Source organism: Streptomyces sp. NPDC006923 (assembly GCF_040635655.1).
GTDB lineage: Bacteria > Actinomycetota > Actinomycetes > Streptomycetales > Streptomycetaceae > Streptomyces.
Window position 1 is genome coordinate 1 of the sequence record NZ_JBEYIF010000018.1, and the last position, 113,958, is coordinate 113,958.

100 protein-coding genes, 5 tRNA genes, 2 pseudogenes and 1 riboswitch (1 of these 108 only partly in view) are annotated in these 113,958 nt (G+C 71.0%); of the genes and pseudogenes, 30 read left to right on the forward strand and 77 right to left on the reverse strand.

The window, feature by feature from the left end:
* Nucleotides 1–205 precede the first annotated feature (205 nt).
* From ABZ707_RS27855 to ABZ707_RS27865, 3 genes are all read left to right on the forward strand, one after another.
* Nucleotides 206–1,753 (forward strand): trypsin-like serine protease, encoded by a 1,548-nt coding sequence (locus tag ABZ707_RS27855; protein ID WP_360180119.1) that lies wholly within the window; start codon nucleotides 206–208, stop codon nucleotides 1,751–1,753.
* Between the two features lie 245 nt (nucleotides 1,754–1,998).
* The gene (locus ABZ707_RS27860) at nucleotides 1,999–2,256 is read left to right on the forward strand and encodes a hypothetical protein (protein ID WP_360180308.1); all 258 of its coding nucleotides are present in this window, start codon (nucleotides 1,999–2,001) and stop codon (nucleotides 2,254–2,256) included.
* A gap of 8 nt (nucleotides 2,257–2,264) precedes the next feature.
* Nucleotides 2,265–2,633 (forward strand): hypothetical protein, encoded by a 369-nt coding sequence (locus ABZ707_RS27865; RefSeq protein WP_360180310.1) that lies wholly within the window; start codon nucleotides 2,265–2,267, stop codon nucleotides 2,631–2,633.
* Between the two features lie 712 nt (nucleotides 2,634–3,345).
* On the opposite strand, the gene ABZ707_RS27870 is transcribed toward ABZ707_RS27865, so the two are convergent.
* From ABZ707_RS27870 to ABZ707_RS27885, 4 genes are all read right to left on the reverse strand, one after another.
* Nucleotides 3,346–5,328, reverse strand: coding sequence for an acyl-CoA dehydrogenase family protein (locus tag ABZ707_RS27870; RefSeq protein ID WP_360180121.1), 1,983 nt, complete (start codon nucleotides 5,326–5,328; stop codon nucleotides 3,346–3,348).
* A 199-nt stretch (nucleotides 5,329–5,527) separates the two neighbouring features.
* On the reverse strand, nucleotides 5,528–6,973 hold the full coding sequence (locus ABZ707_RS27875; protein WP_360180123.1) for an aldehyde dehydrogenase family protein: 1,446 nt from the start codon (nucleotides 6,971–6,973) through the stop codon (nucleotides 5,528–5,530).
* 160 nt (nucleotides 6,974–7,133) lie between these two features.
* Complete coding sequence (locus ABZ707_RS27880; protein ID WP_360180125.1) at nucleotides 7,134–8,798, reverse strand: PucR family transcriptional regulator; 1,665 nt, start codon at nucleotides 8,796–8,798, stop codon at nucleotides 7,134–7,136.
* A gap of 200 nt (nucleotides 8,799–8,998) precedes the next feature.
* Complete coding sequence (locus ABZ707_RS27885) at nucleotides 8,999–11,158, reverse strand: ATP-binding protein (RefSeq protein ID WP_360180126.1); 2,160 nt, start codon at nucleotides 11,156–11,158, stop codon at nucleotides 8,999–9,001.
* Between the two features lie 288 nt (nucleotides 11,159–11,446).
* Between ABZ707_RS27885 and gabT the strand changes: the two genes are divergently transcribed.
* Nucleotides 11,447–12,781, forward strand: a complete 1,335-nt coding sequence (gene gabT, locus ABZ707_RS27890; RefSeq protein WP_360180128.1) for a 4-aminobutyrate--2-oxoglutarate transaminase — start codon at nucleotides 11,447–11,449, stop codon at nucleotides 12,779–12,781.
* Between the two features lie 156 nt (nucleotides 12,782–12,937).
* Entirely contained in the window at nucleotides 12,938–13,786 is an 849-nt protein-coding gene (locus tag ABZ707_RS27895) for a phosphatase PAP2 family protein (protein WP_360180130.1), read from the forward strand.
* Here ABZ707_RS27895 and ABZ707_RS27900 read toward each other — a convergent pair.
* From ABZ707_RS27900 to ABZ707_RS27930, 7 genes are all read right to left on the reverse strand, one after another.
* The gene (locus ABZ707_RS27900; protein WP_360180132.1) at nucleotides 13,774–15,600 is read right to left on the reverse strand and encodes a glycoside hydrolase family 18 protein; all 1,827 of its coding nucleotides are present in this window, start codon (nucleotides 15,598–15,600) and stop codon (nucleotides 13,774–13,776) included. The two genes, ABZ707_RS27895 and ABZ707_RS27900, sit on opposite strands and share 13 nt — an antisense overlap.
* Before the next feature lie 138 nt (nucleotides 15,601–15,738).
* Complete coding sequence (locus ABZ707_RS27905; protein WP_360180134.1) at nucleotides 15,739–17,154, reverse strand: FAD-dependent oxidoreductase; 1,416 nt, start codon at nucleotides 17,152–17,154, stop codon at nucleotides 15,739–15,741.
* A 79-nt stretch (nucleotides 17,155–17,233) separates the two neighbouring features.
* On the reverse strand, nucleotides 17,234–18,037 hold the full coding sequence (locus tag ABZ707_RS27910) for an ABC transporter permease (RefSeq protein WP_360180136.1): 804 nt from the start codon (nucleotides 18,035–18,037) through the stop codon (nucleotides 17,234–17,236).
* Nucleotides 18,037–18,981 carry an ABC transporter permease gene (locus ABZ707_RS27915; RefSeq protein WP_360180138.1) on the reverse strand — a complete coding sequence of 315 codons (945 nt, stop codon included), beginning with the start codon at nucleotides 18,979–18,981 and terminating at the stop codon, nucleotides 18,037–18,039. Before ABZ707_RS27915 ends, ABZ707_RS27910 begins: the two co-directional genes overlap by 1 nt.
* On the reverse strand, nucleotides 18,978–20,162 hold the full coding sequence (locus tag ABZ707_RS27920; protein WP_360180140.1) for an ABC transporter ATP-binding protein: 1,185 nt from the start codon (nucleotides 20,160–20,162) through the stop codon (nucleotides 18,978–18,980). Before ABZ707_RS27920 ends, ABZ707_RS27915 begins: the two co-directional genes overlap by 4 nt.
* 45 nt (nucleotides 20,163–20,207) lie before the next feature.
* Nucleotides 20,208–21,455: a spermidine/putrescine ABC transporter substrate-binding protein gene (locus tag ABZ707_RS27925; protein WP_360180142.1), complete on the reverse strand. Its 1,248-nt coding sequence runs from the start codon at nucleotides 21,453–21,455 to the stop codon at nucleotides 20,208–20,210.
* Between the two features lie 52 nt (nucleotides 21,456–21,507).
* Nucleotides 21,508–23,040, reverse strand: a complete 1,533-nt coding sequence (locus ABZ707_RS27930; protein ID WP_360180144.1) for a gamma-aminobutyraldehyde dehydrogenase — start codon at nucleotides 23,038–23,040, stop codon at nucleotides 21,508–21,510.
* 229 nt (nucleotides 23,041–23,269) lie between these two features.
* Between ABZ707_RS27930 and ABZ707_RS27935 the strand changes: the two genes are divergently transcribed.
* Entirely contained in the window at nucleotides 23,270–23,875 is a 606-nt protein-coding gene (locus ABZ707_RS27935) for an NADAR family protein (protein WP_360180312.1), read from the forward strand.
* Nucleotides 23,876–23,882: 7 nt separating this feature from the next.
* Here the strand turns inward: ABZ707_RS27935 and ABZ707_RS27940 are convergent, their stop codons facing one another.
* Nucleotides 23,883–24,689 (reverse strand): DUF4190 domain-containing protein, encoded by an 807-nt coding sequence (locus ABZ707_RS27940; protein WP_360180146.1) that lies wholly within the window; start codon nucleotides 24,687–24,689, stop codon nucleotides 23,883–23,885.
* 169 nt (nucleotides 24,690–24,858) lie between these two features.
* Here ABZ707_RS27940 and ABZ707_RS27945 point away from each other — a divergent pair, with 169 nt between their 5' ends.
* Both ABZ707_RS27945 and ABZ707_RS27950 read left to right on the forward strand, forming a co-directional pair.
* The gene (locus ABZ707_RS27945; RefSeq protein WP_360180148.1) at nucleotides 24,859–25,884 is read left to right on the forward strand and encodes an adenosine deaminase; all 1,026 of its coding nucleotides are present in this window, start codon (nucleotides 24,859–24,861) and stop codon (nucleotides 25,882–25,884) included.
* 23 nt (nucleotides 25,885–25,907) lie between these two features.
* Nucleotides 25,908–26,609, forward strand: a complete 702-nt coding sequence (locus tag ABZ707_RS27950) for a glycerophosphodiester phosphodiesterase (RefSeq protein ID WP_360180150.1) — start codon at nucleotides 25,908–25,910, stop codon at nucleotides 26,607–26,609.
* Nucleotides 26,610–26,720: 111 nt separating this feature from the next.
* On the opposite strand, the gene ABZ707_RS27955 is transcribed toward ABZ707_RS27950, so the two are convergent.
* Nucleotides 26,721–28,160 carry a gamma-aminobutyraldehyde dehydrogenase gene (locus tag ABZ707_RS27955; protein ID WP_360180314.1) on the reverse strand — a complete coding sequence of 480 codons (1,440 nt, stop codon included), beginning with the start codon at nucleotides 28,158–28,160 and terminating at the stop codon, nucleotides 26,721–26,723.
* Between the two features lie 179 nt (nucleotides 28,161–28,339).
* Here ABZ707_RS27955 and ABZ707_RS27960 point away from each other — a divergent pair, with 179 nt between their 5' ends.
* The 5 genes from ABZ707_RS27960 to ABZ707_RS27980 all read left to right on the forward strand — a co-directional run bounded on the left by ABZ707_RS27960 (nucleotide 28,340) and on the right by ABZ707_RS27980 (nucleotide 33,494).
* Nucleotides 28,340–28,831, forward strand: coding sequence for an Lrp/AsnC family transcriptional regulator (locus ABZ707_RS27960; protein ID WP_319683174.1), 492 nt, complete (start codon nucleotides 28,340–28,342; stop codon nucleotides 28,829–28,831).
* Nucleotides 28,816–30,195 carry an aspartate aminotransferase family protein gene (locus ABZ707_RS27965; protein ID WP_360180152.1) on the forward strand — a complete coding sequence of 460 codons (1,380 nt, stop codon included), beginning with the start codon at nucleotides 28,816–28,818 and terminating at the stop codon, nucleotides 30,193–30,195. Before ABZ707_RS27960 ends, ABZ707_RS27965 begins: the two co-directional genes overlap by 16 nt.
* Nucleotides 30,196–30,413: 218 nt before the next feature.
* Nucleotides 30,414–31,142, forward strand: coding sequence for an ATP-binding cassette domain-containing protein (locus ABZ707_RS27970; protein ID WP_360180154.1), 729 nt, complete (start codon nucleotides 30,414–30,416; stop codon nucleotides 31,140–31,142).
* Nucleotides 31,124–32,269: a hypothetical protein gene (locus ABZ707_RS27975; RefSeq protein ID WP_360180156.1), complete on the forward strand. Its 1,146-nt coding sequence runs from the start codon at nucleotides 31,124–31,126 to the stop codon at nucleotides 32,267–32,269. Before ABZ707_RS27970 ends, ABZ707_RS27975 begins: the two co-directional genes overlap by 19 nt.
* Nucleotides 32,270–32,369: 100 nt before the next feature.
* Nucleotides 32,370–33,494, forward strand: a complete 1,125-nt coding sequence (locus ABZ707_RS27980) for a Rossmann fold nucleotide-binding protein (RefSeq protein WP_360180158.1) — start codon at nucleotides 32,370–32,372, stop codon at nucleotides 33,492–33,494.
* Nucleotides 33,495–33,520: 26 nt separating this feature from the next.
* On the opposite strand, the gene ABZ707_RS27985 is transcribed toward ABZ707_RS27980, so the two are convergent.
* From ABZ707_RS27985 to rpsB, 9 genes are all read right to left on the reverse strand, one after another.
* Complete coding sequence (locus ABZ707_RS27985; protein WP_360180160.1) at nucleotides 33,521–34,555, reverse strand: ABC transporter ATP-binding protein; 1,035 nt, start codon at nucleotides 34,553–34,555, stop codon at nucleotides 33,521–33,523.
* A complete protein-coding gene (locus ABZ707_RS27990) occupies nucleotides 34,555–36,168 on the reverse strand; it encodes an iron ABC transporter permease (protein WP_360180316.1) in 1,614 nt (537 codons plus the stop codon). The genes ABZ707_RS27985 and ABZ707_RS27990 overlap by 1 nt, the downstream gene beginning before the upstream one ends.
* A 50-nt stretch (nucleotides 36,169–36,218) precedes the next feature.
* The gene (locus tag ABZ707_RS27995) at nucleotides 36,219–37,313 is read right to left on the reverse strand and encodes a thiamine ABC transporter substrate-binding protein (RefSeq protein ID WP_360180162.1); all 1,095 of its coding nucleotides are present in this window, start codon (nucleotides 37,311–37,313) and stop codon (nucleotides 36,219–36,221) included.
* An 83-nt stretch (nucleotides 37,314–37,396) separates the two neighbouring features.
* Nucleotides 37,397–37,523, reverse strand: a riboswitch (TPP riboswitch).
* Nucleotides 37,524–37,607: 84 nt separating this feature from the next.
* Nucleotides 37,608–38,720, reverse strand: a complete 1,113-nt coding sequence (rlmN, locus tag ABZ707_RS28000) for a 23S rRNA (adenine(2503)-C(2))-methyltransferase RlmN (protein WP_360180164.1) — start codon at nucleotides 38,718–38,720, stop codon at nucleotides 37,608–37,610.
* A gap of 168 nt (nucleotides 38,721–38,888) precedes the next feature.
* The gene (locus tag ABZ707_RS28005; RefSeq protein ID WP_360180166.1) at nucleotides 38,889–39,956 is read right to left on the reverse strand and encodes a phosphatidate cytidylyltransferase; all 1,068 of its coding nucleotides are present in this window, start codon (nucleotides 39,954–39,956) and stop codon (nucleotides 38,889–38,891) included.
* Nucleotides 39,956–40,513 carry a ribosome recycling factor gene (frr, locus tag ABZ707_RS28010; RefSeq protein ID WP_360180168.1) on the reverse strand — a complete coding sequence of 186 codons (558 nt, stop codon included), beginning with the start codon at nucleotides 40,511–40,513 and terminating at the stop codon, nucleotides 39,956–39,958. Before frr ends, ABZ707_RS28005 begins: the two co-directional genes overlap by 1 nt.
* Before the next feature lie 127 nt (nucleotides 40,514–40,640).
* Complete coding sequence (gene pyrH / locus ABZ707_RS28015) at nucleotides 40,641–41,429, reverse strand: UMP kinase (protein ID WP_360180170.1); 789 nt, start codon at nucleotides 41,427–41,429, stop codon at nucleotides 40,641–40,643.
* 168 nt (nucleotides 41,430–41,597) lie between these two features.
* Entirely contained in the window at nucleotides 41,598–42,440 is an 843-nt protein-coding gene (gene tsf / locus ABZ707_RS28020) for a translation elongation factor Ts (RefSeq protein ID WP_360180172.1), read from the reverse strand.
* An 86-nt stretch (nucleotides 42,441–42,526) separates the two neighbouring features.
* Entirely contained in the window at nucleotides 42,527–43,447 is a 921-nt protein-coding gene (gene rpsB, locus ABZ707_RS28025; protein ID WP_360180174.1) for a 30S ribosomal protein S2, read from the reverse strand.
* Between the two features lie 407 nt (nucleotides 43,448–43,854).
* On the opposite strand from rpsB, the pseudogene ABZ707_RS28030 reads away from it, so the two are divergent.
* Nucleotides 43,855–44,307, forward strand: a pseudogene (locus ABZ707_RS28030) (M23 family metallopeptidase); the annotation flags it as partial.
* 238 nt (nucleotides 44,308–44,545) lie between these two features.
* On the opposite strand, the gene ABZ707_RS28035 reads toward ABZ707_RS28030, so the two are convergent.
* From ABZ707_RS28035 to proS, 18 genes and pseudogenes are all read right to left on the reverse strand, one after another.
* Nucleotides 44,546–45,103 carry a TetR/AcrR family transcriptional regulator gene (locus ABZ707_RS28035; protein WP_360180318.1) on the reverse strand — a complete coding sequence of 186 codons (558 nt, stop codon included), beginning with the start codon at nucleotides 45,101–45,103 and terminating at the stop codon, nucleotides 44,546–44,548.
* Nucleotides 45,104–45,164: 61 nt separating this feature from the next.
* On the reverse strand, nucleotides 45,165–46,001 hold the full coding sequence (whiG, locus tag ABZ707_RS28040) for an RNA polymerase sigma factor WhiG (protein WP_319683192.1): 837 nt from the start codon (nucleotides 45,999–46,001) through the stop codon (nucleotides 45,165–45,167).
* 268 nt (nucleotides 46,002–46,269) lie between these two features.
* Entirely contained in the window at nucleotides 46,270–47,409 is a 1,140-nt protein-coding gene (gene dprA, locus ABZ707_RS28045; protein WP_360180176.1) for a DNA-processing protein DprA, read from the reverse strand.
* Nucleotides 47,406–49,034: a YifB family Mg chelatase-like AAA ATPase gene (locus ABZ707_RS28050; RefSeq protein WP_360180178.1), complete on the reverse strand. Its 1,629-nt coding sequence runs from the start codon at nucleotides 49,032–49,034 to the stop codon at nucleotides 47,406–47,408. Before ABZ707_RS28050 ends, dprA begins: the two co-directional genes overlap by 4 nt.
* On the reverse strand, nucleotides 49,034–49,411 hold the full coding sequence (locus tag ABZ707_RS28055; RefSeq protein ID WP_360180180.1) for a YraN family protein: 378 nt from the start codon (nucleotides 49,409–49,411) through the stop codon (nucleotides 49,034–49,036). Before ABZ707_RS28055 ends, ABZ707_RS28050 begins: the two co-directional genes overlap by 1 nt.
* A 165-nt stretch (nucleotides 49,412–49,576) precedes the next feature.
* Nucleotides 49,577–49,885 carry a DUF2469 domain-containing protein gene (locus ABZ707_RS28060; protein WP_014675276.1) on the reverse strand — a complete coding sequence of 103 codons (309 nt, stop codon included), beginning with the start codon at nucleotides 49,883–49,885 and terminating at the stop codon, nucleotides 49,577–49,579.
* Between the two features lie 55 nt (nucleotides 49,886–49,940).
* Nucleotides 49,941–50,435 (reverse strand): NUDIX hydrolase, encoded by a 495-nt coding sequence (locus ABZ707_RS28065; protein WP_360180320.1) that lies wholly within the window; start codon nucleotides 50,433–50,435, stop codon nucleotides 49,941–49,943.
* A gap of 46 nt (nucleotides 50,436–50,481) precedes the next feature.
* Nucleotides 50,482–51,243 carry a signal peptidase I gene (gene lepB, locus ABZ707_RS28070; RefSeq protein ID WP_360180183.1) on the reverse strand — a complete coding sequence of 254 codons (762 nt, stop codon included), beginning with the start codon at nucleotides 51,241–51,243 and terminating at the stop codon, nucleotides 50,482–50,484.
* A 58-nt stretch (nucleotides 51,244–51,301) separates the two neighbouring features.
* Nucleotides 51,302–52,048, reverse strand: coding sequence for a signal peptidase I (gene lepB, locus ABZ707_RS28075; RefSeq protein ID WP_360180322.1), 747 nt, complete (start codon nucleotides 52,046–52,048; stop codon nucleotides 51,302–51,304).
* Between the two features lie 661 nt (nucleotides 52,049–52,709).
* Nucleotides 52,710–53,805, reverse strand: a pseudogene (gene lepB / locus ABZ707_RS28080) (signal peptidase I).
* Complete coding sequence (gene lepB / locus ABZ707_RS28085; protein WP_360180185.1) at nucleotides 53,798–54,577, reverse strand: signal peptidase I; 780 nt, start codon at nucleotides 54,575–54,577, stop codon at nucleotides 53,798–53,800. Before lepB (ABZ707_RS28085) ends, lepB (ABZ707_RS28080) begins: the two are co-directional and overlap by 8 nt.
* A 72-nt stretch (nucleotides 54,578–54,649) precedes the next feature.
* Nucleotides 54,650–55,000: a 50S ribosomal protein L19 gene (rplS, locus tag ABZ707_RS28090; protein ID WP_360180187.1), complete on the reverse strand. Its 351-nt coding sequence runs from the start codon at nucleotides 54,998–55,000 to the stop codon at nucleotides 54,650–54,652.
* A 131-nt stretch (nucleotides 55,001–55,131) separates the two neighbouring features.
* Nucleotides 55,132–55,953, reverse strand: coding sequence for a tRNA (guanosine(37)-N1)-methyltransferase TrmD (gene trmD, locus ABZ707_RS28095; protein WP_360180189.1), 822 nt, complete (start codon nucleotides 55,951–55,953; stop codon nucleotides 55,132–55,134).
* Complete coding sequence (gene rimM / locus ABZ707_RS28100; RefSeq protein WP_360180191.1) at nucleotides 55,953–56,555, reverse strand: ribosome maturation factor RimM; 603 nt, start codon at nucleotides 56,553–56,555, stop codon at nucleotides 55,953–55,955. Before rimM ends, trmD begins: the two co-directional genes overlap by 1 nt.
* Nucleotides 56,556–56,759: 204 nt before the next feature.
* Complete coding sequence (locus ABZ707_RS28105) at nucleotides 56,760–56,999, reverse strand: RNA-binding protein (protein WP_020868149.1); 240 nt, start codon at nucleotides 56,997–56,999, stop codon at nucleotides 56,760–56,762.
* A 2-nt stretch (nucleotides 57,000–57,001) separates the two neighbouring features.
* On the reverse strand, nucleotides 57,002–57,448 hold the full coding sequence (gene rpsP, locus ABZ707_RS28110) for a 30S ribosomal protein S16 (RefSeq protein WP_360180193.1): 447 nt from the start codon (nucleotides 57,446–57,448) through the stop codon (nucleotides 57,002–57,004).
* Nucleotides 57,449–57,645: 197 nt separating this feature from the next.
* Entirely contained in the window at nucleotides 57,646–58,239 is a 594-nt protein-coding gene (locus ABZ707_RS28115; protein WP_066950741.1) for a hypothetical protein, read from the reverse strand.
* Between the two features lie 219 nt (nucleotides 58,240–58,458).
* The gene (gene proS, locus ABZ707_RS28120) at nucleotides 58,459–59,871 is read right to left on the reverse strand and encodes a proline--tRNA ligase (RefSeq protein ID WP_360180195.1); all 1,413 of its coding nucleotides are present in this window, start codon (nucleotides 59,869–59,871) and stop codon (nucleotides 58,459–58,461) included.
* 210 nt (nucleotides 59,872–60,081) lie between these two features.
* Between proS and ABZ707_RS28125 the strand changes: the two genes are divergently transcribed.
* Nucleotides 60,082–60,948, forward strand: a complete 867-nt coding sequence (locus ABZ707_RS28125) for a methyltransferase domain-containing protein (protein WP_360180197.1) — start codon at nucleotides 60,082–60,084, stop codon at nucleotides 60,946–60,948.
* 59 nt (nucleotides 60,949–61,007) lie between these two features.
* Here the strand turns inward: ABZ707_RS28125 and ffh are convergent, their stop codons facing one another.
* From ffh to ABZ707_RS28150, 5 genes are all read right to left on the reverse strand, one after another.
* The gene (gene ffh, locus ABZ707_RS28130) at nucleotides 61,008–62,561 is read right to left on the reverse strand and encodes a signal recognition particle protein (protein ID WP_360180199.1); all 1,554 of its coding nucleotides are present in this window, start codon (nucleotides 62,559–62,561) and stop codon (nucleotides 61,008–61,010) included.
* Between the two features lie 132 nt (nucleotides 62,562–62,693).
* Entirely contained in the window at nucleotides 62,694–65,141 is a 2,448-nt protein-coding gene (locus ABZ707_RS28135; RefSeq protein WP_360180201.1) for a [protein-PII] uridylyltransferase, read from the reverse strand.
* A gap of 17 nt (nucleotides 65,142–65,158) precedes the next feature.
* Nucleotides 65,159–65,497, reverse strand: a complete 339-nt coding sequence (locus ABZ707_RS28140; RefSeq protein ID WP_360180203.1) for a P-II family nitrogen regulator — start codon at nucleotides 65,495–65,497, stop codon at nucleotides 65,159–65,161.
* Complete coding sequence (locus tag ABZ707_RS28145) at nucleotides 65,494–66,786, reverse strand: ammonium transporter (RefSeq protein WP_360180205.1); 1,293 nt, start codon at nucleotides 66,784–66,786, stop codon at nucleotides 65,494–65,496. Before ABZ707_RS28145 ends, ABZ707_RS28140 begins: the two co-directional genes overlap by 4 nt.
* 335 nt (nucleotides 66,787–67,121) lie before the next feature.
* Nucleotides 67,122–68,597, reverse strand: coding sequence for a hypothetical protein (locus ABZ707_RS28150; protein WP_360180324.1), 1,476 nt, complete (start codon nucleotides 68,595–68,597; stop codon nucleotides 67,122–67,124).
* Nucleotides 68,598–69,025: 428 nt separating this feature from the next.
* On the opposite strand from ABZ707_RS28150, the gene ABZ707_RS28155 reads away from it, so the two are divergent.
* Complete coding sequence (locus ABZ707_RS28155; protein WP_360180207.1) at nucleotides 69,026–69,682, forward strand: bifunctional DNA primase/polymerase; 657 nt, start codon at nucleotides 69,026–69,028, stop codon at nucleotides 69,680–69,682.
* 129 nt (nucleotides 69,683–69,811) lie between these two features.
* Here the strand turns inward: ABZ707_RS28155 and ftsY are convergent, their stop codons facing one another.
* The 5 genes from ftsY to ABZ707_RS28180 all read right to left on the reverse strand — a co-directional run bounded on the left by ftsY (nucleotide 69,812) and on the right by ABZ707_RS28180 (nucleotide 77,550).
* Nucleotides 69,812–71,026, reverse strand: coding sequence for a signal recognition particle-docking protein FtsY (gene ftsY / locus ABZ707_RS28160; RefSeq protein ID WP_360180209.1), 1,215 nt, complete (start codon nucleotides 71,024–71,026; stop codon nucleotides 69,812–69,814).
* 186 nt (nucleotides 71,027–71,212) lie between these two features.
* Nucleotides 71,213–72,631 (reverse strand): sugar porter family MFS transporter, encoded by a 1,419-nt coding sequence (locus tag ABZ707_RS28165; protein WP_360180211.1) that lies wholly within the window; start codon nucleotides 72,629–72,631, stop codon nucleotides 71,213–71,215.
* Between the two features lie 130 nt (nucleotides 72,632–72,761).
* The gene (locus ABZ707_RS28170; RefSeq protein ID WP_360180213.1) at nucleotides 72,762–76,469 is read right to left on the reverse strand and encodes an AAA family ATPase; all 3,708 of its coding nucleotides are present in this window, start codon (nucleotides 76,467–76,469) and stop codon (nucleotides 72,762–72,764) included.
* A 199-nt stretch (nucleotides 76,470–76,668) separates the two neighbouring features.
* Nucleotides 76,669–76,887: a hypothetical protein gene (locus ABZ707_RS28175; RefSeq protein ID WP_360180215.1), complete on the reverse strand. Its 219-nt coding sequence runs from the start codon at nucleotides 76,885–76,887 to the stop codon at nucleotides 76,669–76,671.
* 381 nt (nucleotides 76,888–77,268) lie between these two features.
* The gene (locus tag ABZ707_RS28180; protein WP_360180217.1) at nucleotides 77,269–77,550 is read right to left on the reverse strand and encodes an acylphosphatase; all 282 of its coding nucleotides are present in this window, start codon (nucleotides 77,548–77,550) and stop codon (nucleotides 77,269–77,271) included.
* A gap of 134 nt (nucleotides 77,551–77,684) precedes the next feature.
* Between ABZ707_RS28180 and ABZ707_RS28185 the strand changes: the two genes are divergently transcribed.
* Nucleotides 77,685–78,566, forward strand: a complete 882-nt coding sequence (locus tag ABZ707_RS28185; protein WP_360180219.1) for a CAP domain-containing protein — start codon at nucleotides 77,685–77,687, stop codon at nucleotides 78,564–78,566.
* Between the two features lie 43 nt (nucleotides 78,567–78,609).
* Here the strand turns inward: ABZ707_RS28185 and mutM are convergent, their stop codons facing one another.
* From mutM to ABZ707_RS28230, 9 genes are all read right to left on the reverse strand, one after another.
* A complete protein-coding gene (gene mutM, locus ABZ707_RS28190; RefSeq protein ID WP_360180221.1) occupies nucleotides 78,610–79,494 on the reverse strand; it encodes a bifunctional DNA-formamidopyrimidine glycosylase/DNA-(apurinic or apyrimidinic site) lyase in 885 nt (294 codons plus the stop codon).
* A 90-nt stretch (nucleotides 79,495–79,584) separates the two neighbouring features.
* The gene (gene rnc / locus ABZ707_RS28195) at nucleotides 79,585–80,418 is read right to left on the reverse strand and encodes a ribonuclease III (RefSeq protein ID WP_360180223.1); all 834 of its coding nucleotides are present in this window, start codon (nucleotides 80,416–80,418) and stop codon (nucleotides 79,585–79,587) included.
* 19 nt (nucleotides 80,419–80,437) lie between these two features.
* Nucleotides 80,438–80,611: a 50S ribosomal protein L32 gene (gene rpmF, locus ABZ707_RS28200; RefSeq protein ID WP_030753522.1), complete on the reverse strand. Its 174-nt coding sequence runs from the start codon at nucleotides 80,609–80,611 to the stop codon at nucleotides 80,438–80,440.
* A 2-nt stretch (nucleotides 80,612–80,613) separates the two neighbouring features.
* Nucleotides 80,614–81,249 (reverse strand): DUF177 domain-containing protein, encoded by a 636-nt coding sequence (locus ABZ707_RS28205; protein ID WP_360180326.1) that lies wholly within the window; start codon nucleotides 81,247–81,249, stop codon nucleotides 80,614–80,616.
* Nucleotides 81,250–81,384: 135 nt separating this feature from the next.
* Complete coding sequence (locus ABZ707_RS28210) at nucleotides 81,385–82,569, reverse strand: ATP synthase F0 subunit B (RefSeq protein WP_360180225.1); 1,185 nt, start codon at nucleotides 82,567–82,569, stop codon at nucleotides 81,385–81,387.
* A gap of 98 nt (nucleotides 82,570–82,667) precedes the next feature.
* Complete coding sequence (gene coaD, locus ABZ707_RS28215) at nucleotides 82,668–83,147, reverse strand: pantetheine-phosphate adenylyltransferase (RefSeq protein WP_360180328.1); 480 nt, start codon at nucleotides 83,145–83,147, stop codon at nucleotides 82,668–82,670.
* Nucleotides 83,148–83,173: 26 nt separating this feature from the next.
* Nucleotides 83,174–83,758: a 16S rRNA (guanine(966)-N(2))-methyltransferase RsmD gene (rsmD, locus tag ABZ707_RS28220; protein WP_360180227.1), complete on the reverse strand. Its 585-nt coding sequence runs from the start codon at nucleotides 83,756–83,758 to the stop codon at nucleotides 83,174–83,176.
* 155 nt (nucleotides 83,759–83,913) lie between these two features.
* Nucleotides 83,914–86,115, reverse strand: a complete 2,202-nt coding sequence (recG, locus tag ABZ707_RS28225; RefSeq protein ID WP_360180229.1) for an ATP-dependent DNA helicase RecG — start codon at nucleotides 86,113–86,115, stop codon at nucleotides 83,914–83,916.
* A gap of 82 nt (nucleotides 86,116–86,197) precedes the next feature.
* Nucleotides 86,198–87,880 (reverse strand): DAK2 domain-containing protein, encoded by a 1,683-nt coding sequence (locus ABZ707_RS28230; RefSeq protein WP_360180231.1) that lies wholly within the window; start codon nucleotides 87,878–87,880, stop codon nucleotides 86,198–86,200.
* Nucleotides 87,881–88,328: 448 nt separating this feature from the next.
* Between ABZ707_RS28230 and rpmB the strand changes: the two genes are divergently transcribed.
* Nucleotides 88,329–88,514 (forward strand): 50S ribosomal protein L28, encoded by a 186-nt coding sequence (gene rpmB / locus ABZ707_RS28235; protein ID WP_003957616.1) that lies wholly within the window; start codon nucleotides 88,329–88,331, stop codon nucleotides 88,512–88,514.
* Between the two features lie 117 nt (nucleotides 88,515–88,631).
* On the opposite strand, the gene thiD is transcribed toward rpmB, so the two are convergent.
* Nucleotides 88,632–89,432, reverse strand: coding sequence for a bifunctional hydroxymethylpyrimidine kinase/phosphomethylpyrimidine kinase (thiD, locus tag ABZ707_RS28240; protein ID WP_360180234.1), 801 nt, complete (start codon nucleotides 89,430–89,432; stop codon nucleotides 88,632–88,634).
* A 10-nt stretch (nucleotides 89,433–89,442) separates the two neighbouring features.
* Entirely contained in the window at nucleotides 89,443–90,414 is a 972-nt protein-coding gene (locus ABZ707_RS28245) for a thiamine-phosphate kinase (protein ID WP_360180236.1), read from the reverse strand.
* Between the two features lie 204 nt (nucleotides 90,415–90,618).
* On the opposite strand from ABZ707_RS28245, the gene ABZ707_RS28250 reads away from it, so the two are divergent.
* Both ABZ707_RS28250 and ABZ707_RS28255 read left to right on the forward strand, forming a co-directional pair.
* On the forward strand, nucleotides 90,619–90,852 hold the full coding sequence (locus ABZ707_RS28250) for an Lrp/AsnC ligand binding domain-containing protein (RefSeq protein WP_319683951.1): 234 nt from the start codon (nucleotides 90,619–90,621) through the stop codon (nucleotides 90,850–90,852).
* A 23-nt stretch (nucleotides 90,853–90,875) separates the two neighbouring features.
* The gene (locus ABZ707_RS28255; protein ID WP_360180330.1) at nucleotides 90,876–91,370 is read left to right on the forward strand and encodes a DUF3515 domain-containing protein; all 495 of its coding nucleotides are present in this window, start codon (nucleotides 90,876–90,878) and stop codon (nucleotides 91,368–91,370) included.
* 96 nt (nucleotides 91,371–91,466) lie between these two features.
* Here the strand turns inward: ABZ707_RS28255 and ABZ707_RS28260 are convergent, their stop codons facing one another.
* From ABZ707_RS28260 to ABZ707_RS28270, 3 genes are read right to left on the reverse strand one after another with little or no spacing between them, the layout of a single operon-like run.
* The gene (locus tag ABZ707_RS28260) at nucleotides 91,467–92,639 is read right to left on the reverse strand and encodes a D-alanine--D-alanine ligase family protein (RefSeq protein WP_360180238.1); all 1,173 of its coding nucleotides are present in this window, start codon (nucleotides 92,637–92,639) and stop codon (nucleotides 91,467–91,469) included.
* Nucleotides 92,640–92,673: 34 nt separating this feature from the next.
* Nucleotides 92,674–93,675 carry an NAD(P)H-dependent glycerol-3-phosphate dehydrogenase gene (locus ABZ707_RS28265; RefSeq protein WP_360180240.1) on the reverse strand — a complete coding sequence of 334 codons (1,002 nt, stop codon included), beginning with the start codon at nucleotides 93,673–93,675 and terminating at the stop codon, nucleotides 92,674–92,676.
* On the reverse strand, nucleotides 93,672–94,424 hold the full coding sequence (locus ABZ707_RS28270; protein WP_360180242.1) for a lysophospholipid acyltransferase family protein: 753 nt from the start codon (nucleotides 94,422–94,424) through the stop codon (nucleotides 93,672–93,674). The genes ABZ707_RS28265 and ABZ707_RS28270 overlap by 4 nt, the downstream gene beginning before the upstream one ends.
* A gap of 157 nt (nucleotides 94,425–94,581) precedes the next feature.
* On the opposite strand from ABZ707_RS28270, the gene cofC reads away from it, so the two are divergent.
* Nucleotides 94,582–95,271, forward strand: coding sequence for a 2-phospho-L-lactate guanylyltransferase (gene cofC / locus ABZ707_RS28275; protein ID WP_360180244.1), 690 nt, complete (start codon nucleotides 94,582–94,584; stop codon nucleotides 95,269–95,271).
* A 35-nt stretch (nucleotides 95,272–95,306) separates the two neighbouring features.
* The gene (locus ABZ707_RS28280) at nucleotides 95,307–95,510 is read left to right on the forward strand and encodes a hypothetical protein (RefSeq protein ID WP_360180246.1); all 204 of its coding nucleotides are present in this window, start codon (nucleotides 95,307–95,309) and stop codon (nucleotides 95,508–95,510) included.
* A gap of 99 nt (nucleotides 95,511–95,609) precedes the next feature.
* Here the strand turns inward: ABZ707_RS28280 and ABZ707_RS28285 are convergent, their stop codons facing one another.
* The 4 genes from ABZ707_RS28285 to leuC all read right to left on the reverse strand — a co-directional run bounded on the left by ABZ707_RS28285 (nucleotide 95,610) and on the right by leuC (nucleotide 98,759).
* A complete protein-coding gene (locus ABZ707_RS28285; RefSeq protein WP_319683959.1) occupies nucleotides 95,610–96,233 on the reverse strand; it encodes an HU family DNA-binding protein in 624 nt (207 codons plus the stop codon).
* Nucleotides 96,234–96,376: 143 nt separating this feature from the next.
* Nucleotides 96,377–96,604 carry a hypothetical protein gene (locus ABZ707_RS28290; protein WP_360180249.1) on the reverse strand — a complete coding sequence of 76 codons (228 nt, stop codon included), beginning with the start codon at nucleotides 96,602–96,604 and terminating at the stop codon, nucleotides 96,377–96,379.
* A 104-nt stretch (nucleotides 96,605–96,708) separates the two neighbouring features.
* Nucleotides 96,709–97,317, reverse strand: coding sequence for a 3-isopropylmalate dehydratase small subunit (leuD, locus tag ABZ707_RS28295; protein ID WP_360180251.1), 609 nt, complete (start codon nucleotides 97,315–97,317; stop codon nucleotides 96,709–96,711).
* A gap of 2 nt (nucleotides 97,318–97,319) precedes the next feature.
* A complete protein-coding gene (gene leuC / locus ABZ707_RS28300; protein WP_360180253.1) occupies nucleotides 97,320–98,759 on the reverse strand; it encodes a 3-isopropylmalate dehydratase large subunit in 1,440 nt (479 codons plus the stop codon).
* A gap of 184 nt (nucleotides 98,760–98,943) precedes the next feature.
* Between leuC and ndgR the strand changes: the two genes are divergently transcribed.
* Nucleotides 98,944–99,660 (forward strand): IclR family transcriptional regulator NdgR, encoded by a 717-nt coding sequence (gene ndgR / locus ABZ707_RS28305; RefSeq protein WP_010984119.1) that lies wholly within the window; start codon nucleotides 98,944–98,946, stop codon nucleotides 99,658–99,660.
* A 51-nt stretch (nucleotides 99,661–99,711) separates the two neighbouring features.
* On the opposite strand, the gene ABZ707_RS28310 is transcribed toward ndgR, so the two are convergent.
* Nucleotides 99,712–100,218 (reverse strand): DUF4188 domain-containing protein, encoded by a 507-nt coding sequence (locus tag ABZ707_RS28310; protein WP_360180255.1) that lies wholly within the window; start codon nucleotides 100,216–100,218, stop codon nucleotides 99,712–99,714.
* Nucleotides 100,219–100,311: 93 nt separating this feature from the next.
* On the opposite strand from ABZ707_RS28310, the gene ABZ707_RS28315 reads away from it, so the two are divergent.
* The gene (locus tag ABZ707_RS28315) at nucleotides 100,312–100,971 is read left to right on the forward strand and encodes a MerR family transcriptional regulator (RefSeq protein WP_360180257.1); all 660 of its coding nucleotides are present in this window, start codon (nucleotides 100,312–100,314) and stop codon (nucleotides 100,969–100,971) included.
* Nucleotides 100,972–101,027: 56 nt separating this feature from the next.
* Here ABZ707_RS28315 and ABZ707_RS28320 read toward each other — a convergent pair.
* The 8 genes from ABZ707_RS28320 to ABZ707_RS28355 all read right to left on the reverse strand — a co-directional run bounded on the left by ABZ707_RS28320 (nucleotide 101,028) and on the right by ABZ707_RS28355 (nucleotide 104,471).
* Nucleotides 101,028–101,100 (reverse strand) — tRNA-Glu (locus ABZ707_RS28320).
* A gap of 18 nt (nucleotides 101,101–101,118) precedes the next feature.
* A tRNA-Gln gene (locus tag ABZ707_RS28325) sits at nucleotides 101,119–101,190 on the reverse strand.
* Between the two features lie 17 nt (nucleotides 101,191–101,207).
* Nucleotides 101,208–101,280 (reverse strand) — tRNA-Glu (locus ABZ707_RS28330).
* A 61-nt stretch (nucleotides 101,281–101,341) separates the two neighbouring features.
* A tRNA-Glu gene (locus tag ABZ707_RS28335) sits at nucleotides 101,342–101,414 on the reverse strand.
* Between the two features lie 18 nt (nucleotides 101,415–101,432).
* A tRNA-Gln gene (locus ABZ707_RS28340) sits at nucleotides 101,433–101,504 on the reverse strand.
* A gap of 244 nt (nucleotides 101,505–101,748) precedes the next feature.
* Complete coding sequence (gene gltX / locus ABZ707_RS28345; RefSeq protein ID WP_360180259.1) at nucleotides 101,749–103,245, reverse strand: glutamate--tRNA ligase; 1,497 nt, start codon at nucleotides 103,243–103,245, stop codon at nucleotides 101,749–101,751.
* Nucleotides 103,238–104,023 carry a fumarylacetoacetate hydrolase family protein gene (locus ABZ707_RS28350; protein WP_360180261.1) on the reverse strand — a complete coding sequence of 262 codons (786 nt, stop codon included), beginning with the start codon at nucleotides 104,021–104,023 and terminating at the stop codon, nucleotides 103,238–103,240. The genes gltX and ABZ707_RS28350 overlap by 8 nt, the downstream gene beginning before the upstream one ends.
* 244 nt (nucleotides 104,024–104,267) lie before the next feature.
* Nucleotides 104,268–104,471, reverse strand: coding sequence for a hypothetical protein (locus ABZ707_RS28355; RefSeq protein WP_360180263.1), 204 nt, complete (start codon nucleotides 104,469–104,471; stop codon nucleotides 104,268–104,270).
* Nucleotides 104,472–105,044: 573 nt separating this feature from the next.
* On the opposite strand from ABZ707_RS28355, the gene ABZ707_RS28360 reads away from it, so the two are divergent.
* The 6 genes from ABZ707_RS28360 to ABZ707_RS28385 form a co-directional block, all read left to right on the forward strand.
* The gene (locus ABZ707_RS28360; RefSeq protein WP_360180265.1) at nucleotides 105,045–108,785 is read left to right on the forward strand and encodes a nitrate- and nitrite sensing domain-containing protein; all 3,741 of its coding nucleotides are present in this window, start codon (nucleotides 105,045–105,047) and stop codon (nucleotides 108,783–108,785) included.
* Between the two features lie 9 nt (nucleotides 108,786–108,794).
* A complete protein-coding gene (locus tag ABZ707_RS28365) occupies nucleotides 108,795–109,208 on the forward strand; it encodes a roadblock/LC7 domain-containing protein (RefSeq protein ID WP_030351794.1) in 414 nt (137 codons plus the stop codon).
* Between the two features lie 109 nt (nucleotides 109,209–109,317).
* Complete coding sequence (locus tag ABZ707_RS28370; RefSeq protein ID WP_319683976.1) at nucleotides 109,318–109,725, forward strand: DUF742 domain-containing protein; 408 nt, start codon at nucleotides 109,318–109,320, stop codon at nucleotides 109,723–109,725.
* Nucleotides 109,706–110,287, forward strand: coding sequence for an ATP/GTP-binding protein (locus ABZ707_RS28375; protein WP_189282429.1), 582 nt, complete (start codon nucleotides 109,706–109,708; stop codon nucleotides 110,285–110,287). Before ABZ707_RS28370 ends, ABZ707_RS28375 begins: the two co-directional genes overlap by 20 nt.
* Nucleotides 110,288–110,624: 337 nt before the next feature.
* A complete protein-coding gene (locus ABZ707_RS28380) occupies nucleotides 110,625–113,825 on the forward strand; it encodes a nitrate- and nitrite sensing domain-containing protein (protein WP_360180268.1) in 3,201 nt (1,066 codons plus the stop codon).
* 10 nt (nucleotides 113,826–113,835) lie between these two features.
* Nucleotides 113,836–113,958, forward strand: partial view of a roadblock/LC7 domain-containing protein gene (locus ABZ707_RS28385; RefSeq protein ID WP_026057603.1) — the beginning only. Its footprint extends 291 nt past the window's final position; only the first 123 of its 414 coding nucleotides appear in the window; the start codon lies at nucleotides 113,836–113,838; its stop codon lies off the right edge, out of view.

A 113,958-nucleotide genomic window follows, 5' to 3' on the forward strand; every position in this document is an offset into this window, starting at 1 on the left:
AAAGGGCAGCCACTTCCTTGCCTTCCTCGGCCTCGCCGCAGCCCTCACCTGCTACAAAAGACTCGCGAAGCTCGCCACGTGAGACATCCTCTAAGGAAAACATATGTCCATTTTTCGTTCACGCACTGCTTGGGTCGTTGCCATGCTCACAGCTGCGGTCTCCGCTGGCACCCTTACTGGAATCCCCGCGCAGGCTTTGGACGGTGTGGCCGCAGCAAGCGGTGCAAGCACCTTCACCGCGAAGATCGACGTCGGCGGGGTACGCGCCTGTTCGGGAACGCTCATCAATAATCAGTGGATGATCACCGCGTCGAGCTGCTTCGTCGACGACCCGGCCCAGGCCACTGCTCTTGTCGCGGGCACGCCGAAGCTCAAGTCCACCGCCACTATCGGCCGTACGAACCTGACCGGCACTGCAGGACAGGTGCGAGAGATCACCCAGTTGATTCCCCGCACCGACCGTGATCTCGTGCTGGCCAAGCTCGCCAGCCCTGTATCCGGTCCGACATTCCTCCACCCCGCAACCACTGCACCAGTGGCTGGTGAAAGTCTCAAGACTGCGGGTTATGGACGTACAAAGGACACATGGGTCCCTGACGCCCTTCACACCGGCTCCCTGGCCGCAGGTGTCGTCGAGGCCACCGCCATGGGGGTCGACGGCACCCCCATCTGCCAGGGTGACACTGGCGCACCCGTGTTCCGCGAGAAGAACGGCCGCCCGGAACTCGCCGCGATCGCGACGAACTCGTGGCAAGGTGGCTGCCTCGGGTCCACTGAGACCCGCACCGGGGCGTCTGCCAGCCGGGTGGATGACATCCGGGCCTGGATCACGGAGAACACCGCGTCCACCCTGAACGTCTGGAACCTCCAGATGCTCGCCAAGACGACCTCCGGTCTCTACCACTCCATGCGTAACAGCAATGGCGACTGGACGTCGTTCGGGAACGTGCTGAACGCCGCCGGCACCATCAAGGACCTCGAGTTCGCCGCGGATGCCGCCATCAAGGGCAAGAACTACGTCTTCGCCGTCGGCGGCGACGGCCACCTCTACGAGGCCAACCGGCGGGCAACTGGCGGTTGGGAAGACTTCCGCGACATCACGGCAGAGGTCGGCGACAAGCCCGGGCTCACCCGCGTCGCCGTCACTTCCACCGGCACCGGCCTGGCCCTCATCGGCCTGGCCAACGGCCGCGTCTACCACGCCACCCAGGACGCCAACGAGGTCTGGACGAAGTGGGGCGACGTCAGCGGCAAGCTCGGCGTGCTGGGCAACGCCACCCAGGTCACCGTCGCCCACACCTCCGGTGGGGAAACCCAGGTCGGCGTCACCGCCGACGGCAAGGCCTACCACGGCATCCGCAAGTCCGACGGCTCGTGGAGCGCGGACTGGGGCTCCGTCAGCGGTCTGGCCACCGGTCTCACCGCCAAGGTCAACGGCATGTCCTTCGCGAGCGTCGCCGGCGACCTCCAGATCGTGCTCACCGCCGCCGACGGCAACAAGAAGCACGCCACCCGCAAGGCGGCCGGTACCTGGAGCACGTTCGGCGACCTCGGCGACGAGCTCGGCCGCGATACCACGATCGGCGTCGACGCTACCGCGGTCAACGGCGAGTTCCAGGCCGCCGTCGTCACCACCGACGGAAAGATCAAGCACACCCTGCGCCACGCGGATGGCAAGTGGGACGCAACCGACCAGGTCGTCGGATACCCGGGCACCGTGGAGTCGATCGCAATGACCGGTAGCACCGACTGATCACAACCACACCGGCTCCTCCCGGAAGCCGGCAGACTCGGCTGCTTTTCCGAGCAGTCGTTTCATGAAGCGGGCCCCGTGCCGTTCCAACCGGAGCGGCACAGGGCCCGCATTCTCTGTGCCCCTACCAGCAGACGGCCACGCCCCTGCCCGGGCGCCGTGACGAAGCCACCGGAGCGCCGCGCTCAACTGTTCCAGGGTACGGGTACGTACCCGTACCCTGGGGGATGGGAAGGAGCACGATGATGTCTGATGCCAATGTCCGTATCCCCGAAGAGGCCAAGGACCGGCTCGCCGCGATCGCGGCCGCGGAGGGCCTGTCACTGCGCGCTTTTCTGGCCCGTTTGGCGGAGACTCTGCTGACGCCGGCGGAGCGCGCCGAACGCGCCGAACGGGCGCTGGCGGCGTTGAAGGACTGGAACGGTTATGCCCCGACGCCCTCGGAGCAGAACGACCTGGACGTTGAGCTGGACCGGCGTCTTGCGCAGGTGACCGGTCGGTGAGCGACTCCATGCACATCGTTCTGGACGACACGGCGATGGCCGCGGCGGGGCAGGGCAACGTCCTCGCGTCCCGGCTGATCCACCGGGCGCACGCCGAGCCGGGCTGGTTCCTCTACGTTCCGGCGTGCGCGCTCGTCGAAGCGGACCGGGCCCGTGCCGGCACGGCCGAGCACCTGGCTTCCCTGCCCGGCATCACGGTCCTGGAGCTGGACCTCGCCGCGGCGTTGGCCGTCGCCCGGCAGGAGACGTGGGCGGCCGCCCACAGCTGGTACGCGGCGCAGCCGACGCCGGACCGGCCGGACGGGGCGATCATCGCGACGACGGCACCGGACCGGTGGGTTGGTGAGCCGGTCCGGGTCCTGGACCTCACGTCCTGACCCTGCTGTACGACGAGTGCGATGGCCCCGCCGGAAAAGCGGTACGCCGCGGCCTCGTCCCCCAGGTCCGGCGCCTCGGCGGGCTCCACCCTGAGATATTTGGCCCGCGCCAGCGCGCGGTTCTCGATGAATCCGCCCCTGCATTCGCGGCCCGCCTTGTCGAGGGCCGCCATGACACCGGTCGCGTCCCGGGCCCGGTACGAACGGAGCTGTACGGCGACGGTCACGCCGAGCGTCTCGCCGGGGACATCGGCCTTGCGGTGGACCTCCGCGACGGGGTCGTACGCGGTGGCGCCGCGGGCGAGGCTGACCAGCGGCTGGCAGACGGCCGGCTCGGCGGCGTAGTCCTCCCCCAGCGGCGCGCCGAGGGTGTAGCCGGACGCGGTGTACTTCCCGAGCCTCTCGCCGTCGGTGAAGGCGGCGGCGGTGAGCCGGCTCTCGGTCAGCGGTGCGGGCCCGGACGGTGTGGCGGCGTTCTTTCCGTCCCGGCCGTCCTTTCCGTTCCCGTCGGTGTCCTCCGCGCCACCGCCGCACGCGGTGGCGAGCAGGACGACTCCGACCGCGACACCCGCCGGCCCGCGCCGTGCCCGCTTGCTTCCGGCCCCGAACATCGCAGCCCCCCAAGTGAGTTGACTTCTCCAGAGGCTCGATTGTGCGGCACGGGGAAGGCCGGCGGTGCCGTTACGCACACCGCCGGCCCTCTTCGGGACGGTCAGCGGACCGGGCGGTGGACGTTGTCCCGTTCGGAGGGCCCCGGCGTCGCGTCCGCGATCCAGGGGCCTTCGCCGCTCGGATCCACGATGCCCTCCTCCAGCCAGGTGTAGGTGCCGGACATGACGCCGTGCACGACCTTGCGGTCCAGGTCGTCCGTGTTGGACCACAGCCGGGTGAAGAGCTCCTCGACCCGGATACGGGCCTGCCGGCAGAAGGTGTCGGCGAGTTGGTACGCCTCGCGTCCGTGGTCCCCGTTCGTCCGCAGCAGTTCGGCCCGTACGCAGGCCGCGCTCATCGCGAACAGCTCGGCGCCGATGTCGACGATCCGGCCGAGGAAGCCCTGCTTGGTCTCCATCCGGCCCTGCCAGCGCGACATGGCGTAGAAGGTGGAGCGGGCCAGCTTGCGGGCGCTGCGTTCGACGTAGCGCAGATGCGACGACAGGTCCAGATGGCCCGCCGGGTGGAACTCCGCGTACGAACGGGGCAGTTGGCCCGGTCCCGCGACGAGCTGCGGCAGCCAGCGCGCGTAGAACCTGCCCGCCTGCGCACCGGCTTTCGCCTTGTCGGACAGCGACTTGTCCGGATCGATGATGTCGCCGGCCACCGCGAGATGGGCGTCGACGGCCTCACGGGCGATCAGCAGGTGCATGATCTCCGTCGAGCCCTCGAAGATCCGGTTGATCCGCATGTCGCGGAGCATCTGCTCGGCGGGTACGGCCCGTTCACCGCGGGCGGCCAGGGAATCCGCGGTCTCGAAGCCGCGGCCGCCACGGATCTGGACCAGTTCGTCGGCCATCCGCCAGCCCATCTCGGAGCCGTACAGCTTGGCCAGGGCCGCCTCGATACGGATGTCGTTGCGGTCCTCGTCGGCCATCTGGGAGGACAGGTCCACGACCGCCTCCAGCGCGAAGGTGGTCGCGGCGATGAAGGAGATCTTCTCGCCGACGGCTTCGTGCAGGGCGACGGGCTTGCCCCACTGCTCGCGCGCGGCCGACCACTCGCGGGCGGTCTTCAGACACCACTTCCCCGCCCCCACGCACATCGCGGGCAGCGAGAGCCGGCCGGTGTTGAGCGTGGTGAGGGCGATCTTGAGGCCGGCGCCCTCCGGGCCGATACGGTTCGCGGCGGGGACCCGGACCTGGTGGAAGCGGGTCACGCCGTTCTCCAGGCCGCGCAGGCCCATGAAGGCGTTGCGGTTCTCGACCGTGATGCCCGGCGAGGCCGCCTCGACGACAAACGCCGTGATCCCGCCCTTGTGCCCCTCGGACACGGGCACCCGGGCCATCACCACGAGCAGATCGGCGACCACACCGTTGGTCGTCCACAGCTTCACGCCGTCGAGGAGGTACGAGTCGCCGTCGGGGACGGCCGTCGTCGCCAGCCGGGCGGGGTCGGAGCCCACGTCCGGCTCGGTGAGCAGGAAGGCCGAGATGTCGGTACGGGCCAGGCGCGGCAGGAAGGTGTCCTTCTGCTCCTGGGTGCCGAAGATCTTGAGCGGCTGGGGTACGCCGATGGACTGATGGGCGGAGAGCAGCGCGCCGACGGCGGGATTGGCGGTGCCGACCAGCGCCAGGGCCTTGTTGTAGTACACCTGGGTGAGGCCGAGGCCGCCGTACTTGGTGTCGATCTTCATACCGAGCGCGCCCAGCTCCCTGAGGCCGTTGATCACCTCGTCGGGGATCCGGGCCTCGCGGTCGATCAGCGCGCCGTCGATCGTCGTCTCGCAGAAGGCGCGGAGCTTCGCCAGGAACGCCTCGCCGCGCTTGACGTCGTCGGGGGCGGGCTGCGGGTGCGGATGGATGAGGTCGAGGCGGAATCGGCCGAGGAACATCTCCTTGGCAAAGCTCGGCTTGCGCCAGCCCTGCTCACGGGCGGCCTCGGCGACCTGCCGGGCTTCCCGCTCGGAGACCTTGGGCTCTGCTGGCTTGCCCTGCGGTTCCTTCGGTGCGGATGCTTCGGACGGAGCGGATGGGGCGGACATGAGGAACTCACCTCGCCGCTGGAGTCGGATCGGATGACGGTTTTACCGGCCGGTTCTACTCGTCCGTATTTACCCGATTCCCGGCACTCGCACCAGTGGTGGGCCGACCAATCAAATCCTCCCGCCGAATGCCCCGCGCGCACGGCGGTACGGCCGGGGCCCGCACCGCGGACTCCGGCCGTACCCGGTGGGGCCGGGCCTACAGGGCGAGGCCGGTCAGCACCATGACGCGTTCGTAGGTGTAGTCGTCCATGGCGAAGCGCACGCCCTCGCGGCCGACGCCGGACTGCTTGACGCCGCCGTACGGCATCTGGTCTGCGCGGTACGACGGGACATCGCCGATGATCACGCCGCCGACCTCCAGGGCCCGGTGGGCGCGGAAGGCTGCCTGCAGATCATGGGTGAACACACCGGCCTGGAGGCCGTACTTGGAGTCGTTGACCGCGGCGAACGCCTCGGCCTCGCTCTCCGTCCGGCGGAGCGTCAGGACGGGGCCGAAGACCTCCTCGCAGGAGATCGTGGCGTCCGGGGGGACGTCGGCGAGCACCGTGGGCGCGTAGGTCGCGCCGTCCCGCCTGCCGCCGGTCAGGAGCCGCGCGCCGGACCGTACGGCCTCGTCCACCCAGGACTCCACCCGCTTGGCCGCGTCCTCGCTGACCAGTGGACCCACATCGGTCTTGTCGTCGCCGGGGTCGCCGGTGACCTGCGCCTCGACGGCGGCGACGATCTTGGGCACCAGGCGTTCGTACACCGAGGCGTCCGCGATCACCCGCTGGACGGAGATGCAGGACTGGCCGCCCTGGTAGTTCGAGAACGTGGCGATCCGCGCCGCCGCCCAGTCCAGGTCCTGCTCGCTCGCGTAGTCGGACAGGACGACGGCCGCGCCGTTGCCGCCGAGTTCGAGCGTGCAGCGCTTGCGCGGGACGGAGTCCATGATCGCGAAGCCGACCTTGTCCGAACCGGTGAAGGAGATCACCGGCAGCCGCTCGTCCTGGACGAGGGCGGGCATCCGGTCGTTCGGCACGGGCAGTACGGACCAGGCACCGGCCGGCAGCTCGGTCTCGGCGAGCAGCTCACCGAGGAGCAGGCCGGAGAGCGGGGTCGCGGGGGCGGGCTTCAGGATGATCGGGGCGCCGGCCGCGATGGCCGGAGCGATCTTGTGGGCGCACAGATTGAGCGGGAAGTTGAAGGGCGCGATCCCAAGGACGACGCCACGGGGGAAGCGGCGGGTCAGCGCGAGGCGGCCGGCGCCGCCCGCGTCGGTGTCGAGGCGCTGCGCCTCGCCGGCGTTGAAGGCGCGCGCCTCCTCCGCGGCGAAGCGGAAGACGGAGACGGCGCGGCCGACTTCGCCGCGGGCCCACTTGAGGGGCTTGCCGTTCTCGGCGGAGATCAGCCGGGCGATCTCCTCGGTGCGCTCCACCAGCCTGCGCGACACATGGTCGAGAGCGGCGGCGCGCACATGCGCGGGCGTCGCCGCGAACTCGTCCAGCACGGCGTGCGCCGCCGCGACGGCCTCCTCGACCTGTGCCCCGGTCGGGACGGCGACGGTGCCGACGAGCCGGCCGTCCCAGGGGGAGGTGACGTCGAGGGTCTCCTCGCCGGTGGCCCGGCGGCCGGCGAGCCAGAAGGCGTGGGTGGAAGTCATAGCGAGTCCCGGCCCTTCCGAGTAGTCGTGGTGTCTGCGTCCACGGTAGGGGTGCGCGGGCGGCCGGTCGTTTGTCCGGGATGGAGTGATGGGACGGGAAGGACGCGACGCTTTGTAGGAGGCGCGCCACCGGCCGCCGCGCCGTCCGGACCCGGGCGGGTTATCGCGAAGCCGTCGGTCCCGGCGGCGTCGGCGGCGTGGCGGTCTTCAGCGCCAGCCACAGCTCCATCCGGACATCGGGATCGTCCAGCGAGCGGCCCAGGATCTCCTCCACCCGCCGCATGCGGTAGCGCAGGGTGTGGCGGTGGACGCCGAGGTCCGCCGCCGCCGCGTCCCACTGGCCGTGCCGGGAGAGCCAGGCGCGCAGCGAGGCCACCAGATCTCCCCGGCCCTTCGCGTCGTGTTCGTAGAGCGCCCGCAGCATGCCGTCCGCGAACGCCCGTACCGCGTCGTCCGCGAGCAGCGGGAGGATCGAGCCCGCCGCCAGCTCCTCGTGCTCGACCAGCGCCCGGCCCCGCCGCCGCGCCACCGACAGCGCCTGTTCGGCCTGTTTGTACGCGCCGGCCGTGGCGATCGGGCCGCTCGGCGCGGAGAGGCCGATGATCACGCCCGCCTCCTCCGCCTCCCGCGCCGCGTAGCCCTCGGCTGCCCTGACGACCGCTCCGCCGTCCGCGGCCAGGACGGCGAGCCGCTCCTCGCCGTCCGGGACCACCAGCACCGCCTCGCCCGCCCGCGCCGCCGCCGACTCCACCGCTTCGGCCAGGGTCCCCAGCGGATGGCCCGCCGCGCCGTCCGTCCCGCCCTGGACGGCGGCGGCAGCCGCCCCGGACGCCCCTGGCGACGTTCCGGACCCGGATGTCCCGGCCGTGGACGACCCGGACGCCGACTCCGCCGACTCGGCGATCAGCAGCCGGAACGGAGCGTCCAGCAGGCTCCCGTACAGCTCACCGGCGACCGACCGCGCGTGGTCCGGCTGTCCGGACAGCAGCATCCGCAGCACCGCCGCGCCCAGCCGCTGCTCCGCCGTCTGCAGGGCCCGTGAGCGCTCTGTCGTCAGCGTCAGCAGCGCGATCGCCGAGTGGACCGCGTAGCGCTCCGCCGTACCGAGCGCGGCTTCCGTGCCCACCGCCAGCGCGCCGCGCACCCGTCTGCCGGTGCCGAGGGACTGGAGCTCCACCCGGTCGTCCGCGTCGCCGACCACCGCGCTCGCGGGCGCGGGCCGCTCGCGCAGCCGCTCCACATCGGCGGTGAGCCGGGCGGCCCGGCGCGCGGCCCACTCGGGCGCGGCGGCGACCACGGCGCCGGTGGCGTCGTACAGCGCGGCCCAGCCGTCGACATATCCGGCGAGCCGGGCCAGCAGCGCCGTGGGGCCCTCGGTGAGCGCGGCCCTGGTCAGCTCCCGCTGGGCCTCGAACCCGGCGGTCACCGCCCGGTACTGGTCGGCCGCGATCGCCGCTGAGACGGCCTTGCTGATGGCGAGGAACGGCGTGCGCCGAGGCACTTCCAGCAGCGGCAGCCCCGCTGCCCGCGCCGCCTCGACCAGTGCCTCGGGGATGTCCTCGTAGTGCACCCCGACGGCGAAGCCGAGCCCGGCGACCCCGGCGTTCACCAGCCGCCGTACGTAGCGCCGCATCGCCTCCGGGCTCTCGGCGTCCAGGGTCGTGGCGGTGACCAGGAGCAGCTCGCCGCCTTCCATGTACGGCACGGGGTCGGCCAGCTCGCTGGCGTGTGCCCAGCGCACCGGCGTCCTGAGCCGGTCCTCGCCCGCCCGGACGGTGAGGTTCAGTGCCGAGTGCTGGATGAGCGAGGCGAGAGTGGGCGGCATGGTGGACCGTAGGTCCTTCGGCAGAGGGCGGACAGGGCGGCGGAGGTGCGGCGGAGCGGCACGGCGCCGCACACACCACCGGCACCACGAGCGCCACCGCGGACGACTACGCCGTCCCGTATGAACGGCTACCCCGATTCTGCCAGCTTGTACGACCGGCCGAACAGGTGAGCCCGGCCGCCCGCCGCCGCCCGCCGCCGTCAGGTGCGCAGATCCACCAGCAGCGGTGGCGCGTACTCGCCACGCACCGTCCGCAGGGACAGCACGGCGTGCCCCGCCGGTACCGAGTGCGCCAGTTCCGAGGCCGACCAGCGTTCCCGCTCGACCTTGCGCACAGTGACCGCGTCCGTGGTCACGGCCTTGCCCGTGACCAGCTTCCGGAAGGCGTGGATGGCCCGGGTCAGCGGCTGGTCGGCGAAGACGGTGCGCTGGGTGACGTCCCGGGTCTCGACCCACTCGGTGCCCCACGCCTCCGCGAAGCGCTTGCCGTCCCAGGTGGTGATGCCGGAGAAGGCCATCCGGCAGCCGACGGCGCCCAGCAGCGCGGTGTGCAGCGCCTCCGGCACATCGTCGAGCGTACGGAGGGTGAGCACGGCGCCCGCGTTCGCCGACCGCAGCCGCTGCACGCCGCGCAGGGTCTCGGCGGTCAGCGTGCGGGTCGCGTCGTCCAGGACGAGACAGGCGAAGAGCGAACGGTCGGAGCGCGCCGAGGCGTTCGCCGTGAACTGGGCGAGGATGAGCCGTGCCAGCATCCGCGAGGCCTCGCCGTGGCCCCGTTCCGGCAGGTCGATACGGACCCGCAGCGGGTGTTCCAGGGTGCGCAGCGAGAACGGCCTGGTCCTGCCGCTGGTGTCGAAGAAGCTCGCGAAGGCCGGCCGGTCCAGCAGTGCGACCCGGTCGGCGAGCGCGCGGCCCGGATCGCCGGGAGCGCCGGACTGCCGCTCCCTGGCGTCGAGTTCACGCCGCATGGTGGAGTGCCCCGCGGAGTCGAGCGTCTCCCTCAGCGCGGCCAGCGCGGCGGGCTCGCCGTCCAGCAGCTCGCGCAGCTCCGGCACGCCGGGCAGCCGTCCATGCGCGGCGCGGAACGGCCCGAGGAGCTGGGCCAGCGCCGTGGTGGCCCGCCTGCTGTCCGTGTCGGTGAGATCGCCGACGAGGCCCTCGGCGAGTACGGCGGCGGCCTCGTCGGGGTCGTTCGTGCCTCCGTACAGATCGAGGTCGTACACGGACCCCGGATCACCGATCCTGATCACGACGTCATAGGCGTCGTCGGGGCCGAGCTGGGTGCCGCCGGCGCAGACGGCGATCACCGCTGCCTGTCCCGCGAGGGCCTGGAGCGAGAGCGACTCGACGACCGGCCGTACGAGGGCGTGGGTCTTGCCGGCCCCCGGCGGCCCCACGGCCAGCAGCGAGGTCCCCAGCAGCACCGGGTCGAGCGCCAGACCGGTCCCCCGCCTGGGATACGGATTGCGCTCGCCGTCCTGCACCGTGCCGAGCCGGACCTGGCGTGCGAGCAGATCGTGCCGGGCCGCGCGGACCGGCAGGTCGCGCTTGCCCGAGGGATGGACACAGGCCGCCGCGCCGTCCGCGCGCACCGCCGCGGTGAACGCCGTCAGCCGGGAGGGGTCGGCCCGCACGGACTGCCAGGCGCGACGGATCCTGGCGTAGTCGACGTCGTTCATCCGCTCGGCCCGTACCTCGGAGGCGAGCCGCGCCGCGGTCTCGCCGTGCCCGGCCGCTCTGAGCTCGGGCCACTCGGCGAGATCGTCCTCGGGGCCGGGAGGCGGCGGGGCGGCCTCCTTCGCCGCGCCGGACGCGCGGCCCAGCGCGCGCCGGGCCAGCTCGGCCCAGCGGCCCAGCCGGCCGAAGACGACCAGGAATCCGGCGACGACCAGCGCGTAGTACACATACGCGGCGACGACGGAGGCCATCGTCCCGCGCCAGGAGTCGGGCGTGAACACGAAGAGCGGCCAGAGCCAGAAGCCGCCGAGGTAGCCGTTCCACACCAGTGACCAGAGGAGCAGGCCCGCGAGGAGCGAGATCAGCGCTCCGCTGACAAGCTGGCGCGTCGGCGTGCGCTCCGGCTCTTCCGGCGGCCTCGGCCGGTGCCCGTACGCCCAGACCCCGGGCGCGTCCGCGATCCGGGGCACCCGCAGCCAGTCGCGCAGGGTCGGGCCGGTGGACGGCGCGTGCTCGGGAGCGGGCGGCAGTCCTCCCCCTCCGGCCGACCACTCCCGGGACGCCGGAACGGCGTGGGACGGGGCCTCGAACGGCGCGGCGGACGGCATGGGCGGCGGCCCTGCCGGACGCGGTACGGGATTCGCGCGGATGCCCCGTGAGTCGTGCGTGCCGTCGGTGTCCATGAACCCCTGCCCCCTGACCATCCGGGTCCGCCCTGTGCAGCCGCTCTGTGCTCACGTCAATGTAGTGCCAGGGCCCCGGCTTTGACGGCCAGGACGTGTCGGCAGAGCCGGGCCGGACGGGCGGAACAGCGCGACACGCCGCGTTCCGGCGCCGCAGGGCCCGAACGGCCCCCTATGTCCGTCGCGGACAACGACACGCCCCCATCACTACCGAACGGCGCATGCCTGCCGCCCGTCACCACCCCTAGCCTGCGGAGAAAGACCCGGAAACACCCCCAGGAGCCCCTCATGACCGCCATCCCGCAGGAGCGCCGCATCGTCACCGCCGTCCCCGGCCCCAAGTCACAGGAGTTGCAGGCCCGCCGCAGCGCCGCGGTCGCCGGGGGTGTGGGGTCCGTGATGCCCGTCTTCGCCGCCCGCGCGGGCGGCGGTGTCGTCGAGGACGTGGACGGCAACAGGCTGATCGACTTCGGTTCCGGGATCGCCGTGACCTCGGTCGGTTCCAGCGCCGAGGCCGTCGTACGCCGTGCCTCCGCCCAGCTCGCGGACTTCACCCACACCTGTTTCATGGTCACGCCGTACGAGGGGTACGTCGAGGTCTGTGAGCGGCTCGCCGAGCTGACCCCCGGCGACCACGCCAAGAAGTCGGCGCTGTTCAACTCGGGCGCCGAGGCCGTCGAGAACGCCGTGAAGATCGCGCGTTCGTACACCGGCCGCCAGGCGATTGTCGTGTTCGACCACGGCTATCACGGCCGTACGAATCTCACCATGGCCCTGACCTCGAAGAACATGCCGTACAAGAACGGCTTCGGACCGTTCGCCCCGGAGATCTACCGGGTGCCGGTCGCCTACGGCTACCGCTGGCCGACCGGCCCCGAGAACTGCGGCCCCGAGGCGTCCGCCCAGGTCATCGATCAGATCAGCAAGCAGATCGGGGCCGAGAACGTCGCCGCGATCATCATCGAGCCGGTCCTCGGCGAGGGCGGCTTCATCGAGCCGGCCAAGGGCTTCCTGCCGGCGCTCGCGAGGTTCGCCAAGGATCACGGGATCGTGTTCGTCGCCGACGAGATCCAGTCCGGCTTCTGCCGCACCGGCCAGTGGTTCGCCTGCGAGGACGAGGGTGTGGTCCCGGACCTGATCACCACGGCGAAGGGCATCGCGGGCGGGCTGCCGCTGGCCGCCGTCACCGGCCGCGCCGAGATCATGGACGCCGCGCACGCGGGCGGACTCGGCGGTACGTACGGCGGCAACCCGGTGGCCTGCGCCGCCGCGCTCGGCGCCATCGAGACGATGAAGGAGCTGGACCTCGTCTCGAAGGCCAGGCGTATCGAGGAGATCATGAAGTCCCGGCTCGCCGGGATGCGGGAGAAGTACGACATCGTCGGCGACGTCCGGGGCCGTGGCGCGATGCTCGCGATCGAGCTGGTGAAGGACCGGGACACCAAGGAGCCGGCCCCGGAGGCCACCGCCGCGCTCGCCAGGGCCTGCCACGCGGAGGGGCTGCTCGTCCTGACCTGTGGCACCTACGGCAATGTGCTGCGGTTCCTGCCGCCGCTGGTGATCGGCGAAGACCTGCTGAACGAGGGCCTGGACATCCTGGAGCAGGCGTTCGCCGCCCTCTGACGGACCGGCCCGGCCGCCCCGGCTCCCTCCGCCGGCCTCCGCGCCGACGCCGGGAACGGGCCTTCGGTCAGGGCCTGTGAAGAAGGTGTGCGAGGGCGATGGCGGGATCGGATTCCGGCTGTCGGTCCGCGCCGCCCTGACGTACGGTTTCCGCAGATGAGAGAAACACCCCGCTCGCAGGAGACTGCGGGCGACGCCGAAGCGGGGCATCCCCAGCATCGCCTCGGCCGTGCCTTCGCGCACACCACTGGGGCTTCAGGCTCCAGAACTCCTCACCGATCGGACGGCCGCCCGCCCCAAACCCCCCGGGGCGTGCGGCACACCGGTCCGGCTGGCCGTCCCGGAACTCCCCCCCCTGTTCTCGGACGGCCGGCCCTCCTCTCCTTCCCGCGCTTCGCACTGCTCTTCGGAGCGTGCGCGGTCCTCTTCGCGCTCATCACCTGGCAGGCCACCGCCGGCGGGCCCCTGCGGGTGGCGGACGAACGCGCCGGTCTCGCTCTCGCCGGGCACGGTCCCCGAGGGCTGACGCAGTTCCTCGCCGACCTCGGCGGCCTGCCGGTGGCACTGCCCGTGCTGGCGGTGGCCCTCGCCTGGACACTCCGGCACGGGCAGCGCGCCCGGGCCCTGGCGGCCGCGGTCGCGATGGCCGCCGTGCCCGCCCTGGTCGTACCTCTGAAGATCTGGACCGACCGGCCCGGCCCGCTCACCGAGGCCACCGGCTACTACCCGTCCGGTCATACGGCGACGGCGATGGTCGCGTACGGCGGAGCGGCCCTGCTGCTCGCCCCGTACGCGGGCCGGAGGCGGACGGTGCCCGTCGCCGTCCTGCTCACCCTGGCGACGGGCACCGGTCTGCTGCTGCGCGGCTACCACTGGCCGCTGGACGTCCTCGGCAGCCTGGCCCTGTGCGGGATGCTGCTCCTGGTCCTGGCGCGGATCCTGGCGCGGCTCGGCCCGCCCGGATCCGGCTTGTCCGGCGTCCCCGGGCGGGCTCAGCCGAAGTAGGCGTCGAAGTTCCGGCTGAACTCCCCCTGGTTGAAGCGGTCCCAGTTGATCGACCAGGTCATCAGTCCGCGCAGCGCGGGCCAGGTGCCATGGGTCTGGTACGAACCGCAGTCGGTCTTCTTCGTCAGGCAGTTCAGCGCCTTGTTGACCTCGGCGGGCGTGGTGTAGCCGTTGCCGGCCTGGGTCGAGGCGGGCAGGCCGATCGCCACCTGGTCCGCGCGGAGCGCCGGGAAGACCCTCGTGGCGTCCCCGGCGACCGGGAAGCCGGTGAGCAGCATGTCGGTCATGGCGATGTGGAAGTCGGCGCCGCCCATCGAGTGGTACTGGTTGTCCAGCCCCATGATCGAGCCGGAGTTGTAGTCCTGGACATGCAGCAGCGTGAGGTCGTCGCGCAGCGCGTGGATGACCGGGAGGTACGCACCGGCGCGCGGGTCCTGGCCGCCCCAGGGGCCGGAGCCGTAGTACTGGTAACCGAGCTGTACGAAGAAGGTCTCGGGGGCCATGGTGAGGACGAAGTCCGGGCCGTACCTGGCCTTGAGGGTCTTGATCGCGGAGATCAGATTGACGATGACCGGGGTGGTGGGGCTGCGGAAGTCGGTGTCGCCGGTGTTGAGCGAGAGCGAGTGGCCCTCGAAGTCGATGTCCAGGCCGTCCAGACCGTACTCGTCGATGATCCTGGAGACCGAGGAGACAAAGGTGTCGCGGGCGGCGGTGGTGGAGAGCTGGACCTGGCCGTTGGCGCCGCCGATGGAGATGAGGACCTTCTTGCCCGCGGCCTGCTTCGCCTTGATGGCCGCCTTGAACTCGGCGGCGGATTCGACATTCGGGCATTCGGCGGCCGGGCAGAGGCTGAAGCGGATGTCTCCGGAGGTCACCGAGGTGGGCTCGCCGAAGGCCAGGTTGATGACGTCCCAGGAGGCGGGCACGTCGGACATCCGGGTGTAGCCCGAGCCGTTGGCGAAGCTGGAGTGCAGATAGCCGACAAGGGCGTGCGCGGGGAGGTCCGCGCCGCTGCCGCCGTCGCCGCCCGCGGCTGAGGTGGTGGCGCTGACGGCGGGCGAGAGCGCGGACGCTCCCGCGGCGTTGGTCGCGGCGACCTGGAAGCTGTACGCGGTGGCCGGGCTGAGGCCGGAGACGGTGGCCGAGGTGCCGCTGACGTCGAGGGCCTTGGTGCCGCCCCGGTAGACGGTGTAGCCGGTGGCGCCCGTGACGGGTGACCAGGACAGGGCGACGGAGGAGGACGTGGACTGTCCGGCGCGCAGGCCGGTGGGCACGGCCGGAGGCTGTACGGGGGCGCCGCCGGGGCCGACCAGGGTCAGATCGTCGGCGTAGTAGGCGGGGGTGCCGTACCAGCCGTGGGTGTAGATGGTCACCGTGGTGGTGTTCGGGCCGGTGCGGAAGCCGGTGGTCAGCTTCTGCCAGTCCGGCGCGGACTGCGTCCACGTCGAGACATCGGTGGTGCCCGTCCCGGAGGCGCCGAGATAGACGTAGCTGCCCCGGACCCAGGCGCTCAGCGTGTACGCGGAGTCCGGCTTGACCGTGACGGTCTGGGAGCACTTGGCGTTGTCGCTGCCCGCCGGGGTGCCCTTGAGCGCGCCGCTGCCGCCGTGCACCGGCGTACTGACGACGGCGCCGCTGCCGGCCGTACAGCTCCAGCCGCTCAGCCCGGACTCGAAGGTGCCGTTGCGGGCGATGTCCGTGTCGGCGGCCCGCGCCGTCTGCGCGGAGGCGAGAAGACCGCCGGCGGTGAGTACGGCGGCCGCGAGGACGGCCACCAGTCTTGGGTACAGAGCAGGACGTCTGGTGCGTTCCACAACTGCCTCCGGGCATGGGGGAATGGGCGGGGCGGGGCGCGCACAGCATGGTCCAGACCAATTGGTGTGGTCAAGACCTGTGATGACCCATGGCGCCGGACCCCGCCCCCCGCCGCAGCCAGATGCAGACGAAAGACCCTAGCTGTCGAAGCCGAGCCCCAGCCGGTCCATGGTGCGCAGCCACAGGTTCCGCCGGCCGGCCCTGGCGTCGGCGCGGGCGAGCGACCACTTGGTGAGACCGATCCCGGCCCACGCCGCCGGTTCGGGCGGGAACGGCAGCGGCTTGCGGCGGACCATCTCCAGCTCCGTCCGCTCGGTGCGCTCACCCGCCAGCAGGTCGAGCATCACCTCCCCGCCGAAGCGGGTCGCCCCGACACCGAGGCCGGTGTATCCGGCGGCGTACGCCACCCGGCCGCCGTGGGCCGTGCCGAAGAAGGCCGAGAACCGCGAACAGGTGTCGATCGCGCCGCCCCAGGCATGGCTGAAGCGCACCCCCTCCAACTGCGGGAAGCAGCGGAAGAAATGGGTCGCGAGTCTGAGATAGGTCTCCGGCCGGTGTTCCAGGCCGGCGCTGAGCCGGCCGCCGTACGGATAGATCGCGTCGTAGCCGCCCCACAGGACGCGGTGGTCGGAGGTGATCCGGAAGTAGTGGAACTGGTTGGCGCTGTCGCCGAGGCCCTGCCGGTTCTTCCAGCCGATCGCGCCGAGCTGGTCCGCCGTCAGCGGCTCGGTCATCAGCGCGTAGTCATAGACCGGGACGGTGTACGGACGCACCCGCCTGACCAGCGAGGGGAACACATTGGTGCCGAGGGCCACCCGCCGGGCGAAGACCCTGCCGTGCGGGGTGCGGACCGCCATCCCCGCCCCGGACCCGGCGAGTGCCAGGCCGGGGGTGTTCTCGTAGACGCGTACGCCGAGGTCGAGGCAGGCCCTTGTGAGACCCCAGACCAGCTTCGCCGGATGGAGCATGGCGACCCCGCGCCGGTCCCACAGCCCGCCCAGGAATGTCGGCGAGTCGACCTCGGCGCGCACCGCGTCCCGGTCCAGCAGCTCCAGCCCGGTGAAGCCGAGCGCGGTCGCCTCCTCGTAGATCTCGCGCAGACCGTCGAGCTGGTAGGGCTCGGTGGCGACATCGATCTCGCCGGTGCGCTCGAAGGCGCAGTCGATGGAGTAGCGGGCGACGGCCGCCTCGATGGCGTCGAGATTGCGCGCACCGAGCCGCTCCAGTGCCCGCAGTTCACCAGGGAAGCGGGCGAGGCCGTTGCTGAAGCCGTGGGTGAGGGAGGCGGAGCAGAAGCCGCCGTTGCGGCCCGACGCGGCCCAGCCCACCTCACGGCCCTCGATCAGGACGACGTCCCGCAGTGGATCACGCTCCTTGGCGAGCAGCGCGGTCCACAGACCGCTGTAGCCGCCGCCGACGACCAGCAGGTCGGCGTGTTCGTCGCCGGTGAGCGCGGGGAGCGCGCCGGGCCTGCCGGGGTCGTCCAGCCAGTACGGGACGGGCTGGGCGTCCGCGAGCGACGCGGTGGCGGTACGCATGGCACCTGGGGCCATGTCTTCCAACTCCTTCAGGACCTGCTGGGGCCGGGGCGGTCGGGATGCTGCGGTGAGGACGCGCGCTCAGGAGGCGGGGTCAGGAGGCGGCGGTCCTCCGCCGCCGGTCGCCGGCCAACTGGCCGACGATCACGATCAGTACGGCGATGACGAACATGGCCGTCCCGATGACATTGATCTGCACCGGCGTGCCGCGCTGCGCGGAGCCCCAGACGAACATGGGGAAGGTCACGGTCGAGCCGGCGTTGAAGTTGGTGATGATGAAGTCGTCGAAGGAGAGCGCGAAAGCGAGGAGCGCGCCCGCCGCGATGCCGGGCGCCGCGATCGGCAGGGTGACCCGTACGAAGGTCTGCACGGGCCCGGCGTAGAGATCGCGCGCGGCCTCCTCCAGCCTCGGGTCCATGGACATGACCCGTGCCTTGACGGCCGTCACCACAAAGCTCAGACAGAACATGATGTGGGCGATGAGGATCGTCCAGAAGCCCAGCCGCGCGCCCAGGTTGAGGAAGAGCGTGAGCAGCGAGGCGGCCATCACGACCTCGGGCATCGCCATCGGCAGGAAGATCAGCGAGTTGATGGAACCGCGCGCCCGGAAGCGGTAGCGGACCAGCGCGAAGGCGATCATCGTGCCCAGGACGGTGGCGCCGAGCGTGGCCCAGGCGGCGATCTGGAGCGAGAGGCTCAGCGAGCCGCACAGGTCGGCGACTCCGCAGGGGTCCTTCCACGCGTCCAGGGAGAAGCGCTGCCAGGAGTAGTTGAAGCGGCCCTGCGGCTTGTTGAAGGAGAAGACCATCACGACGAGGTTGGGCACGATCATGTATCCGAGCGTCAGAACGCCCGCGACGACCACCAGATTGCGCCGGATCCAACGCGTCACACCCATCAGACCAGGTCCTCCGTCCCTGCTCGGCGGATATAGACGGTGACCATCAGCAGGACGACCGCCATGAGGATGAAGGAGAGCGCCGCGGCCGTCGGATAGTCGAGGACCCGCAGGAACTGTGTCTGGATGACGCTGCCGACCATCTTGGTGTCGGTGGAGCCCAGCAGTTCGGCGTTGACGTAGTCGCCGCTCGCCGGGATGAAGGTGAGCAAAGTGCCGGAGACGACGCCCGGCATGGAGAGCGGGAAGGTCACCTTGCGGAAGGTGGTCAGGGGCCTGGCGTAGAGATCACCCGCGGCCTCGTGGAGCCGGCCGTCGATGCGTTCCAGCGAGGTGTAGAGCGGCAGGATCATAAAGGGCAGGAAGTTGTAGGTCAGGCCGCAGACCACGGCCATGGGAGTGGCCAGCACGCGGCTGCCCTCGGTCCAGCCGAGCCAGCTCGTCACATCGAGGACATGGAGGGTGTTCAGCACGCCGACGACCGGACCGCCGTCCGCGAGGATCGTCTTCCAGGCCAGTGTGCGGATCAGGAAGCTGGTGAAGAACGGCGCGATGACGAGGACCAGGAGCAGATTGCGCCATCGGCCCGCCTTGAAGGCGATCAGATAGGCGAGCGGATAACCCAGCAGCAGACACAGGACGGTGGCGGTGCCCGCGTACAGCAGGGAGCGCAGAAACTGCGGGTAGTACTCCCGGAGCGCGTCCCAGTAGGTCGCGAAGTGCCAGGTGACCTGGAAGCCCTCCTCCAGCGACCCGGTCTGCACGGAGGTCGACGCCTGGTAGATCATCGGCAGCGCGAAGAAGATCAGCAGCCAGAGGATGCCGGGCAGCAGCAGCCAGTAGGGGACGAGCCGCCTGCGGGCGGACGTCTTGCGCACCGCTGGGCCGGGCTGTTCCGCGGCGGACGGTGTGGGAGCGGCGGGCGGCGCCTGCGTGGCGGTCACGCGGCCTCCTCGCCGGCCGTCTCGACACCGGCGGAGCCCACGGTCCCGGCGCGCGGGGACTGCGCGGCGTCGAGGCCGAAGGTGTGCGCCGGATTCCAGTGCAGGACGACCTCGGCGCCGGGCACGAGGCGGCTGTCGCGTTCGATGTTCTGCGCGTACACCTCAAGGCCGGGGCAGACCGGGCTGTCGATCACGTACTGCGTCGAGACGCCGATGAAGCTGGAGTCGGCTATCCGGCCGGTTATCCGGTTGCGTCCTTCGGGGATCGGGCCCGCGTCGTCCGCGTGAGCCAGGGAGATCTTCTCGGGCCGCACGCCGACCAGCAGTCGGCCGCCGTTCGTGGCCGGCGCGGAACACCGGCCCGAGGGCAGCAGCAGCTTGGCGCCGCGGGCCGTGACCACCAGGTCGTCGCCGTCGGTCCCGGCGACCTCGGCCTCGATGAGGTTGGAGGTGCCGAGGAAGTTGGCGACAAAGGTGGTCTTCGGGTTCTCGTAGAGATCGGCGGGGCTGCCGAGCTGTTCGACCCGGCCCCCGTTCATCACCGCGACGGTGTCGGCCATCGTCATGGCCTCCTCCTGGTCGTGGGTGACATGGATGAAGGTGATGCCGACCTCGGTCTGGATGCGCTTGAGTTCGAGCTGCATCTGACGGCGCAGCTTGAGGTCCAGGGCGCCGAGCGGCTCGTCGAGCAGCAGCACCTTGGGGTGGTTGATCAGCGCCCGGGCCACGGCGACCCGCTGCTGCTGCCCGCCGGAGAGCTGGTGCGGCTTGCGCTTGGCGAAGTCGCCGAGCTGGACGAGGTCGAGCATGCCGGCGACCTGCTCGCGTACGGAGGTGACGCCGCGGCGGCGCAGTCCGAAGGCGACGTTCTCGTAGATGTCGAGATGCGGAAAGAGCGCGTAGCTCTGGAAGACCGTGTTGACCGGGCGCTTGTACGGGGGCAGATCGGTGACGTCCCTGTCGCCGAGGAAGACCGTCCCGGTGGTCGGGTCCTCCAGGCCGGCGATCATCCGCAGCGTGGTGGTCTTGCCGCAGCCCGAGGCACCCAGGAGGGCGAAGAAGGAGCCCTGCGGCACGGTGAGATCGAGCGGCTGGACCGCCTGGAAGGAGCCATAGGTCTTGCTGATCCCGGTGAGGCGGACGTCGTCGCCGCCCCGGCCGGTGAATGCGGTCTCTGTCATGGGTAACGGTCCCGGGGGCTGGAGGGAGTGGGGCGGGCGGCGTGCTCAGGCGCCGATGAGCTTGGCGAACTTCTCCTCGTACGCCGTCTCTTCCTTGCTGCTGAGGGAGCGGAAGGCGTGTGAGGAGGCGGCCATCGCCGCGTCCGGGAGGATCAGCGTGTTGTCGGCCATCGATTTGTCGATCTTTGTGAGCTCTTCGCGCACGCCGTCGACCGGGCAGACGTAGTTGATGTACGCGGCGAGCTGGGCGGCGACCGGCGGCCGGTAGTAGTGGTCGATGAGCTTCTCGGCGTTGGTCTTGTGCCGCGCCCTGGCCGGGACCAGCAGGTTGTCGCTGGAGATGATGTAGCCGGTTTCCGGGATGGCGTACTGGATGTCCGGGTTGTCGGCCTGCAACTGGACGATGTCACCGGCCCAGGCGACACAGGCCGCGATATCGCCCTTGTCGAGGTCCGCGGTGTAGTCGTTGCCGGTGAAGCGCCGGATCTGCTGTGTGTCGACGCCCTTCTGGAGCCGGGCGACCGCCGCGTCGAAGTCGTCGTCGGTGAACGTCCCGGGGTCCTTGCCGAGATCGAGCAGTGTCATCCCGATGGAGTCGCGCATCTCGGAGAGGAAGGCGACCCGGCCCTTGAGCGCCGGGTCGTCCAGGAGCTGGCTGACGGACTCGACCTTGCGTCCCCCGGTCGCCCTGGTGTTGTAGGCGATGACGGTCGGGATGCCCGTCCAGGGATAGGAGTAGGCGCGGCCCGGGTCCCAGTCGGGAGAGCGGAACTGCCGGGAGAGGTTCGCGAACGCGTGCGGGAGGTTGGCGGGGTCGAGCTTCTGCGCGTAACCGAGCCTGATCATGCGGGCGGCGAGCCAGTCGGTGACGCATATCAGGTCGCGGCCGGTGTCCTGGCCGGCCGCGAGCTGCGGTTGGATCTTCCCGAAGAACTCGACGTTGTCGTTGATGTCCGCCGTGTACTTGACGGTGATCCCGGTGCGCGCGGTGAACGCCTCCAGGGTCGGATAGTGCTTCTCGTCCTCGCTGGTGTCCATGTATTCGGTCCAGTTGGAGAAGACGATCCGCTTCTCCCGGGCCGAGTGGTCGGTGGACGCCGGGCCGGTGTCGTCGCGCTTCGCGGGCGGGATCCCGCAACCGCTCAGACCCGCGAGTCCGCCGATCGCGAGCGCGCCCACGCCGGTGGCGCGCAGCATCGAGCGGCGGGTGAGGGCGCCCCGGCCGCTGGTGGTGCTGCGCCGCATCGCGGCCCGCTGGGCCCCGGACAGACGGCCGGGCTCGTACTGCTCCATGCGCTGTGCCCCTTCGGATGGGTGGTGAGGGCGGCCGGCGGAGGGGGGCGGTCTACGGACGGTCCCCGAAGACGGTGCGGTGCCAGTCCTTCCTGGCGACCGCCGTGTTGTCGTACATCACATGCTTGACCTGCGTGTACTCCTCGAAGGAGTACGCCGACATGTCCTTGCCGAATCCGCTGGCCTTGTAGCCGCCGTGCGGCATCTCGCTGATGATCGGGATGTGGTCGTTGACCCAGACACAGCCGGCCTTGATCTCCCGGGTCGCGCGGCCGGCGCGGTAGACGTCCCGGCTCCAGGCGGAGGCGGCGAGTCCGTACGGGGTGTCGTTGGCGAGGCGGATGCCTTCGTCGTCGGAGTCGAAGGGCAGCACGGCCAGCACCGGGCCGAAGATCTCGGACTGGACGATCTCGCTGTGCTGGGCGGCGTCCGCGACCAGGGTGGGCCGGTAGTAAGCGCCGTTCCGCAGACCGCGTTCACCGTCCGCGGCGCCCGGTGCGACGCCGCCGGTGACGACGCGGGCGCCGGCGCGGGCCCGGTCGACGAAGCCGGCCACCCGGTCGCGGTGGGCGTGTGAGATCAGCGGTCCGAGATCGGTGTCCGGGTCGAAGGGATCACCGAGACGCACGGTCTCCATCAGATCCGCGACCCCGCTCACAAAGGCGTCGTAGAGCGGCCGTTGGACATAGGCGCGGGTGGCGGCCGTACAGTCCTGGCCGCTATTGATGAGGGACGCCGCGACGGCGCCCTGGACGGCGGCCTCCGGATCGGCGTCGTCGAAGACCAGGAATGGGGCCTTGCCGCCGAGTTCGAGATGGACGCGCTTCACCGTGGCGGTGGCGATCTCGGCGGCACGTTTGCCGACGGCGGTGGAGCCGGTGAAGGAGGTCATCACCACATCGGGATGGCCGACGAGGTGTTCACCCGCGTCGGGGCCCGCGCCGCTGACGATATTGATCACCCCGTCGGGCAGTCCGGCCCGCTGGGCGGCGCGGGCGAACATCAGCGAGGTGAACGGCGTGATCTCGGCGGGCTTCAGCACGATGGTGTTGCCCGCGGCGACGGCCGGAAGAATCTTCCAGGCGGCCATCTGGAGCGGGTAGTTCCAGGGGGCGACCGAGCCGACGACTCCGATCGGCTCCCGGCGCGTGTACGACGTGTGGTCACCGCTGTACTCGCCCGCCGAGACCCCTTCCAGCCGGCGGGCGGCACCCGCGAAGAAGGCGGTGTTGTCGATGGTGCCCGGCACATCGAACTCGGTGGACAGCTTGAGCGGTTTGCCGCACTGGAGCGATTCGGCGTACGCGAAGTCGTCGGCCTCCTCGGCGAGGACGGCCGCGAGCCGGTGCAGGGCGTCGGAACGCTCGCCGGGAGTGGCACCCGCCCAGCCGGGGAACGCCGCGCGGGCCGCGGCGACGGCCGCGTCGACATCGGCCCGGCCGGCCAGTTCATAGGTGTAGATCTCCTCGCCGGTGGCGGGATTCACCACGGCGTGTGTCCGTCCGGACGTTCCGGACTGTGCCCGGCCGCCGATGAACTGCGCACCGTCCGCGAAGCGGTCGCGTACCTGGAAGCCGTTGTCCATGACGCTCTCCGTAGTTCCGGCTGAGGTCCCGGCCACCGCGCCGGCTGGAGTTCCGGCCGTGGCTCCGGTTTCAATTGAGTGCCGATCCTGACAGAGCACATCCTCCTCAACAAGGGATTCCGTTGTTGCCTTTTGGTTACGCGACGGATTCGGTCGACCATGTGTCGTGTGAACGACCTGATCCGCGTACGGAGTGTCAGTGGTGGCTGCCAGACTCGCGTGCATGGGAATGGACACGGGGAACACGGTCCGCAGCGTGGCCGAACTGGCCGGACGGGCCGAGCGGGGCGCGCGGATCCGGTATCTGCACTTCTGGGGGCACGCGCCGCGGCGGGACGGCGCGCTCGGGCCGTCCTGTCTGAGCCAGTGGTGGCCGGCGCCGTTCACGGTCGAGGGCGTGGAGTACGCGACGGCCGAGCACTGGATGATGGCGGCCAAGGCGCGGCTCTTCGGCGACGAGGAGGCCGAGCGTCTCGCGATCGGGGCGGCGAATCCGGCGCTCGCGAAGAAGGCGGGGCGGCTGGTGAGAGATTTCGACGAGGCCGTGTGGCAGCGCGAGCGGTACGCCATCGTGCTGGAGGGCAGTGTCCACAAGTTCGGGCAGGACGCCGGGCTGCGTGGATTTCTGCTGGCCACGGGCGAGCGGATACTCGTCGAGGCCAGCCCGATGGACCGGATCTGGGGCATCGGACTGGCCGCGGCCGACGAGCGCGCCCAGGATCCCGCGCGCTGGCGCGGGCTGAATCTGCTGGGCTTCGCACTGATGGAGGCGCGTGAGCGGCTCCGGGCGACGCACCCGGCCTCCGGAGCCGGGACGGCCCCGGAGCGGGGTTAGGTCGTCATCACAGCGCGTAGGGCATGTGCGCCGGGCGGTCGGCGCCGACCACCAGCGAGGTGGCGAAGGGGTCGCTGTCCGTCGTGTCCAGCTCTTCGCCGTTGGCGATCACCCAGATCAGGAACGCGACGAACGCGCCGCTGATCACGGCCCCGATCGCGCCCAGGATGATGCCGGCCAGCGCCATCCCGCCGTTTGTCGCCTGCCCCCGCCGGGCGCGACGGCGGCCGATGATGCCGAAGATCAGCGCGAGCACCCCGAGGATGACACCGAGCCCCCAGAGGCAGAAGACCGCCACCGCGATGATGCCGAGCACCATGGCCGCGATGCCCATGCCGTTCGACGGGGTCTCCTGCCAGCCGGGCTGGCCGTATCCCGGATAGCCGGCGGCGGGATAACCGGTGCTCTGGAGGTCCGGGGCCGGGTAGCCGGGGCCCTGGTAGCCGGCGGTCGGATAGCCGTACCCGGTGCCGGTGCTGTACGGAGAAGCCGACTGCTGGTCACCGGGTGCGGGCTGGGCTGCCGGATAGCCGTACGGGCCCGGCGCGGGCTGGGCGGGGCCGCCGGGAGCGATCGGCGGCGGCGGCAGCGCACCGGACTCGGACCGCGCTCCCGGCACCCCGCCGACGGTCAGCTGGTCGTGGACGGACCCGGCCCCGGGCCGCGGCGGTGACCCCGGGGGCTGGTCGTGGACGGACCCGGCCCCGGGCCGCGGCGGTGACCCCGGCTTGTCCAGTGGCACCTTCCGCTCGGGCGGAGCCCACGGATCACTGGGCTCGTAGCCGCCCGACGGCTGCTCGCTCTGGTCTGACATGGGCCTCCCCCATCGTGATGCCGTCATGCTACGGCCTCCGCCGCGCCCGGAAAGGGCCCGGCCTACGATGATCCGTGACCTGAGCGCGCCGGGGCAGGGGCGGACGTCCTGCCCTGCCGACGCCACACCTCTGGCACCCGCATCCGCACCCGCATCCCGGAGAATCCCGATGACCGACCCGCACCCCTTCATCTCGGGGCTTCCCAAGGCCGAGCTGCATGTCCACCATGTCGGCTCCGCCTCCCCCCGCATCGTCTCCGAGCTGGCGGCCCGGCACCCGGACTCCAAGGTGCCCACCGACCCCGAGGCGCTCGTCGACTACTTCAGCTTCACCGACTTCGCGCACTTCATCGAGGTCTATCTCTCCGTCGTCGATCTGATCCGCACCCCCGAGGACGTCCGGCTGCTGACCTTCGAGGTCGCGCGCGACATGGCCCGGCAGAACATCCGCTACGCCGAGCTGACATGCACACCGTTCAGCTCGACCAGGCGCGGCATCCCCGAGCAGGGCTTCATGGAGGCGATCGAGGACGCCAGGAAGTCCGCGGAGGCCGAGCTGGGTGTCGTGCTGCGGTGGTGCTTCGACATCCCGGGCGAGGCCGGTCTGGAGGCGGCCGAGGAGACCACGCGGCTCGCGGTCGATCTGCGCCCCGAGGGCCTGGTCTCCTTCGGTCTCGGCGGTCCCGAGATCGGCGTGCCCCGGCCCCAGTTCAAGCCGTACTTCGACCGGGCGATCGCCGCGGGCCTGCGCTCCGTGCCGCACGCCGGTGAGACGACCGGGCCGGGGACCGTCTGGGACGCGCTGAACGAACTGGGCGCGGAGCGCATCGGCCACGGCACCAGTTCGGTCCAGGATCCGGAGCTGCTGGCGCATCTCGCCCGGCACCGCATTCCGCTGGAGGTGTGCCCGACCTCCAACATCGCCACCCGCGCGGTCGCCGATCTCGACGAGCACCCCATCAAGGCGATGGTCGACGCCGGTGTGCTGGTGACGGTGAACAGCGACGATCCGCCGATGTTCGGCACCGACCTCAACCAGGAGTACGCGGTGGCCGGCCGGCTGCTCGGCCTGGACGAGCGGGGCCTCGCCGATCTCGCGAAGAACGCGGTGGAGGCGTCCTTCCTCGACCCGGCCGGCAAGAAGCGGCTCACCGAGGAGATCGACACGTACACCGCCCAGTGGCTGGCGTCGTAACGGACGCCACCGGCACTGGCCCCATGCGTACCACGGTTGCCGTGGGCCACCGCGGCGATCCCTACCGGGTCCGGGAGAACACCCTCGCGTCGGTCCGCTCGGCCCTGGCGCGCGGAGCGGACGCCGTCGAGGTCGATGTCCGGCTGACCCGGGACGGTGTGCCCGTCCTGCTGCACGACGCGTCGCTGGAGCGGCTCTGGGGGCATGAACGCCGCCTCGCGGAGCTGACCCACGAGGAGCTGCGCGGCCTGACCGGCGACGGCGTCCCGACGCTGCGCGAGGCGCTCCGCACGGCCGGTCAGAACCGGCTCATGATCGATCTCCCGGGCGCCTCGGCGGAGTCGGTGCGAACGGTCCTCGGGACGGTGCGCGACTGCGGGGCCGGCGAGCGGGCGTACTACTGCGGGGCTCCGAGCACGATGCTCGCGGTACGCGCCGCCGACGCGTCCGCCGAGATCGCGATGACCTGGAGCACGGTCGCGGCGCCCCGGCCGGCCCTGCTCGCGGCGGTACGGCCGCGCTGGCTCAACTACCGCTTCGGGCTGGTCACCGGGGAACTGACAGAACGGGACCACCGGGACGGACTGCTGGTCTCCGCCTGGACCGCCGACACCGGCCTCGCCATGCGCCGCCTGATCGCACGGGGTGTCGACTCGATCACCACCAACCGGATCGGCGTGCTGGCGGCTCTGACCAAGAAGTCCGCTGTCACCGGACGTACGTGAACCGTCGGGCGGGCGGCGTGCCGTATGTCCTCCCCCGCCCGGGACCGCACCCCGACGGCGGGCGCCGACACGTGGTCCGGCGCCCGCCCCGGTGCGTGCCAGAGGTGTGCCTCAGCCGTCGAGCGAGGTCATCACGTGCTTGATGCGCGTGTAGTCGTCGAAACCGTACGCCGAGAGGTCCTTGCCGTAGCCCGACTTCTTGAAGCCGCCGTGCGGCATCTCCGCGACCAGCGGGATGTGCGTGTTGATCCACACACAGCCGAAGTCCAGCGACTTCGACATCCGCATCGCGCGTGCGTGGTCCTTGGTCCATACCGAGGAGGCGAGGGCGAACTCGACGCCGTTCGCGTACTGGACGGCCTGGGCCTCGTCCGTGAAGGACTGGACGGTGATGACGGGGCCGAAGACCTCCTTCTGGATGATCTCGTCGTCCTGCTTGAGGCCGGAGACGACGGTCGGGGCGTAGAAGTACCCCTTGTCACCGACCTGGTGGCCGCCCGCCTCGACCTTGGCGTGCGCCGGCAGCCGCTCGATGAAGCCGGCGACCTGCTTGAGCTGGTTGGCGTTGTTGAGCGGGCCGTACAGCACGTCCTCGTCGTCCGGGGCGCCGGTCCTGGTCTCCGCGGCGGCCTTGGCGAGCGCCGTCACGAACTCGTCGTGGATCGATTCGTGGACGAGGACGCGGGCGGCGGCCGTACAGTCCTGGCCCGCGTTGAAGTAGCCCGCCACCGCGATGTCCTCGACGGCCTTGGGGATGTCGACATCCTCGAAGACGACGACGGGCGCCTTGCCGCCCAGTTCGAGGTGGACCCGCTTGACGTCCTTGGCCGCGGACTCGGCGACCTGGATGCCGGCCCGTACGGAACCGGTGATGGAGGCCATGGCGGGCGTCGGGTGTTCCACCATCGCGCGGCCGCTGTCGCGGTCGCCGCAGATGACGTTGAAGACGCCCTTGGGGACGATCGCGCCGATGATCTCGGCCAGCAGCACCGTCGAGGCCGGGGTGGTGTCGGACGGCTTCAGCACCACGGTGTTGCCCGCGGCGAGAGCCGGCGCGAACTTCCACACGGCCATCATCATGGGGTAGTTCCACGGCGCGACCTGCGCGCAGACACCGACCGGCTCGCGCCGCACGATGGACGTGAAGCCGTCCATGTACTCCCCGGCCGCCCGCCCTTCGAGCATCCGGGCGGCGCCCGCGAAGAAGCGGATCTGGTCCACCATCGGCGGGATCTCTTCGGTGCGGGTCAGCTCCAGCGGCTTGCCGGTGTTCTCCGACTCGGCGGCGATCAGGTCCTCCGCGCGCGCCTCGACAGCGTCCGCGATCTTGAGCAGGACCCGCTGGCGCTCGGCCGGGGTGGCGTCGCGCCAGGCGGGGAAGGCGGCCGCGGCTGCCTCCATGGCGGCGTCGACGTCCGCCGGTCCGGAGAGCGGGGATGTCGCGTAGACCTCGCCGGTGGCCGGGTTGACCACCTCGATGGTCCGTCCGTCGACGGCGTCCCGGAACTCCCCGTTGATGTAGTTACGCAGCCGGCGCAGCTCGGTGGTCACAGCCACCCCTCCTGTCACATGTCCGATGGGTGAGACGTCCCAGCCTAATCGTTCGGTCGACGCTTTCGACAGGCCCGACGCTCCCGATCTTCGGATTCGGTTAAATATGGTCTCTCCAACAACGAATTTCATCGCGATAGGGTTGCGGGACGGAAGAGTCGCAGTGCACAGTGAACCGCGTGGCAAGTCGTAGCGCAGACTCCAGGACCGGGAACGGATCGTCATCGGCGATCGACGCCGTATCCCTCGCCATCATCGAGCAGCTCCAGGAGGACGGGCGGCGCCCGTACGCCGCGATCGGCAAGGCCGTCGGCCTCTCCGAGGCGGCCGTGCGCCAGCGCGTGCAGAAACTGCTCGATCAGGGCGTCATGCAGATCGTCGCCGTGACCGATCCGCTCACCGTCGGCTTCCGGCGGCAGGCGATGGTCGGCATCAAGGTCGAGGGCGACATGGACACGGTCGCGGAGGCGCTGTCCGCCATGGACGAGTGCGAGTACGTGGTGATCACCGCGGGCTCGTTCGACCTGATGGTGGAGATCGTCTGCGAGGACGACGACCACCTGCTGGAAGTGATCAACAAACGGATCCGCGCGCTCCCCGGCGTGCGGTCCACCGAGAGCTTCGTCTATCTGAAGCTGAAGAAGCAGACCTATATGTGGGGAACCCGATAGCCGTGAGCAAGGACCTCTCCAAGACCGCGTACGACCATCTGTGGATGCACTTCACGCGCATGTCGTCGTACGAGAACGCACCCGTGCCCACCATCGTGCGTGGCGAGGGCACCTACATCTACGACGACCGGGGCAAGCGCTACCTGGACGGCCTCTCCGGTCTGTTTGTGGTCAACGCCGGCCACGGCCGCCACGAGCTGGCCGAGACCGCCTACAAGCAGGGCCAGGAGCTCGCCTTCTTCCCGGTGTGGTCGTACGCCCACCCGAAGGCGGTCGAACTGGCGGAGCGGCTGGCCCACTACGCGCCCGGCGACCTCAACAAGGTCTTCTTCACCACCGGCGGCGGCGAGGCGGTCGAGACCGCCTGGAAGCTCGCCAAGCAGTACTTCAAGCTCACCGGCAAGCCCACCAAGTACAAGGTCATCTCACGCGCCGTCGCCTACCACGGCACGCCGCAGGGGGCCCTTTCCATCACCGGCCTGCCGGCGCTGAAGGCGCCGTTCGAGCCGCTGGTCCCGGGCGCGCACAAGGTCCCGAACACCAACATCTACCGCGCGCCCATATTCGGGGACGACCCCGAGGCGTTCGGCCGCTGGGCCGCCGACCAGATCGAGCAGCAGATCCTCTTCGAGGGCCCCGAGACGGTCGCGGCGGTCTTCCTGGAGCCGGTGCAGAACGCCGGCGGCTGCTTCCCGCCGCCGCCCGGCTACTTCCAGCGGGTCCGGGAGATCTGCGACCAGTACGACGTGCTGCTCGTCTCCGACGAGGTGATCTGCGCCTTCGGCAGGCTCGGCACGATGTTCGCGTGCGACAAGTTCGGCTACGTACCGGACATGATCACCTGCGCCAAGGGCATGACGTCGGGCTACTCCCCGATCGGCGCCTGCATCGTCTCCGACCGGCTCGCGCAGCCGTTCTACGAGGGCGACAACACCTTCCTGCACGGCTACACCTTCGGCGGCCACCCCGTCTCCGCGGCGGTCGGGCTCGCCAACCTCGACATCTTCGAGCGCGAGGGCCTCAACCAGCACGTCCTGGACAATGAGAGCGCCTTCTTCGACACGCTGAAGAAGCTGCACGACCTGCCGATCGTCGGCGACGTCCGCGGCAACGGCTTCTTCTACGGCATCGAGCTGGTGAAGGACAAGGCCACCAAGGAGACGTTCACGGACGAGGAGACCGAGCGCGTCCTGTACGGATTCCTCTCCAAGGCGCTGTACGACAGCGGGCTGTACTGCCGCGCCGACGACCGGGGCGATCCCGTGGTGCAGCTCGCGCCGCCGCTGATCTCCGACCAGTCGACGTTCGACGAGATCGAGGGAATCCTGCGGACGGTGCTGACGGAGGCCTGGACGAAGCTCTGATCCGCCGGGCGGTTCCCGTACGGGACCGCGGTCCCATAGGCGGACCACCCGCATGACGGCCCGGGTGCACCCCATTCGAGTGAGAAGGGGCGCGCCCGGGCCGTGTGCTGTCCGCACACCCGGTCCCGAATACCTACGGTGCCCAGTGACCCATCGTCGCCGCCTTCGTTCCCCCGGACGGGGGACGGTAAGTCTGATCCAGAACCGAGGTGTACGCCATGGTGGCCCCGCCGGACAACGACGTGCTCTGGGCGCGTTCCCTGAACTACTCACACAACGGCTCGCCCGCTCTCGACGGCGTCTCGCTCGGCGTGCGCGAGGGCGAGATCCTCGCCGTGAACGGACCGCGCGGCAGCGGCAAGACGACTCTGCTGCGGTGCCTGTCGGGGCAGTTGGTACCGCAGGAGGGCGAGGTGTGGTTCAACGGCTCGCCGGTCCACACCATGAACGCGCTCCAGCGCGAACGGCTGCGCCGGGGCCGTTTCAGCTGGATCTCTCCCGAGCCGTCGCTCGTGCCCGAACTCAGCGCCTGGGAGAACGCGGCGCTGCCGCTGCTGATGCGCGGCGCGTCCCACCGCGCCGCCAAGACCGTGGCGATGGAGTGGCTGGAGCGGCTCGACATCGGCGTCTGCGCCCGTAAGCGGCCCCACGCCCTGCTCCAGGCCCAGCGGCAGCGGGTCGCCGTCGCGCGGGCCCTGGTCACCGTCCCGTCCGTGATCTTCGCCGACGAGCCGACCGCTCCGCTGCACCAGACGGACGGCGCGCAGGTGCTGCGTACGCTGACCACCGCGGCCCGGTCGCACAGCATCACCGTCGTCCTGGCCACCCTGGAGGCGGAGATCGCGACGGTCGCCGACCGCGTGGTCTCGCTCGTGGACGGCCGGCGCGTCGACTCGCCGGGGCCGACCGAGGCGGAAGGCCGGGCGGCGTGCTCGCTCTCCGTCTAGGCCGCGGCGCCCATCCCCTGGTCCTGCTGCGCCGGCTGCTGGTCGCCGCCGCCTCCGCCGGGGTCGGTTTTCTGCTGCTGTGCACACTGGGCTGGGCGATGGGCCACCCGGCGGGGTCCTGGCCGCGGCTGCTCTGGTGTCTGATCCCGCTGGCCGCCACGGTGCAGTTCGCGGTCGCGGTGGCGCGTACGGACGGCAGCACCCGGCCGCGCACCGGACTGTCGGCGATCGGTCTCGGCCCGGCCCGGATGACGGTGCTGGCCGCCGTCTCCACCGCGATGACCTGCGCGCTGGGGAGCGCGCTGGCGCTGCTGCTCTTCCTGCATCTCCGGGGCGACCTGAACGGGAAGCCGTTCACGGGCGAGGCGGCGGCGCTGCTCGCGGCGGGCCGTCCGCTGCCGCTGGGCGCGACGCTGACGCTGCTGGCGCTGGCGCCGTTCCTGGCCGGGCTGGCGACCGCGATCACGCTGCGCCCGCGGGCCGGCAAGAGCCCGGCCGAGGCCGACTCCTCGTCCACTCCCGTCCCCGCGCCCGCGCCGTCCGGACTGCCGTGGGGCGTCGCCCTCACCGCCGCCGGACTGGCGATCGAGACATACGCGACAAGCCGCCGCGGCGACAAGGCGGGCCTGCTCGACGGGAGCCTGGCCGGTGTCCTGGCCGGCTGGTCGCTGACCGCGGTCGGCCTGGCGCTGGCAGGACCCGGCATCACCCATCTCTGCGGCCGGCTCCTGCAGATGATGCGTCCCGGCGCGATCCGCCTGCTGGCGGGCCGGGCCCTGATGGACGAGGCCCGCCGTATCGGCCGGCCGCTGGGCGTGCTCTGCGCGGTGGTCTCCGGCGCCTTCGCCGCGGCGTCCATCTACGGCCCCGGTGACGAACGCCCCTTCGGCCCGCTCACCGGTCTCGGCGCGGGTCTGATCGTCGGCTGCGCCGCCGCCACGCTCCTGAACGCGGCCCTGGAAGCGAAGCAGGTCCGCGCGCTCACCACGGTGTCCCTCCAGGACTCCGGCGCCGCGCCGGGCCTGCTGCGCACGGCGGCTGCGGTGCGTGCGGCGGCGCTGCTGGCCGCCTTCGTCCCGCTGACCTGGGCGGTGTCGGCCCTGGCGGCGATTCCCCTGGCCACCTGACCGGCCGGCCCGGAGCCGGCGCCCGCCGTCCGCCGGCCTCCCGGGCCGGCGGACGGGGCCGGGCGGCAACACCCGGCGGAGCAGGGCCTATCGTGACCGCATGGTGAATGGCGAGCGGCCCGGCGCGCACGGTCAGGACCGGGAGATAGAGTCCCTCGACGAGTTCGACCGCACCGCCCGGGGCGGCACGCTCGGCGGCTACCGGTTGCAGTCCGTCGACCTGACGGCCCGTACGTCCGTCCTCCTGCGCGTCGACACCGGCGGCGCGGTGTTCCTCGGCTGCCCGATGGAGCCCGCCGCCACGGCCAAGGTGCGTGCCGACGGCGCCCTGGTGTTCCCGCCCGTGCCCGGCCTTCCCTTCAACCCGTACCGGGGGCTCCTCTACACGCCCGGCCAGCTCTTCGAGGGGCTCGCGGACGGCGGTTACGAGGCCACTCCCGACGCCCGCGCGTACGCGTGGTTCCAGCGGACCAAGGCCGACGGCGACATCTTCGCGTCCATGCTGCGCTCGATCCACGACGACGCGATCTCCGACGCGCTGGACGAACTCCTCACCGGCACACGGGTCGTGGGCGTCATGGGCGGACACGCGATGGCGCGCGGTACGGACGCGTACGCGGGCGCCGCGCGGCTCGGCCGCTCCCTCACCCGCACCGGACTGACCGTGGCCACCGGCGGCGGGCCCGGCGCCATGGAGGCCGCGAACCTGGGCGCGTACTCCGCGGCCCATCCCGACGCGATGCTGGACGAGGCGCTGGAACTCCTCGCCAAGGCGCCGTCGTTCGTCCCCTCCGTCTCCGACTGGGCGCGGGCCGCCTTCGAGATCCGGTCCCGCTGGCCGGAGGGCGACGACTCCATCGGCATCCCGACCTGGTTCTACGGCCATGAGCCGCCCAACGCGTTCGCGGCCCACATCGCCAAGTACTTCGCCAACGCCACCCGCGAGGACGGTCTGCTGGCGCGCTGCGACGCGGGCGTGATCTTCCTGCCGGGCGCCGCGGGCACGGTGCAGGAGGTCTTCGACAACGCGACGCCGAACTACTACGAGTCACGCGGCGAGCCGACCCCGATGGTCCTGGTCGACCGCGCCCACTGGACGGAGACTCTGCCCACCTGGCCGCTGCTCAGGTCACTGGCGCGGGGCCGCTCGATGGAGAACAGGATCGCGCTGGTGGACACCGTGGACGAGGCGCCGGCGGCGCTCGCCCGGCTCACGGGGGCCTGAGCCGCGCACCGTGGCCGGGGCGGACGTCAGACGTCCCGGCCGGTCAGCACCACCACGTCCTCCGCGGCGAACACGGCTCCGACCGTCGCGCCGACCTCCGGCGCGTCCCGGAGACCGCACTCCGCCTCCAGCCCGGGGCCGCCGTCGGGCCTGAGCAGCACGGCGACCCGGCTGCCCCGGAAGGTCCGGGCCTCGACGGTGCAGCGCAGCCCTTCCGCCGGGTCGGCGAGGCGCACCCCGTCCGGCCGCACCAGCACGGTGCGCCCGCCCTGCGCGGAGCCCCGGGGCACGGGGATCCTGCCCCACGCCGTGTCGGCGCTCTCGCCGCTCACCGTGGCCTCCAGCACATTGTCGAAGCCGAGGAACCTCGCCACGAACGCGGAGGCCGGCCGCTGCCACACCTCCAGCGGCGTGCCGGTCTGCTCGATCCGCCCGTCGCGCATCACCACGACCCGGTCGGCGAGCGCGAAAGCCTCGCCCTGGTCGTGGGTGACGGCGAGCACGGTCGTACCGAGCCGTCCGAAGAGCGCCCGCAGCTCGACGACGAGCCGCTCGCGCAGACTCCGGTCGAGCTGGCCGAGCGGCTCGTCCAGCATCAGCAGCCGGGGCCTGGGCGCGAGCGCCCGTGCCAGGGCGACCCGCTGCTGCTCGCCCCCGGACAGCGCGGCCACGGCCCGCCGCCCGGCGCCGGGCAGTCCGACGAGGTCGAGCAGCTCCTCGGTACGGCCGCGCAGTTCGTCACGTGACACGCCACGCATCCGCAGTCCGAACGCGACGTTGCCCGCCACGTCGCGCTGCGGGAAGAGCTGATGGTCCTGGAACATCAGCCCGACGCCGCGCCGGTGCGCCGGCACACCCGCCTGGTCGGCGCCGTCGAGCAGTACGCGTCCGCCGTCCGGCGACCGGAGCCCGGCGACCACCCGCAGCAGCGTCGACTTGCCGCTGCCGCTGGGCCCCAGCACACAGACGACCTCGTGTTCGGCGATCGTGAGGTCCACCGCGTCGAGGGCCCTCCGGTCGCCGAACCGTACGGTCACGTCCGCCAAGGTCAGCAAGGCCATCAGAACTCCCCGGAACGGTCGGTGCGGATACGTTCGAGCGCCAGCAGCGACACCGCGCACACCACCATCAGGACGGTGCTCAGTGCCATCGCCTGGCCGTAGTTGAGCTCCCCGGGCCGCCCCAGCAGCCGTGCCACGGCGACCGGGAGGGTCGGCCGGTCCGGTCGCGCGATGAAGACCGTCGCGCCGAACTCACCCAGCGACACGGCGAAGGCGAAACCCGCGGCCACCAGCGACGCCCGCCGCACCAGCGGCAGATCGACCTCCCGCCAGGCACGCAGCGGTGACGCGCCGAGGACCGCGGCCGCCTCACGCAGCCGCCCGTCCACCGCCCGCAGCACCGGCAGCATGGTCCGTACGACAAAGGGGACCCCGACCAGCGCCTGCGCGAGCGGCACCAGGATCCAGGACGCCCGCAGATCCAGCGGGGGCCTGTCGAGTGTGATCAGGAAGCCGAAGCCGACGGTCACGGCGGACACCCCGAGCGGAAGCATCAGCAGCGCGTCGAAGCCGCGCACCAGCCGCCCGGCCCTCCGGGTCAGCGCGGCGGCGGCGAGTCCGCCGACCAGCAGCGCGACAGCCGTCGCGACCAGCGCGTACCGCAGGGAGTTCCACACCGCCTCCAGCGGAGGCACCAGGAAGGTGCCGCCGCTCGCCTCCACCGACCCGAGCGCCCGGTAGAAGGCGAAGCCGTACCCGCCAGGGCCGTCGAGGGACCGCTCCACCAGTACCGCGAGGGGCAGCAGGATCAGCACGAGCACGCTCGCGAGGACGCCGCCGAGCAGCGCCCACTGCCCGGCGCCGCGCGGCCGGCTCGCGGTCCCCGCGGGATCGACCAGCCTCAGCGCGGTCTCCCGTCTGCGCACGGTCCACGCGTGCACCGCCAGGATCGCGCCGACCGCGGCGAACTGCACCAGCGTCAGCACCGCCGCCGTCGGCAGGTCGAGCAACTGCGCCGTCTGCCGGTAGATCTCCACCTCCAGGGTGGAGTACGCGGGGCCGCCGAGGATCTGTACGACGCCGAAGGAGGTGAAGGTGAAGAGGAAGACCATCAGGGCGGCTGCCGCGACGGCGGGAGCGAGCGCGGGCAGCGTCACCCGCCGCCACGCCGCGAACCGTCCCGCGCCCAGTACCCGCGCGGCCTCCTCCTGGCGCGGATCGAGCTGTGCCCAGAGACCGCCCACCGTCCGCACGACCACGGCGTAGTTGAAGAAGACATGCGCGAGGAGGATCGCCCAGACCGTGGTGTCGAGCCGCACGCTCCACAGCCGGTCGAGCAGCCCGCCGCGGCCGAGGAGCGCCAGGAAGGCCGTGCCCGCGACCACGGTCGGCAGGACGAACGGCACGGTGACCACCGCGCGCAGCACCTGCTTGCCGGGGAAGTCGAAACGCGCGAAGACAAAGGCGCCGGGCAGCGCGATCAGCAGGGTGAGCGCGGTGGAGGCGAACGCCTGCCAGGTGGTGAACCACAGGACGTCCAGGATGTCCGGCCGGCTCAGGACCTCACCGATCCGGCCGAGCCGCCAGGCCCCGTCCGCCTTCAGGCCGCGGCCGACGATCGCGGCCACCGGCCAGGCGAAGAAGACGGCGAAGAACGCGACGGGCACGGCCATCAGGCCGAGCCGCACCGCGTTCCCGCGCCCGGCGCGCCGGTGTCCCGCCGCTACTTCACTACGAGTGAGGACCACGACTGGATCCACTGCTCCCGGTTGGCGGCGATCCGGTCGGGAGCCACGTTCTCCGGCCTGGCGACGGTCGCGCCGAACTCGGTGAACAGCTTCGGCAGTTCGACGCTCTTCACCACCGGGTTCACAAACATGTTCAGCGGCATGTCCGCCTGGAACCGGTCACTGATCAGGAAGTCCAGCAGAGCCTTGCCGCCGGCCTCGTTCTTCGCGCCGTCGAGCAGTCCCGCGAACTCGGTCTGCCGGAAGCAGGTCCCGGTGGAGACCCCGGTCGGTGCCTCCTTGGGCTGCGGCTCGGCGTACAGCACCTCGGCCGGCGGGCTGGAGGCGTACGAAACGACGAGCGGCCGGTCCGCCTTGGCCTTCTTGCCGCCCGCGGAACCGGAGAACTCCTCGTTGTACGCCTGTTCCCAACTGTCGACGACGCGGACGCCGTTGGCCTTGAGCTTCTTCCAGTAGTCCTGCCAGCCGTCCTCGCCGTACCGCCCGACGGAGCCGAGGAGGAAGCCCAGGCCGGGCGAGGACGTCGCGGCGTTCTCGGTGACGAGCAGGTTCTTGTACGCGGGCTCGACCAGGTCGTCGAAGGACGTCGGCGGCGCGAGCTTCCTGTCGGCGAAGTACTTCTTGTCGTAGTTGACGCAGAGGTCGCCGGTGTCGATCGGGGTGACGCGGTTCTTTCCCCGGTCGAGCCGGGTGGCCGCGTCGACCCGGTCCAGGCCCTTCGCCTCGTACGGCGTGAACAGGCCGTTGTCGAGGGCGCGTGAGAGCAGCGTGTTGTCCACGCCGAAGAAGACGTCGCCCTGCGGCGAACCCTTCGTCAGGATCTCCTTGTTGAGGGCCTCGCCGGCGTCTCCGCTCTTCAGCACCTTGACCGTGTAACCGGTCTCCTGGGTGAACGCCTTCAGCACGTCGGGCGAGGCGGCGAACGAGTCATGGCTGACGAGTGTGACGGTCTTGGACGCGGAACCGCCGCTGCCGCCGTCGGACGGCGTGGAGCCGCCGCAGGCCCCGAGCGCCGAGGCGCCGAGTGCGGCGGCGAGCGCCGCGACCGCGGTCTTCCTGATGGTGGTCACTGGTTTTCCTCCTGGGGTGTCCAGGAGAAGACGCGGCCCTGCCCCGTGTCCGGAAGGGCCGGACGCGGGGCAGGGCGCAACAGCTTGAGTGATGTCCGAACTTCCTACCCAGAATGACCTGGGCAAGGTTCAGAGGGTCTGCGGCCGCTGCCCGTTGTCACCGGACATGTGCCGCACTCTCAGCGCTGTGGCGCTCCCCTGTCGGAATATGTGATGTTTCGAGCCAGCGTACAGGGCGCCTTTTGGGACGCCCGGTCCACCTCCCGGGCGCCCATCACCGCGCTGCTCGCGCCGCTACCGCTCCGCCGCCGCGAGCTGCCCGCACGCTCCGTCGATCTCCTGGCCGCGGGTGTCCCGTACCGTCACGGGCACTCCATGGGCCGCGATCGCCTCCACGAACGCCTTCTCGTCCTCGGGGCGCGACGCCGTCCACTTCGATCCCGGAGTCGGGTTGAGCGGGATCAGATTGACGTGCACCCGCTTGCCCTTGAGGAGCCTGCCGAGCCGGTCGCCGCGCCAGGCCTGGTCGTTGATGTCCCGGATCAGCGCGTACTCGATGGAGACCCGGCGGCCGGACTTCTCCGCGTACTCCCAGGCGGCGTCCAGCACCTCCCGGACCTTCCAGCGGGTGTTGACGGGGACGAGGGTGTCGCGCAGATCGTCGTCCGGGGCGTGCAGGGACACGGCGAGCCGGCACTTGAAGCCCTCGTCGGCGAAGCGCAGCATCGCCGGCACCAGGCCGACCGTCGACACGGTGATGCCGCGCTGCGAGAGGCCGAGGCCGTCCGGCTCGGGGTCGGTCAGCCGGCGGATCGCCCCGACCACCCGGTTGTAGTTGGCGAGCGGCTCGCCCATGCCCATGAAGACGATGTTGGAGAGCCGGGAAGGCCCGCCGGGGACCTCACCGTCGCGCAGCGCGCGCATGCCGTCGACGATCTGGTGCACGATCTCGGCGGTCGACAGATTGCGGTCCAGACCGGCCTGTCCGGTCGCGCAGAACGGGCAGTTCATCCCGCAGCCCGCCTGTGACGAGATGCACATGGTGACGCGGTCCGGATAGCGCATCAGCACCGACTCGACCAGGGTCCCGTCGTGCAGCCGCCAGAGCGTCTTACGGGTGGTGTCGTCGTCGCAGGAGATGTGCCGGACCACCGACATCAGATCCGGCAGCAGCTCCGTCGCGAGCTTCTGGCGCGAGGCGGCCGGGATGTCGGTCCACTGCTCCGGGTCGTGGACGTAGCGCGCGAAGTAGTGCTGCGACAACTGCTTGGCGCGGAACGCCTTCTCGCCGATCGCGGTGACGGCCTCCCGGCGTTCGGCCGGGGTCAGGTCGGCGAGGTGCCGCGGCGGCTTCTTGGCTCCACGCGGCGCGGCAAAGGTGAGTTCTCCCGGTGTCGGCGGGGCCATGTCTGACATCTCCTCGGTACGGCGAGGCCGGGCCATCCCCGCTGGCGCGGAGAGAACGACACGACAATGCCGGTGCCGGGAGACCTCACGGGATCAGCCCCGCAGTCGCGGGAGTGAAGGGGCTCGCCACCGGTGGGCGGCGAGCCCCTACCAGAGTACCCGTGCCGTTCAGCCCGTACCGACGAAGATCACCAGCAGCAGCCAGACCACCGGTGCGGTGGGCAGCAGGGAGTCGAGCCGGTCCATGATGCCGCCGTGGCCCGGCAGCAGCGTGCCCATGTCCTTGATGCCGAGATCCCGCTTGATCATGGACTCGCCGAGATCACCGAGGGTGGCGCTGGCCGCGACGGCCAGGCCGAGCACCAGGCCCTGCCACCAGATCCCGTCGTCGATGATGTACTGCATGCAGAGCGCGCCGGCCGCCATGGCGAAGACCACGGCGCCGAGCAGGCCCTCCCGGGTCTTACCGGGGCTGATGCGCGGCGCGAGCTTGTGGGTGCCGAAGCGCCAGCCCACCGCGTACGCGCCCGTGTCGCTGACGACGGTCAGCACCAGGAACATCAGCACCCGTCGCGGGCCGTCGTCCGCGGTGAGCATCATCGCGACAAAGGTGGCCAGGAACGGAACGTAGAACGCGGCGAAGATCCCCGCCGTGACATCCCTGAGGTAGCCCTCGGGAGGCTCGGTCATCCGCCAGACCAGCACCGCGAGCGCCGTCAGGGCCATCGCGACCCAGGCGCCCTCGGCGCCGCGCACATAGCCGGCGACGACCATCGCGGCACCGCCGACGGCCAGCGGGATCAGTGGGGCCTTGATGCCCTTCTTCTCGTCGAGCCTGGACGTCAGCTCCCACAGCCCGACGACCACGGCCACCGCTATGACGCCGATGAACACGGCCTTGACGACGAAGAGCGAGACCACGACGACGGCGCCGAGCCCGAGGCCCACACCTATGGCCGCACGCAGATCACGGCCGGCCCGCTTCTTCTGCGGCGGCGGTGGAGGTGCGGCCATGGGCTCCTGCGGAATCTTGTCGCGGAACTGGGGGCCCCCCGGCCCAGCAGCCCCCCGTTCGTCATCCTGGTCCCCGCCGTTCGCGGGTCCGTCGGGCACGATGGGCATGGGCCGAGTCTGCTGTGCGGGGTGCTCATCGTATGCGGGACCCGCCGGGGCAGCCCCCTGCTCGGGCGGCCAGTAACCGGCTGTCGCCGGGGCCCGCCAGGAAGAGTCGTTCATCAGACTTCGAGCAGCTCGGCTTCCTTGTGCTTCAGCAGCTCGTCGACCTGCGCGACATACTTCGCGGTGGTGTCGTCGAGCTCCTTCTCGGCGCGGCGTCCCTCGTCCTCGCCCACCTCGCCGTCCTTGACCAGCTTGTCGATGGTCTCCTTGGCCTTGCGGCGGACGGCGCGGATCGAGATCTTGGAGTCCTCGGCCTTGGTCTTGGCGACCTTGATGAACTCCTTGCGGCGGTCCTGCGTCAGCTCGGGGAACACCACCCGGATGATGTTGCCGTCGTTGCTCGGATTGACACCGAGGTCGGAGTCGCGGATCGCCTGCTCGATATTGCGCAGCGCGCTCTTGTCGAACGGGGTCACCACCGCCATCCGCGCCTCGGGCACGGCGAACGACGCGAGCTGATTGATCGGGGTCATCGCGCCGTAGTAGTCCGCCACGATCTTGTTGAACATCGCCGGGTGGGCCCGGCCGGTGCGGATCGCGGCGAAGTCGTCTTTGGCGACCAGGACGGCCTTCTCCATCTTCTCCTCGGCCTCGAGGAGGGTCTCTTCGATCACCACTTGCTCCTGCGTGTCTTGAGTGGGCCCGGCCTGCTGCCGGTCCGGCGGAACCTGCGTCGCGTCTTGTCCTGCACGGTGTCCGACCGGCAGGGCTTTGTCCATCCCCGTGCGGGGCAGTCCCGGATCAGGCCCGGGTGCCCTGGTCGCTCACGAGTGTGCCGATCTTCTCACCCTTGACCGCGCGCGCGATATTGCCCTCGGTGAGCAATTCGAAGACCAGGATCGGCAGCTTGTTGTCCTGGCAGAGCGTGATGGCGGTCATGTCGGCGACGCGCAGATCGCCGGCGATGACCTCGCTGTACTCCAGGGCGTCGAACTTGACCGCGGCCGGGTTGGTCTTGGGATCGGAGTCGTACACCCCGTCCACACCGTTCTTCCCCATCAGCAGGGCCTCGGCGTCGATCTCCAGGGCGCGCTGGGCGGCGGTGGTGTCCGTGGAGAAGTAGGGCATGCCCATGCCGGCGCCGAAGATGACGACGCGGCCCTTCTCCAGGTGACGCACGGCGCGCAGCGGGATGTACGGCTCCGCGACCTGCCCCATGGTGATGGCGGTCTGGACGCGGGAGTCGATCCCCTCCTTCTCCAGGAAGTCCTGGAGCGCCAGACAGTTCATGACCGTACCGAGCATGCCCATGTAGTCGGAGCGGGCCCGGTCCATGCCGCGCTGCTGAAGTTCGGCGCCGCGGAAGAAGTTGCCACCGCCGATGACGACCGCGATCTGGGCACCGTCCCTGACGACGGCGGCGATCTCGCGGGCGACCGCGTGTACGACGTCGGGATCGACGCCGAGCGCTCCCCGGCCGGCGAACGCCTCACCGGACAGTTTCAGCATGAAGCGGCCGGCCTTTTTGCCGGGGTCGCTCTTGTCGTCCTTGTCATCGGGGGACTGGATGGCGTCCGCGCCCTTGTTCATGGGGATCTCCTCGTGCACATACGAAGAAGGCCATTGCCGGTGGGTGTGTGTGTCCCTAGCGGCAATGGCCTCCTCGTCAGATCAGCGGTCGTCCGGCGCGTACACGTCCGGCGACTGTCCCCGACCCTAGCGGGGTCCGCCGACGTTCGTGTACGACTGCGCTGACGGTCAGGCGCCGACGCGGATGCGCGCGAAGCGCTTCAGCGTGACACCGGCCTCGTCCAGAATCTTCTTGACGGTCTTCTTGTTGTCCTTGGCGAACGGCTGGTCGAGGAGGGTGACCTCCTTGAAGAAGCCGTTGACGCGACCCTCGACGATCTTCGGCAGGGCGGCCTCGGGCTTGCCCTCCTCGCGCGAGGTGGCCTCGGCGACACGGCGCTCGTTCTCGACGATGTCGGCCGGGACGTCCTCACGGCTGAGGTACGCGGGCGCGAAGGCGGCGATGTGCTGCGCGATGTCCTTGGCGACCTCGGCGTTCTCCTTGTCCAGCTCGACCAGCACGCCGACCTGCGGCGGAAGGTCGGGCATGGTGCGGTGCATATAGGCGGCCACAAAGCCGCCGTCCGCGGGGAACTGCGCGAAGCGGTCCAGGACGATCTTCTCGCCGAGGTTGGCGTTGGCCTCGTCGACGTACGCCTGGACGGTCTTGCCGGCCTCGATCTCGGACGCGAGCAGGGTGTCCAGGTCGGCCGGGGTGGTCGCGGCGACATGGCCGGCCAGCGCGTTGGCGACGGCCTGGAACTTGTCACCCTTGGCGACGAAGTCCGTCTCGCACTTCAGCTCCAGCAGCACACCGGAGGTGTTGTCGTCGGCGATGAGGGAGACCACGGCGCCGTTCTCGGCGTTGCGGCCCTCACGCTTGGCGACACCCTTCTGGCCCTTGACGCGGAGCAGCTCGACGGCCTTGTCGACATTGCCGTCGGCCTCGTCCAGGGCCTTCTTGCAGTCCATCATGCCGGCGCCGGTGAGCTCGCGGAGCTTCTTGACGTCAGCGGCGGTGTAGTTCGCCATGTCTGTGAGTCTCTCTCGGAAGTCGAAGATCTACGGGTGGACGGCGGGGACCGGAGCCCCCGCCGTCATCATCCGAACCTGTGAGGTCAGGCCTGCTCGGCGTCCGCGGCCGGGGCAGCGGTCTCGGCCGGCGCCGCGGCCTCGTCGACCTGCTCCGCGTCGGCGACCTTCTCCGTCTCGGCGGAGGTCTGCACGTCGGCCTCGGCGGGCTTCTCGGCGTCGTCCTTCTTCTCGCCCTCGAGCAGGTCGCGCTCCCACTCGGCGAGCGGCTCGCCGGCGGCCTTCTCGCCCGGCTTCGAGTCACCGGTGGCGACACCGGAACGGGCGATGAGGCCCTCGGCGACGGCGTCGGCGATCACCCGGGTGAGCAGGGTGACGGAGCGGATCGCGTCGTCGTTGCCCGGAATCTTGTAGTCGACCTCGTCGGGGTCGCAGTTGGTGTCGAGGATCGCGACGACCGGGATGTGGAGCTTGCGCGCCTCACCGACGGCGATGTGCTCCTTCTTGGTGTCGACGATCCAGACGGCGCTGGGCACCTTCTGCATCTCGCGGATACCACCGAGGGTCTTCTCCAGCTTGGCCTTCTCGCGGGAGAGGACCAGGAGCTCCTTCTTGGTGAGGCCGGAGGCGGCCACGTCCTCGAAGTCGATCTGCTCAAGCTCCTTCAGACGCTGGAGGCGCTTGTAGACGGTGGAGAAGTTGGTCAGCATGCCGCCCAGCCAGCGCTGGTTGACGTAGGGCATGCCCACGCGCGTCGCCTGCTCGGCGATGGCCTCCTGGGCCTGCTTCTTCGTACCGACGAACATGATGGAGCCGCCGTGGGCGACGGTCTCCTTGACGAACTCGTAGGCGCGGTCGATGTACGACAGCGACTGGAGCAGGTCGATGATGTAGATGCCGTTGCGCTCCGTGAAGATGAAGCGCTTCATCTTCGGGTTCCAACGACGGGTCTGGTGACCGAAGTGGACGCCGCTCTCCAGCAGCTCCCGCATCGTGACGACGGCCATGGCCGTGCTCCTTGGTTTACTCGGTTGTCGCGTCCGCCGGACGGCGGTCGCGCCTGACGCCCCGATCGCGCTCTGCCACGGAGGACCGAGGAGCGCTGACACCGGCACGAAGAGGCCGACGGCGGGGCGTGCGAAGTCGACCCGGTGACCCGGATCGCCACAAGAAGTGTACGGGACCTTCGCACCCCCGGGTGACGGCGCTGTCCACAACCGGTCAGTACTCCACAGGACCGGAGCATGATCAGCGCGGATTGGTCCCGTTGGGAGACGGTGGCGTCATGATCACTGTCCGTACGCTGTTCCGGCGCACCGGAACGCATGTCCTCGCGCCCGCCGTGGTCACGACCGTGGCCGTCGCCGTGCTGTGTGTCCTCGTGTCCGCGTCCCGGGCCGCCGGAGCACCGGCCGACGAGGGGGCCCGGGCCTGGCCGGTCGGCTCGCGCCCGCCGGTGGTGCGGGGCTGGGATCCACCGGCCTCGCCGTACGGCCCGGGCCACCGCGGTGTGGACCTCGCCGCTCCGCCGGGCGCGCCGGTCCGGGCGGCCGCCGCGGGCCGGGTGTCCTTCGCGGGCCGGGTGGGCGGCAAAGGGGTGCTCTCGATCACGCTGCCGGGTACGGACACGCCGCCGCTGCGAACGACATACGAACCGGTGGAACCGCTGATCGGCGCGGGCACAGAGGTGGCCGCCGGCCAGGTGGTGGCGACGCTGGCCGCCGGCCCGCCGCACTGCCCGGTGAGCTGTCTGCACTGGGGGCTGCTGCGCGGCGACGTCTATCTGGACCCGCTGTCCCTGCTGCCCGCGGAGCTGCTCCGGCGGGGGCCGTCCCGGCTGCTGCCGGTCTTCGGCGTACCGGAACCGGGCCCGGCCGCCCCGGCGCCGGCGGCCCGGCCGGGGCCCCCGGGCCGGGCGTCGGCGGCTCCGGCGGTGGTCGCCGCCCTGCACACGGCGGCCCTGCTGGCGGTGGCCGTCCGGGCCCGCCGCACGGGGCGCCGACGGGCCTACGACGGTCCTCGGTGGCCGGAGCGCCCGCGCGGACGGGCAGCCGCGGAGCCGGAGTCCGGGCGTCCCGGCGGGCTCCGGGGCAGGCTCCGGGGGTTCAGCCCCGTACGCCGCGCAGCGCCATGGACACGGCGGCCTCGGCGATCTCCGCCGGATCCTCGGCCGCGCCCAGTTCGATACGGCGGACCGCCGCGTCGACTACGCCCTGAAGCAGCATCGCGGCCAGCCTCGGCCGCTCATGGCCCAGTTCGGCGAGGGCGTCCACGATCATGGCGATCAGCCCGCCGTGCGCGGCGCGGATCTTCTCGCGGGCGCCGCCGTCCAGCTCACTGGCGGAGATGGCGACGACCGCGCGGTGCCGCCGGTCTCCGACCAGCGCGAGCTGCTGTCGTACATACGCCTCGATCCGGGCCTCCGGCGTACCGGCCCCGGCCATGGCGGCCTCCACCTCCGCCGCCCAGACCGGGAAGTCGACGGCGCACAGTTCCTCGACGACGGCGGCACGCGAGCGGAAGTACTCATAGACCGAGGATCTGGCGAGGCCCGTCCGCTCGGCCAGGGCGGGGAAGGTCAGCGCTTCCGTACCGCCTTCGGACAGGAGGGAGCGTGCGGCGTCCAGCAGGGCGCCGCGCTGCATGGTCCGGTGCTCGGCCACGGAGGCCGCTCGAATCCTAGGCACGGCTCCACTCTACGGATGAGCTGGAGACGGCACGGCGTCAGCGTCCGACGTCGGCCAGCTTGGCCCGCAGTTGCAGCACGGACTTCGTATGGATCTGGCTGACCCGGCTCTCGGTCACCCCGAGCACGTGGCCGATCTCCGCCAGGGTGAGGCCCTCGTAGTAGTACAGCGTGACCACGGTCTTCTCGCGGTCGGGAAGCGTGTTGATCGCGCGCGCCAGCAGCCGCCGCAGCTCCCGGTCCTCGGCCACCTCCACCGGATCGTCGGCGGCGGTGTCCTCCAGCGTGTCCATCAGGCTGAGCCGGTCGCCGCCCTCGCCGCCGACATGCAGCAACTCCTCCAGCGCCACGACGTTCGCCAGGGACAACTGACTGAAAACCGCATGCAGTTCCTCCAGCGCGATCCCCATCTCGGCGGCGACCTCCGTCTCGGAGGGCGTACGCCTGAGCTGCGCCTCCAGCGTGGCGTAGGCACGCTCCACGGCCCGCGCCTTCTGCCGTACGGAGCGCGGGATCCAGTCCAGGGCCCTGAGTTCGTCGATCATCGCGCCCCGGATACGGGTGATCGCGTACGTCTCGAACTTGATCGACCGCTCGATGTCGAACTTCTCGATCGCGTCGATCAGACCGAAAACCCCGGAGGAGACGAAGTCCGCCTGCTCGACATTGGAGGGCAGCCCCACACTCACCCGGCCTGCGACGTACTTCACCAGCGGCGAGTAGTGCAGGATCAACTGCTCTCGCAGCCGCTCGTCGCCCGTGGTCTTGTACGACCGCCACAACTCGTCGAGCGTCGAGGGCGCGGGGGGCCGCATGGCGCCCCGGGCAGCGGGGGGCGCAGCCGCGCGGTCAGACCCGGAGGTGTGCTGGGGCATGCGTTGCCTTGAGCCGTTCTGCCGTGAAGTGCGGGGGATGTCTGTGTAGGCCGGAATCCACGTGAGCGTAGCGTGACTGCGGAGGAGCGGTACCCGCAGAACAGGCGCCCGTGCCTGCCGGAGGGGGCGCCGCCGGGCGCACCTTCGGTCCGGGGCCGACGCCAAGGGCGTCCGCCCCCCGGGTGTCGCCGGTAGGAATGCGTGGACCATCGCCCACACCTTTTCACCCGAATGCTCCAGGTCAAGTACCGCCTCGCCGCGCCGCGGCCTACGGTGTGGCCCGGGCGGCCGGCCGCCAGACGTCGCCGTGCCGTTCGACAAACCCCAGCGAGTGAAGTTCGTACAGCCGGCCAAGCACCTCGTCGGCGGTGAGGCCGGCCTGCAGCGCGATCGCCCTCCCGTCGGCCGCGCCCCGGGCAGGCAGCGCGTCCAGCACCCGCGCGCTGACGGGGTCGAGCAGATCCCTGGGCAGTACGGGCCCCCGGCGGAGAGGAGCGAGGTCACCGATGTCGCCGACCAGTTCGACCACTTCGTCGGCGTCCGTGACCAGCACGCCCTCGCCACGCAGGAGTTCATGCACGCCCGCCGAGAGCCCGCTGGTGGCCGGCCCAGGCACGCCCATGGTGAAGCGGCCGAGCCGCTGGGCGCCGCGCGCCGTGGCCAGTGATCCGCTGCGGTACTGCGCCTCCACGACGACGGTGCCCCGGGTGAGTGCGGCGATCACCCGGTTGCGCAGGACGAACCTGCTGCGGGTGGGGTGGTCGCCCGGCGGCAGTTCACCGATGACCAGTCCCTGTTCGGCGATGCGTCCGATCAACTCCGCGTGACCGGGCGGATAGGCGACATCGACTCCGCACGCGAGCACCGCGACGGTGGCGCCGCCCGCCGCCAGCGCGCCCCGGTGCGCCGACCCGTCGACCCCGAACGCGGCGCCGGACGTCACCACCCAGCCACGTTCGGCGAGGCCCGCGCCGAGACTCGCCGCCATATGTGCCCCGTACGGGGTACACGCCCGGGCGCCGACGACGGCGACGGAGCGCAGCGACCAGATCCGCAGGTCCGGCCGCCCCCGCACCCAGAGCCCGATGGGCCCCGCCGCCCCCAGGTCGTCGAGCTGGCTGGGCCACTCCCGGTCGCCGGGGCAGACGAACCGGCCGCCGAGCGCGGTCACCACCGAGAGATCACGCTCGGGGGCGACTGCCGCGGCGCGGCGCCGGTAACCGCCGAGCCGCTGCTCTCCGGCCCCGGTGAGCTGGTCCCGCTCGTCGTCCCGCGAAGTGAGCCGGGCCAGCAGGCCGACCGCGCCGAACTCCCGCAGCCAGCGCCCGCCGCGCTCGTCGCCCGGCTCGAACACCCGGGTGAGCGCGGCACGCGCGAGTCGCTCCTCCTGGCCGGTGCCGGTCGTCATGACACACCCCCGGCGGCGGCCGTCGCGCCCCGGGAGATGCCGGTGCGCAGCTCCAGCGCCAGATCGACATCGCGGGCCTCGGGCCGCTCTCGCCCGGCGAGATCCGCGGCCGTCCAGGCCACCCGCAGCACCCGGTCCAGGCCGCGGGCGGTGAGCAGGCCGCGCTCCAGATCGCGTTCCGCGGCGGCGAGCGCACCGGGGGCGACACGCCAGCGCGTGCGCAGCTCATGGCCGGGCACCTCGCTGTTCACCGACCACGGTGTCCCCTCCAGCCGGGCCGCCGAGCGCGCTCTGGCCTCCCGTACCCGCGCGGCGACGGTCGCCGTGGACTCGCTCGCGCCGCCCTGTCCCATCAGATCGGCACGGTGGACGGGCTGCACCTCGACCCGCAGATCGACCCGGTCGAGCAGCGGCCCGGACAGCCGTGACTGATAGCGGCGGATCACCGACGGCGGACAGTCACACCCCGCGCCCTCCAGCGTGTGCCGTCCGCACGGGCAGGGGTTGGCCGCCAGGATCATCAGGAAGCGGGCCGGCAGCCGCACCACCCCCGCGCTGCGCGCCACCACCACATGGCCCGACTCCAGCGGCTGCCGCAGCGCGTCCAGCGCCCGCCCGGAGAACTCCGGTGCCTCATCCAGAAAGAGCACGCCGTGGTGGGCCAGCGAGACCGCGCCCGGTCTCGGCAGGCCGTTCCCACCGCCGACCAGTGACTGCATGGTCGCCGAGTGGTGCGGTGCGCAGTAGGGCGCGGCGCGGACGAGCGGCTCACCGGGCGGCAGGGTGCCCGCCACCGAGTGCACCGCGGTGACCTCCAGGGATTCCCGGCCGGTCAGGGGCGGCAGCACCGCCGGCAGCCGTTCCGCCAGCATGGTCTTGCCCGCCCCGGGCGGTCCCTTCAGCAGTAGATGATGTCCGCCGGCGGCGGCCACCTCCAGGGCCGTGCGCGCCGCCGTCTGGCCCGCCACGTCGGCCAGGTCGGGCCGGTGCCCGCCGCCTTCCCGGCCGCCGCCTGACAGACCCGTGCTCACCCCCGCACCCGGCACCACCAGTCCCGCCGACGCCGGGTCGGGACGCCCCTGCCCCAGCTCCTGGGGCTCCTCGGGCACCGGCTCGCCGGCCAGCACCGCGATGAGCTGCCGCAGGCTCCGCACCCCGAGCACCGACACCCCTGGCACCAGGGACGCCTCGCCCGCGGTCTGCTCCGGGACGACCACCTGCCGGTAGCCGGCCTCGGCCGCCGCGAGCACCGCCGGCAGCACCCCGCGCACCGGCCGGACCCGCCCGTCCAGACCCAGCTCACCGATCAGCACCAGATCGGCGATCGCCGAGGGGTCGATGCGCTCCGCCGCTCCGAGCACGGCGCTGGCCACGGCGAGATCGAATCCGCTGCCGCTCTTCGGCACGGAGGCGGGGCTCAGCCCCACCGTGAGCTTCTTCTGCGGCCACTCCGCGCCGGAATTGACCACTGCCGCCCTGACCCGGTCCCGGCTCTCAATCAGGCTCTTGTCCGGCAGCCCCACCAGGGTGAACGCGGCGACGCCCGGCTCCAGGTCCGCCTGGACCTCGACCACCACACCCTCGACACCGACCAGCGCCACCGAACACGCCCGCGCGAACCCCATCAGGCCACCCCTCGCGCGTGCTCGACCACGGGTCGCCCACGGGCCGGCAGCACCACCCCGATCAGGTCGATGCGCACCCCTCCGGGAGGCGGCCCGCCGTGCCGCTCCAGCCAGCAGGCGGCGAGCCGTCTCAGCCGGTCCGCCTTCGCCGGTGTGACCGCCGCCATCGGATGCTCGAACACCCCGGTCCTGCGGGTCTTCACCTCGCAGACCACCAGCAGGTCCGCGCCCCTGGCGTCACTGTCCCGGGCCACGATGTCGATCTCACCGGTCCTGCCGCACCGCCAGTTCCGGGCCAGCACCGTCAGCCCCGCCGCGGTCAGCTCCCGCGCCGCCAGCTCCTCGCCGTACCGTCCCAGCGCACCTGTCGCGTTCATCTCGGCACCACCTCCGGCACCGACTCTGACGCGACCGCCCGCAGCTAGTGGATCTTGGTGGACAACTCGGCGGTTGTGGACAACTCGGTCACCCTCCCGGGTGAGGCCGGAGACAGCGGCGCGGCGCGGCCGGGACCGGCCGCGCCGCGCCTCCTGTCATGCTCTTCAGCCCCCCGGGAGTTCGAGATCGCTCTTGTTCAGCTCCTCGATATTCACGTCCTTGAACGTGAGCACCCGCACCTGCTTGACGAACCTGGCCGGCCTGTACATGTCCCAGACCCACGCGTCCGCCATCGTGACCTCGAAAAAGACCTCGCCCTGTACCGAATGCACCTGCATCTCGTAATCGTTGGTGAGATAGAAGCGACGCTCGGTCTCGATCACGTATTTGAACAAACCGACGACATCGCGGTACTCCCGGTAGAGCTTCAGCTCCATCTCGGTCTCGTACTTCTCGAGGTCCTCGGCACTCATGGCATGTTCCCCTTCAGCCGTACGTCCCCCCATTGTGCTCCGGCCCCTCGCACCCCTAGACGATTTCGGGGGCGAGGACCACCGGCGTATCCGGAGGACCCTCGTCGAGCAGCGTCCGCAGCAGCTCGGCGAGCCTGGTCGGATACACCGTCTCACGCGCCGCCGACAGTTCGGCGGAGGTCCACCACCTCAGCCCCGCGACACTGCGCATCTCCAGCTCGGTCAGCCCACCGGTGGATGTTTCGGTCTGTGTCGTACGTGCCAGGAAGTACCACTCGTCCTGGTGCCAGCGCCGTCCGTCGAACGGAAAGGAGCAGATCCGGCGCCACAGCACGGGGCCCAGCTCCACCCGTGTGATCCCGGTCTCCTCCGCCAGTTCGCGCAGCGCGGCGTCTTCCCTGGTCTCGTCGCCCTCCAGGCCGCCGCCCGGAGTGAACCACCAGTCGTCCTCCGGGGCGCCGGGCTCGTGTCCGTGCAGCAGCAGGATGCGGTCGTCGGGGTCGAGCAGCACCACGCGCGCCACCTTTCGCGGCGCGCCCGCGGCGGACACGGCACCGGCCCCCGGAACGCCCCCGCCGGACGCGGACGGCACGCTCTCAGCGGACACCTGAGGACACCCGCTCACCGGCTCGCGGCGCCGTACGCCGCTTCGACACCAGACCCGCGACCGGCCCGTAGGCCGCACCGCCCAGAATCAGCAGCGCCCCGGCCACCACGGCCCCGGCGAGCAGTTTCAGCGGCCCCGGTCCCGACACTCCGCCCGGCAGCGCCGCGAAGCCCTTCGGCCGGTCGACCAGGCCGCCCGACGGCCAGACGACGGCGTCGACACGAGCGTCCACCGCCGAGCGCGGCACCGAGCCCTGACCGGGGTCCTGGAGATGCAGGCGGGAGTCGAGCGAGACGCCGCGCTCGTCACCGAGCAGGAAGAGCTGGTCCTCGGGCACCGTCGCGGAGAAGTCGTTCGCGGAGGCGCGCCCCCCGACGGCCCCGCGCGCGTACGGCTCCTCGACCGCCGCACCGTTGACGGTGAGCCGGCCGTCCGGGTCACAGCAGGCGATCCTGTCGCCGCCGACCCCGACCACCCGCTTCACCATCGGCATGTTGCCCCAGTCCGAGTCGGTGAAGACCACCACGTCCCCGCGCCGTGCCTCGGCGCCGGATATCCGTTGCGCCAGAATCCGGTCCCCGGCCTTCACGGTGGGATCCATGGAGTTGGTCGGCACGGTGTACGGCCGGTACTCGACGGCCCCCCGGACGAACCCTCCGAGGAAGAGCACACAGCCGACGGCCACGGCCAGCCCCGACAGCACACTGCCGAGACGGCCGGGGCCGCCGTTCGTACGTCCGGTTCCGCTCATCCCAGCACTCCCCGATCCGGAGAATGACCGCCGGAGGTCGGCGGTCCGGGACGGCACCCTACCCGGCGGTAGAGCCGCCGGTCAGCCTCCTCCGGCGCCACAGGACGAGCGGCACCGCGCCGGCGAGGCCCATCGCCCCGGGGGCCGCGGCGGAGGCCACCGAAGCCGCGGTGCTCAGCCCGGGCTGGTCGAAGGTGTCGGGCACCGGAAGCAGGGACCAGCGGTTGAGCGGCCAGGCGACGACGAACGCGCGCCCGACGACCTCGTCCGTGGAGACCGTGCCGCGCCCGGGCAGCTCCTGGTGGTAGCGGGAGTCGAGCGAGTTCTGCCGGTGATCACCCATCACCCAGATCCGGCCCTGGGGGACATGGATCGGCCCGAACGGCTCGTCGTCACAGGCGGTGTTCCCGGGATAGATGTGCCCGGACTCGTTCAGCGGGTGTCCATTGACCTGGACCTTGCCGCCCTTCTTGCACTCCACCGTGTCGCCGCCGACCGCGATGACCCGCTTGATCAGGTCCTTCTCCTCGGCGGACGGCATCAGACCGATAAAGCTGAGGAACTTCTGCACCACATTCGGATCGGGTGTCTCGGCGTCCTCCAGCCAGCCGCCCGGATCATGGAAGACGACGACCTCGCCGCGCTCCGGCTCGGAGCCGAACCAGGGGGTGAGCTTGTCCACCAGCACCCGGTCGCCCCGCTGCAGGGTGTCCTGCATCGAATCGGAGGGGATCGAGAACGCCTGCACCAGGAAAGTCTTGATCAGCAGAGCGAGCAGCAGCGCGATCCCGATCAGGAGGGGCAGCTCCTTCCAGAAGGACCGCTGCTTCGCCCCACCGGAGTCTCCGCTGCCCGGGACCTCGCTCTCCGGCCCGGGGGCGGTCGCGGGTCCCGAAACACTGCCGGGTCCCGCGTCGCTCGCGAGCGCGGTCACGGTGACCCCTTCGGTCCCGCCGACCGACTCCGTACCCGTCCCCGGTCCACTCACAGCCACGGCTCCCGTTCCGTCCTTCGGTCCGGTCCCGGCCTTCGGTTCCGTATCCGTCTCAGATTGTGCACCGGCCGCCGGCTCCGCACCGGCCACGGTGTCGGTCCCGGCCCTGGTCTCCGTGTCGGCCGCAGGCTCGGTACCGGCCGCGTCCGCCCGGGGCCCGGCCTCGGCCGGGGTCTCCGCGTCGCCCGCCGGCTTGGCGTCGCCCGCCGGCTTGGCGTCGCCCGCCGGCTCCGTACCCGCCCCGGGCTCCGTGGGGGCGGCCGGCTCCGCGCCCGCCTCCGGTGTCGCACCGGCCTCCGGGGCCGTCCCGGTGCCCGGCGTCGCACTCGCCTCGGGCACCGCTGCCGCTTCCGTGACGGCCGCCGGCTCCGCACCCGTCGCCGGGCCGGTCCCTGTCCCGGATCCCGGTCCCGCACCGCTCCCGGCCGCCTCACCGGCCCCGGCCTCAGGTGCTGTCCCGGCCTCCGCGGCCTCACCGCTCGGGGGTTCCGTCGTATCGTCCGTCAAGACGGCGGGCGACTCGGCGAGCTGCTCCTGTCCCTCCTCGGCACCTTCGTGTCCGGACCGTGCGCCGACCGCCACGTCCCCCACATTCACTCCTTAGTCCGTGCGATTACTCCGTGCGACCGCCTGCCCCGGAGAAGAGACAGGCCCACCACTCCCATAACGAGCGGGAGTTCCGCAGGGCGCGGGAGCAGGATCAATCCGTTCAGATCCTGAGAGGAAAGACTATTCGACGGCCCCGCCGCCGTCGTGGGCGCGGCGCGCGCGTCAGGAACGGAAGCGTATGTCCCGGGTTCCTCCAGCCGGCGCCAGTGAGCGAAGGGCCAGGCGATCACGACCGCCCGCCCCACGACCTCGTCCTCGGAGACCGTGCCACGGTACGTGTCGTCCAGATGGAAGCGGGAATCGGCCGAAAGTTCCCGATGGTCCCCCATCACGAAGATCCGCCCGGCCGGGACGACCACCTCGAAGGAGAGCTGTGAGGGCGCGTTGCCCGGGTGGAGGTACGGCTCGGTGAGCGGTGCGCCGTTGACGGTGACCTTGCCGTCCTTGTCACAGCACTTGACGGTGTCGCCGCCGACCGCGACGACCCGTTTGATCAGGTCCTGCTCGTCGGCGGACGGCAGCAGCCCGATAAACGTCAGAGCCTGTTTGACCTGCTTGACGACGACAGGCGAGTCGTCCGGCGGGGTCTGCTCCTCGTGGAGCCAGCCACCCGGGTCCTTGAAGACGACGACATCACCGCGCGTCGGCTTCGAGCCGAACCACGGTGTGAGTTTGTCCACCAGGACGCGGTCACTGATCTTGATCGTCTGCTCCATCGACCCCGACGGAATCACAAACGCCTGTACCAGGAAGGTCTTCAGCACCAGCGCGATCAGCAGCGCCACGGTGATCAGCAGCGGTATCTCCGTCACCGCGGAACGGCGGCGGCGGCGCTTGACCTTGCGGGCGAGCTTGCGCCGCTCGGCCCGGCCCGGCATCGGCCGGCCGCTGGTGGGCCGGGTGCCGGTCGGCAGTCCGGTGTCCGGCCCGTGGCCGGCGGGGCGTCCGCGCTTACCCATGGACGCCGCCCGGATCCCGTACGTCCCGGAAGGCGTCGGTCGGCGGCAGCGAGGACCAGCGGCCCAGCGGCCAGCCGATCCAGTCGACCCGGCCGACGACCTTGTCCACGGGCACCATGCCGCCGCCCGGTTCACCGAGATGGTCCCGCGAGTCACGCGAATTGCCCCGGTGGTCGCCCAGGACCCAGAGCGTGCCGTGCGGTACGACGATGTCGAAGGGGACCCGGGAGGGCGCGTCCCCGAAGTAGAGGTACCGCTCCTCCACCGGGACGCCGTTCACTTCGAGGCTGCCCGCCGTGTCGCAGCAGACCACGTGATCACCGCCCACCCCGACCACGCGCTTCACGAAGTCCGTCTCGGCGGGTCCGGCGAGTCCCAGCGCCGTGGCCGCGCTGTGCAGCGGCCCGGTCACGGGGTTCTCCCCGGCCGGGGACTGGACGAACGACCCGGCGCCGTCGAAGACCACCACGTCGCCGCGGCGCGGCGCGCCGCCGAAGTCGTAGGCCAGCTTGTTGACCAGCACCCGGTCCCCGATCTGGAGCGTGGGCTCCATCGATCCGCTGGGGATCAGGAAGGGCTGCACCACAAAGGTGCTCAGCAGCAGTACGAAGAGCACACAGGCCACACCGGTCAGGCCCGCCCGGCGCCAGGACGGCCCGGAGTCCGGCGCCACCAGGTGTCCGCGGAAACGCGCGAAGCGCGACCGCTCCTCCGGCCCCGCCGGGGGCTGGGAGGAGCGGTCGCGCTCCGCGTGCTGTGCTTCGGTGTCCATCGGGCCCAGAGCTTATCCGGCGGCCCGCTGAACCCGGGTGCGAGTCAATCCCCCGGCCCGGTCGTCGCGCGCTTACTTGTCGCGCTTCTCCTTGATCTTCGCGGCCTTGCCGCGCAGCTCACGGAGGTAGTAGAGCTTGGCGCGACGGACGTCACCGCGGCTCACGAGCTCGATCTTCTCGAAGATCGGGCTGTGCACCGGGAAGGTCCGCTCGACGCCGACGGAGAAGGAGACCTTGCGGACCGTGAAGGTCTCGCTGACGCCCGAGCCCTGGCGGCGGATGACCACGCCCTTGAACTGCTGGATACGGGAGCGGTTGCCCTCGATGACCCGTACGTGGACGTTCACGGTGTCACCGGGGCGGAAGGCGGGGAGGTCGCTGCGGAGCGACGAGGCGTCGACAGTGTCGAGCAGGCTGGCCATGATGGTCTGCTTCCTCGCTGATGCCACAGGTCATCAGCGGTTATCGAAATGAGAGTCTGAGGGTGCCGTTCGCGTCGGGCGGGCGTCGTTCCCCCTGTGGCAGGGGCGCACTCCGGACGTACAGCAGCGGCTCATTCTTCCATGGCCTCGGGCCTGCGCCAAAATCGGCCGCCGGGCTCCGGTGCCCAGCCCATGATGGAGAGGGTCTCGCGGTCCTTCTTGTCGAAGGCCGCGGCGTCGCAGCGCTCGATCAGATCGGGCCGGTTGAGGGCGGTGCGGCGGAACGCCTCGTCCCGCCGCCAGCGCGCGATCCTGCCGTGGTGGCCGCTGAGCAGGACGTCCGGGATCCCGCGCCCGCGCCACTCGGGCGGCTTGGTGTAGACGGGACCCTCCAGCAGATCGGCCATCGCGCCGGGAGCGAAGGAGTCGTCGCGGTGCGACTCGGCGTTGCCGAGGACGCCGGGCAGCAGCCGGGCCACCGCCTCGGTGACGACCAGTACGGCGGCCTCCCCGCCCGCCAGCACATAGTCGCCGATGGAGACCTCGTGGACCGGCATCCGGGTCGCGTACTCGTCGACGACCCGGCGGTCGATTCCCTCGTAGCGGGCGGGCGTGAAGATCAGCCAGGGCCGCTCGGAGAGTTCCACGGCCAGCTTCTGGGTGAAGGGCCGGCCGCTCGGGGTGGGGACGACCAGGACCGGGCCGTGAGCACCCGCCTCGTAGCCGTCCGCCAGCACCTCGTCCAGGGCCTCGCCCCAGGGCTCGGTCTTCATGACCATGCCGGGACCGCCGCCGTAGGGCGTGTCGTCGACGGTGTTGTGCCGGTCGTACGTCCACTCCCGGAGGTCGTGCACGTGGACACCGAGCCGGCCGCGCGCACGCGCCTTGCCGACGAGTGACACGTTCAGCGGCTCCAGGTACTCCGGGAAGATCGTGACGACATCGAGCCGCATCAGTCGTCGTCCCCGCCGGTCGCGCGGTGTCCGCCGGTGTTCCCGCCAGCGGCCTCGCCGTCGAATTCGCCGTCGGATTCGCCGTCGGCCTCGCTGTCGTCGATCAGTCCCGGCGGCGGGTCGATGACGGCCCGCTGCTCCTCCAGGTCGATCTCGGTGACGATCTCCTCGACGAAGGGGATCATGACCTCGCTGCCGTCGGGGCGTTCCACGATGAACAGGTCCTGCGAGGGCAGGTGCGAGATCTCGGTGATCCGGCCGATCTCCGTGCCGTCGGCCAGGACGACATCGAGGTCCATGAGCTGATGGTCGTAGAACTCCTCCGGGTCCTCGGGCAGCTCCTCGGGGTCGATCTCGGCGATGAGCAGCACATTGCGCAGGGCCTCGGCGCCCGTACGGTCGCGCACACCGTCGAAACGGAGCAGCAGCCTGCCGCTGTGCACCCGGCCGGTCTCGATCGTCAGCGGTCCGGCCGACGCCGGGTCCGTGGTGAGCACGGCGCCCGGTCCGAGCCGGAGTTCCGGCTCGTCCGTACGCACCTCCACGGTGACCTCACCCTTGATCCCGTGGGCGCGGCCGATCCGCGCGACTACCAACTGCACGTGAGCCCCTTCTGTGCGGCGCGACCGCCGCCGCTCTCGCGGACGTGTCGTTCGCCGCGGTGGTTCCTCGATGGATGGCCGCGGTCGGGCGGCCGCGCGGTCATGTGCGCACACGGCACGCCGCGGTCGTCCGCGCACACGGCAAACGGGCACGGGCCGGAGAAGGCGGACGCCCTCCCCGGCCCGTGCCGGTGTTCTGCTGTGTCAGCGCACCTGATCCACGTCGACGAGGTCGACGCGGATGCCACGGCCGCCAATGGCGCCCACGACAGTCCGCAGAGCACGTGCGGTGCGGCCGTTGCGGCCGATCACCTTGCCGAGGTCGTCGGGGTGCACCCGGACCTCCAGCACACGGCCGCGGCGCAGGTTGCGCGAGGCCACCTGCACTTCGTCCGGGTTGTCGACGATGCCCTTCACGAGGTGCTCGAGAGCCTCCTCGAGCATGCTCAGGCCTCGGTCGACTCGGCGGCGGCCGAAGACTCGGTACCGGCTTCGTCGGCCTTCTTGTCGGACTTCTTCGCCTTCTGGGTGATCGCCTCACCCTTGGGCTCGTCGCCGGAGTCCTTCAGCGCGGCCTCGAAGAGGGCGCGCTTGTCGGCCTTCGGCTCCGGCTGGAGCAGCGGCGCCGGGGCCGGGAGGCCCTTGTGCGCCTGCCAGTCACCGGTGAGCTTGAGGATCGCGAGAACGGGCTCGGTCGGCTGGGCGCCGACGGACAGCCAGTAACGCGCGCGGTCCGAGTCGACCTCGATACGCGAAGGGTTCTGCACCGGGTGGTACAGACCGATCTCCTCGATGGCCCGGCCGTCACGGCGGGTACGGGAGTCGGCGACGATGATGCGGTAGTGAGGCGAACGGATCTTGCCCAGACGCTTCAGCTTGATCTTGACTGCCACTGGAGTGGTGTCTCCTGGTCTTGACGTGGTTGGGCGCAAAGGGATGCCGCGTGGGGTTGCGGTACCCGATCCGCCCGATGGACGCGTCAGCCGGAGGAGAGAGGGGTCCTGTGCGACTGTCGAGTACGGCTGGCCATTCTGCCACACACCCGCGGCGGGGCATGACCCGGATGAGGGACCGCTCGGGCCCGGGGGACTCAGCTCGCGGCCCCGACCACTTCCGGGATACGGAACGGCTTGCCACAGCCACCGCAGACGATCGGCGCCTGGGCGAGGACGGAGGGGACGACGCGGACGTTCCGGCCGCAGTCGCAGACCGCCTTGACGCGCACGCCGCCGCCGGACGAGCCGTGCCGCGCGGCAGGTCCGCGGAAGCTGCGCTTGGTGTCGGCGGCCGTCGCGACCGTGTGCGCCTTGAGGGCGCGTTGCAGCCGCTCGATGGTGGGGCGGTACCGCCGCTTCGCCTCGGGACTCAGCGAGACCAGGGAAAAGCCGCTGCTGGGATGCGGCTCCTCGGGGTGGTCGAGGCCCATCTCCTCGGCGATGGCCAGGAATCGGCGGTTGTGATATCGGCCCGCGCGCGAGGTGTCGCGGACACCTCTGGCGGCGGCGATGCCGTGGACCGCTTCGTGAAGCAGTCGTTCGAAGGAGAGCTCGGCGCCGCAGGCGGACGACGACTCTCCGATCAGGGACTCTGGCGCGGCAAGATCCGGCAGCTCGGGGTGGGACCGCTGAATATCGGCCCACGCCTGTGCCAGCTCTGCGGCGAGAACAGGTGGTGTCGTGCTCACGTCGTGAATAACGAGCCGGAACGCTCCCGGGTTCCATTACGGGGCATCCCAAATAATTTGCACGTACCCGTCAGTTGCCATTGATGCGTCCGGACGAGGGCGGGTGCGCTGATCTGCGGAGAAGTCTCACAGCTCCGCCCAAGCCGGTACGTAGTGCCTCGTACGCTTCGACGCGTAGCCGATCTACGTACACCGGCTTTTCCTGCGGCAAGAGGGGCTTCAGTAGGCGCGAGCCACGAGGGCGACAGTACCCGGCGCATCATCCGATTCCGGCACCGACCCGTCCTCAGCGACCAGGCACCGTACGGTCACCCCCCGCCCGGCGAGCGCCGCTTCGCCGCCCGGCCCCAGCGCCGCCCACGGAATGCGCGCCCAGCCGGCGCCGGCGGCCTCGGCGGCCTCCTCGACCGTGGAGACCTCGGCGGTACGGGACTCGCGGAACTCCCGGGACTGCCTGAGCAGCAGCGCCTGGTCCTCCTCCAGGATCCCGGGCAGCAGCGCGGCCAGGGCGTCGGTGGCCACCGGCTCCTTGCCGCCGGGGATCCTGCGGACGAGCATCGCGGTGCCGCTCTCCAGGTCCCGGGGGCCGATCTCGATCCGTACGGGCACGCCCTTCAGCTCCCAGTCGACGGCGCGGCGGCCGAAGGGCGTGTCGGTCCTTTCGTCGAGCTGGACCCGGATCCCCGCGGCCCGGAGCCGTTCACCGGTCTCGCGGACCTTCGCGAGCACCGCCGCGTCGTCCTTGATCGCGAGGACCACGGCCTGGACGGGGGCGAGCCGGGGCGGCACGCGCAGTCCGCCGTCGTCGCCGTGCGCCATGATCAGCCCGCCGACCATCCGGGTCGAGGAGCCCCAGGAGGTCTGCCAGACCAGCTCCCGGGTGCCGTCCTTGGACAGATACTCGGTGTGGAAGGCCCGGGCGAAGTTCTGGCCCAGCTCATGGCTGGTGCCCATCTGGAGGGCCTTGCCGTCACCCATCATGCCTTCGAGGGTCAGGGTGTTGATCGCGCCGGCGAAGCGCTCGCCGGCGGTCTTGCGGCCCAGGACGACATCGATGCCGAGGACATTGACCATGAAGTCCGCGTAGACGTTCCGGTGGATGTGAGCGGCGTAGTCCCTGGCGTCCTCGTAGGTGGCGTGCGCGGTGTGGCCCTCCTGCCAGAGGAACTCGGTGGTGCGCAGGAAGACCCGGGGACGCATCTCCCAGCGGACGACATTGGCCCACTGGTTGATGAGCAGGGGCAGATCGCGGTAGCTCTGCACCCATGTGGAGAAGTACTCGTTGACGATGGTCTCGGAGGTGGGCCTGACGACGACCGGCTCGTCCAGCTCCTTGCCGCCGCCGTGCGTCACGATCGCCAGCTCGGGCGCGAAGCCCTCGACGTGCTCGGCCTCGCGGGTCAGATACGACTGCGGGATGAAGAGGGGGAAGTACGCGTTGGCGGCGCCGGCCTCCTTGATGCGGGCGTCCAGCTCCTGCTGCATCCGCTCCCACAGGCCGTACCCGTACGGCCGAATCACCATCGTGCCGCGCACCGGACCGTTGTCGGCCAGTTCGGCCTTGTTGATCAGGTCCTGGTACCAGCGGGGGAAATCGGTCGCCCGAGGGGTGAGAACAGGTGCCTTCGCCATGGCGGAAAGCGTACGGCGACCGGACCGGCGAGACGGAATCATCCGCGTACGCCGGGGCGTGCGCCCGGGGCACGTACGGCTTTGCCCCGCACGCACTGGACGCGGGCACGGATGCGGAGTTTTCTGGCTTACGGGGGATGTGCGCGCGCAGGTACACGGGGGCTGTCAATCAGGGCACTGCCGACCTCTTGGCGGATTGGGGCGCTATCCATGACACGTACGCTCGTCCAGCACCACCGGCTTCCTTCGGGCGCGGCGGGGGCGCCGCCGGACCGTACGGACCTCAGCGAGCGCGCCCGCGACTGGGCCGAGATCCAGGAACGGATGCTGGTGCCCCTCTACGAGGCGGTGTACGAGCGCCTGGAGGTCCGTGGCGGGACGCGGCTGCTCGCGCTCGGCTGCGGCTCGGGGCTCGCGCTGCTGCTCGCCGCTTCGCGCGGCGCGCGGGTGACCGGTGTCGACTCCGACCACGAGCGGCTCGCGCTGGCGCGTGAGCGGCTGCGCGCGCCGGGCGAGCGTGCCAGACCGGGCGGCGCGCCGGCGGTCACCGGCACGCTGGTGCCCGCCGACCGGATGGCCGAGGCCGCCGGGCCCGACCGCCCTCCGTACGACGTGATCACCGCCTTCCAGCCGCTCGGCCACACGGCGGACGGTGTACCCGGGCTCGGGCGGGCGATACCGCTGGCCCGGCGCGGCGCCCCGGTGGTGCTGGCCGGCTGGGGTCCGCCGGAGCGCTGCGCCACGGACGCGGTGCTGCGGATCGGGGGCCGGCTGACGGACCGGCTGCGCAAGGGCGGCCGGCGCCCGGCGCACCGGGACGACCTGGAGGATGTCGCCGCGCGCGCCGGTCTGGAGCCGGACGGCTCGGGGCGGGTCGCCTGCCCCTTCGGCTACGCGGACACGGGGAGCGCGGTGCGCGGACTGCTGTCGACCGGAGCGTTCGACGGGGCGATCAGGGCGACGGACCGGCGGCAGGTGGAGAAGGAGATCGGGGAGGCGCTCCACCCCCATGTCCGGCGGGACGGCACGGTGTGGATGCCCAATGTGTTCCGCTATCTGATCGCGCGTACGCCCTGACCCGCGCGCCCGGCGGGCCGCCTCCCGCCCGCGCCCCCGCCCCGCCGGACGGCGACCCGTCAGCCCATGAACTTCTTGAACTCGTCCGGCAGCTCGAAGTTCTTGTCCTGCTGCCCCGCCGGCAGGCCGAACGCGTTGCCCGACTGCGCCGCCTCCTCGCGCCGGGCCGCCGCCGCCTGCTCCTCCGCCTTGCGCTTCATCGGGTTGCCCGAGCGCTGCTTGCCCTTCGCCTGCTTCTGCTTCTTCTTCGCGCGGCCGGGGCCGCCGCCCATGCCGGGAATGCCCGGCATCCCCGGCATCCCGCCGCCCTGCGCCATCTTGGACATCATCTTGCGGGCCTCGAAGAAGCGCTCCACGAGATTCTTCACCGCGCTGACCTCGACACCGGAACCACGCGCGATCCGGGCCCTGCGGGACCCGTTGATGATCGTCGGCTCCTGGCGCTCGCCCGGCGTCATCGACTTGATGATCGCGGCGGTACGGTCCACGTCCCGCTCGTCGATGTTGTTGATCTGATCCTTGATCTGCCCCATGCCGGGCAGCATGCCGAGCAGCTTGGAGATGGAGCCCATCTTCCTGACCTGCTCCATCTGGGCCAGGAAGTCGTCGAGCGTGAAGTCCTTGCCCTTGCTGCTCGCCAGCTTGGAGGCCATCTTCTCGGCCTCGGCCTGGCTGAACGTCTTCTCCGCCTGCTCGATCAGGGTGAGCAGATCACCCATGTCGAGGATGCGGGACGCCATCCGGTCCGGGTGGAACGCGTCGAACTCGTCCAGCTTCTCGCCGTTCGAGGCGAACATGATCTGCTTGCCGGTGACATGCGCGATGGAGAGGGCCGCGCCGCCGCGGGCGTCGCCATCGAGCTTGGAGAGCACCACGCCGTCGAAGCCGACGCCGTCGCGGAAGGCCTCCGCGGTGTTGACCGCGTCCTGGCCGATCATCGCGTCGACGACAAAGAGGACCTCGTCGGGGCTGACCGCGTCGCGGATGTCCGCGGCCTGCTTCATCAGTTCCTGGTCGATGCCGAGGCGGCCCGCGGTGTCGACCACGACCACGTCGTACTGCCGGGCCCGGGCGTACTCGACGGAGTCCTTGGCCACCTTGACCGGGTCGCCCACGCCGTTGCCCGGCTCGGGCGCGTAGACGGCGACGCCCGCCCGGTCGGCGACGACGGAGAGCTGGGTGACGGCGTTGGGGCGCTGGAGGTCACAGGCGACGAGCAGCGGCGAGTGGCCCTGGCCCTTGAGCCAGAGGCCGAGCTTTCCGGCCAGGGTCGTCTTGCCCGCGCCCTGGAGACCCGCGAGCATGATCACGGTCGGCGGCTGCTTGGCGAAGCGCAGCCGCCGCGTCTCGCCGCCGAGGATGCCGATGAGCTCCTCGTTGACGATCTTGATGACCTGCTGGGCCGGGTTCAGCGCCTGGGAGACCTCGGCGCCGGCCGCGCGCTCCTTGACCTTGGCGATGAAGGCCCGGACGACGGGCAGCGCGACGTCCGCTTCGAGCAGGGCGATACGGATCTCGCGGGCCGTGGCGTCGATGTCCTCCGGGCTGAGGCGCCCTTTGCCCCGGAGGCTCTTGAATGTGGCTGCGAGGCGGTCGGAGAGAGTGTCGAACACGGCGGTCGCGGATCCTCAGGTCGGGGGCGGGCAGGGGGGCTGTCCCGCGCGGTGAGGGACAGACCGTCCCCCAGGGTATCCGGCCGCGCGCGGTGAGGTCCCCCGTGCGGGTGACTGGGCCGTACGGCGGCCTCACCGCAGCGCGGCCTCCACGGTCCGCGCCAGCTCCGCGGCGACCGGCGCCGACAGCGGCCGGCCCCGGTCGGACGTCACATAGAAGGCGTCCACCGCGTTGGCACCCAGGGTCGACACATGCGCGCTCCGTACCCGTACCCGCGCGTCCTCCAGCGCCCGGCCGATGCGGTGCAGCAGCCCCGGTGCGTCCTGGGCCCGGACCTCGATGACCGTCGCGAGCTGTGAGGCGGTCGGCGCGACGGTGACCCGCGGCGGCGGGGCCTGGACGCCGCGGCGGCGCGGATACGCCGCCTCGCGCTCGGCGAGCCTGGTGCGGATGTCGAGCGAGCCGTCCAGGGCGCGTACGAGATCGGCGCGCAGCCTGGCGGCCTGCGGCAGTGAGCCGTACTCGGCGGCCACCCGCCAGCTCAGCAGCAGCACCTCGCGGCGCTCCCCGAGCCCGGTGGGCAGCTCCACGGCGCGCAGGTCGGCCGCCCGGACGGTGAGCCGGTGCAGGGCGAGGACCCCGGCGGCGGCGGGCAGCACGCCCGGCTGGTCGGGCAGCGCGATGAGCAGTTCCACGCCGACCGGCTCCGGCTCCACGTCCTCCTGCGGCGGCTCGCTCTGGGCGTGCAGGGCGAGCACGGGTCCACCGGTGCGCAGCGCCTCGACGGCCAGCCGTTCCTGCTCCGCGCTGGGCTCGGCCGGTTCGGGTTCGGCCGGGGCGTCGCCCGCGAGGACGGCGCCGACGCGGGTCACCAGGTCGTCGACGAGCGAGGCCCGCCAGGACGACCAGGCCGCGGGCCCGGTGGCGAGCGCGTCGGCCTCGGTGAGCGCGTGCAGCAGCTCCAGGGTGCCGAGCGAGCCGACCCGTGCGGCGACCGAGCTGACCGTGGCGGGGTCGTCCAGGTCGCGCCGGGTCGCGGTGTCGATGAGCAGCAGATGGTGGCGTACGACGGTGGCGACGACGCCCGTGTCCTCGCGGTCGAAGCCGATCCGGGTCGCGACGTCGCGGGCGATGACCTCGCCGGCCACGGAGTGGTCGCCGGGCCAGCCCTTGCCGATGTCGTGCAGCAGGGCGCAGACCAGCAGCAGGTCGGGCCGGCCGACGCGGCGGGTCAGCGAGGACGCCTGGACGGCGGTCTCGACAAGGTGGCGGTCGACGGTCCAGGTGTGTACGGGGTTGCGCTGGGGCCGGCAGCGGACCCGCTCCCAGTCGGGCAGGAGCCGGGTGATCAGGCCCTCGGCTTCGAGGGCCTCCCAGACCGCGACGGTCGACTCACCGGCGCCGAGCAGGGTGACGAGTTCCTCGCGGGCCTCGGCCGGCCAGGGCACCGGCAGCGGCTTCGACGCCGCGGCGAGGCGCCGGACGGCGTGCAGCGAGATCGACAGGCCGGCCTGGGCGGCGGCGGCTGCGGCGCGCAGCGGCAGGACGGAGTCGCGTTCGGGGCGGGCGGTGCGGGCCAGCACGACCTCACCGTCCTGTTCGACCACGCCTTCGGCGAGGGGGCTGCGCTCGGGCGCCGGCTTGCTGCCGAGCATGGCCCGCAGCCGGGGGCGTACGGAGCGGGAGCGCAGGACCCGGTTCACCTCGCGCCAGGTGACGTCGGAGGCGTACGAGACCGTGCGCGCCGCCTCGTACACCTGGCGCAGCAGGGCGTCGGCGTCCAGCAGGCCGAGTTCGGCGGCGACCGGGTCCTGTTCCTGGAGGGCGAGCCGGTCGGTGGCGCGTCCGGTCGTGAGATGCAGGGCGTCGCGCGCGTCGAGCAGCACACGGCGGGCGGCGGTGAGCCCTTCGCGGGGCGCGTCCGCGAGCCAGGAGGCGGCGACGGCGCGCAGCGCGGTGGCGTCCCGCAGTCCGCCCCTGGCCTCCTTGAGGTCGGGTTCCAGCAGGAACTGCAGCTCGCCCTGGCGTTCGGCGCGCTCCCGGCACAGTTCGTCCAGTTCGGGGAGGCGCTTGGCCGCGGTGTTGCGCCAGTCGGCGAGTACGGCGGTCCGCACCCGGGTGACCAGGCCCAGGTCGCCCGCGACATGCCGGGCGTCGAGGAGTCCGAGCTGGACCTTGAGGTCGTCGGCCGCCGTCTTCCGGACCTCGGCGGGTGTACGGACGGAGTGGTCGAGGGCGAGGCCGAGGTCCCACACCGGATACCAGACGCGGTCGGCGAGCGCGGCGATCGCCGCGGGCCCGGCCGTGCCATCGTGCAGGAGCAGCAGGTCGAGGTCGCTGCGCGGGGAGAGCTCTCCCCGTCCGTAGCCGCCGACGGCGACCAGGGCCGCGCCGCGCACCCCCGCTTCCTGGGCGGCCGTGCTGAACAGCGCGTTCAGCCAGTCGTCGGTCAGCCGGGCCAGCGCGGTACGGCGCGGCGGCCCTGACTGCGCCTTCTCCTGGAGGAGGCGCAGCCGGGCCGCCGCATAGCCGCTGGGTCCCGAGTCTGCCTGGTCGGTTGTCTCTTCGAGGCTCGTCACCCAGTTGTCCCTGTCTCTCAGAGGGCGTCAGGACCGCGCTCGCCGGTCCTGACCCGGACCGCCGTCTCGACCGGCACGCTCCATACCTTCCCGTCACCGATCTTGCCGGTGCGGGCGGCCTTGACCACCGTGTCGATGACCTGTTCCGCGTCGGCGTCCTCGACCAGAACCTCTATGCGGATCTTCGGTACGAGGTCGACGGTGTACTCCGCACCCCGGTAGACCTCGGTGTGGCCGCGCTGCCGGCCGTATCCGCTGGCCTCCGTGACCGTGAGCCCCTGGACTCCGAAGGCCTGGAGGGCCTCCTTGATCTCGTCCAGCCTGTGGGGCTTCACGACTGCGGTGATGAGCTTCATGCGTCCACCTTCTTGTTCGTCGCCACGGCGGCGAGCGCCTCGTCCTGGTTCGCGGCGGGCACGCTACTACGGCCCGACGGGGAACCTCCCACCGCGCTGTAGTCGTACGCCGACTCCGCGTGGTAGGCCATGTCCACACCGCTGGTCTCGTCGTCCTCGGAGGCGCGGAAGCCAATGGTGGCGTCGACGATCTTGGCGAGGATCCAGGAGACCACGAACGAGTAGGCCATCACCGAGAACGCACCGACGGCCTGCTTGCCGAGCTGCGAGAGGCCGCCGACGCCGTCGATCGCGAGGAGACCCACGAGCAGGGTGCCGATCACACCGCCGACGAGGTGGACGCCGACCACGTCGAGCGAGTCGTCGTAGCCGAGCTTGAACTTGAGGCTGACGGCCCAGGAGCAGACCGCTCCGGCGACGACACCGATGAGCAGCGCGCCGAAGGGGTTGACGGCCGCGCCGGACGGGGTGATGGCGACCAGGCCGGCGACGGCGCCGGAGGCGGCGCCCAGCGTGGTGAACGCGCCGTGCCGGATGCGCTCGTAGATGAGCCAGCCGAGCATCGCGGCGCCGGTGGCGATCTGTGTGTTGAAGGCCATGAGGGCGGCGGTGCCGTTGGCGGCGAGCGCGGAGCCGGCGTTGAAGCCGAACCAGCCGAACCACAGGAGACCGGCGCCGAGGACGACGAGCGGCAGGTTGTGCGGCCGCATCGGGTCCTTCTTGAATCCGATCCGCTTACCGACGACCAGGACGGCGGCGAGGGCGCCGACACCGGCGTTGATGTGGACCGCCGTACCACCGGCGAAGTCGATCACTCCCAGCTTGAACAGCCAGCCGTCGGACTGCCAGACCCAGTGCGCGATCGGGAAGTACACGACGCTGACCCAGAGGGTGATGAAGAGCGCCCAGGCGCTGAACTTCACGCGGTCGGCGAGCGCACCGCTCATCAGGGCCGGGGTGAGGACGGCGAACATGAGCTGGAAGAGGGCGAAGGCGAAGACGGGAATGCCTTCCTTGCCCCCGGTCAGCGTGTCGGCGGTGATGCCCTGGAAACCGACGTGGTCGAAATTGCCCAGCAGCCCGGCGCCGAGATCGTCGCCGAAGGTGAGGGAGTACCCGTAGAGCACCCACAGCACGCTGACGATACCGAGTGAGATGAGGGACATCATGAGCATGTTGAGGGCGCTCTTCACCCGCACCATGCCGCCGTAGAAAAATGCCAGGCCGGGCGTCATCAGCATGACGAGCGCGGCACTGATCAATACGAATGCGGTATCTGCGCCATTCAAAGCCAGCGTCCCCTCGTGGGTCGGAACGGCCCGTGCGGATGCTCAAGCAGGTATGGGCCGACTGTGGTGAGGAGAGTCGCGCAGTGCGGTTTCGGCCAGTGCCGCACGATGTTTCGCGGTCGTGACGAACAAGTCCGGCGTGTTACGGACCGATGAACCGGCGGATCGCGGCCGGCTGCCACGGATACCCTCGCCGGGCATCGTAAACCGGCCGCGGCCGTCACCCTGCTTACCTGGCGGCGGGGGAGCCGTGTCGGACTGTACGGGGTGACTGCCGCGGCCGGAGCTCGGGCGGTACGGGGTCGGAAGGACGCCCGGGAGGGGCGGCGGCCGTCTCAGACGGCCTCCGCGGACTCGGAGAGCTGCGTGGTGAGCAGTTCGGTGAGGTCGGCGATCCCGGCGACATCGCCGAAGTCCCTGGCGGCGATGTCGACGGTCTTGCGGAGCCGGTTGCTGACCCGCTCCGAGCGCACCCGGCCGGCCACCCTCAGGGCTTGCTGGGCCAGCACGGCGGACTGCTCGGGCTCCCTCTTGAGGAGATGGACGGTGGCCATGCCGATCAGATTCAGCGCGTACGACCGCTGGTGCACGTCGTCCTTGCCGAACAGGTCGACGGCGCGCCGCATGACGGGTTCGGCCAGGGAGGCGTACGTGGGGCTGCGGCCGGCCACATAGGCCAGATCGCGGTAGGAGTGGGCGTTCTCGCCATTGAGCTCGGCCTCGGTGAAGAAGCGGATCCAGTCCGGTTCCGGCTCGCCGTCCGCTCCGGCGTCGGAGAAGGTGTCCTCGGCCATCCGGACGGCCCGCCTGCACTTGCTCGGCTGGCCCATGTTGGCGTAGGCGCGCGCCTCCATCGCATACAGCATGGCCTGGGTCCGCGCGGTGGCGCACTCCCGGCTCCCGTACTGCGCGAGGTGGACCAGCTCCAGCGCGTCGTCGGGCCGGCCGAGATGGATCATCTGGCGGCTCATGGAGGACAGAATGTACGAGCCGAGCGGTTTGTCCCCGGCCTCCTTGGCCGCGTGCAGGGCGAGAACGAAGTATTTCTGGGCATTCGGCTGGAGGCCGACGTCGTAGCTCATCCAGCCGGCCAGCTCGGACAGCTCGGCGGCGCACCGGAAGAGCCGCCGGGCGGTGGCCTCGGACTGCGACTCCTGCAGCAGATCGGTCACCTCGTGGAGTTGGCCGACGACCGCCTTGCGGCGCAGCCCGCCACCGCACTGCGCGTCCCACTTCCGGAACATCGCGGTGGTGGACTCCAGCAGTTCCAGCTCCGGCTCGGACAGGCGGGAGGGGCGGTGCGAGGCGACCGGCCTGCCGGGCTCCCGCTGTTCCGGGGGCGGCGCGGGCACCAGCCAGCGCTGCATCGGTTCGACCAGCGCGGGCCCCGCGGCCAGCGCCAGCGAGGAGCCGAGGAAGCCGCGCCGCGCCAGCATCAGATCACTGCGGGAGAACTCGCTGATCAGCGCGACGGTCTGCGGGCCGGCCCAGGGCAGATCGACACCGGAGACCGAGGGCGAGCGGTGCGCCGTGCGCAGTCCGAGATCCTCGATGCCGACGACGGCGCCGAATCGCTCGGAGAACAGCTCGGAGAGAATGCGCGGAATCGGTTCGCGCGGCTGTTCGCCGTCCAGCCAGCGGCGCACGCGTGAGGTGTCCGTGCTGATGTGGTGGGCGCCCAACTGGCGCGCGCGGCGGTTGACCTGACGTGCCAGCTCGCCCTTCGACCAGCCACTGCGCAGGAACCACGAGTCGAGCTGCCCGTTCGTGCGCTTGCCGGTAGCCGTACCGCCTGCGCCGCTGCCGCCCACTGCCAACGCCCCCATCCGCTGAAACCCCTGTCGCGCGAACCGTTGTCGGAATGCCGTGGGCCCTCGCCTCGTGCAGGGAGGATCTCCCCCTCGAAACAAGGAATCGAGTTGCCCGGGGCATACCCACGAGAGCGCTCTTCTCCGAGGTTCGTGCACTGAAAGTAATCCTACGATCACCCCTACAGCGAGGGTGATTCCACAAACGCCACCATTCGCCACCCCATCGAATGAACTCGCATGCCCTGGGGCGCGATTCACTTGACACGCCGAGGTCACAAGGGGTGGAGCGATGTGCGCCGGGGCGCGCGGATTGAGGCGTGTCACCCCCAATGCACCTTCGCGCCGCCCAATTCGCCCCGGTGACGACGGAGCGTCACGGGCACACTGCGAGTCGTAACCACCGGCGAGTTCGACCCGTTGGAGGGGGCATGGGCTTCACGATCGGCGGCATCCGGGAGATCAGGTCCGGCTCACGCCGCCGCGGCCGCACCACGGAGTGCACCGCGGTGGCGGAGTACACGGGACTGTGGGGCTGGGACGTCGTCCCGGGCGCACGGGCCGCGGGCAGACGGTGTTCCTGCGGCGACAAGGGCTGCGCGGCGCCGGGCGCGCATCCGCTGGGCCTCGGCCCCGGGGTCCCGGCGGGCGCCACGCTGGACGATGTGACCAAGGTGTGGTCCGAGGCGCCGGGCGCGGCGGTGCTGCTCCCGGTGGGCCGCACCTTCGACGTCCTCGACGTCGCGGAACAGGCGGGCAGTCGCGCGATGGTCCGGCTCGAACGGATGGGACTGCCGCTGGGGCCCGTCATGGCGACCCCGGCCGGCCGGGCCCACTTCTTCGTCGCGCCGGGCGCCTCGGCCGAGCTGCCGGAGCTGCTCTACCGGATGGGCTGGGACGACGCCGGCCTGGATCTGCACTGCCTGGGCCCCGGGGACCATGTCACGGCCCCGCCCTCGGACCTGGCGGGCCTGGGGCCGGTGCGCTGGCTGCGCCCGCCGTCCCTGGACACGGCCGCCGATCCGCCGCAGGCGAGGCTGCTGCTGGGCACCCTGGCGTACATCTGCCACCGCTCGGCGGCGGCGTAGGCGCTGGGCATGTCCGGGCCGGGCCGCGCGTCCAGCCGTTACGGAAGCCCGCCCCCGGTTCGTCCGGGGGCGGGCGGTAAAAACCAGCCGGCTGGGATCCGGGCGGCGGACCCGCCCCCGGGACTGCGCTCAGTCGCCGATCAGCGCGTCGACGAACGCCCCGGGCTCGAAGGGCGCCAGGTCGTCCGGGCCCTCGCCCAGGCCCACCAGCTTGACGGGCACGCCCAGCTCCCGCTGGACGGCGATCACGATGCCGCCCTTGGCGGTGCCGTCCAGCTTGGTCAGCACAATGCCGGTGACGTCCACGACCTCCGCGAACACCCTCGCCTGCACCAGGCCGTTCTGCCCGGTCGTGGCGTCCAGGACCAGCAGCACCTCGTCCAGCGGCCCGTGCTTCTCGACGACCCGCTTGACCTTGCCCAGCTCGTCCATCAGACCGGTCTTGGTGTGCAGCCGGCCGGCGGTGTCGATGAGGACGACGTCCGCGCCCTCCGCGATGCCCTCCTTGACCGCGTCGAAGGCGACCGACGCCGGGTCGCCGCCCTCGGGCCCGCGTACCGTACGCGCGCCGACCCGCTGGCCCCACGTCTGGAGCTGGTCGGCGGCGGCGGCGCGGAAGGTGTCGGCCGCGCCCAGCACGACCGAGCGGCCGTCCGCGACCAGCACCCGCGCCAGCTTGCCGGTCGTCGTGGTCTTGCCCGTGCCGTTGACCCCCACGACCATCACGACGGCCGGGGTGTCCAGACCGCTCTCGGTCTTCACCGCGCGGTCGAAGTCGGTGCCCAGGAGATGCACAAGCTCTTCCCGGAGCAGCGCGCGGAGCTCTTCGGGGGTACGCGTGCCGAGGACCCGCACCCGCTCGCGCAGCCGCGCGACCAGTTCCTGGGTCGGCGCGACCCCGACGTCCGCGGTGAGCAGTGTGTCCTCGATCGCCTCCCAGGTCTCCTCGTCGAGGTGCTCCCGCGACAGCAGCGTGAGCAGGCCCTTGCCCAGCGAGTTCTGCGAGCGGGCCAGCCGGGCGCGCAGCCGGATCAGCCGGCCGGCGGACGGCTCGGGGATCTCGATGGCCGGCGCGGGCGGCTCGGCCACGACCGGGTCCTCGACGGCGACGGGAGTCCCGATCGCCCCGGAGAGGTCGACCTCCTCGATCGTCCGGCGTGGCTCGTCACGTGGCGCTTCCGCCTCGTCGCCCACATGCGGCTCGGCGGGTGGGGCTGTGAGGGTCGGCGTGTTCGACGGTGCCGAGGACGAAAGCCGCTTCTTCTTGCGGCTGCCGACCACGAGCCCGCTGATCGCGCCGACCGCGACCAGGGCGATAACTACAACAAGGATGACGATTTCCATAACGCTCCCAGTATCAGCCACGGCCGGGCCCGGCCCTGGCTTCAGAGGATCACACAAGGATCCATGCGGCGATTTACACCTTTTTGACGCAGACGTGCGGTACTCGGGTCTGGGTTCGTCCGTGTCGTCCCCGCCCCTGAGGTCCCGTACGGCGCGTCCGGACCGGCCGGGACTTCCGTCAGCGCCCTACCCCATCTCCTCCAGGGTCTTCCCCTTCGTCTCCTTCACGAACAGGAGCACGAAGGGAAGCGAGAGCACGGCGAAACACGTGTAGATGATGTACGTGCCCGAGAGGCTCCAGTCGGCCAGGCTCGGAAAGCTCGCGGTGATGGCCCAGTTGGCGATCCACTGCGCCGAGGCCGCGACGCCGAGGGCCGCCGCGCGGATCCTGTTGGGGAACATCTCGCCGAGGAAGACCCAGACGACAACTCCCCAGGACAGCGCGAAGAAGAGCACGAAGACATGGGCCGCGACCAGGGCGACGACGGCCTCGGTGTCCGGGAGCCTGCCGTGGACGAGCCTCGCGGAGAACGCCCACGCCTCGAAGGCCAGCGCGACGGCCATGCCCGCGGAGCCGACGAGCGCGAGCGGTTTGCGGCCGACCCGGTCCACCAGGAGCATCGCGACGACGGTGCCGGCGATATTGATGATCGACGTCGTGAACGAGTAGAGGAACGAGCCGGACGGATCGATGCCGACCGACTGCCAGAGCGTCGCCGAGTAGTAGAAGGCGACATTGATGCCGACGAACTGCTGGAAGACCGAGAGCCCGACACCCACCCACACGATGGGCAGGAAGGAGAACCGGCCGGCCAGCAGATCCCGGAAGACCGGCTTGTGCTCACGGCGCAGCGCGGTCTCGATCTCGGCGGTCCTGGCGTCCAGATCGGCACCCTCGCCCTCGACCTCGGCGAGCACCGTCCTGGCCCGGTCCGTCCGGCCCACGGAGATCAGGAAACGCGGCGACTCGGGGATGGCCAGCGTGAGCAGGCCGAAGAGCAGCGCGGGGACGACCATCACCCCCAGCATCCACTGCCAGGCCTCCAGCCCCATCAGATGCCCGCGCTGGTCGCCGTCCGCGAGCTGGAGGATGCCGAAGTTCACCAACTGCGAGACGGCGATGCCGAGGACGATGGCGGCCTGCTGGAAGGAGCCCAGCCGGCCGCGGTAGGCGGCGGGCGAGACCTCCGCGATGTACGCGGGCCCGGTCACCGACGCCATGCCGATCGCGAAGCCGCCGACGATCCGCCAGAACGCGAGGTCGTAGAGGTCGACGGGCAGCGCGGAGCCGACCGCGCTCACGGTGAAGAGGACCGCCGCGACGCGCATGCAGCGGATACGGCCGACCCGGTCGGCGATCCTGCCCGCGGTGGCGGCCCCGATCGCGCAGCCGATCAGCGCGATGGCGATGACCTGGGCGAGGACCGCGGAGCCGATGTCGTACCGGCTCCGGATGGCCTCGACAGCGCCGTTGATCACCGAGCTGTCGTAGCCGAACAGGAAACCGCCCATCGCGGCCGAGGCCGCGATGAAGACGACACGGCCGAGACGGTCCGGGTGCGCCGTCCGGCCGCCCGGCGGCGGCACCTGCGCTGTGCCGGTCACATGAACTCCAGAAGGTGCGCGGGCCTTCCAGTGGCGCACAGCTCGCCGTCAGCCACCACCCGGCCCGGGGCACCCCGGCGCCTTCGAGGACGAACGTACGGCCGAGGACGGCCGAGACCGGTGCGACGCGTCAGCGCAGCCGCTGGCTGATGACCTTGGACACCCCGTCGCCCTGCATGGAGACCCCGTACAGCGCGTCCGCGACCTCCATTGTCCGCTTCTGATGGGTGATCACGATGAGCTGGGAACTCTCCTGGAGCTCCTGCATGATGCGGATCAGCCGCTGGAGGTTGGTGTCGTCGAGCGCCGCCTCGACCTCGTCCATCACATAGAACGGACTCGGCCGGGCCTTGAAGATCGACACCAGCATCGCCACGGCCGTCAGCGAGCGCTCGCCCCCGGACAGCAGGGACAGCCGCTTGACCTTCTTGCCCGGCGGCCTCGCCTCGACCTCCACCCCGGTGGTGAGCATGTTCTCGGGATCGGTGAGAAGCAGCCGTCCCTCGCCTCCCGGGAAGAGCCGCGAGAACACCCCCTCGAACTCCCGCGCCGTGTCCCGGAACGCCTCGGCGAAGACCTGTTCCACCCGCTCGTCCACCTCCTTGACCACCAGAAGCAGATCGGCGCGGGTCTTCTTCAGGTCTTCGAGCTGCTCGGAGAGGAAGTTGTGCCGTTCCTCCAGCGCCGCGAACTCCTCAAGAGCCAGCGGATTCACCTTTCCGAGCTGCTGATAGGCCCGTTCGGCCGCCTTGAGGCGCTTCTCCTGATCGGACCTCACATACGGCTTCGGCTGGTTGCGCGGATGCCCCGGGTCCTCCGGCAGTTCCTCGCCCTCAGCGGGCGGCGACGGCGGCACAAGCTGGTCGGGGCCGTACTCGGCGATCAGCCCCGCCGGCTCCACTCCCATCTCCTCCAGCGCCTTCGCCTCCAACTGCTCGATCCGCAGCCGCTTCTCGGCGCCGAGGACCTCGCCGCGGTGCACGGAGTCGGTGAGCTTGTCCAGCTCGCTCTTGAGTTCGCGGCCCTGATCGCGCTCGGCCACCAGCTCCCGCTCGCGCTCCGCCTTGGCGTCCTCGGCCGCGGCGCGTTCGGCGTCCGCCCTGGTGACCGACACCTCCGTATGCGCGAGGAGCTGGCGGGCGCCCGACGCGACGGCCGCGGCGACCCGGGCCTCGTGGCGCAGCCGTGCCCGCCGCTGCTCCGCGCGCGCCCGCGCCTCGCGCTCGGCGCGCGCCCCTCTGTCGAGCGCGTCGGCCCGGCCGGCGAGCCCCTTGACCCGTTCCTCATGGGTACGGACCTGGAGCCGCGCCTCCATCTCGGTCTGCCGGGCATTGGCGCCGTCCGCGGCGAGCCGGTCCCGTACGGAGGTGTCCGGCTCCTCCTCCACCGGCGCCTCCTGCGCGACCAGCAGCCGCTCGGCCAGCTCCTCCACCTCGGCGGCGGCGCTCTCCAGGGCGTCCTGGGCCTTGGCCGCGGCGGCCGCCGTCCGTTCGGCCTCCCCCGCCGCGCCCCTGGCCTGCCCGGAGAGCCGGCCCAGCCGGCCCGACACGGCGGACTTCTCCCGATCGGCGGCCCGGCGCCGCTCCCCCAGCTCCTCCACGAGCGCGGCGGCCCCGTCCCGGCGCCCGGCGGCGAGACGCTGTGCCTCGGCCAGCTCTCCGCACCGTACGGACAGCTCGGCCAGCTCCGCGGCGGCCTCGTCGACGGCCGCCCGGACCTCCAGCAGACTCGGCACGCCCGCCGACCCGCCCTGGGCGAAGTGCGCGCCGAGCACATCGCCGTCGCTGGTCACGGCGGTGAGCGCGGGCCATTGCGCGACGAGTCTCTCGGCGTCCTCCAGCGTGCCCACGACCACCATGTCCCGCACCAGCCGGCGCACGGCCGCCATCAGCCCGGCGGGCCCCCGGACAAGATCGATGACCTGGGGCGCGGAGCCGCCGTCGACGGAGGTGCGCACCGTACGGACGGCGGCGGCCCCTTCGGTATGTGCATCGGCGGCGGTCCGGCCCCGGCCGGCCGGGTCGCCCCGTGCCTCGTCGGTGGCTTGCCCGGGGAGGGCCGGGGCGCGCGGCCCGGCGTCCGCGTCACCGGCCTGAGCGGGGACTCCCCCGGCCGTGGCGGGTCCGCCGAGCAGCAGCACGGCGCGGCCCGCGTCCTGTGCGCGCAGCAGACGGATGGCCTGCGCCGCCGCCGCCGGGTCGGAGACCGCCACCGCGTCGGCGGCCACCCCCAGGGCGGCGGCCACGGCGGTCTCCTGGCCGGGAGTGACGGTGAGCAGTTCGGCCGCCGGGCCGAGGAGACCCGCGAGACGGTCGCGGGCGGCCAGCAGCGCGCCGGTGCCGTCCTTCCGGCGCAGGCCCAGGGCCAGGGCGTCATGGCGGGCGGTGAGGGCCGCGCGTTCGCGTTCCGCCGTGGTGGCCGCCTCCCGCGCCGAGGTCAGCGCGGTCTCCGCGTCGGCGAGCGCGCGCCGGGCCGTCTCGTACCGCTCGGCCAGCTCGTGGTCGTCCGCCTCCAGGCCGTCGACCTCTGCCCGGAGCTGCTCGTACTCCTCCCGCGCGGCGACCGCGCGCTCCGCCGCCTCGTCGCGGGCCGCGGCGAGGCGGCCGATCTCGGCCTGCGCCGAGGCGGCCCGGCTGCGCGCCGCGTTGACCTGGCCGGTCAGCCGGGCCAGCCCCTCGCGCCGGTCCGCGATGGCGCGCGCCGCGTCCTTGAGCCGGCGTTCCTCGGCGGCCAGCTCCCGCTCCAGGTCGGCGCGGTGCGCGACGGTGTCCTCCAGCGCGTGTTCGGCCGCCTCCAGGGCCGCCTCCAGCTCCGCCTCCTGTTCACGGATCCGGGCGGCCTCGCGCTCCATGTCCTCGGGATCCCGGCCGTGCCGCTCCTCCGCCGTGGAGGCGGTGGCGCTCTTCACCCGCGCGTCGGCCAGGGAGATCGTGCCCCGGATGCGCTCGGCGAGCTGGGACAGCTCGTACCAGTTCTGCTGGGCCCGCTGGAGCCGTGGCGCGAGCCGCCGTACCTCGTCCTCCAGATCCGCCTCCCGGATCAGCGCCGCCTTGAGCCGGCCCTCCGCGTCCTCCTTGCGGCGCTTGAGCGCGGCCTCGTCGGCGATCTCGGTACGGAGCGCCTCCCGCAGCCTCACCAGATCGTCGGCGAGCAGCCGCAGCCGGGAGTCACGCAGATCGGCCTGGATGACGGCGGCCCGCCGGGCGACCGCGGCCTGCCGCCCGAGCGGCTTGAGCTGACGGCGCAGCTCGCCGGTCAGGTCCTGGACGCGGGCGAGATTCGCCTGCATGGCGTCCAGTTTCCGCAGCGCTTTCTCTTTCCGCTTGCGGTGCTTCAGAACGCCGGCCGCCTCCTCGATGAAGGCTCTGCGTCCCATCGGATCCGCGTGCAGTACGGAGTCGAGCCGGCCCTGGCCGACGATCACATGCATCTCACGGCCGATACCGGAGTCGGACAGCAGTTCCTGGATATCGAGCAGCCGGCAGGTGTCGCCGTTGAGCTGGTATTCACTGCCGCCGTTACGGAACATGATCCGCGTAATGGTGACTTCGGCGTAGTCGATGGGCAGCGCACCGTCGGAGTTGTCAATGGTGAGAGACACTTCGGCGCGGCCGAGCGGAGGCCGCCCGGTGGTGCCGGCGAAGATCACGTCCTCCATTTTCCCGCCGCGCAGCGACTTCGCCCCCTGCTCTCCCATGACCCAGGAGAGCGCGTCCACCACATTGGACTTGCCGGAACCGTTCGGGCCCACGACACAGGTGATACCGGGCTCGAAGCGCAGCGTTGTGGCGGACGCGAAGGATTTGAACCCGCGCAGGGTCATGGCCTTGAGATGCACGCCGCCGGACTCTACCCGTCGTACATGTGCCGCCGGCGGTTTCACCGCCGAACGCGCAGGGCACATCAGACGTTAAGAAAGGCGGCGCGCCGCCAACTGGGCTTCGTACAACGTCGGATGGAAAGAAAGAAGGGACGCCGAAGCGTCCCTTGCATATCTCGCGAGAGTGTTTCTCACCTGGCCCCTGCGGGGGCTTTCATCAGGTGAGCGCAGGCTCCCCCTGGGGTACGTCAATGTCGATGCCGTTGAGCAGCGACTCTCCAGGGTGCTGTGCGACGGCGGCGTTGAGCGCGTCGTTCTCGGACTGGATCCGTACGAGCTCGGATTCGAGGTCCTGGACGCGTCGCTGAAGCCGTCGCATCTCGGCGAGGAGTCGCGGGTCGGAACCGCCGACATAACCGAGAAGCGCCTTTGCCATGATGGATGGTCCTCCACACTGAGTGACCGACCGAATGCGGTGTGGGTCGTGAGGGAAATCGCACCCGCGGAGCTTGGCAGTGCTTGTTCGTCCTGCGGTTCTTACTGCCAAACAGCTAAGGTGCGCGGGGATTCCAGACTCTCACCAAAAAGTTTGACGGTCAACACGATCACAGCCCGTACCGACGGGCAGCCCGGGGGCGCGCGGCCGCGGAACGCGCGGCGCCGCCTCTCCCGAGGGGCCCCGGGGCCGTCAGGATCATCGTTAACCGGGCAGCCTGGCACGACTGGCCGTTCTTGGCAACCACCAGGTCACCGCAGACGCACGCCCCCGGCTCCGGCTCTCCGGCGGCCCCCGGCGGACCCGGGGACCGCCGGAGATTCAGCGGATCGCGAAAGTCTCGTAACCGCCTCGCGGGGTGTCCCAGATCTCAGTGACTCCGTCGACGTGTCCGGGAGTGTCGCCGGCGCGCAGCCACTCCAGCAGCCGGTGGCAATTCTCACGTGGCCCCTCCGCGACGACCTGCACCCGTCCGTCGTCGAGATTGAGCGCGAACCCGGTGAGACCGCCGATCTCCAGCGCGTTCGCCCTGGTGAACCAGCGAAAGCCCACTCCCTGTACTCGGCCGCGCACCCAGGCCGTGAGTCGCACATGTTCGTCCATGCACGCAAGCTAACCGGCCAATTGCCCGCAGCTCCCGGCGGCCCCACACGCCATGCCGTACAGTCCGGTCGCAATGAAACTCACTCGTACGAGTGAGAAGCATTGCTGTCGAGTGTATGAGGAAGGCACATCAGATGGGACGCCATCGACGCTCCGCCGATGTACTGGTCGCTGATGACGCCGTGGACGAGACGCAGGGCCGGCACCGGAGCACCCGCCCGAAGCGACGGGTCGTCGCCCCCATCCGTACCGGACTGCTCGGGGCCTCCGCGGCGATGGCGGTGGGCGCCGTCGCCGTCGCCTCGGGTCTGCTGCCCGGCGGCAATCTCTACACGGTCGGCGACGGAGGCACGGACGGCGGCCGGATCCGCGCCGAGGGCGCTCCGGAGCTCGCGCAGCAGGGCGGCTCGTCCGCCGAGCCGACGGGCCCGGCCCCGGCTTCCGAGAGCCGGTCGGGTACGCCGGCGAGGACGCCCGCGGAGTCGGCCTCGCCCACTCCCTCCAAGCCGTCCGCCATCCCCTCCCAGCGGTCGAAGCCCACCGCGGCCCCCACCCGGCCGCCGCGCACCGGGACGCCGACCCGCGACACCCCGGTGCCGGCCCGGACGACAAAGCAGGCGGTCCAGACGCCCGCCGTGCCGAACACCACGGAGGCGGCCGTGCTCGCCCTGGTCAACGAGGAGCGGGCGAAGGCGGGCTGTCAGCCGCTGCGGTCCGACTCCGGGCTGGACTCGCTGGCCCGGGACTTCAGCGACGAGATGGCGGAACGCGGCTTCTTCGACCACACCGACCCCGACGGCAGAACGCCCTGGGACCGCGCCGACGCGGCGGGGATACAGGGGCTGGGCGGCGAGAACATAGCCCGGGGCCAGGCCACCGCCCAGGCGGTGATGGATTCCTGGATGAACAGCGAGGGCCATCGCGCCAACATCCTGAACTGCGACTACACACGGCTCGGCGTCGGAGTGCACACCGGTTCCGGCGGCCCGTGGTGGACCCAGGACTTCGGTTTCTGAGATAGCCGCAGGTCAGGGGCTTATGAGCCGCCCGGCGCGCCGGTTACGGCACGACGCGCGGCGGCCGCTGACAGCGCGGGCAGAAATAGCTGGAGCGGTTCATCCAGGGCCGCCGCCGGATCGGGGTGCCGCACCGGCGGCACGGCTGGTCCTCACGTCCGTACGCGTCCAGTGACCGGTCGAAATAGCCTGATTCGCCGTTCACATTGACATACAGGCTGTCGAAGCTGGTGCCGCCCACGGCGAGGGCCGCGTTCAGTACGTCCCGTACATGGCCGAGCAGCTCGGCCGAGCGCGGCCGGGTGAGACTCGCGGTGGGCCGCTCGTAGTGGATTTTGCCGCGCCAGAGCGCCTCGTCCGCGTAGATGTTGCCGACGCCGCTGATGAGCGACTGGTCGAGCAGCGCGCGTTTGACCGTCGTACGCCGCAGCCGCAGGGCGGTGTGGAAGGCGGCGTCGTCGAAGGCGGGGTCCAGCGGGTCGCGCGCGATGTGCGCGATGACGTCCGGCAGCCCCTCGGGGGTGTTCTCGTGGAGCGAGAGGCCGCCGAAGGTGCGCTGGTCGACAAAGCGCAGCTCGGTGCCGCCGGTCCCGCCGGGGCCCGGTGTCTCCGTGTCGGTGAAGCGGATACGGATCCGCAGATGCTTCTCGTCGGGTGCGCTCCCGGGCCGGACGAGAAGCTGTCCGCTCATCCCGAGATGGCCGAGGACCGAGGCGTCGGTGTCGGCGAGCGGCAGCCACAGATACTTGCCGCGCCGCCGGGCCACTCCGACGGTGTGCCCCGTGAGCCGGGCCGCGAAGTCGGCGCCACCGGCGAGATGCCGCCGCACGGCACGCGGATGCAGGACCTCCGTCTCCGCGACGGTCCGGCCGCTGACCCAGCGCTCCAGTCCGCGCCGGACGACTTCCACCTCGGGCAGCTCGGGCACCGGGACTCCTCAGAACGGGACAGCGGAAATGGGAGACGCCCCTCGCGCCGGACGACGCGAGGGGCGTACCAGGAAGGAGAGCACGGACGTTCAGGCGTTGGCCGTGTCCGCGGGAGCCGGTTCCGGTGAAACCGGCGTCGCGTCGGCGGGATCCTGAACGCCGGCGGCGGACTTCTCCGCCGCCTCGCGTTCGTCCGCCGCGGTCCTGATGGCCCGCCACGCGGATTCCGCCGCCTGCTGCTCCGCTTCCTTCTTGCTGCGGCCGGTGCCGGTGCCGTACGAGACACCACCGACGCGAGCGGCAGCAGTGAAGGTTTTCTCGTGGTCCGGGCCGGTCTCCGTGACGAGATACTCGGGCACGCCGAGACTCTCCGCCGCGGTGAGTTCCTGGAGACTGGTCTTCCAGTCCAGGCCGGCGCCGAGGTTGGAGGACTTCTCGATCAGCGGGTCGAAGAGCCGGTGCACCAGCTCGGACGCCGTGTCGAGGCCCTGGTCGAGATAGACAGCGCCGATCACCGCTTCAAGGGTGTCGGCGAGGATGGACGCCTTGTCCCGCCCGCCCGTGCCCTCTTCGCCCCGGCCGAGCCGGACGAAGGAGCCGAGTTCGAGGCCGCGTCCCACTTCCGCGAGCGCACGCGAGTTGACCACCGCGGCCCGCAATTTGGCCAGCTGGCCTTCAGGCAGGTCGGGGTGGGTGCGGTACAGCGTGTCCGTGACCACCAGACCGAGCACCGAATCCCCGAGGAATTCGAGCCGCTCGTTGGTGGGCAGACCGCCGTTCTCGTACGCGTACGAACGATGGGTCAGCGCACGCACCAGAAGGGCGGACTCGAGCTGATAGCCGAGCCGCCCTTCCAGAAGCGTGTAGGGCGAGGCCGTACTGACATTGTCTGTCTGCTTCTTGGCGTTGGACAGTTCAGACATCGAGCCTCTCACCAGCCGCTCAGACCTCGAGGACCTGGCGCTTGTTATAGGTGCCGCAGCTCGGGCACGCGATGTGCTGCAGCTTCGGCTCCTGGCAGCGCTCGCACGCAACCAGAGTGGGGACCGCAGCCTTCCACTGCGACCGGCGGTGGCGCGTGTTGCTGCGCGACATCTTCCGCTTCGGAACAGCCACGGCTACTTCTCCTGCTTCTCGTCGACGCCCGCTTCGGCGCCGCCCATGTTGTCCTTCTCGCCGTCCTTGACGGTCTCGGCGAGTCCCTGCAGTGCCGCCCAACGGATGTCGACGGCGTCATGGTGGTGGTCCGGGTTCTCGTCCAGCCTGATCCCGCATTCGGAACACAGGCCGGCACAGGTCTCCCGGCACACCGGCTGCATCGGCAGTGCGAGCACCACCGCATCACGCAGCACGGGTTCGAGGTCGAACAGTCCGTCCTCGATGAAGAGCCTGTCCTCGTCCTCGGCGTCGTCGCCGGGCTCCACACGGATGCGGCCCCGGTCATCGGCGTCGTGGTACGAGAACATCTCCTGGAAGTCCGCCGACACCTCTTGGCGCAACGGCTCCAGACACCTTACGCACTCCCCCTCGGCCGACGCGCGGGCGGTGCCCGTCACGAGCACCCCCTCCATGACGGATTCGAGGCGGAGGTTCAGCTCCACGGGCGCGCCCTCGGGCGCCCCGATGACGTCCGCGATCCCGAAGTCCTTGGGCGCGGGCACCGAGCGGTTCAGCTTCTGGAGCGCACCGGGCCGCCGCCCCAGCTCGTGTGTGTCGAACACGAGGGGGTCGCGATGGTCAAGGCGCGCGTTCAGGACTTTTCCCGCTTTCGGATCGTGAGGGGGGCCGCGCCGTCGCGGAAGCGAAGCGGGCAGCCAGGACCGCGGACATACACGCGACCGAAGAGCCAGGGTACTGGACCGGCCGCCGTAGGCCCAATCCGGTGCCGCTCAGCGGCCCTGTTCGTACCGGCGGAGCTGATCGAGGTCGATCATGCTGGTGTCGAAGAGGCTGGTCTCCTCCAGGGCGCTCTGCTGCCCGCCGCCGGCCGGCAGCGCGGGCTGCTGCGCGCCCGGCTGCTGCTGCCAGCCGTAGTTCGGGTCGTATCCCTGGCCCTGGCCCTGGTCGTAGCCCTGCTGCTGGTAGCCGTACGGGTCCTGCTGATAGCCGTACGCGTCCTGCTGCTGGTAGCCGTTGTAGCCGGCCTCGGCGGCGGCGTAGGCGGGGTCCTGATAGCCGGTCCCCGGGTAGCCCGCCTCGGTGTAGCCGGTCTCCTGGTACCCGGCGGCGGCGCCCTGGTAGGCGGGGTCGGCGTAGGGCTGCTGGGCCGGCGGCGCCGGCGGCTGCGCCTGGGGCGGCTGCTGCGGCTGCGCCGGGGCCGCGGCCCGGGGCCGCTCCCGCGGTGTCTCCGCGAGGTCCGCCAGATAGTCCGCGTCGCTGGTGTGCCCCTGCGGGCCCGCCGCGTCCTGGGCGGCCATATGGGCTCCCAGGTCGTCGGAGGCGGTCCGTCCATGCAGCTTCTGCCGGCCGCGGCCGACCGCCTCCAGGGTCTTGGAGAGGACGGCCTCGAAGGCTCCGAGCTTGGCGTCGACATAGTCGTCGGCGCGCCGGATCAGCGTGTCGGGGTCGGCGCTGTACTCGGGGGCGTCGTCGTCCTCGGCGGAGGCGTACCCCTCCTCGCCGGCGCCCGGGCCGCGGCCGAGGAGCTTCTCACGGCCTCGGTCGACGGAGCCGATGGTCTTGGTGAGGACGACCTCGAAGTTGGCGAGCTTGGAGTCGACGTAGTCGTCCGCCTCGGCGCGGATCTCCTCGGCCTCCCTGCGGGCCTCGGTGAGGATGCGGTCGGCCTCCTCCTGGGACTGCCGGGCGATCGCGGTGTCGGAGACGAGGGTGGAGCGCTGGGCGTGGGCTCCCGCGATGATCCGCTCGGCCTCCTCGCGCGCCTGCTCGGCGAGCTGCTCACGCCCGCCGAGGAGTTCCTGGGCCTGGGCCAGCGAGCCCGGGAGCGCTTCCCGTACCTCTTCGAGCAGCGCGAGCAGCTCGGCGCGATTCACCACACAGGACGCCGACATGGGCATGGAGCGGGCGTTCCCCACCGTGTCGACGATCTCGTCGAGCTTCTTCTGCACGTCCACCGTGTGCTCGCCACTCTCTCGGCTGGTTTGGAGACGGACGCAACGACTGTACGGCCCCGTGGAGCCCGTCCGACACCGGGTGACGGGCCCTCAGCCGGTCATCGTTCGCCGAGGCGCCGCAGGAGAGCCGTGTGCACGGCCGGGGGCAGCAGATGGGCGACGTCTCCGCCCCAGGTCGCGACCTCTTTCACCAGGGAGGAGGAGAGGAAGCTGTAGGTGGGGTTGGTGGGGACGAACAGTGTCTCGACACCCGAGAGGCCATTGTTCATCTGTGCCATCTGGAGCTCGTAGTCGAAGTCGCTGACGGCCCGGAGTCCCTTCACGATGGCCGGGATGTCGCGCTGCTTGCAGAAGTCGACGAGCAGGCCGTGGAAGGACTCGACCTCGACATTGCCGAATTCGGCGGTGACTTCGCGGATCAGCTCCATCCGCTCGTCGATCGTGAACAGCCCTTTTTTGGACTGATTGATCATCACCGCCACGTGTACGACGTCGTACAGCTTGGAGGCGCGGGCGATGATGTCGAGATGTCCATTGGTGATGGGGTCGAAGGACCCCGGACAGACGGCGCGGCGCAACTGAATTCCCTCGCTCTCCGGTCCGGTCATGGTGCGTCTTCGCACGTAGAGGCGGCGCGACCGTACCAAAACGTCCCTTCGCCGTAGCGACGGGAGCGCACTGGCACAAAGCCGTCGGGCCAGCCGAACTCCCCGCCCCTGGTGCTGCGTTCCACGGTGGCGACGGCATCGCCGCTGAGCCAGCCCTGGAGGCGGAGTGTGAGCAGGATCTCCCGAAGATCGTCGTCCGTGACGGCGTACGGCGGGTCCAGGAAGACCAGGTCGTAGGGGCTCTCCGGGGCCGGGCCCGCGACGATCTGCTCCGCCTTGCCGGTGCGGACCTCCGCGCCGGGAAGGCCGAGGGCGCGGACGTTCTCGCGGACGGTGCGGGCCGCGCGTGCGTCGGCCTCGACGAGCAGGGCGTGCGCGGCGCCCCGGGAGAGCGCCTCCAGGCCGACGGCGCCCGAGCCCGCGTACAGATCGGCGATCCGGACCCCGTCCAGGGTGCCGAGGAGTGACTGCCAGGTGGAGAACAGGCCCTCGCGCGCGCGGTCGGAGGTGGGGCGGGTGCCGGTGCCCGGCGGGACGGCGAGACGGCGTCCGCCGGCGGCACCGGCGATCACGCGGGTCATGGGTGTCGGATCCTCGGTTCGTCGGTGGAGCGGCTCTTCGGTGCAGCGGTTCGTCGGCGGAGCGGCGGAAACGGCACCCACGATATGGCGTACGTCCGGCACGGGCCCGGCCGGCTCCGACCGGGCCCGTACGACCGCCCGCCGGTCCCCGGGCCTCAGCCCTTGTCGAGGTACTGCTCGCGTTCCGTGTCCAGCAGCGCGTCCAGCGCCGTCCGCAGCTCCGGATAACGCTCCAGCTCCGGATCCTCCCCAACGACGGCGACGGCCTCCTCGCGGGCGGCCGCGATGATCTCCTCGTCCTCGATGACCGCCAGCATCCGCAGCGAGGAGCGGACGCCGGACTGGGCCTGGCCCAGCACATCGCCCTCACGGCGCTGTTCGAGGTCGATACGGGACAGCTCGAAGCCGTCGAGGGTGGCGGCGACCGCGCCGAGCCGGGCCCGGGCGGGGCTCGCCTCCGGCATGTCGGTGACCAGCAGACAGAGGCCGGGGGCCGAACCGCGGCCGACCCGGCCGCGGAGCTGGTGGAGCTGGGACACCCCGAACCGGTCCGCGTCCATGATCACCACGGCGGTGGCATTGGGAACGTTCACACCGACCTCGATGACCGTGGTGGCGACCAGCACGTCCACCTCGCCCGCGGCGAAGCGGCGCATCACGGCGTCCTTGTCGTCCGGCTGCATACGCCCGTGCAGCACCTCGACACGCAGCCCGGCCAGCGGCCCCGAGGCGAGCTGCGCCGCGACGTCCAGCACGGCGAGCGGCGGGCGCTTCTCCGCCTCCTCGGCCTTCTCCGCCGCCTTCGCCGCCGTCTTCTTCTTCGGCTCGTCCTCGTCGTCACCGATGCGGGGGCAGACGACATACGCCTGATGTCCCTTGTCGACCTCCTCACGCACCCGCTCCCAGGCGCGGGCGAGGAAGTGCGGCTTGTCCTGGGCCGGGACGACATGGCTGGCGATCGGCGACCGGCCGGCCGGCAACTGGTCCAGGACGGAGGTCTCCAGATCGCCGAAGACGGTCATCGCGACCGTACGGGGAATGGGCGTGGCGGTCATGACCAGCAGATGCGGCGGCTGCTTTCCCTTGGAGCGCAGGGCGTCGCGCTGCTCCACGCCGAAGCGGTGCTGCTCGTCCACGACGACCAGTCCGAGGTCGTGGAACCGCACCTTGTCCTCGATCAGGGCGTGCGTCCCGATCACGATCCCGGCCTCGCCGGTGACCAGGTCGAGCAGGGCCTGCCGCCGGGCCGCGGCGCCCATGGAGCCGGTGAGCAGCACCACCTTGGTGGCGTGCTCGGCGCCGCCGAGCATCCCGCCCCCGGCCAGTTCCCCCATCATCTCCGTGACCGAGCGGTGGTGCTGCTGGGCGAGCACCTCGGTGGGCGCCAGCAGGGCGGTCTGGCCGCCCGCATCGACGACCGTCAGCATCGCCCGCAGCGCGACGAGCGTCTTGCCGGAGCCGACCTCGCCCTGGAGCAGCCGGTGCATGGGATGTTCGGTGGCGAGGTCCGCGAAGATCTCGGCGGTGACCTTCTGCTGGCCTTCGGTCAGGGTGAAGGGCAGCTTGGCGTCGAAGGCGTCGAGCAGTCCGTCCGCCACCGGTCCGCGGGCCACGGCGGGAAGCTGTCCGTCCGCGTACCGGCGCCGGGCGAGGGCGACCTGGAGGACAAACGCCTCGTCCCACTTCAGCCGGCCGCGGGCGGCCTCGATGTCCGCCCTGGTCTCGGGGCGGTGGACCTTGAGCAGCGCCTCGGGCAGCGAGGTGAATCCCCGGCCCTCGCGCAGCGCCGGCGGCAGCGGGTCCACGGCTTCGGCGGCCCTCGGCAGCACCGCGTCCACCGCCTTGGTGATCTTCCAGGACTCCAGCCCCTTGCAGGCCGGATAGATCGGGATCAGCTTGCCCGCGAAGTCGTCCACGGCGTCCTCGCCGCTGTCCGTGCCCAGGGGCACATAGGTGGGGTGGGCGAGCTGGAGCTTGCGGTTGAAGACGGACACCTTGCCGGCGAACATCCCGCGGCTGCCCGGCGGCAGCTCCTTGTGCGGCTTGTGGATCCCTCTGCCGAAGAAGACGAGCTGGAGCCGGCCGCTGCCGTCGGTGAGAGTGATCTCCAGACGCTGGCCCCGGCCGTGGTTGAACGTCAGCACCCGGGAGTCGGCGACCTGGGCGACCACGGTCACGTCCTCGTCCAGCGGCAGTTCGGACAGCTTGGTGAGCTGGCCGCGCTCCTCGTACCGCCGCGGGTAGTGGTGCAGCAGGTCGCCGACCGTGTGCAGGCCGAGGTGTTCGGCCATCACCTTCGCGGTGGCGGGGCCGAGCGTCTTCTTGAGGGGTTCATCCAGCGCGGACACGTGGTCCATTGCACACCACGCCACCGACAGACGTCGTGCACCCCTGGATTCGCGCAGGTCAGGGCCGTGCCGCGGGCCGGGTGGTCTGCCGCTACTCCACGCCGACCAGCAGCGGTACGGACTGCCGGCCGCCCCGGTAGACCACCGTGTCCACGGCCAGATGTCCTTCACGGACATAGAGCTCAAGGCGGTCCGCGAGACTGTCGGGCACGTCCTCGCCGAGCACCAGCGTCACGAGTTCGCCGCCGGCCGCCAGCATCCGGGAGAGCACGGCCTCCGCGGTGGCGGTGAGGTCGGCGCCGATCACCGCCACGTCCCCGTCGATCAGCCCCAGTACGTCCCCGGCCTGGCAGATGCCCGCCATGGTCCAGGACTGCCGCTCGGCGACCGCCAGTTCGGCGTACCGGGTGGCTCCGGCCGCGGAGGTCATCGCCACCACGTCCTCGTCGAAGCGGCGGTCCGGCTGGTGCACGGCGAGCGCCGCGATGCCCTGGACGGCGGCCCTGGTCGGGATGAGGGCGACCCGTACTCCTTCGGCGCGTGCCTGTTCGGCGGCGGCGGCGGCGATGTGCCGCAGCGCCGCGTCGTTGGGCAGCAGCACCACTTCCCGGGCGTGCGCCCGCCGGATCGCCTCGACGAGTTCACCGCTGGCGGGCGGCTCTCCCGGGCGCGCCAGGACGGTCGTCGCGCCGGCCTCCGCGCACAGCCCCGCGAGCCCCTCACCGGGCACCACCGCGACGACGGCCCGCTGGACCTGCTCCCTGGGCTCCTCCGAGGCGCCGAAGTGGGTGATGCGGATGCGGTGCGGCCGTCCCGCCTCGACACCGGCCTCGACGGCGGCTCCCGCGTCATGGACGTGTACGTGCACATGCCACAGCCCGTCGCCGCCGACCACGACCAGCGACTCTCCCAGCCCGTCCAGCCGCTCCCGCAGCCGGGCCACCGCGCTGTCGTCCGTCTCCAGCAGGTAGGTCACCTCGAAGGCGGGCCCGCCTTCCCCGGCCGGCACCGGTCCGGCCGCCGCGGGCTCCTCGTCCCGGAGCGGGGGCGCCGGCGGGACGGCCACCGGGGACGTCGGGGGCGCCTCGCCCGTGAGGGAGCGCACCAGCGCCCCGAGGACCGTGAGCAGCCCGCGCCCTCCGGCGTCCACGACGCCCGCGCGGCCGAGCACGGCGAGCTGCCCGGTGGTCGCCGCCAGCGCGGCGCGGGCGCCGGTGTACGCGGCGCGCGCGGTGGCGGCGTCGTCGGCGCCCGCCCGGGGCGCGTTCGCCTTCTCTGTCGCGTTTGTCACGCTCACGGGGTCCGCCGGGCCGTGCACGGCCGCCGCCGCGTCGGCGGCGGCTGCGGCCACGCTGAGGATCGTGCCCTCGACGGGACGGGCGACGGCCTCGTGGGCCAGCTCGGCGGCCCGCCGCAGCGCCCGGGCCAGCCGGTGCCCGTCCCCGGCCGCCTCGTCCGCCAGCACCTCCGCCATGCCGCGCAGAAGCTGCGCCAGGATCGTCCCCGAGTTTCCCCGGGCGCCGATCAGCGCGCCGTGCGCCATGGCCCGTACGGCGTCGGCGGCGGGCGGCGAGGCACCCGCGCCGGGTCCGGCGAAGAGCGCCTCCACCGCGTGCACCGCCGACTCCAGGGTCAGATAGAGATTGGTGCCGGTGTCACCGTCCGCGACCGGGTAGACATTGATCGCGTCGATCTCCTCGCGCTCCCGGCCGAGGGCCTCCAGAGCCAGCGAACACCAGCTCCGCACCGCTGCGGCGTCCAGGGTCTGCGACACCTGATGGTCCTCCTTGAGCTGCCTGGCCGGGGGCTGCCCGCAGGGTAGCCCCCGGCGGCGCCACTCGTGGTCCGCCGTCCGCCGGGACAGCCGGCGGGGCGCGCGTGCGTGATCGCTGATTTCAGGCGGTACGGAGCGCCGTAGTACGCTCGCTCCCTTCCCACCGGGATCCCTCGGGACAACCCCGGGGAAGCGGCCCCGACTCGGCCGTCACACGACCGCGAGGTCGAGTGAGAAGCCCCCTCGCTGACGGGACCCGCGTTTCTGAGCACCCTCGTTTCCCGAGGGAGCGGAGTCACGGTAGTTTCGTTGTACCGACGCAGCTGTTGTATGCTGCTTCGGTTGCCCGATGAAAGTCGGGCTATTTCCCCGGCAATGCCCACATCAGTCACTGATTCCGGCACGCCGGATTCCTCTGTAAGTGCATCTGAAGTCTTTGGAGTGACCCGTGGCTGCCAACTGCGACGTCTGCGGCAAGGGGCCGGGCTTCGGCAACAACATTTCGCACTCGCACCGCCGTACGTCCCGTCGCTGGAACCCGAACATCCAGCGCGTGCGTGCCGTGGTCGGTCGGACGCCGAAGCGGCTCAACGTCTGCACCTCGTGCATCAAGGCCGGCAAGGTCTCGCGCTGACGCCTGCGTCGTAGCGCAGCCCCTGCGGTTGCCTTGAAAAGCCGGTCCACCTCGGTGGACCGGCTTTTTGCCATGTCCGCGTGCCGGCCCGGCACCCGTGCCGGCGTCTCCGTCCGGTCAGCGGAAGCGCCAGGCGTGGTCCACCGGACCGATGCCGCCGCCCAGCGGAAAGCCTTCGCGGATCGCGCCGGTCACATACTCCTTGGCGGCGACGACGGCCGTCACCACGTCCTGCCCGTTCCCCAGCCCCGCGGCGACCGCCGACGCGAGTGTGCAGCCCGTCCCATGGGTGTGCCGGTTGTCGTGGCGCGGCGCGCGCAGCCAGTGCTCCTCGGCGCCGTCGGTCAGCAGGTCCACGGCGTCCCCCCGCAGATGACCGCCCTTGATCAGCGCCCAGCGCGGCCCGAACGCGAGTACGGCGTCCGCGGCGCGCCGCATCCCGCTCTCGTCCGCCACCTCGACCCCGGTGAGCTGCGTCACCTCGTCCAGATTGGGCGTGGCGACGGTCGCGCCCGGCAGCAGTTCGTTCCGTACGGCGTCCAGCGCCGAGGCGGCCAGCAGCGGATCGCCGTGTTTGGAGACACCGACCGGGTCGACGACCACCGGGGCGTCGGTCCCGGCGAGCAGTTCCGCGACGGCAGCCACCAGTTCGGCGGAGGAGAGCATGCCGGTCTTCACGGCCTGGACGCCGATGTCGTCGACCACGCTGCGGTACTGCGCCCGTACCGCGGCCACGGGCAGCTCCCAGGCGCCCTGCACGCCGAGGGAGTTCTGGGCCGTGACGGCGGTGAGCACGCTCATGCCGTGCACACCGAAGGCGAGCATGGTCTTCAGATCGGCCTGGATGCCCGCACCGCCGCCGGAGTCCGATCCGGCGACGGTGAGGACGCGGGCGGGTACACGCGCGGCAGCAGACATGTACCCGAATCTACTGGGCGTCCTCGATGTCGCCGAAGTGGTCCCAGCCGCCCTTGCTGGTCCACGGCGCTCCGTCGACCGTCACCTGCGGCAGCGCGGACGGGTTGAGGACCTCGCCGATCACCTTCCAGCGGGCCGGGAGCTTCACGTCCGGCGGGAAGGCGGCGACGATCGCGTGGTCCTCGCCGCCGGTCAGGACCCACTGGATCGGGTCGACACCGACCGCCTGGCCGATGTCGTTCATCTGCGAGGGGATGTCGATCAGTCCGGCCCGCAGATCGATCCGGACCTTGCTGGCCTCCGCGATATGACCGAGGTCGGCGACGAGTCCGTCACTGATGTCGGTCATGGCGGTGGCGCCGAGCCCGGCCGCCGCGGGGCCCGCGTGGTACGGCGGTTCCGGCCTGCGGTGCGCCTCGACAAACGCGCGCGGCGAGCGGAAACCGCGCGACAGCACCGCGTGCCCGGCCGCCGACCAGCCCAACCAGCCGGTGTACGCGATGACATCGCCGGGCTTCGCGCCGGACCTCAGCACCGGCTCGTGGTTGCGCAGATCACCGAGCGCCGTGATGGCGATCGTGATGGTGTCGCCGCGCACGATGTCACCGCCGACCACGGCCGCGCCCGCGACCTGGCACTCGTCACGGATGCCGTCCATCAGCTCGGTGGGCCAGGTGACCGGGAGTTCGGCCGGGACGACCAGGCCGAGCAGCACCGCGGTGGGGACCGCGCCCATCGCCGCGATGTCCGCGAGGTTCTGTGCGGCGGCCTTGCGGCCGACGTCGTACGCCGTCGACCAGTCGCGGCGGAAGTGCCGCCCCTCCAGCAGCAGGTCCGTACTGGCCACGACCCTGCGGTCGGGCGCGGCCACGACCGCGGCGTCGTCGCCCGGACCGAGCCGGACCGCCGGGGTGGTGGTGAGCCGGGAAGTGAGCTCTCTGATGAGCCCGAACTCCCCCAACTCGCCCACGGTTCCCTTCACCGAGTCTCCCCTCTCATCACCGGTCCGCGCCTGCGCCGCGAACCGCCACTGCTGTAGGTGCCGTCAAGAAAAACGTCAACTTCTGTCTTCGTACGCCCCACCGCTCGCGCCACAGACCACCCGGGTCTCCCCGTGGCCCACGGCTACGCGATACCGTGGCGTCCCTTCTCCCCACATGATCCTCGTGGCCGCCCTGGAGGTTCCGTGGTACAGGCGTACATCCTTATTCAGACCGAGGTGGGCAGGGCGACGACCGTCGCCGAGACCATCGCCAAGCTTCCGGGAGTGATCCAGGCCGAGGACGTCACCGGTCCCTACGATGTGATCGTCCGCGCTCAGGCGGACACCGTCGACGAGCTGGGCCGCATGGTGGTCGCCAAAGTCCAGCAAGTGGACGGCATCACCCGCACCCTGACCTGCCCGGTCGTCCATCTGTAGCCCCCGCCTATGCTTGGCCGGTGATGCGTTCCCACCGTCCGCTCTCCCCTCGCAGGCTATCCGGCCGCCCGCTGCTGCGCGTGACCGCCGTCGTCCTGTTGTCGGCGGTGTGCTGCGCTTCGGCGGACGGGTCGGCGCGGGTCGCGGTACCCAGCCCGCCCCCGCGGGAGGCGGCGCTGTGCCGCGCTCTGCACGGGGAGCTGCCGACGACGGTGGCGGGCCTCGGCCGTGCCGACACCGAGCCGCGTTCGGAGCTGACCGCCGTGTGGGGCGACGCCGCGATCGTACTGCGCTGCGGAATTCCGCGGCCGGAGCAGCTCAATGACCCGCAGACACGGGCGGTGGAGGTGAACGGCGTCAACTGGATGCTGGAGGAACGGGACTCCGGGCCGCGCTTCGTCACCACGTACCGCGAGACATATGTGGAGGTCGCCCTGAGCACCCGGTTCGCCCATGACATCGGGCCGCTCACGGAGCTGGCGGGGCCGGTCGCCAGGACCGTGCCGGCCGGCCTGTAGCGCCTGTCCGGAAGACCGGCCGTACACGGCACCGGCCCGGACCCGCCGGTGCGGCGGGTCCGGGCCGGTGCCGTACGGAGCGACCTGGCGGGGCCGTCAGCGCAGACCGGTCGGACGGCGCAGCGCGGCCCGGATCAGCAGGTCGATCAGTTCCGCGTAACCGACGCCGCTCTCCTGCCACATCCGCGGGTACATGGAGATCGGTGTGAAGCCCGGCATCGTATTGATCTCGTTGATGACGAACTCGCCGTCCTCGGTGAGGAAGAAGTCCGCCCGGACCAGGCCCTCGCAGGAGGTGGCCTCGAACGCCTCGACGGCGAGCCTGCGTACCTCCGCGGTCTGCTCCTCGGTGAGCGGTGCGGGCACCAGCCCGGCGGCCGAGTCGATGTACTTGGCCTCGAAGTCGTAGAAGTCGTGCGCGGTGACGGGCGGGATCTCGGCGGGCACGCTGGCCCTGGGACCGTCCTCGAACTCCAGCACACCGCACTCGATCTCGCGGCCGCGCAGCAACGACTCGACCAGGATCTTGGGGTCGTGGCGCTGGGCCTCGGCGATCGCCTCGTCCAGACCGGACAGATCGTCGACCTTGGTGATTCCCATGGAGGAGCCGGCGCGGGCGGGCTTCACAAAGAGCGGCCAGCCGTGCTCGGCGGCGAAGTCCACGATCCTCCGACGGGCCGCGGCGCCCTTCTCGTCCCCGCTGCCCTGCTCCCACTCACGGGGCCGGATCACCAGATACGGGCCCACCGGCAGCCCGAAGGAGGTGAACACCCGCTTCATGTACTCCTTGTCCTGGCCGACGGCTGAGGCGAGAACGCCCGCGCCGACATACGGGACACCGGAGAGTTCCAGCAGGCCCTGGAGCGTGCCGTCCTCGCCGTACGGGCCGTGCAGCACAGGGAAGACGACATCGACCTCGCCCAGCGCCTTGGGCACGGAGCCCGGCTCGCTGTAGACGACCTCGCGGTTGCCCGGGTCCACGGAGAGGACGACACCGCCGTCCGCGGACTCGGCGATCTGCTCGACGCTCGGCAGGGTGCGGTCGGCGATGGCCATCCGCTCCGGATCGTCGGCGGTGAGCGCCCAGCGGCCGTCGGTGGTGATCCCGATGGGCAGAACGTCGTATTTCGTACGGTCGATGGACCGCAGTACGGCGCCGGCCGTGACCACCGAAATGGCGTGCTCGGAGCTCCGGCCGCCGAAGACGACGGCCACGCGCGGCTTGCGGAGCTGCTGCTCAGGGCTGTGGGAGGGGTTCTCGCTGCTCATATCGCGATGAGAGTACCTGGTGGTAGCGCCCGAGTCAGCGTCGCTCGGCCTTGGCGCTTCGCGACATCAGCTCCTTGAGCGCGACGAGCGGCGGCTTCCCGGCGTGGACGATCTCCACAACTGTTTCCGTGATCGGCATGTCGACATCGTGGCGCCGCGCCAGATCCAGCACCGACTCGCAGGACTTGACGCCCTCGGCGGTCTGCCGGGTGACCGCGATGGTCTCCTGGAGGGTCATCCCCCGGCCGAGATTGGTGCCGAAGGTGTGGTTGCGGGAGAGCGGCGAGGAGCAGGTGGCGATCAGGTCACCCATGCCGGCGAGTCCAGAGAAGGTGTGCGGATCGGCGCCCATGGCCACCCCGAGCCGGGTCGTCTCGGCGAGGCCGCGGGTCATCAGGGAGGCTTTGGTGTTGTCGCCGAGGCCCATGCCGTCGGCGATTCCGACGGCCAGCCCGATCACGTTCTTGACCGCTCCGCCGAGTTCGCAGCCGACGACATCGGTGTTGGTGTACGGGCGGTAGTACGGGGTGTGGCAGGCGGACTGGAGACGCTGGGCGACCGCTTCGTCCCGGCAGGCGACCACGGCGGCGGCCGGCATCCGGCCGGCGATCTCCGCCGCGAGGTTGGGCCCGGTGATCACGGCGACCCGCTCGGCCGGCGCCTTGGCGACCTCCTCGATCACCTCGCTCATGCGCTTGGCGGTGCCGAGTTCGACGCCTTTCATCAGCGAGACGAGCACGGTGTTCCTGGGCAGTACGGGCGCCCATTCGGCGAGATTGCCGCGCAGCGTCTGCGACGGGACGGTGAGTACGGTGAACTCGGCGCCGCGCGCCGCCGCCGCCGGGTCGGTCGTGGCACTGACCCCGGCGGGGAGTTCGACGCCCGGCAGGTAGTCGGGGTTGCTGTGGGTGGTGTTGATGGTCTCGGCGATCTCCGGGCGGCGCGCGCAGAGCGTCACCTCGCATCCCGCGTCGGCGAGGACCATGGCGAACGCCGTGCCCCACGAGCCCGTGCCGAAGACGGCGACGCGCGTCACTTGGACCCCTCTTCCGCGGCCTTGCGCCGCTGTTCCGCCCTGGCCTTGCGATGGTCGTACGGGGCCGCGGGCACCGGCTCGCCGCGCACCTCCGACAGCAGCTCCGTGATGGCGGCCATGATGACCTCGGTCGCCTCGCGCAGCAGTTCAGGAGTGGGCTCCTGGCCCTCGAACCGGGAGAGGTCGACCGGCGGTCCGGCCAGTACCTTCAGCGTCTTGCGCGGAAAGAACCGGAAACGCTTCTCCTTGGCGTACGGCGGCATCGCCAGATTGGCGCCCCACTGCGCGACGGGGATCACCGGGGCCTTGGTGAGCAGCGCGACGCGGGCCGCGCCCGTCTTGCCGGCCATCGGCCACATGTCGGGGTCCCGGGTGAGGGTGCCCTCGGGATAGAAGGCGACGCACTCACCGCGTTCGACGGCGTCGACGGCTGCCCGGAAGGCGTCCAGGGCGTCGGTGGTCTCACGGTAGACGGGGATCTGTCCGGTGCCGCGGAGCATCATGCCGACAAAGGAACCCTTGAAGAGTCCTGCCTTGGCGAGGAATCGCGGGACACGTCCGGTGTTGTACTGAAAGTGGGCGTAGGAGAGAGGATCCAGATAGGAGTTGTGGTTGACCGCCGTGATGAATCCACCGTCGGCCGGAACATGCTCCAGACCTTGCCAGTCCCGCTTGAACAGAATAATGAGCGGCGGTTTTGCGATGACGGCCGCCAGGCGGTACCAGAAGCCGATTCTGCGGCGGGACACTCGGACACCTTTCTCTTCGCGCCCGGCTCGCTGCCCGGCTGCCGGGGGTCAAGTGTCGCCCCGGGTCCCTGCTCTGTCGAGAACACCGTACGCCCCGGTCCGGCGGGCGGACCCGCGGGCCGCGAGGGCGCCGGGCCACAATAGAGGGCCGATACACATGGACGGAGAGTTCGCCACGAACACCGACCCCACCGACCGCTGGTCCCTGGTCGTCCCGCTCAAACCGCTGCCACTGGCCAAGAGCAGGCTCGCCGGGGTCGCGGGCGACGCCCTGCGTCCGCGTCTCGCCCTCGCCTTCGCGCAAGACACCGTGGCCGCCGCGCTGGCCTGCCCCGCCGTCCTGAATGTGGCGGTCGTCACGGACGACCCGACGGCGGCGGCGGAACTGGCCGCGCTGGGCGCGCGGATCGTGCCGGACGCGCCGGCGGCCGGCCTCAACGCGGCGCTCGCACATGGCGCGCGGGCGGTCAGGGCGGCCCGGCCGGGCGCCCCGGTGGCCGCTCTCAACGCGGATCTCCCGGCGCTGCGCCCCGGCGAACTGGCCCGTGTACTGGACGCCGCGGCGGAATTCCCTCGCGCATTTCTCGCGGACGCCGCCGAAATCGGTACGACATTGCTGGCGGCCTCACCGAATTCGGAATTGGGTCCGGCTTTCGGCGGTCCGTCCAGGAGCCGCCATTTGTCCTCGGGCGCGGTGGAAATAGTCCTGGCGGAGGTGGATTCCGTACGCCGGGACGTCGACACGGGCGACGATCTGCTGGTGGCCGCGGCGCTGGGGCTCGGCCCGTACACGGCGCGGCGGTACGCGGCGTTCGGACAGCTCCCGGCCGCACGGCCCGGCCACTGAGCGGGGGGATCGGGCGGGGCCGATACGCTGCCGCCATGCAGGCGACCGCGTACACATACGAATCCGGAACCCGCAGCGGGAGTGTGCTGCTGGACGACGGCACCCCGGTGGAGTTCGACGCCGAGGCGTTCGACGCCGGCGGGCTGCGGCTGCTCAGGCCGGGCCAGCGGGTGCGGATCGAGACCGAGGGCGAGGGCGCCGCGCGGCGGATCACGCTGGTGACGCTGTACACGTTCTGAGTCCGCGCGTCCCCCGGTTCTGGCCGGGCGCGCCGGACGAACGCCGCGGGCCGGGCTCCCCGAGGGGAGCCCGGCCCGGCGCGTATGGCCCTGTGCCGCCTACCTGGTGGCGGTCTTCTTCGCGGTGGTCGTGCGCGCGGTGGCCTTCCTCGCGGCCGGGGCCTTCTTGGCCGTCGCCTTCTTCGCCGGCGCCGTCTTCTTGGCCGTGGCGGTGGCCTTCTTGGCCGCCGGGGCCTGCTTGGCCGCGGTCTTCTTCGCCGCGGCGCTGGTCTTCTTCGCCGTGGTCTTGGCCGTCGTGGTCTTCCTGGCGGCCGTCTTCTTCGCCGAGGTCGCCTTCTTGGCGGTGGCCTTCTTGGCCGCGGCCTTGGCGGTCGTACGGGTGGAAGATCCGCCGGAGAGGCTGCCCTTGGGGGCCTTCTTGACTGCCACATCGTTCTTGGGGAGCTTCTTCGAGCCGCTGACCAGGTCCTTGAAGCCCTGACCCGCGCGGAACCGCGGCACCGAGGTCTTCTTGACCCGGACCCGCTCGCCCGTCTGCGGGTTACGCGCGTAACGGGCCGGGCGGTCGACCTTCTCGAAGGAACCGAAGCCGGTGACCGAGACCCGGTCGCCCGCGACCACCGCGCGGACGATCGCGTCGAGTACCGCGTCGACGGCGTCCGCGGCCTGCTGGCGGCCGCCGACCTTGTCCGCAATCGCTTCTACGAGCTGCGCCTTGTTCACGTCTTCCCCTTCGGAGACATTGCCAGAACGAAAGTGTTCAAGCTTTTTCGCACGTTAGGCAGATATATACCGCAAATCAAACACGAAACGGGCTAATCACCCTAGTGCCGCAACGAAGTCGACCTGGCGGAGATCCGCGGAGGTCAGTCACCTTCTGGAAAACGACCCTCGTCGAGGTCCTTCAGCAGACGGTCCAGACGCCTTGCCGCGTCCGGGAGATCGTGCTTCGCCGCGGCCGTGATGACCAGCAGCTTCCGGGAGAGCGCCATCCGTACGCCCTCCGGGACTTGCAGTTCACGCACCTTCGCGTGCGCCAGTTTCAGTTGTCCGGCGACTAACCCGTAGAGCTTGAGTTGGCTGTCGCGTTCCATGCACCGATTGTGCCATCTGGGGCGAGTTGTCGCCGGACGGGGGCTCAACAAGCAACTGCACCCCCTGCCGGGAGGCAGGGGGTGCAGAGGGGTAAAAGCGCTGCTCAGACGGTAATTGTGCGCGGTTTGAAGGACGGCCTCGCGGCCTCGTACGCGGCGATCTCCGCCTCGTTCTGAAGGGTGAGGCTGATGTCGTCAAGACCGTTCAGCAAGCGCCAGCGGGCGTTCTCGTCAAGTTCGAAATCAGCCATCAACCGCGCGCCGTCGGCGGTGGACGCCCGGACCTGTCGCTGCTCCAGGTCGACGGTGATCTCCGCCTGCGGGTCGCTCTCCACGAGCTCCCAGAGGGCGTCGACGGTCGGCTGATCCAGAACCACGGTCAGCAGACCGTTCTTGAGCGAGTTGCCGCGGAAGATGTCGGCGAACCTCGACGAGATGACGGCTTTGAAGCCGTAGTTCTGCAGGGCCCAGACGGCGTGTTCCCGGGAGGATCCGGTGCCGAAGTCGGGACCCGCGACCAGCACCGTGGCCCCGGCGTACTCCGGGCGGTTGAGGACGAACTCGGAGTCCTTGCGCCATGCCTCGAAGAGCCCGTCCTCGAAACCGTCGCGCGTGACCTTCTTGAGCCAGTGGGCCGGGATGATCTGGTCGGTGTCGACATTGCCGCGGCGCAGCGGGACGGCCCGGCCGGTGTGGGTGGTGAAGGCTTCCATGGTTATCGCGCTCCAGCGGGCGTACGGGCGCCGGCATCGGCGTCGGACAGATCGGCGGGCGAGGCCAGACGGCCGAGGACGGCGGTGGCGGCGGCGACCTGGGGCGAGACCAGGTGCGTACGGCCGCCCTTGCCCTGCCTGCCCTCGAAGTTGCGGTTGGAGGTGGACGCGGCGCGCTCGCCGGGCGCCAGTTGGTCGGGGTTCATGCCCAGGCACATCGAGCATCCGGCGTGCCGCCATTCGGCTCCGAAGGCGGTGAAGACCTTGTCCAGACCCTCCTCGACGGCCTGGAGCGCGACCCGCACCGAGCCGGGGACCACCAGCATCCTTACGCCGTCGGCGATTTTGCGGCCGTCCAGGACGGAGGCGGCCGAGCGCAGGTCCTCGATACGGCCGTTGGTGCAGGAGCCTACGAAGACGGTGTCGACACTGATGTCGCGCAGCGCCTGCCCCGCGGTCAACCCCATGTACTCCAGGGCCTTTTCTGCGGCGTGCCGCTCCGAGGCGTCCTCGTACGAAGCCGGGTCGGGGACGTGCGAGGAGAGCGGCGCGCCCTGGCCGGGGTTGGTTCCCCAGGTGACGAAGGGGGCCAGTTCGGCGGCGTCGATGAAGACCTCGGCGTCGAAGACCGCGTCGTCGTCGGTGCGCAGCGTGCGCCAGTAGGCGACCGCCGCGTCCCAGTCCGCGCCCTCGGGCGCGTGGTCGCGGCCCTTCAGATAGGCGAAGGTGGTCTCGTCCGGAGCGATCATGCCCGCTCTGGCGCCGGCCTCGATCGACATGTTGCAGATGGTCATCCGGGCCTCCATCGAGAGCTTCTCGATGGCCGAGCCCCGGTATTCGAGGATGTAGCCCTGGCCGCCGCCGGTGCCGATCCTGGCGATGACGGCGAGGATCAGGTCCTTGGCGGTGACGCCCTCGGGCAGTTCGCCCTCGATCGTGATGGCCATGGTCTTGGGACGGGCCAGGGGCAGCGTCTGGGTGGCCAGGACATGCTCGACCTGACTGGTGCCGATGCCGAACGCCAGCGCGCCGAAAGCGCCGTGCGTGGAGGTGTGGCTGTCACCGCAGACGACGGTGGTGCCGGGCTGGGTCAGACCGAGCTGCGGGCCCACGACATGGACGACGCCCTGCTCGACATCGCCCAGCGGGTGCAGCCGCACGCCGAAGTCCGCGCAGTTCTTGCGCAGTGTTTCGAGCTGGACGCGCGAGACCGGGTCCGCGATGGGCTTGTCGATGTCGAGGGTCGGGGTGTTGTGATCCTCGGTCGCGATGGTGAGGTCGAGCCGCCGGACCCGCCGGCCGCTCATACGGAGGCCGTCGAAGGCCTGGGGGCTGGTCACCTCGTGCAGCAGGTGCAGATCGATGAAGAGGAGGTCGGGCTCGCCCTCTGCGCGCCGGACGACATGATCGTCCCAGACCTTCTCCGCGAGTGTCCTACCCATCGCTTTCCCTCCGGCCGGCCGTGTGCGGCGGCGCTTCTAGAGATATGTGGGCCCGCGTCCGCGCTTCCCCCGCCCGCACGACGCCGGCTGTGGGCTCCTGGTCCGCGAGCCCGTCCTTACAGGTTTGCAAGTTCCCCGGGAAAATGAACTTGCGTTTCACAGAGTGAGACGCGAGTATCGTTTCATGGACAACTCTAGTGGCGTCGGCGTTCTCGACAAGGCTGCTCTGGTACTGAGCGCCCTGGAGTCCGGTCCGGCCACCCTCGCCGGGCTGGTCGCGGCGACCGGGCTCGCACGACCCACGGCCCACCGGCTGGCCGTGGCACTGGAACACCACAGGATGGTGGCCAGGGACATGCAGGGCCGCTTCATCCTGGGCCCGCGGCTGGCGGAGCTGGCCGCAGCGGCGGGCGAGGACCGGCTGCTGGCCACGGCGGGGCCCGTCCTCACACATCTGCGGGATGTGACCGGCGAGAGCGCGCAGCTCTACCGCCGCCAGGGCGACATGCGGATATGCGTGGCGGCGGCGGAGCGGCTGTCGGGTCTGCGGGACACGGTCCCGGTGGGTTCCACACTGACCATGAAGGCGGGCTCCTCGGCCCAGATCCTGATGGCCTGGGAGGAGCCGGAGCGGCTGCACCGGGGTCTTCAGGGAGCCCGGTTCACGGCCACGGCGCTGTCGGGGGTACGCCGCCGGGGCTGGGCCCAGTCGATCGGCGAGCGCGAGCCGGGCGTGGCCTCGGTCTCCGCGCCGGTGCGCGGCCCTTCGAACCGCGTGGTGGCCGCGGTCTCGGTGTCAGGTCCGATCGAGCGGCTCACCCGGCACCCGGGCCGCATGCACGCCCAGGCCGTGATCGACGCGGCCGGCCGGCTGAGCGAGGCGCTGCGCCGTACCGGCTGAGCCCGCCCCTGCCGGTACGTCGCCTCGGACCCGGCTCGGCCCCGGGCCCGCTCAGGCCCCGTCCGGCCGGCGCGCCCCGGCCGCGAGACGGTCGGCCGCGCTCTCGCCGCGGCTCCCCACCGGGACGACTCCGGTGGCCCTGCCGAGCCCGAACTCCGGCATGTTGATGTAGACGCTCTCGTACGATCCGGCCGGGACGACATAGGTCTCGTGCCAGAAACCCACCTCACCCCGGCCCGCCCGCAGCCGGCGGTTGAAGGCCGCCCAGGCCGGCCGGTGCTCCCGGTCCGGCGCGGAGGCGTACGCCAGCAGCTTCTCCTTCGAGTCCCAGTACTGGACGAGATACACCAGCCGCGGTCCGCCCACCAGCGTCGTGGCGCCGATCAGCCCGCTCTCCCGGTCCCGCGACAGCTCCTTGAGCATCCTCGGCATCGCCCGCGCCACCGGCCACCAGCTCCGCACGGCGCGGAACTTGTTGATCCGCATCCCGATCAGGAAGACGGTCACCTCCCCGCCGCCCCGCGCGGTCATCCGTCCCTCGATCGTCCTCGTGGTCATGCCCGTCCCCGTTCGCCGGTCATCGCTCGGAACTGGATAGTGGAACTATCCATGATTAGATAGTTCCACTATCCAGTGGAAGGTGCAACCGGTATGCGCATGGCGGAGCTGAGCGATCGCAGCGGGATCCCCACCGCCACGATCAAGTACTACCTGCGGGAGGGACTGCTCCGGCCCGGCCGCCGGATCAGCGCCACCCAGGCCGAATACGACGAGGACCACCTGCGCCGGCTGCGCCTGGTGCGGGCGCTGATCCAGGTGGGACGGATGCCGGTGGCCACGGCCCGGGAGGTCCTGGTCGCGGTGGAGGACGAGTCGCTCGACCATCACATGCGGCTCGGCGCCGCGGTCTGGGCGCTGCCGCAGGGCTCCGCCGACGCGGACGGCCGGGACGAGGCGGCGCGGACGGCACGCCAACGGGCGGACGCGCTGCTGGAGGAGCTCGGCTGGACCATGGCGCGCCAGGACGGGGACCGCTCCCCCGCCTACCGGACGCTGGTCGCCTCGATCGCCGGGCTCGCCAGGACGGGTTACCCGTGCGACCTCGGGGACCTGCTGGCGTACGGGCGGCTCGCCGGTGAACTCGCCGTCACCGACCTGGACATGATCGAGCGGTACGGGACGGCGTACGAACAGATCGAGGCCGCGGTCGCGCTGACCGTGCTGTACGAGCCGGTGCTGCTGAGCCTGCGCCGGCTGGCGGAGACCGAGGAGTCCAACAGGCGCTTCGGCGAGGGCGGTTGCGACGCGTGAGGGGGGTGAGGGAAGCGAGAAGGCCCTCCGCGTTCGCGGAGGGCCTTCTCGATGGGTACCCCCGACCGGATTCGAACCGGCGCTACTGCCGTGAGAGGGCAGCGTGCTAGGCCGCTACACAACGGGGGCATTGCAGAAACTACTGCGCTGGGCTACCAGGACTCGAACCTAGAACAACGGAACCAGAAACCGTCGTGTTGCCAATTACACCATAGCCCATGGTGATTTCAATCCAGTACCCCCGACCGGATTCGAACCGGCGCTACTGCCGTGAGAGGGCAGCGTGCTAGGCCGCTACACAACGGGGGCCCTAGCGATCCTGCATCGACGCGTCCGGGTGCGACCCGAAAGCATCGGAGAGAAGGATCTGTACCCCCGACCGGATTCGAACCGGCGCTACTGCCGTGAGAGGGCAGCGTGCTAGGCCGCTACACAACGGGGGCGTTGCAGAAACATCTGCGCTGGGCTACCAGGACTCGAACCTAGACTAACGGAACCAGAAACCGTCGTGCTGCCAATTACACCATAGCCCACCAAAACTGAACCCCCAGATGTGGGGGTTTGTTTGGTCTGCGTTTCCCGGCCGGACCTTTCGGCCTTCCCGGGGTGCGCAGGAAGAACATTACCCGATGCCGGACACCGCTCCAAAACGGGTATGTGCTCGCGGCGGTCCTGGCAGCGGCCCGGATCGGTGATCCGTACCGGGCGGTAGACGCGAGCACGGGCGGGGGTGGCCACCGGTCCTGTGACCACCGCCGCCCGTACCGGGCGCGCCGGTTACGCGGCCGGCCGCACCTTCGCCAGCGCCGCGTCGATACGCGACAGCGTGCGCTCACGGCCCAGGATCTCCAGGGACTCGAAGAGCGGCAGGCCCACCGTGCGGCCGGTGACCGCGACCCGGACCGGCGCCTGGGCCTTGCCGAGCTTGAGGCCGTGCTCCTCGCCGGCCGCGAGCACCGCGTTCTTGAGGGCCTCCGCGTTCCAGTCCGCCTCGGCGATCTTCGTACGGGCGGTGGCCAGCAGAGCGTCCGCGCCCGGCTTCATGGCCTTGGCCCAGGACGCCTCGTCCGACACCGGCTCGTCGAGGAAGAGGAAGTCGACATTGGCGGTGATGTCCGAGAGGACGGTGACCCGGGTCTGGGCCAGCGGCGCCAGCGCCTCGAAGGCCGCCGCGTCGAAGGACTCCGGCGTCCAGGGCGCGTACGGGGCCCTGAGCCAGGGACCGCACGCCTCGGTGAACGTCTTCACATCGAGCTGCCTGATGTGGTCGGCGTTGATCGCCTCGGCCTTCTTCAGGTCGAAACGGGCCGGGTTGGCGTTGACGTCCGCGATGTCGAAGGCGGCGACCATCTCCTCCATGGAGAAGATGTCGCGGTCGGCGGAGAGGGACCAGCCCAGCAGCGAGAGGTAGTTGAGCAGCCCCTGGGGCAGGAAACCCCGCTCGCGGTAGAGGTTGAGGGAGGACTGCGGATCGCGTTTGGAGAGCTTCTTGTTGCCCTCGCCCATGACATAGGGGAGATGCCCGAAGGCCGGGATGTCCTTGGCGATGCCCAGCTCGATCAGCGCCCGGTAGAGCGCGACCTGGCGCGGGGTGGAGGAGAGCAGGTCCTCGCCGCGCAGCACATGGGTGATCTCCATCAGCGCGTCGTCGACCGGATTGACGAGCGTGTAGAGGGGGGCGCCGTTGGCACGGACGATGCCGTAGTCCGGGACGTTCTCCGGGGTGAAGGTCAGCTCGCCGCGGACGAGGTCCGTGAAGGTGATCGGCTCGTCGGGCATCCGGAAGCGGACGATGGCACTGCGGCCCTCGGCCACATACGCCGCCCGCTGCTCGTCGGTGAGATCGCGGCAGTGGCCGTCGTAGCCCGAGGGCCGGCCGGCGGCGCGGGCCGCGTCGCGGCGGGCCTCCAGCTCCTCAGCGGTGCAGTAGCAGTGGTACGCGTGGCCGGCCGCGAGGAGCTTCTCGGCGGTGTCGCGGTAGATGTCCATCCGCCGCGACTGGCGGTACGGCTCATGCGGGCCGCCGACCTCGGGGCCCTCGTCCCAGTCGAGCCCCAGCCACCGCAGCGCGTCGAGGAGCTGGACGTACGACTCCTCGGAGTCGCGCGCCGCGTCGGTGTCCTCGATCCGCAGGACCAGGGTGCCGCCGGTGTGCCGGGCGAAGGCCCAGTTGAACAGGGCGGTGCGGACCAGACCCACATGCGGGTTGCCGGTCGGCGAGGGACAGAAACGTACCCGGACGTGCTTGTCCGTACCGATGTGTGCGCTAGCCACGCTTGATCACCCTGTTGGTGAGAGTGCCGATGCCTTCGATGGTGACGGCGACCTCGTCGCCGACGCTGAGGGGGCCGACCCCCGCGGGGGTGCCCGTGAGGATGACGTCGCCCGGAAGCAGGGTCATGGCCTCGGTGATGTGGACGACCAGGTCCTCGATGGAGCGGATCATCTCGCTCGTACGGCCCAGTTGGCGCTGCTCGCCGTTGACCGTGCACTGGATGGTCACGTCGGACGGGTCGAGATCGGTCTCCACCCAGGGGCCGAGCGGGCACGAGGTGTCGAAGCCCTTGGCGCGGGCCCACTGCTTCTCCCGCTTCTGGGCGTCGCGGGCGGTGACGTCATTGGCGCAGGTGTAGCCGAAGATGACGTCCTTCACGCGCTCGCGCGGGACCTCACGGCACAGCCGGCCGATAACGACGGCCAGTTCGGCCTCGTAGTGGACCTCGCTGGAGAAGGAGGGGTACTCGATCGCGTCGCCGGAACCGATCACCGAGGTGGTGGGCTTGAAGAAGGCGACGGGTGCCTCGGGGACCTCGTTGCCCAGCTCCGCCGCGTGCTCCGCGTAGTTGCGGCCGATGCCCACGACCTTGTTGGGGAGCACGGGCGGGAGCAGCCGTACCTTGCTCAGCGGGACCTTGGTGCCGGAGAGCTCGAAGTCGGTGTACGGAATGCCCTTGATGATGTCGAGGACGAGGCCGGCGGAGTCGCCGCTGCCTTCGCCCTCGACCGCGCCGAAGGCGACATTGCCGTCGATGGAGAATCTGGCGATGCGCACGGGATGCTGTCGCCCCTCACTTGCTGGCTGGTCTGGAGACTGACGCTCCAGGCTAGGCCATGCGCGGCGGATCTTCGCGGGCCCGCGACGCGCCCGCGCCGTCACCTCGCCGCACCGCCGGAGTGCCCCCGACGCGCCCGGTGCGGGGCCGGTGCTCCGCGCGCGTCACCGGATGCCGTCCCGTACGGACCCGGCCGGGCGGGCCGGGGCCGGGCGGACGGAGCCATCGGCGCGGGCGTGGAACCTACTTGGCCTCGGGCACGTCCATCAGGATCGTACGGCGGGGGTTGGCGGTCCGGGCCGGCAGAACGGCGCGATGCTCCGGGTGCTCCGCGGGGGCCAGGCCCTCGGCGCCCTTGAGACCTTTGAGGTCCTTGAGGTCCTTGAGGTGCGCCAGTGTGGTGCGCCGGGGGTTGGCTGTGGCGCGGAACGTCTTCGTCGTCTTCATCTGTGGCGTCAGACCCTGTCAGGTAGAGGGGCGCGCGGGGCGCCGGTGCCGGAATTGCCATCCCAGTAAAGCGCCAGGCTAAACATCCGATTCCCGCCGGAACGGGGATCCACCGGCGATCTCCGTGTGAGTTTGCTCACGACTCCACCGGCATTTCTCTCATTACGGACAGCGATGGAGCATCACTGAAACGGACATTGCACTACTGAACGTTCCATTCCGCTGCTGATCATCAGGTCCCGGACACCCCCCACCCGTAAGCAGATCGCCGGAATAAGCCCGGTTTCTCCGTGAACGCTTTCTACGGCTTGTGACTCGCCGCTCACGCCCAGTCATACAGGTCACGGCCCTACCCTCGGCCCTTGTTGGAGATCCTGCACTGTGCTGGAATTCCCCCCACCGCCGCGGGTTTCAAACCGGCGCGCAGAGGCGCAACGCAGCGCCGAGTGGCGGCGGGGAAGGGGAGCTGCGCCGGTCACTCACGACCACCATGGGGAGCGTTCTGCGCCCCACGACGCCGACACCGTCCCGCCGTTCTGCGGCAGGACGCCTGGTCCAGAGGTTGCGACGCTAGTGCAGGGACGTTACAAGAGGGATAGCAGTGCTGCGGCGGAGCAGGAGCCCCGCGGCGGAACCGACCGCGGCTCCTCGCCCCAGCACACCCAGAACCCGGGCCCGGCCCCCTCCGGCGAGAGCGGCGGCCGCGGCGGACACCCCGGGACGGCGCCGGGTGGCGAGGGCACTTCGGCCGCGCCGAAGCAGCCCGTGGCACCACCTGACGCGGGCTCACGAATAGCCCTGCGCAACTGGCGCATCAGCACCCGGCTGGTGGCTCTGCTCACCCTGCCGGTGGTCGCGGCCACCACCCTGGGCGGACTCAGGATCAATGAGTCGCTGAATGAGATTCAGCAGTTGGAGCACATGCAGCTGCTGACCAAGATGACCAAGGAGGCGACCACCCTCGCCGCCGCGCTCCAGGCGGAGCGTGACGACTCGGCAGGTCCCCTCACCAACGGCATGGGCTCCAAGGACTTCAAGGTCCAGGACCGCCGTACCAAGACCGACCGGGCGAAGAAGGCGTTCCTCGACGCCACGGTCGACATCGGGAACACCGATGGCGACGAGGCGCTGGAGAGTATCCGCTCGAACGTCAACCAGATCGCCACCCAGGTCAACCAGATCAATGAGATCCGCAAGGACGCCTACGCCTCGGGGTCGGACTCGCACTCCCTGACGGTGGACGCGTACAGCGGTCTGATCGACTCGCTGCTGAGCCTCTCGCAGGACATGGCCCAGGCCACCAGCAACCCGGACATGATCAAGCGGACCCGCGCGCTGGCCGCGTTCTCGTCCGCCAAGGAGTACGCCTCCATCCAGCGGGCGATCATCGCCGCCGCGCTGCCGTCCACCGACAAGACGCGGGGCAAGCTCACCGAGAACGACCGTCTCTACGGTCTGGCCGCGGCGACCAAGGAGCAGAACGCCCTCACCTCCTTCAGCTCGCTGTACGAGTCCATGGGCGGCGACGCCGAAGAGCTGATGGCTCCGCTGAACGGCCAGGGCAGCTCGGAGATCGACGCCGCGGAGAAGTACGCGGACCGGGTGCTGGACAACTCCGACGGCCTGGCCAAGGCGCCGCCGCGCTCGTATCTGGACTGGACCGACCAGGCGTCCACGCGGATCAACGCGATGAAGACCATCGAGGCCACGCTGCTGGGCGAGATGGAGGGCAAGGCCCGCGAGCTGCGCAACGACTCGCAGCGCGAGGCGCTCATCAACGCCGCGCTGATCCTCGTCGTCCTCGGCGTCTCGCTGGTCGGCGCCTTCGTGGTGGCCCGCTCCATGATCCGCTCGCTGCGCCGGCTCCAGGACACGGCGACCAAGGTCGCCCAGGAACGCCTGCCCGAACTGGTCAAGCAGCTCTCCGAGTCGGACCCGCAGGACGTCGACACCTCCGTCGAGTCGGTCGGTGTGCACTCCCGGGACGAGATCGGCCAGGTCGCCACGGCCTTCGACGACGTGCACCGCGAGGCGGTCCGCCTCGCCGCCGAGCAGGCCCTGCTGCGAGGCAACGTCAACGCGATGTTCACCAACCTCTCGCGCCGCAGCCAGGGCCTCATCCAGCGCCAGCTCTCCCTGATCTCCGAGCTGGAATCCCGTGAGGCCGACCCGGACCAGCTCTCCTCGCTCTTCAAGCTGGACCACCTCGCGACCCGTATGCGCCGTAACGGCGAGAACCTCCTGGTCCTCGCCGGTGAGGAACCGGGCCGCCGCTGGACCCGGCCGGTGCCGCTGGTCGACGTGCTCCGTGCCGCCGCCTCCGAGGTGGAGCAGTACGAGCGCATCGAGCTGTCCTCGGTCCCCGCGACCGAGGTCGCCGGACGCGTCGTCAACGACCTGGTGCACCTGCTCGCCGAGCTGCTGGAGAACGCGACGTCGTTCTCCTCGCCGCAGACGAAGGTCCGGGTCACCGGTCACGCGCTGCCCGACGGACGCGTACTGGTCGAGATCCACGACACCGGTATCGGCCTCTCCCCGGAGGACCTCGCCGCGATCAACGAGCGGCTCGCCTCGCCGCCCACCGTGGACGTCTCGGTCTCCCGCCGCATGGGTCTGTTCGTGGTCGGCCGGCTGTCCCTGCGCCACGGCATCCGGATCCAGCTCAGGCCCTCCGACTCCGGTGGTACGACCGCGCTGGTCATGCTGCCGGTCGATGTCGCGCACGGCGGCAAGAAGGCCCCGGTGGGCAGGCCGGGCGCCGGTGCCCAGAACGGCGGGGGCCAGCCTCCGGCCGGGGCCGGCGGCCAGTTGACCGGCACTCCCGGCGCTCCCGGTGCGGCCGGCGGCGGCCGTCCCGGTCTCGGCGCCGGTTCGCCGCGCGGCCAGGTCGGCGCCGGTACGAGCCCGCGCGCCGCGCTGCCCGCCCGTGACGGAACGCAGGGCGGTCCGCAGGCCGGCGGCCGGCAGGACCCGCCGCGTCAGGACTCCGGTCTGCCCAGCGTCTTCGGCCAGAACGCCTTCGGCGCGCCGAACCAGGGCGGCCAGGGCCAGAACGGACCCGGCCAGAACGGCCAGGGCCGCACGGACTATCCGGGCGCCCCGCTGGGTCAGAACGGCCAGCCGGGCCCGCACACCCAGAACGGCCAGCCCGGCCAGAACGGCTTCAGCGGCCGTGCCCAGAACGCCTTCCAGCAGGGCGGCGCACCCGACCGCGGCCGGCAGCTCCCGCCGCCCGGCGGACCGCGCGCCGAGCTGCCGGGCGGCAACCCGCAGCCGCAGCGGTCCCAGCGCCCCGAGACCACGAGCTGGGGTGCCGAACAGCAGCGTTCCCCGCTGGACGCGCCGCGCGGCCACGAGGAGCACGACTCCACGGGCCAGTACGCGCGGCCGTCGGCCGAGCAGCAGGGCCCCGGTTCCACCGCGGAGTTCCAGCGCCCGGACCTGAACGGTCCCCGGCCCGACGCGGGCATCCCCCAGCAGGGCGGTCCCGCGGACGTCGCGGCCACGGCCCAGTTCCCGCGGCCGGACTTCAACGCCCCGGCGGGCTACCGCCAGGACTACCCGGCCCAGCAGGACTACGGCACGCAGCAGGACTACACCAGCCAGTCCGGCTTCCGCGCCCCGTCCGACTACAACGCCCCGCAGCAGGACTACAACGCTCCGCAGGGCTACGGCGCCCAGCAGGACTACAACGCTCCCCGGCCCCCGGCGCCGGCGCCCGGTTCACAGGGCGGCTACCGCCAGCAGGGACCGCCGCACCAGCAGCAGCCCGAGGCGCTGCCTCCGGCCGGTCCCGGTGACGGCCGTACCCCGCTGTTCGACAACCTGGAGACGAACTGGTTCCACGGCACACAGCAGGGCGGCCAGCAGCAGGCGCCGCACCAGCAGGGCCCGTCCCACCCGGCTCAGCCGCAGCGGCGGGATCCGATGCCGCAGCGCGAGCCCGCCAACCGTCCGGGCGGCCATGGCCCGGGCATGAACGGTCCTGGCGCCAACGGCACCGGGGTCACCTCCTCCTGGCGCACGTCTCCCAACGACGAGCTGGTACGCCAGGCCGAGCGGGTCAAGAAGCCCGCGGCGGGCGGCATCACCACCTCCGGTCTGCCCCGCCGGGTGCCGCGCGCCAATCTGGTGCCCGGCACCGCACAGGAACAGAACAACCAGGCCGGTCCGCAGGTCTCGCGTGCGCCCGCTGACGTACGCGGCCGGCTGACCAATCTCCGTCGGGGTATCCAGCAGGGTCGTCAGGCCGGCAACACCGGCCCGGCGAACAGCGGCTTCAACCTCGGCAACTCTCACCAGCAGGAGCGTTAGTTGAGTCCGATGAGTCAGGCTGCGCAGAATCTGAACTGGTTGATCACCAACTTCGTGGACAACACCCCTGGGGTGTCCCACACGGTGGTGGTCTCCGCAGACGGACTTCTGCTGGCCATGTCCGAGGGCTTCCCCCGCGACCGAGCCGATCAGCTCGCGGCCGTGGCGTCCGGTCTCACCTCGCTGACCGCGGGGGCGTCCCGGATCTTCGAAGGCGGCCCGGTCAACCAGACCGTGGTGGAGATGGAGCGCGGCTTCCTCTTCCTCATGTCCGTCTCCGACGGTTCCTCCCTGGCCGTGCTCGCCCACCCCGAGTGCGACATCGGCCTGGTGGGATACGAGATGGCCCTCCTGGTCGACCGCGCCGGTACGGTCCTCACTCCGGACCTGCGCGCCGAGCTCCAGGGAAGCCTGTTGCACTGAGGCTTCCAGGCACAGCCCCCAGCTCCACCACCGTCAGGCCGCCCATCCGGCCCCCCACCGGCCAAGTCAGACGGCACGCAGACATCTTGCTGTCACGCCCGGAGGATTCATGACCCCGCCACCCGCCTCTCACGATCCGTACGGCGTCTCAGTCGACGCCTCGTACGGTCCTGAAGGCGACCAACCGCTGGTACGCCCGTACGCCATGACCGGCGGCCGGACCCGGCCGCGGTACCAGCTCGCCATCGAGGCACTGGTCAGTACGACGGCAGACCCGGCACATCTCGCCACCCTGCTCCCCGAGCACCAGCGGATCTGCCACCTGTGCCGGGAGGTCAAATCCGTCGCGGAGGTGTCGGCGCTGCTGACGATGCCGCTCGGGGTCGCCCGCATTCTGGTGGCCGACCTGGCAGAGGCGGGCATGGTGGCCATCCACCAGCCAGGCAATGGAGAGGCCGGCGGCACGCCGGATGTGACACTGCTCGAAAGGGTGCTCAGTGGACTTCGCAAGCTCTAGCGGCGGTGCGGCCCGCTCAACCACCAGCGCGAAGATCGTGGTGGCGGGCGGCTTCGGCGTGGGCAAGACCACGTTCGTCGGCGCCGTCTCGGAGATCAACCCGCTGCGTACCGAAGCCGTCATGACCAGCGCATCAGCCGGCATCGACGACCTCACCCACACCGGAGACAAGACCACCACCACCGTGGCCATGGACTTCGGCCGCATCACCCTCGACCAGGACCTCATCCTCTACCTCTTCGGCACCCCCGGACAGGACCGCTTCTGGTTCATGTGGGACGACCTCGTCCGCGGCGCCATCGGCGCCGTCGTCCTCGTCGACACCCGCCGCCTCGCCGACTGCTTCCCCGCCGTCGACTACTTCGAAAACTCAGGACTCCCCTTCGTCATCGCCCTCAACGGCTTCGACGGACACCAGCCCTACACCCCCGACGAAGTACGCGAAGCACTCCAGATCGGCCCCGACACCCCCATCATCACCACCGACGCCCGCCACCGCGCCGACGCCAAAAGCGGACTCATCACCCTCGTCGAACACGCCCTCATGGCCCGACTCAAGTAGACGGCCGGATACGGCAGTTGTCGTACACTTCCGCGGAGGTGGGCTGTGTCTTTCGACACGGCCCGCCTCCGCGTTCATAACATTTCGACAGAGGTTTCACCGGCTCCGGACACCCGACGCACTCGGCTGGTACCGCTGCGCTCATATCGAACCCGCCTTTTGCCGTGACTCGCTCTTTATGCCCGTTTTACTAGAGGCTTGGATCACTCGGAATGGCTGATTCCTGCTGTTTGGAATGCGGCCGTTCCCCGTGCTGGAATTCGACAACTCCCGAGTAGTACGGCCCGAACGAAAAACGGCACAACGTAGGTGCCGACGCCGAGAGGTTGTTGGTCGAGTGAGGCGAAGCAAGACGAGCTCCGCGGAGCAACAGGCGCGGGGCAACTTCACCCCGCCGCCGCGCGCAGCGGTGCCGCCTGCGGCCACGACCGGCACGCCACCCGCGGCCGGCAGCCCCAGTCGGCTCTCCCCCCGCAACTGGCGGGTACGCACCCGGCTGAACGCGATTCTCCTCATTCCCGTGCTGGTCGGCCTGGTGATGGGCGGCTTCCAGGTCAAGGCGTCCCTCGACACCTGGCAGGAGGCGCAGGACGCCGAGGCCACGGCACTTGTCGTACGGGCCGCCTCGGAGTACGGCCAGGCGCTGCTCAACGAGCGGGACCTCACCGCTCAGCCGCTGCTGACCAACAAGCGCGACGCGCCCGCCGTCGCCCAGGCCCGGGCGGCCACGGACGCGGCGAAGCGGAAATTCGACACCGCGGTCCGTGACATGCCCGCGAAGCAGGGCCTCCAGCGCCGCCTCAGCCTGTTCCGGGCCGAAGAGCCCAAGCTGGAAGGGCTCAGGAAGACCGCCTACACGGCGGGGATCGAGACTCCGGACAAGAGCGGCGGCAACGGCGGTCCCGTGGCGACCGAAGAGGGCTATGTGCTGGTCCAGCACTCCCTCATGGAGTTCGCCAACGAGCTGGGTCTCGGCACCGGCAACATCACCAGCTACGGCCGTACCGTCTACGCGCTCCAGCTCGCCAAGGCCGCCGAGTCCCTGCAGCGCGCCATCGGGATGCACCTGCTGGTCAGACCGAGCCAGAAGGACGACGTCAGGGCCGGCCAGACGATGGCCTTCTCCTCGTACGCGTATCTGGAGGACATCGCCCTCGGCGAGTATGTCTCCGGCGGTACCGAGGCGGACACCGTCAAGCTCCAGGACGTCATGAAGAAGCAGACGGCCGAGGGAGCCAGGAAGCTCGCCGCCGCCCAGCAGCAGGCCGCCGCGGCCGGCCAGGACTTCAAGGCCCCGCCGACCCGGGAGGGCTCCGTCCTCGACGGCATGGTCGCCGCGATCGCCACCGGCGCCAGCCCCGAGCAGCTCGCGGGCCGCGGTGTCACGCCCGAGGTGTGGATGGCCGCCTCCACCGCCAAGTTCGACGGCTACACGGTGATCGAGAAGGATCTCGTCGACAAGGCCGTGGCCGACGCCGCGCAGATCTCGGAGAACGCCAGGAACGACGCGATCACCAATGGCGCCGTCGTGGTGATCGCCCTGCTGGCCGCCTTCATCCTGGCCGGCATGATGGCCCGGCAGATGAGCCGCTCGATGCGCTCGCTGCGTACGGCCGCGTTCGGTATCGCCGAGCAGCGGCTGCCGATGCTGGTCGACCAGCTCTCCCGGGCCGAACCCGGCCGTGTCGACACCCGGGTCCAGCCCATCCCCATCGACTCGCGCGACGAGATCGGCGAAGTCGCCCGCGCCTTCGACCAGGTCCACCGCGAGGCGGTCAGGCTCGCCGCCGAGCAGGCCATGCTCCGCGGAAACGTCAATGCGATCTTCACCAACCTGTCGCGCCGCAACCAGTCGCTGATCGAGGGCCAGCTCACCCTCATCACGGACCTGGAGAACAACGAGGCCGACCCGGATCAGCTCGCCTCGCTCTTCAGGCTGGACCACCTGGCGACCCGTATGCGCCGCAACGGCGAAAACCTCCTGGTGCTCGCCGGCGAGGAGCCGGGCCGCCGCTGGAACCAGCCGGTCCCCCTGGTCGACGTGCTGCGGGCCGCCTCCTCCGAGGTGGAGTCGTACGAGCGCATCGAGCTGAGCGGTGTGCCCGAGACGGACATCCACGGCCAGGCCGTGACCGACCTGGTGCACCTGCTCGCCGAGCTGCTGGAGAACGCCACCACGTTCTCCTCGCCGCAGACGAAGGTACGGGTCACCGCGACCCGGCTGCCCGACGGCCGGGTGATGATCGAGATCCATGACAAGGGCATCGGCCTCACCGCCGAGGACTTCGCGGACATCAACCACAAGCTGGCCAACCCGCCGACCGTGGACGCCGCAGTCTCCCAGCGCATGGGCCTCTTCGTGGTCGGCCGCCTCGCCGACCGGCACGGCATCCGCGTCCAGTTGCGCCCCTCCGGCGAGCAGGCCGGTACGACCTCCCTGGTCATGCTGCCCGACGCGATCACACACGGCGGCGGAGGCGGCGAGCCCGCGGCGGCCGACGACTTCACGGTCTCGCAGATCATCCCCGACCAGCAACTCCCGCCGGAGGAGCAGGTCTTCCCGACCACTCCGATGCTGACCGCCGCGGAGCTGGGCTTCGACGACTCCCGTTACGAGGAGCCGCGGACGGACGACACGCGCCGCCTGGATCCGGTCAACCGCACGCTGCGACGCGAGGAGCGGCGGGCCGCGCTGGGGACGCCGTCCGGCGGCGGACAGCCGCCCTTCGGCGGGCGGCGGGACAGTGGCTACCGCGAGGAGACCGACGGCCAGTACGCGCCGCAGGAGGCGTCGTACGAGCAGGGCTACGCACCGCCGCGGGCGACCGGCTACGACGAGTACCGGGCACCCGAGACGTACCAGTCGTCCAACGGCTATCAGGAATCCCCGGGGATCCCGTATCCGGAGGCCGCGCAGCCCGAGCCGCAGCACTCCGGCGGACCGTACGAGAGCGGCTTCGACGCCCATGCCCATCAGGGCGAGTGGGGCGAACAGAGTACTTATCAGGGCACGTACGAACTTGAGCAGGGACCGGAACCGGAATCCGGCCACAGCGCTCCCGAGATCGTTCCCGAGCGCGTAGGCTTCGACCGTCCGGGTCCCTCCCCGAGCACCAGCCACGCGCTGACCGACGCGGGACTGCCGCGCCGCGGCAGCGGCCAGCAGCAGTGGGCGCCCACGGGCCAGGACGAAGGACAGACCGCACGGACCCCGCTGAACGGGCAGAGCGGTGCGGACGGTTCCCAGGACTGGCGGTCGACGAACGACGACCGCCAGCAGCGGGCCGAGAAGCTCCGTGAGCCCAAGGCGGGCGGGATCACCTCGTCCGGTCTCCCCCGCCGGGTGCCCAAGGCCAACCTCGTCGAGGGATCGGCGGAAGAAACCCCGCAGGGCGGCCCCCAGGTCTCCCGGGCCCCGGAGGATGTGCGCGGCAGGTTGAGCAACCTGCGGCGCGGCGTCCAGCGGGGACGCGACGCGGGAGCGGACACGAACGGACCGGGCCACGGCCCGGGCAGTACCTACCACCAGGAGCGTTAGTGTGAGCCCGATGAGCCAGGCGGCGCAGAATCTCAACTGGTTGATCACCAACTTTGTGGACAACACCCCTGGGGTGTCCCACACCGTGGTGGTCTCCGCCGACGGACTCCTGCTGGCCATGTCCGAAGGTTTC

Coding starts and splice junctions, on each gene's coding strand:
- ABZ707_RS27910 (WP_360180136.1), bottom strand. CDS start 18,037: ATGGGTGTGACGCGTTGGATCCGGCGCAATCTGGTGGTCGTCGCGGGC.
- ABZ707_RS27925 (WP_360180142.1), bottom strand. CDS start 21,455: ATGGAGCAGTACGAGCCCGGCCGTCTGTCCGGGGCCCAGCGGGCCGCG.
- lepB (WP_360180185.1), bottom strand. CDS start 54,577: ATGGACACCGAAGCACAGCACGCGGAGCGCGACCGCTCCTCCCAGCCC.
- ABZ707_RS28125 (WP_360180197.1), top strand. CDS start 60,082: ATGACACGTACGCTCGTCCAGCACCACCGGCTTCCTTCGGGCGCGGCG.
- ABZ707_RS28260 (WP_360180238.1), bottom strand. CDS start 92,639: ATGAGCAGCGAGAACCCCTCCCACAGCCCTGAGCAGCAGCTCCGCAAG.
- leuD (WP_360180251.1), bottom strand. CDS start 97,317: ATGGAAGCCTTCACCACCCACACCGGCCGGGCCGTCCCGCTGCGCCGC.
- ABZ707_RS28355 (WP_360180263.1), bottom strand. CDS start 104,471: ATGAAGACGACGAAGACGTTCCGCGCCACAGCCAACCCCCGGCGCACC.
- ABZ707_RS28370 (WP_319683976.1), top strand. CDS start 109,318: ATGACCCCGCCACCCGCCTCTCACGATCCGTACGGCGTCTCAGTCGAC.
- ABZ707_RS27990 (WP_360180316.1), bottom strand. CDS start 36,168: ATGGCCGTGCCCGTCGCGTTCTTCGCCGTCTTCTTCGCCTGGCCGGTG.
- ABZ707_RS27930 (WP_360180144.1), bottom strand. CDS start 23,040: ATGGACAACGGCTTCCAGGTACGCGACCGCTTCGCGGACGGTGCGCAG.
- ndgR (WP_010984119.1), top strand. CDS start 98,944: ATGGACAACTCTAGTGGCGTCGGCGTTCTCGACAAGGCTGCTCTGGTA.
- ABZ707_RS27980 (WP_360180158.1), top strand. CDS start 32,370: ATGGTGAATGGCGAGCGGCCCGGCGCGCACGGTCAGGACCGGGAGATA.
- ABZ707_RS28185 (WP_360180219.1), top strand. CDS start 77,685: ATGGGACGCCATCGACGCTCCGCCGATGTACTGGTCGCTGATGACGCC.
- ABZ707_RS27940 (WP_360180146.1), bottom strand. CDS start 24,689: ATGTCAGACCAGAGCGAGCAGCCGTCGGGCGGCTACGAGCCCAGTGAT.
- ABZ707_RS28155 (WP_360180207.1), top strand. CDS start 69,026: ATGGGCTTCACGATCGGCGGCATCCGGGAGATCAGGTCCGGCTCACGC.
- lepB (WP_360180183.1), bottom strand. CDS start 51,243: ATGAGCGGAACCGGACGTACGAACGGCGGCCCCGGCCGTCTCGGCAGT.
- trmD (WP_360180189.1), bottom strand. CDS start 55,953: ATGCGGCTCGATGTCGTCACGATCTTCCCGGAGTACCTGGAGCCGCTG.
- leuC (WP_360180253.1), bottom strand. CDS start 98,759: ATGGGTAGGACACTCGCGGAGAAGGTCTGGGACGATCATGTCGTCCGG.
- recG (WP_360180229.1), bottom strand. CDS start 86,115: ATGGACCACGTGTCCGCGCTGGATGAACCCCTCAAGAAGACGCTCGGC.
- ABZ707_RS27865 (WP_360180310.1), top strand. CDS start 2,265: ATGCACATCGTTCTGGACGACACGGCGATGGCCGCGGCGGGGCAGGGC.
- ABZ707_RS28055 (WP_360180180.1), bottom strand. CDS start 49,411: ATGAACGCGACAGGTGCGCTGGGACGGTACGGCGAGGAGCTGGCGGCG.
- tsf (WP_360180172.1), bottom strand. CDS start 42,440: ATGGCGAACTACACCGCCGCTGACGTCAAGAAGCTCCGCGAGCTCACC.
- ABZ707_RS27875 (WP_360180123.1), bottom strand. CDS start 6,973: ATGACTTCCACCCACGCCTTCTGGCTCGCCGGCCGCCGGGCCACCGGC.
- pyrH (WP_360180170.1), bottom strand. CDS start 41,429: ATGAACAAGGGCGCGGACGCCATCCAGTCCCCCGATGACAAGGACGAC.
- rlmN (WP_360180164.1), bottom strand. CDS start 38,720: ATGGCCCCGCCGACACCGGGAGAACTCACCTTTGCCGCGCCGCGTGGA.
- ABZ707_RS28310 (WP_360180255.1), bottom strand. CDS start 100,218: ATGACCACGAGGACGATCGAGGGACGGATGACCGCGCGGGGCGGCGGG.
- ABZ707_RS28365 (WP_030351794.1), top strand. CDS start 108,795: ATGAGTCAGGCTGCGCAGAATCTGAACTGGTTGATCACCAACTTCGTG.
- ABZ707_RS28280 (WP_360180246.1), top strand. CDS start 95,307: ATGCAGGCGACCGCGTACACATACGAATCCGGAACCCGCAGCGGGAGT.
- ABZ707_RS27935 (WP_360180312.1), top strand. CDS start 23,270: ATGGACACGGGGAACACGGTCCGCAGCGTGGCCGAACTGGCCGGACGG.
- cofC (WP_360180244.1), top strand. CDS start 94,582: ATGGACGGAGAGTTCGCCACGAACACCGACCCCACCGACCGCTGGTCC.
- ABZ707_RS28105 (WP_020868149.1), bottom strand. CDS start 56,999: ATGCTCGAGGAGGCTCTCGAGCACCTCGTGAAGGGCATCGTCGACAAC.
- ABZ707_RS27920 (WP_360180140.1), bottom strand. CDS start 20,162: ATGACAGAGACCGCATTCACCGGCCGGGGCGGCGACGACGTCCGCCTC.
- whiG (WP_319683192.1), bottom strand. CDS start 46,001: ATGCCCCAGCACACCTCCGGGTCTGACCGCGCGGCTGCGCCCCCCGCT.
- thiD (WP_360180234.1), bottom strand. CDS start 89,432: ATGTCTGCTGCCGCGCGTGTACCCGCCCGCGTCCTCACCGTCGCCGGA.
- ABZ707_RS27880 (WP_360180125.1), bottom strand. CDS start 8,798: ATGCCGCCCACTCTCGCCTCGCTCATCCAGCACTCGGCACTGAACCTC.
- ABZ707_RS27985 (WP_360180160.1), bottom strand. CDS start 34,555: ATGGCCTTGCTGACCTTGGCGGACGTGACCGTACGGTTCGGCGACCGG.
- gabT (WP_360180128.1), top strand. CDS start 11,447: ATGACCGCCATCCCGCAGGAGCGCCGCATCGTCACCGCCGTCCCCGGC.
- ABZ707_RS28315 (WP_360180257.1), top strand. CDS start 100,312: ATGCGCATGGCGGAGCTGAGCGATCGCAGCGGGATCCCCACCGCCACG.
- rplS (WP_360180187.1), bottom strand. CDS start 55,000: ATGGCCAGCCTGCTCGACACTGTCGACGCCTCGTCGCTCCGCAGCGAC.
- ABZ707_RS28005 (WP_360180166.1), bottom strand. CDS start 39,956: ATGAACGACTCTTCCTGGCGGGCCCCGGCGACAGCCGGTTACTGGCCG.
- ftsY (WP_360180209.1), bottom strand. CDS start 71,026: ATGGAAATCGTCATCCTTGTTGTAGTTATCGCCCTGGTCGCGGTCGGC.
- ABZ707_RS28290 (WP_360180249.1), bottom strand. CDS start 96,604: ATGGAACGCGACAGCCAACTCAAGCTCTACGGGTTAGTCGCCGGACAA.
- ABZ707_RS28175 (WP_360180215.1), bottom strand. CDS start 76,887: ATGGCAAAGGCGCTTCTCGGTTATGTCGGCGGTTCCGACCCGCGACTC.
- ABZ707_RS27970 (WP_360180154.1), top strand. CDS start 30,414: ATGGTGGCCCCGCCGGACAACGACGTGCTCTGGGCGCGTTCCCTGAAC.
- ABZ707_RS27895 (WP_360180130.1), top strand. CDS start 12,938: ATGAGAGAAACACCCCGCTCGCAGGAGACTGCGGGCGACGCCGAAGCG.
- rsmD (WP_360180227.1), bottom strand. CDS start 83,758: ATGACCCGCGTGATCGCCGGTGCCGCCGGCGGACGCCGTCTCGCCGTC.
- ABZ707_RS27905 (WP_360180134.1), bottom strand. CDS start 17,154: ATGGCCCCAGGTGCCATGCGTACCGCCACCGCGTCGCTCGCGGACGCC.
- ABZ707_RS28060 (WP_014675276.1), bottom strand. CDS start 49,885: ATGAGTGCCGAGGACCTCGAGAAGTACGAGACCGAGATGGAGCTGAAG.
- rpsB (WP_360180174.1), bottom strand. CDS start 43,447: ATGGCCGTCGTCACGATGCGGGAGCTGCTGGAGAGCGGCGTCCACTTC.
- ABZ707_RS28050 (WP_360180178.1), bottom strand. CDS start 49,034: ATGGGGTTCGCGCGGGCGTGTTCGGTGGCGCTGGTCGGTGTCGAGGGT.
- proS (WP_360180195.1), bottom strand. CDS start 59,871: ATGGCGAAGGCACCTGTTCTCACCCCTCGGGCGACCGATTTCCCCCGC.
- rnc (WP_360180223.1), bottom strand. CDS start 80,418: ATGTCTGAACTGTCCAACGCCAAGAAGCAGACAGACAATGTCAGTACG.
- ABZ707_RS27950 (WP_360180150.1), top strand. CDS start 25,908: ATGCGTACCACGGTTGCCGTGGGCCACCGCGGCGATCCCTACCGGGTC.
- ABZ707_RS28180 (WP_360180217.1), bottom strand. CDS start 77,550: ATGGACGAACATGTGCGACTCACGGCCTGGGTGCGCGGCCGAGTACAG.
- ABZ707_RS27945 (WP_360180148.1), top strand. CDS start 24,859: ATGACCGACCCGCACCCCTTCATCTCGGGGCTTCCCAAGGCCGAGCTG.
- ABZ707_RS28255 (WP_360180330.1), top strand. CDS start 90,876: ATGCGTTCCCACCGTCCGCTCTCCCCTCGCAGGCTATCCGGCCGCCCG.
- ABZ707_RS27885 (WP_360180126.1), bottom strand. CDS start 11,158: ATGGACACCGACGGCACGCACGACTCACGGGGCATCCGCGCGAATCCC.
- ABZ707_RS28140 (WP_360180203.1), bottom strand. CDS start 65,497: ATGAAGCTCATCACCGCAGTCGTGAAGCCCCACAGGCTGGACGAGATC.
- ABZ707_RS27860 (WP_360180308.1), top strand. CDS start 1,999: ATGTCTGATGCCAATGTCCGTATCCCCGAAGAGGCCAAGGACCGGCTC.
- ABZ707_RS27870 (WP_360180121.1), bottom strand. CDS start 5,328: ATGTCCGCCCCATCCGCTCCGTCCGAAGCATCCGCACCGAAGGAACCG.
- dprA (WP_360180176.1), bottom strand. CDS start 47,409: ATGACGACCGGCACCGGCCAGGAGGAGCGACTCGCGCGTGCCGCGCTC.